The 113,819-nt window shown below is 63.3% G+C and carries 104 protein-coding genes (1 of these 104 running past the window's edge); 52 read left to right on the forward strand and 52 right to left on the reverse strand.

All coding sequences use genetic code 11. The annotated features are described in order from the left end of the window. Nucleotides 1-96 precede the first annotated feature (96 nt). Nucleotides 97-447: a hypothetical protein gene (locus BW970_RS13840; protein ID WP_076532388.1), complete on the forward strand. Its 351-nt coding sequence runs from the start codon at nucleotides 97-99 to the stop codon at nucleotides 445-447. A gap of 191 nt (nucleotides 448-638) precedes the next feature. Here BW970_RS13840 and bhcC read toward each other — a convergent pair whose 3' ends face one another. After that, on the reverse strand, nucleotides 639-1,793 hold the full coding sequence (gene bhcC, locus BW970_RS13845; protein ID WP_076532390.1) for a 3-hydroxy-D-aspartate aldolase BhcC: 1,155 nt from the start codon (nucleotides 1,791-1,793) through the stop codon (nucleotides 639-641). 196 nt (nucleotides 1,794-1,989) lie between these two features. On the opposite strand from bhcC, the gene BW970_RS13850 reads away from it, so the two are divergent. Further along, nucleotides 1,990-3,393 (forward strand): amidase family protein, encoded by a 1,404-nt coding sequence (locus BW970_RS13850; protein ID WP_076532921.1) that lies wholly within the window; start codon nucleotides 1,990-1,992, stop codon nucleotides 3,391-3,393. Between the two features lie 12 nt (nucleotides 3,394-3,405). Next, nucleotides 3,406-4,626: an NAD(P)/FAD-dependent oxidoreductase gene (locus BW970_RS13855; protein ID WP_076532392.1), complete on the forward strand. Its 1,221-nt coding sequence runs from the start codon at nucleotides 3,406-3,408 to the stop codon at nucleotides 4,624-4,626. Nucleotides 4,627-4,633: 7 nt separating this feature from the next. Here the strand turns inward: BW970_RS13855 and BW970_RS13860 are convergent, their stop codons facing one another. From BW970_RS13860 to rpsA, 5 genes are all read right to left on the reverse strand, one after another. Beyond that, nucleotides 4,634-5,077 carry a GNAT family N-acetyltransferase gene (locus BW970_RS13860; RefSeq protein WP_076532394.1) on the reverse strand — a complete coding sequence of 148 codons (444 nt, stop codon included), beginning with the start codon at nucleotides 5,075-5,077 and terminating at the stop codon, nucleotides 4,634-4,636. Further along, a complete protein-coding gene (locus tag BW970_RS13865; protein WP_076532396.1) occupies nucleotides 5,074-5,760 on the reverse strand; it encodes a phosphoribosylanthranilate isomerase in 687 nt (228 codons plus the stop codon). Before BW970_RS13865 ends, BW970_RS13860 begins: the two co-directional genes overlap by 4 nt. Nucleotides 5,761-5,762: 2 nt before the next feature. Next, nucleotides 5,763-6,125 carry a LapA family protein gene (locus BW970_RS13870; RefSeq protein WP_371870137.1) on the reverse strand — a complete coding sequence of 121 codons (363 nt, stop codon included), beginning with the start codon at nucleotides 6,123-6,125 and terminating at the stop codon, nucleotides 5,763-5,765. Further along, entirely contained in the window at nucleotides 6,122-6,427 is a 306-nt protein-coding gene (ihfB, locus tag BW970_RS13875; RefSeq protein ID WP_076532399.1) for an integration host factor subunit beta, read from the reverse strand. Before ihfB ends, BW970_RS13870 begins: the two co-directional genes overlap by 4 nt. A gap of 176 nt (nucleotides 6,428-6,603) precedes the next feature. Beyond that, nucleotides 6,604-8,286, reverse strand: a complete 1,683-nt coding sequence (gene rpsA / locus BW970_RS13880) for a 30S ribosomal protein S1 (protein ID WP_076532401.1) — start codon at nucleotides 8,284-8,286, stop codon at nucleotides 6,604-6,606. A gap of 274 nt (nucleotides 8,287-8,560) precedes the next feature. On the opposite strand from rpsA, the gene secB reads away from it, so the two are divergent. Continuing rightward, a complete protein-coding gene (gene secB, locus BW970_RS13885; RefSeq protein WP_076532404.1) occupies nucleotides 8,561-9,031 on the forward strand; it encodes a protein-export chaperone SecB in 471 nt (156 codons plus the stop codon). Nucleotides 9,032-9,103: 72 nt separating this feature from the next. Here secB and dnaQ read toward each other — a convergent pair whose 3' ends face one another. The 4 genes from dnaQ to BW970_RS13905 are packed head-to-tail and all read right to left on the reverse strand — an operon-like array spanning nucleotide 9,104 to nucleotide 11,823. Continuing rightward, nucleotides 9,104-9,799, reverse strand: a complete 696-nt coding sequence (gene dnaQ, locus BW970_RS13890; protein ID WP_076532406.1) for a DNA polymerase III subunit epsilon — start codon at nucleotides 9,797-9,799, stop codon at nucleotides 9,104-9,106. Continuing rightward, nucleotides 9,792-10,388, reverse strand: a complete 597-nt coding sequence (coaE, locus tag BW970_RS13895) for a dephospho-CoA kinase (protein WP_076532408.1) — start codon at nucleotides 10,386-10,388, stop codon at nucleotides 9,792-9,794. Before coaE ends, dnaQ begins: the two co-directional genes overlap by 8 nt. Beyond that, a complete protein-coding gene (locus tag BW970_RS13900) occupies nucleotides 10,385-11,230 on the reverse strand; it encodes a shikimate dehydrogenase (RefSeq protein WP_076532409.1) in 846 nt (281 codons plus the stop codon). Before BW970_RS13900 ends, coaE begins: the two co-directional genes overlap by 4 nt. Further along, complete coding sequence (locus tag BW970_RS13905) at nucleotides 11,227-11,823, reverse strand: Maf family protein (protein ID WP_076532411.1); 597 nt, start codon at nucleotides 11,821-11,823, stop codon at nucleotides 11,227-11,229. Before BW970_RS13905 ends, BW970_RS13900 begins: the two co-directional genes overlap by 4 nt. A 392-nt stretch (nucleotides 11,824-12,215) precedes the next feature. On the opposite strand from BW970_RS13905, the gene BW970_RS13910 reads away from it, so the two are divergent. The 7 genes from BW970_RS13910 (at nucleotide 12,216) to BW970_RS13940 (ending at nucleotide 19,582) form a co-directional block, all read left to right on the forward strand. Next, the gene (locus BW970_RS13910; RefSeq protein ID WP_076532413.1) at nucleotides 12,216-12,668 is read left to right on the forward strand and encodes a CopD family protein; all 453 of its coding nucleotides are present in this window, start codon (nucleotides 12,216-12,218) and stop codon (nucleotides 12,666-12,668) included. A 125-nt stretch (nucleotides 12,669-12,793) separates the two neighbouring features. Then, the gene (gene rho / locus BW970_RS13915; RefSeq protein ID WP_076532415.1) at nucleotides 12,794-14,062 is read left to right on the forward strand and encodes a transcription termination factor Rho; all 1,269 of its coding nucleotides are present in this window, start codon (nucleotides 12,794-12,796) and stop codon (nucleotides 14,060-14,062) included. Nucleotides 14,063-14,072: 10 nt separating this feature from the next. Continuing rightward, the gene (gene mnmE / locus BW970_RS13920) at nucleotides 14,073-15,359 is read left to right on the forward strand and encodes a tRNA uridine-5-carboxymethylaminomethyl(34) synthesis GTPase MnmE (RefSeq protein WP_076532417.1); all 1,287 of its coding nucleotides are present in this window, start codon (nucleotides 14,073-14,075) and stop codon (nucleotides 15,357-15,359) included. A gap of 12 nt (nucleotides 15,360-15,371) precedes the next feature. Next, a complete protein-coding gene (gene mnmG, locus BW970_RS13925) occupies nucleotides 15,372-17,246 on the forward strand; it encodes a tRNA uridine-5-carboxymethylaminomethyl(34) synthesis enzyme MnmG (RefSeq protein ID WP_076532418.1) in 1,875 nt (624 codons plus the stop codon). After that, complete coding sequence (rsmG, locus tag BW970_RS13930; RefSeq protein ID WP_076532420.1) at nucleotides 17,243-17,881, forward strand: 16S rRNA (guanine(527)-N(7))-methyltransferase RsmG; 639 nt, start codon at nucleotides 17,243-17,245, stop codon at nucleotides 17,879-17,881. The genes mnmG and rsmG overlap by 4 nt, the downstream gene beginning before the upstream one ends. 4 nt (nucleotides 17,882-17,885) lie before the next feature. Continuing rightward, on the forward strand, nucleotides 17,886-18,683 hold the full coding sequence (locus BW970_RS13935) for a ParA family protein (protein WP_076532421.1): 798 nt from the start codon (nucleotides 17,886-17,888) through the stop codon (nucleotides 18,681-18,683). Beyond that, on the forward strand, nucleotides 18,680-19,582 hold the full coding sequence (locus BW970_RS13940) for a ParB/RepB/Spo0J family partition protein (RefSeq protein ID WP_076532422.1): 903 nt from the start codon (nucleotides 18,680-18,682) through the stop codon (nucleotides 19,580-19,582). The genes BW970_RS13935 and BW970_RS13940 overlap by 4 nt, the downstream gene beginning before the upstream one ends. Here the strand turns inward: BW970_RS13940 and hemW are convergent. The 3 genes from hemW to rph are packed head-to-tail and all read right to left on the reverse strand — an operon-like array spanning nucleotide 19,579 to nucleotide 22,087. Further along, a complete protein-coding gene (gene hemW / locus BW970_RS13945; RefSeq protein WP_076532424.1) occupies nucleotides 19,579-20,730 on the reverse strand; it encodes a radical SAM family heme chaperone HemW in 1,152 nt (383 codons plus the stop codon). The genes BW970_RS13940 and hemW overlap by 4 nt on opposite strands. A 41-nt stretch (nucleotides 20,731-20,771) precedes the next feature. After that, nucleotides 20,772-21,377, reverse strand: coding sequence for an RdgB/HAM1 family non-canonical purine NTP pyrophosphatase (rdgB, locus tag BW970_RS13950; RefSeq protein WP_076532426.1), 606 nt, complete (start codon nucleotides 21,375-21,377; stop codon nucleotides 20,772-20,774). Next, complete coding sequence (rph, locus tag BW970_RS13955) at nucleotides 21,374-22,087, reverse strand: ribonuclease PH (RefSeq protein ID WP_076532427.1); 714 nt, start codon at nucleotides 22,085-22,087, stop codon at nucleotides 21,374-21,376. Before rph ends, rdgB begins: the two co-directional genes overlap by 4 nt. A 140-nt stretch (nucleotides 22,088-22,227) precedes the next feature. Here rph and hrcA point away from each other — a divergent pair, with 140 nt between their 5' ends. Both hrcA and BW970_RS13965 read left to right on the forward strand, forming a co-directional pair. Further along, a complete protein-coding gene (gene hrcA / locus BW970_RS13960; protein WP_076532429.1) occupies nucleotides 22,228-23,298 on the forward strand; it encodes a heat-inducible transcriptional repressor HrcA in 1,071 nt (356 codons plus the stop codon). A gap of 5 nt (nucleotides 23,299-23,303) precedes the next feature. Next, nucleotides 23,304-23,855, forward strand: a complete 552-nt coding sequence (locus tag BW970_RS13965; protein ID WP_076532431.1) for a nucleotide exchange factor GrpE — start codon at nucleotides 23,304-23,306, stop codon at nucleotides 23,853-23,855. A 32-nt stretch (nucleotides 23,856-23,887) separates the two neighbouring features. Here the strand turns inward: BW970_RS13965 and mutS are convergent, their stop codons facing one another. Further along, nucleotides 23,888-26,566: a DNA mismatch repair protein MutS gene (gene mutS / locus BW970_RS13970; RefSeq protein WP_076532433.1), complete on the reverse strand. Its 2,679-nt coding sequence runs from the start codon at nucleotides 26,564-26,566 to the stop codon at nucleotides 23,888-23,890. Between the two features lie 114 nt (nucleotides 26,567-26,680). On the opposite strand from mutS, the gene BW970_RS13975 reads away from it, so the two are divergent. After that, nucleotides 26,681-28,936, forward strand: coding sequence for an NADP-dependent malic enzyme (locus tag BW970_RS13975; RefSeq protein WP_076532435.1), 2,256 nt, complete (start codon nucleotides 26,681-26,683; stop codon nucleotides 28,934-28,936). Nucleotides 28,937-28,988: 52 nt separating this feature from the next. On the opposite strand, the gene BW970_RS13980 is transcribed toward BW970_RS13975, so the two are convergent. The 10 genes from BW970_RS13980 to BW970_RS14025 form a co-directional block, all read right to left on the reverse strand. Further along, nucleotides 28,989-30,113: an alpha/beta hydrolase gene (locus BW970_RS13980; protein ID WP_076532437.1), complete on the reverse strand. Its 1,125-nt coding sequence runs from the start codon at nucleotides 30,111-30,113 to the stop codon at nucleotides 28,989-28,991. 105 nt (nucleotides 30,114-30,218) lie between these two features. Next, the gene (locus tag BW970_RS13985; protein ID WP_076532439.1) at nucleotides 30,219-31,379 is read right to left on the reverse strand and encodes a DNA recombination protein RmuC; all 1,161 of its coding nucleotides are present in this window, start codon (nucleotides 31,377-31,379) and stop codon (nucleotides 30,219-30,221) included. Continuing rightward, on the reverse strand, nucleotides 31,376-33,196 hold the full coding sequence (gene mutL / locus BW970_RS13990) for a DNA mismatch repair endonuclease MutL (RefSeq protein ID WP_076532441.1): 1,821 nt from the start codon (nucleotides 33,194-33,196) through the stop codon (nucleotides 31,376-31,378). The genes BW970_RS13985 and mutL overlap by 4 nt, the downstream gene beginning before the upstream one ends. 85 nt (nucleotides 33,197-33,281) lie before the next feature. Further along, nucleotides 33,282-34,580 (reverse strand): M16 family metallopeptidase, encoded by a 1,299-nt coding sequence (locus BW970_RS13995; protein ID WP_076532443.1) that lies wholly within the window; start codon nucleotides 34,578-34,580, stop codon nucleotides 33,282-33,284. Beyond that, a complete protein-coding gene (locus BW970_RS14000; RefSeq protein WP_229740527.1) occupies nucleotides 34,577-35,902 on the reverse strand; it encodes a M16 family metallopeptidase in 1,326 nt (441 codons plus the stop codon). Before BW970_RS14000 ends, BW970_RS13995 begins: the two co-directional genes overlap by 4 nt. Before the next feature lie 82 nt (nucleotides 35,903-35,984). After that, nucleotides 35,985-36,497, reverse strand: coding sequence for a DUF3035 domain-containing protein (locus BW970_RS14005; protein WP_076532447.1), 513 nt, complete (start codon nucleotides 36,495-36,497; stop codon nucleotides 35,985-35,987). A gap of 53 nt (nucleotides 36,498-36,550) precedes the next feature. Further along, nucleotides 36,551-37,036 carry a signal peptidase II gene (gene lspA, locus BW970_RS14010; RefSeq protein ID WP_076532449.1) on the reverse strand — a complete coding sequence of 162 codons (486 nt, stop codon included), beginning with the start codon at nucleotides 37,034-37,036 and terminating at the stop codon, nucleotides 36,551-36,553. 64 nt (nucleotides 37,037-37,100) lie between these two features. After that, the gene (gene purH / locus BW970_RS14015) at nucleotides 37,101-38,687 is read right to left on the reverse strand and encodes a bifunctional phosphoribosylaminoimidazolecarboxamide formyltransferase/IMP cyclohydrolase (RefSeq protein ID WP_076532451.1); all 1,587 of its coding nucleotides are present in this window, start codon (nucleotides 38,685-38,687) and stop codon (nucleotides 37,101-37,103) included. Nucleotides 38,688-38,702: 15 nt separating this feature from the next. Next, nucleotides 38,703-40,430, reverse strand: coding sequence for a heparinase II/III family protein (locus BW970_RS14020; protein ID WP_076532453.1), 1,728 nt, complete (start codon nucleotides 40,428-40,430; stop codon nucleotides 38,703-38,705). A 77-nt stretch (nucleotides 40,431-40,507) separates the two neighbouring features. Further along, nucleotides 40,508-41,779 (reverse strand): RsmB/NOP family class I SAM-dependent RNA methyltransferase, encoded by a 1,272-nt coding sequence (locus BW970_RS14025; protein ID WP_268235103.1) that lies wholly within the window; start codon nucleotides 41,777-41,779, stop codon nucleotides 40,508-40,510. Between the two features lie 123 nt (nucleotides 41,780-41,902). On the opposite strand from BW970_RS14025, the gene BW970_RS14030 reads away from it, so the two are divergent. Further along, nucleotides 41,903-42,085: a DUF1674 domain-containing protein gene (locus tag BW970_RS14030; RefSeq protein WP_076532454.1), complete on the forward strand. Its 183-nt coding sequence runs from the start codon at nucleotides 41,903-41,905 to the stop codon at nucleotides 42,083-42,085. A gap of 221 nt (nucleotides 42,086-42,306) precedes the next feature. On the opposite strand, the gene BW970_RS14035 is transcribed toward BW970_RS14030, so the two are convergent. The 4 genes from BW970_RS14035 to BW970_RS14050 all read right to left on the reverse strand — a co-directional run bounded on the left by BW970_RS14035 (nucleotide 42,307) and on the right by BW970_RS14050 (nucleotide 46,599). Further along, entirely contained in the window at nucleotides 42,307-42,774 is a 468-nt protein-coding gene (locus BW970_RS14035; RefSeq protein ID WP_076532456.1) for an Hsp20 family protein, read from the reverse strand. 111 nt (nucleotides 42,775-42,885) lie between these two features. Beyond that, the gene (locus BW970_RS14040; RefSeq protein ID WP_076532458.1) at nucleotides 42,886-43,674 is read right to left on the reverse strand and encodes a 3'(2'),5'-bisphosphate nucleotidase CysQ; all 789 of its coding nucleotides are present in this window, start codon (nucleotides 43,672-43,674) and stop codon (nucleotides 42,886-42,888) included. Beyond that, nucleotides 43,661-44,974, reverse strand: a complete 1,314-nt coding sequence (locus BW970_RS14045) for a TldD/PmbA family protein (RefSeq protein ID WP_076532929.1) — start codon at nucleotides 44,972-44,974, stop codon at nucleotides 43,661-43,663. Before BW970_RS14045 ends, BW970_RS14040 begins: the two co-directional genes overlap by 14 nt. 125 nt (nucleotides 44,975-45,099) lie before the next feature. Beyond that, the gene (locus BW970_RS14050; RefSeq protein ID WP_159441444.1) at nucleotides 45,100-46,599 is read right to left on the reverse strand and encodes a DUF2125 domain-containing protein; all 1,500 of its coding nucleotides are present in this window, start codon (nucleotides 46,597-46,599) and stop codon (nucleotides 45,100-45,102) included. A gap of 139 nt (nucleotides 46,600-46,738) precedes the next feature. On the opposite strand from BW970_RS14050, the gene BW970_RS14055 reads away from it, so the two are divergent. The 3 genes from BW970_RS14055 to pyrF all read left to right on the forward strand — a co-directional run bounded on the left by BW970_RS14055 (nucleotide 46,739) and on the right by pyrF (nucleotide 48,967). Beyond that, nucleotides 46,739-47,494, forward strand: a complete 756-nt coding sequence (locus BW970_RS14055) for an SDR family oxidoreductase (protein WP_076532462.1) — start codon at nucleotides 46,739-46,741, stop codon at nucleotides 47,492-47,494. Then, nucleotides 47,491-48,108, forward strand: a complete 618-nt coding sequence (locus tag BW970_RS14060; protein WP_076532464.1) for an enoyl-CoA hydratase/isomerase family protein — start codon at nucleotides 47,491-47,493, stop codon at nucleotides 48,106-48,108. The genes BW970_RS14055 and BW970_RS14060 overlap by 4 nt, the downstream gene beginning before the upstream one ends. Before the next feature lie 142 nt (nucleotides 48,109-48,250). Next, a complete protein-coding gene (gene pyrF, locus BW970_RS14065) occupies nucleotides 48,251-48,967 on the forward strand; it encodes an orotidine-5'-phosphate decarboxylase (RefSeq protein WP_076532932.1) in 717 nt (238 codons plus the stop codon). Nucleotides 48,968-49,037: 70 nt separating this feature from the next. Here the strand turns inward: pyrF and BW970_RS14070 are convergent, their stop codons facing one another. The 7 genes from BW970_RS14070 to BW970_RS14100 are packed head-to-tail and all read right to left on the reverse strand — an operon-like array spanning nucleotide 49,038 to nucleotide 53,863. Beyond that, a complete protein-coding gene (locus BW970_RS14070; RefSeq protein WP_076532466.1) occupies nucleotides 49,038-49,862 on the reverse strand; it encodes a hypothetical protein in 825 nt (274 codons plus the stop codon). Between the two features lie 12 nt (nucleotides 49,863-49,874). Then, nucleotides 49,875-50,141 (reverse strand): NfeD family protein, encoded by a 267-nt coding sequence (locus tag BW970_RS14075; protein WP_076532468.1) that lies wholly within the window; start codon nucleotides 50,139-50,141, stop codon nucleotides 49,875-49,877. Nucleotide 50,142: 1 nt separating this feature from the next. Beyond that, a complete protein-coding gene (locus BW970_RS14080) occupies nucleotides 50,143-51,021 on the reverse strand; it encodes an SPFH domain-containing protein (RefSeq protein ID WP_144038960.1) in 879 nt (292 codons plus the stop codon). 58 nt (nucleotides 51,022-51,079) lie between these two features. Next, on the reverse strand, nucleotides 51,080-51,538 hold the full coding sequence (tspO, locus tag BW970_RS14085; protein ID WP_076532470.1) for a tryptophan-rich sensory protein TspO: 459 nt from the start codon (nucleotides 51,536-51,538) through the stop codon (nucleotides 51,080-51,082). A gap of 51 nt (nucleotides 51,539-51,589) precedes the next feature. After that, a complete protein-coding gene (locus BW970_RS14090) occupies nucleotides 51,590-52,186 on the reverse strand; it encodes a Smr/MutS family protein (RefSeq protein ID WP_076532472.1) in 597 nt (198 codons plus the stop codon). A gap of 2 nt (nucleotides 52,187-52,188) precedes the next feature. Further along, complete coding sequence (gene mltA / locus BW970_RS14095; protein ID WP_076532937.1) at nucleotides 52,189-53,187, reverse strand: murein transglycosylase A; 999 nt, start codon at nucleotides 53,185-53,187, stop codon at nucleotides 52,189-52,191. 4 nt (nucleotides 53,188-53,191) lie between these two features. Beyond that, nucleotides 53,192-53,863: a Tim44/TimA family putative adaptor protein gene (locus tag BW970_RS14100; protein ID WP_076532474.1), complete on the reverse strand. Its 672-nt coding sequence runs from the start codon at nucleotides 53,861-53,863 to the stop codon at nucleotides 53,192-53,194. Between the two features lie 139 nt (nucleotides 53,864-54,002). Between BW970_RS14100 and BW970_RS14105 the strand changes: the two genes are divergently transcribed. From BW970_RS14105 to rimM, 6 genes are all read left to right on the forward strand, one after another. Then, complete coding sequence (locus BW970_RS14105) at nucleotides 54,003-54,491, forward strand: FxsA family protein (RefSeq protein WP_076532476.1); 489 nt, start codon at nucleotides 54,003-54,005, stop codon at nucleotides 54,489-54,491. Nucleotides 54,492-54,718: 227 nt separating this feature from the next. After that, nucleotides 54,719-56,215 (forward strand): signal recognition particle protein, encoded by a 1,497-nt coding sequence (gene ffh / locus BW970_RS14110; protein ID WP_076532478.1) that lies wholly within the window; start codon nucleotides 54,719-54,721, stop codon nucleotides 56,213-56,215. Beyond that, complete coding sequence (locus BW970_RS14115) at nucleotides 56,212-56,763, forward strand: GNAT family N-acetyltransferase (RefSeq protein ID WP_076532480.1); 552 nt, start codon at nucleotides 56,212-56,214, stop codon at nucleotides 56,761-56,763. Before ffh ends, BW970_RS14115 begins: the two co-directional genes overlap by 4 nt. A 14-nt stretch (nucleotides 56,764-56,777) precedes the next feature. Next, complete coding sequence (locus tag BW970_RS14120; RefSeq protein ID WP_076532939.1) at nucleotides 56,778-57,074, forward strand: chorismate mutase; 297 nt, start codon at nucleotides 56,778-56,780, stop codon at nucleotides 57,072-57,074. A 40-nt stretch (nucleotides 57,075-57,114) separates the two neighbouring features. Continuing rightward, a complete protein-coding gene (gene rpsP, locus BW970_RS14125; RefSeq protein WP_076532482.1) occupies nucleotides 57,115-57,468 on the forward strand; it encodes a 30S ribosomal protein S16 in 354 nt (117 codons plus the stop codon). 72 nt (nucleotides 57,469-57,540) lie between these two features. Beyond that, nucleotides 57,541-58,047: a ribosome maturation factor RimM gene (gene rimM, locus BW970_RS14130; RefSeq protein ID WP_076532484.1), complete on the forward strand. Its 507-nt coding sequence runs from the start codon at nucleotides 57,541-57,543 to the stop codon at nucleotides 58,045-58,047. Between the two features lie 34 nt (nucleotides 58,048-58,081). Here the strand turns inward: rimM and BW970_RS14135 are convergent, their stop codons facing one another. Together BW970_RS14135 and BW970_RS14140 are read right to left on the reverse strand one after the other, a co-directional pair. Beyond that, complete coding sequence (locus tag BW970_RS14135) at nucleotides 58,082-59,335, reverse strand: DNA polymerase IV (protein WP_076532941.1); 1,254 nt, start codon at nucleotides 59,333-59,335, stop codon at nucleotides 58,082-58,084. Nucleotides 59,336-59,379: 44 nt separating this feature from the next. Then, nucleotides 59,380-60,060, reverse strand: a complete 681-nt coding sequence (locus BW970_RS14140; protein WP_076532944.1) for a GntR family transcriptional regulator — start codon at nucleotides 60,058-60,060, stop codon at nucleotides 59,380-59,382. A gap of 111 nt (nucleotides 60,061-60,171) precedes the next feature. Here BW970_RS14140 and dctP point away from each other — a divergent pair, with 111 nt between their 5' ends. Genes dctP through BW970_RS14165 form a run of 5 tightly spaced genes read left to right on the forward strand, consistent with a single transcriptional unit; the run spans nucleotide 60,172 to nucleotide 65,900 of the window. Then, nucleotides 60,172-61,149, forward strand: coding sequence for a TRAP transporter substrate-binding protein DctP (dctP, locus tag BW970_RS14145; protein ID WP_076532486.1), 978 nt, complete (start codon nucleotides 60,172-60,174; stop codon nucleotides 61,147-61,149). Between the two features lie 58 nt (nucleotides 61,150-61,207). Continuing rightward, complete coding sequence (locus tag BW970_RS14150) at nucleotides 61,208-61,756, forward strand: TRAP transporter small permease (RefSeq protein ID WP_076532488.1); 549 nt, start codon at nucleotides 61,208-61,210, stop codon at nucleotides 61,754-61,756. A 1-nt stretch (nucleotide 61,757) separates the two neighbouring features. Further along, nucleotides 61,758-63,074, forward strand: coding sequence for a TRAP transporter large permease (locus tag BW970_RS14155; protein ID WP_076532490.1), 1,317 nt, complete (start codon nucleotides 61,758-61,760; stop codon nucleotides 63,072-63,074). A gap of 19 nt (nucleotides 63,075-63,093) precedes the next feature. Continuing rightward, nucleotides 63,094-64,389 carry a malonyl-CoA decarboxylase gene (locus BW970_RS14160; protein ID WP_076532946.1) on the forward strand — a complete coding sequence of 432 codons (1,296 nt, stop codon included), beginning with the start codon at nucleotides 63,094-63,096 and terminating at the stop codon, nucleotides 64,387-64,389. Further along, entirely contained in the window at nucleotides 64,389-65,900 is a 1,512-nt protein-coding gene (locus tag BW970_RS14165) for a malonate--CoA ligase (protein WP_076532492.1), read from the forward strand. The genes BW970_RS14160 and BW970_RS14165 overlap by 1 nt, the downstream gene beginning before the upstream one ends. A gap of 13 nt (nucleotides 65,901-65,913) precedes the next feature. On the opposite strand, the gene BW970_RS14170 is transcribed toward BW970_RS14165, so the two are convergent. Beyond that, entirely contained in the window at nucleotides 65,914-67,260 is a 1,347-nt protein-coding gene (locus tag BW970_RS14170; protein WP_076532495.1) for a GumC domain-containing protein, read from the reverse strand. A 1-nt stretch (nucleotide 67,261) separates the two neighbouring features. Then, the gene (locus BW970_RS14175; protein ID WP_076532498.1) at nucleotides 67,262-68,179 is read right to left on the reverse strand and encodes a CpsD/CapB family tyrosine-protein kinase; all 918 of its coding nucleotides are present in this window, start codon (nucleotides 68,177-68,179) and stop codon (nucleotides 67,262-67,264) included. A gap of 275 nt (nucleotides 68,180-68,454) precedes the next feature. Here BW970_RS14175 and BW970_RS14180 point away from each other — a divergent pair, with 275 nt between their 5' ends. Next, nucleotides 68,455-69,420, forward strand: a complete 966-nt coding sequence (locus tag BW970_RS14180) for a glycosyltransferase family 2 protein (protein ID WP_229740528.1) — start codon at nucleotides 68,455-68,457, stop codon at nucleotides 69,418-69,420. A gap of 5 nt (nucleotides 69,421-69,425) precedes the next feature. Here BW970_RS14180 and BW970_RS14185 read toward each other — a convergent pair whose 3' ends face one another. Further along, the gene (locus BW970_RS14185; RefSeq protein ID WP_076532949.1) at nucleotides 69,426-70,181 is read right to left on the reverse strand and encodes a WecB/TagA/CpsF family glycosyltransferase; all 756 of its coding nucleotides are present in this window, start codon (nucleotides 70,179-70,181) and stop codon (nucleotides 69,426-69,428) included. A 190-nt stretch (nucleotides 70,182-70,371) separates the two neighbouring features. Here BW970_RS14185 and BW970_RS14190 point away from each other — a divergent pair, with 190 nt between their 5' ends. The 5 genes from BW970_RS14190 (at nucleotide 70,372) to BW970_RS14210 (ending at nucleotide 84,437) form a co-directional block, all read left to right on the forward strand. Further along, nucleotides 70,372-71,781 carry a hypothetical protein gene (locus tag BW970_RS14190; protein WP_076532503.1) on the forward strand — a complete coding sequence of 470 codons (1,410 nt, stop codon included), beginning with the start codon at nucleotides 70,372-70,374 and terminating at the stop codon, nucleotides 71,779-71,781. Between the two features lie 101 nt (nucleotides 71,782-71,882). Continuing rightward, a complete protein-coding gene (locus tag BW970_RS14195; RefSeq protein WP_076532506.1) occupies nucleotides 71,883-78,227 on the forward strand; it encodes a type I polyketide synthase in 6,345 nt (2,114 codons plus the stop codon). Next, nucleotides 78,224-79,231, forward strand: a complete 1,008-nt coding sequence (locus BW970_RS14200; RefSeq protein WP_076532509.1) for a glycosyltransferase family 2 protein — start codon at nucleotides 78,224-78,226, stop codon at nucleotides 79,229-79,231. Before BW970_RS14195 ends, BW970_RS14200 begins: the two co-directional genes overlap by 4 nt. Then, complete coding sequence (locus BW970_RS14205) at nucleotides 79,228-83,742, forward strand: MupA/Atu3671 family FMN-dependent luciferase-like monooxygenase (RefSeq protein WP_076532512.1); 4,515 nt, start codon at nucleotides 79,228-79,230, stop codon at nucleotides 83,740-83,742. Before BW970_RS14200 ends, BW970_RS14205 begins: the two co-directional genes overlap by 4 nt. Continuing rightward, nucleotides 83,742-84,437, forward strand: coding sequence for a 4'-phosphopantetheinyl transferase family protein (locus BW970_RS14210; RefSeq protein ID WP_076532514.1), 696 nt, complete (start codon nucleotides 83,742-83,744; stop codon nucleotides 84,435-84,437). The genes BW970_RS14205 and BW970_RS14210 overlap by 1 nt, the downstream gene beginning before the upstream one ends. On the opposite strand, the gene BW970_RS14215 is transcribed toward BW970_RS14210, so the two are convergent. Continuing rightward, entirely contained in the window at nucleotides 84,391-85,557 is a 1,167-nt protein-coding gene (locus BW970_RS14215) for a glycosyltransferase (protein ID WP_159441445.1), read from the reverse strand. The two genes, BW970_RS14210 and BW970_RS14215, sit on opposite strands and share 47 nt — an antisense overlap. A gap of 85 nt (nucleotides 85,558-85,642) precedes the next feature. On the opposite strand from BW970_RS14215, the gene BW970_RS14220 reads away from it, so the two are divergent. From BW970_RS14220 to BW970_RS14230, 3 genes are read left to right on the forward strand one after another with little or no spacing between them, the layout of a single operon-like run. Next, complete coding sequence (locus tag BW970_RS14220; protein ID WP_076532519.1) at nucleotides 85,643-86,608, forward strand: hypothetical protein; 966 nt, start codon at nucleotides 85,643-85,645, stop codon at nucleotides 86,606-86,608. Further along, nucleotides 86,605-89,109: a hypothetical protein gene (locus BW970_RS14225; RefSeq protein ID WP_076532522.1), complete on the forward strand. Its 2,505-nt coding sequence runs from the start codon at nucleotides 86,605-86,607 to the stop codon at nucleotides 89,107-89,109. Before BW970_RS14220 ends, BW970_RS14225 begins: the two co-directional genes overlap by 4 nt. Further along, nucleotides 89,109-89,936: a glycosyltransferase gene (locus BW970_RS14230; RefSeq protein ID WP_083701305.1), complete on the forward strand. Its 828-nt coding sequence runs from the start codon at nucleotides 89,109-89,111 to the stop codon at nucleotides 89,934-89,936. Before BW970_RS14225 ends, BW970_RS14230 begins: the two co-directional genes overlap by 1 nt. On the opposite strand, the gene BW970_RS14235 is transcribed toward BW970_RS14230, so the two are convergent. Further along, nucleotides 89,933-90,724, reverse strand: a complete 792-nt coding sequence (locus BW970_RS14235; RefSeq protein WP_076532528.1) for a helix-turn-helix domain-containing protein — start codon at nucleotides 90,722-90,724, stop codon at nucleotides 89,933-89,935. The genes BW970_RS14230 and BW970_RS14235 overlap by 4 nt on opposite strands. 98 nt (nucleotides 90,725-90,822) lie before the next feature. Here BW970_RS14235 and BW970_RS14240 point away from each other — a divergent pair, with 98 nt between their 5' ends. The 4 genes from BW970_RS14240 (at nucleotide 90,823) to BW970_RS14255 (ending at nucleotide 95,009) form a co-directional block, all read left to right on the forward strand. Then, complete coding sequence (locus BW970_RS14240; RefSeq protein WP_076532952.1) at nucleotides 90,823-91,812, forward strand: acyl-CoA dehydrogenase family protein; 990 nt, start codon at nucleotides 90,823-90,825, stop codon at nucleotides 91,810-91,812. Continuing rightward, nucleotides 91,812-92,945, forward strand: coding sequence for an acyl-CoA dehydrogenase family protein (locus BW970_RS14245; protein ID WP_076532531.1), 1,134 nt, complete (start codon nucleotides 91,812-91,814; stop codon nucleotides 92,943-92,945). Before BW970_RS14240 ends, BW970_RS14245 begins: the two co-directional genes overlap by 1 nt. A gap of 8 nt (nucleotides 92,946-92,953) precedes the next feature. Next, nucleotides 92,954-93,757, forward strand: a complete 804-nt coding sequence (locus tag BW970_RS14250) for a crotonase/enoyl-CoA hydratase family protein (RefSeq protein ID WP_076532534.1) — start codon at nucleotides 92,954-92,956, stop codon at nucleotides 93,755-93,757. A gap of 160 nt (nucleotides 93,758-93,917) precedes the next feature. Then, entirely contained in the window at nucleotides 93,918-95,009 is a 1,092-nt protein-coding gene (locus tag BW970_RS14255; RefSeq protein WP_076532536.1) for a DUF475 domain-containing protein, read from the forward strand. A 3-nt stretch (nucleotides 95,010-95,012) separates the two neighbouring features. Here the strand turns inward: BW970_RS14255 and BW970_RS14260 are convergent, their stop codons facing one another. From BW970_RS14260 to BW970_RS14275, 4 genes are read right to left on the reverse strand one after another with little or no spacing between them, the layout of a single operon-like run. Then, nucleotides 95,013-95,786 carry an IclR family transcriptional regulator gene (locus BW970_RS14260; protein WP_076532539.1) on the reverse strand — a complete coding sequence of 258 codons (774 nt, stop codon included), beginning with the start codon at nucleotides 95,784-95,786 and terminating at the stop codon, nucleotides 95,013-95,015. Between the two features lie 24 nt (nucleotides 95,787-95,810). Beyond that, entirely contained in the window at nucleotides 95,811-96,737 is a 927-nt protein-coding gene (locus tag BW970_RS14265; RefSeq protein WP_076532541.1) for a DMT family transporter, read from the reverse strand. Beyond that, nucleotides 96,730-98,439, reverse strand: a complete 1,710-nt coding sequence (locus BW970_RS14270) for an FAD-dependent oxidoreductase (RefSeq protein WP_076532543.1) — start codon at nucleotides 98,437-98,439, stop codon at nucleotides 96,730-96,732. Before BW970_RS14270 ends, BW970_RS14265 begins: the two co-directional genes overlap by 8 nt. Nucleotides 98,440-98,453: 14 nt before the next feature. Continuing rightward, nucleotides 98,454-99,206: an SDR family NAD(P)-dependent oxidoreductase gene (locus BW970_RS14275; protein ID WP_076532545.1), complete on the reverse strand. Its 753-nt coding sequence runs from the start codon at nucleotides 99,204-99,206 to the stop codon at nucleotides 98,454-98,456. A 137-nt stretch (nucleotides 99,207-99,343) separates the two neighbouring features. Here BW970_RS14275 and BW970_RS14280 point away from each other — a divergent pair, with 137 nt between their 5' ends. The 3 genes from BW970_RS14280 to BW970_RS14290 are packed head-to-tail and all read left to right on the forward strand — an operon-like array spanning nucleotide 99,344 to nucleotide 102,312. Next, complete coding sequence (locus tag BW970_RS14280; protein ID WP_083701306.1) at nucleotides 99,344-100,384, forward strand: TRAP transporter substrate-binding protein; 1,041 nt, start codon at nucleotides 99,344-99,346, stop codon at nucleotides 100,382-100,384. A gap of 52 nt (nucleotides 100,385-100,436) precedes the next feature. Further along, nucleotides 100,437-100,979, forward strand: a complete 543-nt coding sequence (locus BW970_RS14285) for a TRAP transporter small permease subunit (protein WP_076532549.1) — start codon at nucleotides 100,437-100,439, stop codon at nucleotides 100,977-100,979. A gap of 1 nt (nucleotide 100,980) precedes the next feature. After that, nucleotides 100,981-102,312 carry a TRAP transporter large permease gene (locus BW970_RS14290; RefSeq protein ID WP_076532551.1) on the forward strand — a complete coding sequence of 444 codons (1,332 nt, stop codon included), beginning with the start codon at nucleotides 100,981-100,983 and terminating at the stop codon, nucleotides 102,310-102,312. A gap of 58 nt (nucleotides 102,313-102,370) precedes the next feature. Here the strand turns inward: BW970_RS14290 and BW970_RS14295 are convergent, their stop codons facing one another. The 4 genes from BW970_RS14295 to BW970_RS14310 are packed head-to-tail and all read right to left on the reverse strand — an operon-like array spanning nucleotide 102,371 to nucleotide 105,896. Beyond that, nucleotides 102,371-103,090, reverse strand: coding sequence for an SDR family oxidoreductase (locus tag BW970_RS14295; RefSeq protein WP_076532553.1), 720 nt, complete (start codon nucleotides 103,088-103,090; stop codon nucleotides 102,371-102,373). Nucleotides 103,091-103,099: 9 nt separating this feature from the next. After that, nucleotides 103,100-103,573 (reverse strand): aromatic-ring-hydroxylating dioxygenase subunit beta, encoded by a 474-nt coding sequence (locus BW970_RS14300; RefSeq protein ID WP_076532554.1) that lies wholly within the window; start codon nucleotides 103,571-103,573, stop codon nucleotides 103,100-103,102. Then, nucleotides 103,570-104,892: an aromatic ring-hydroxylating dioxygenase subunit alpha gene (locus BW970_RS14305; RefSeq protein WP_076532555.1), complete on the reverse strand. Its 1,323-nt coding sequence runs from the start codon at nucleotides 104,890-104,892 to the stop codon at nucleotides 103,570-103,572. Before BW970_RS14305 ends, BW970_RS14300 begins: the two co-directional genes overlap by 4 nt. 23 nt (nucleotides 104,893-104,915) lie before the next feature. Further along, the gene (locus BW970_RS14310) at nucleotides 104,916-105,896 is read right to left on the reverse strand and encodes a PDR/VanB family oxidoreductase (RefSeq protein WP_076532557.1); all 981 of its coding nucleotides are present in this window, start codon (nucleotides 105,894-105,896) and stop codon (nucleotides 104,916-104,918) included. Between the two features lie 227 nt (nucleotides 105,897-106,123). Between BW970_RS14310 and BW970_RS14315 the strand changes: the two genes are divergently transcribed. Genes BW970_RS14315 through BW970_RS14330 form a run of 4 tightly spaced genes read left to right on the forward strand, consistent with a single transcriptional unit; the run spans nucleotide 106,124 to nucleotide 109,441 of the window. Next, entirely contained in the window at nucleotides 106,124-107,149 is a 1,026-nt protein-coding gene (locus tag BW970_RS14315) for a TRAP transporter substrate-binding protein (protein WP_076532559.1), read from the forward strand. Next, nucleotides 107,146-107,625: a TRAP transporter small permease gene (locus BW970_RS14320; protein ID WP_076532561.1), complete on the forward strand. Its 480-nt coding sequence runs from the start codon at nucleotides 107,146-107,148 to the stop codon at nucleotides 107,623-107,625. Before BW970_RS14315 ends, BW970_RS14320 begins: the two co-directional genes overlap by 4 nt. A gap of 34 nt (nucleotides 107,626-107,659) precedes the next feature. Then, nucleotides 107,660-108,946 (forward strand): TRAP transporter large permease, encoded by a 1,287-nt coding sequence (locus BW970_RS14325; protein WP_076532563.1) that lies wholly within the window; start codon nucleotides 107,660-107,662, stop codon nucleotides 108,944-108,946. Nucleotides 108,947-108,958: 12 nt separating this feature from the next. Continuing rightward, nucleotides 108,959-109,441: a MarR family winged helix-turn-helix transcriptional regulator gene (locus BW970_RS14330; protein WP_076532565.1), complete on the forward strand. Its 483-nt coding sequence runs from the start codon at nucleotides 108,959-108,961 to the stop codon at nucleotides 109,439-109,441. Nucleotides 109,442-109,447: 6 nt separating this feature from the next. Here BW970_RS14330 and BW970_RS14335 read toward each other — a convergent pair whose 3' ends face one another. Continuing rightward, nucleotides 109,448-110,374: a 3-hydroxyacyl-CoA dehydrogenase NAD-binding domain-containing protein gene (locus BW970_RS14335; RefSeq protein ID WP_076532567.1), complete on the reverse strand. Its 927-nt coding sequence runs from the start codon at nucleotides 110,372-110,374 to the stop codon at nucleotides 109,448-109,450. A gap of 580 nt (nucleotides 110,375-110,954) precedes the next feature. Here BW970_RS14335 and rnk point away from each other — a divergent pair. Together rnk and BW970_RS14350 are read left to right on the forward strand one after the other, a co-directional pair. Continuing rightward, entirely contained in the window at nucleotides 110,955-111,359 is a 405-nt protein-coding gene (gene rnk / locus BW970_RS14345; protein WP_076532571.1) for a nucleoside diphosphate kinase regulator, read from the forward strand. 102 nt (nucleotides 111,360-111,461) lie between these two features. Further along, nucleotides 111,462-111,905: a group III truncated hemoglobin gene (locus tag BW970_RS14350; RefSeq protein WP_076532573.1), complete on the forward strand. Its 444-nt coding sequence runs from the start codon at nucleotides 111,462-111,464 to the stop codon at nucleotides 111,903-111,905. A 46-nt stretch (nucleotides 111,906-111,951) separates the two neighbouring features. On the opposite strand, the gene BW970_RS14355 is transcribed toward BW970_RS14350, so the two are convergent. Next, complete coding sequence (locus tag BW970_RS14355; protein WP_076532575.1) at nucleotides 111,952-112,875, reverse strand: dihydrodipicolinate synthase family protein; 924 nt, start codon at nucleotides 112,873-112,875, stop codon at nucleotides 111,952-111,954. Nucleotides 112,876-113,166: 291 nt separating this feature from the next. On the opposite strand from BW970_RS14355, the gene pxpB reads away from it, so the two are divergent. Beyond that, nucleotides 113,167-113,819, forward strand: partial view of a 5-oxoprolinase subunit PxpB gene (gene pxpB, locus BW970_RS14360; RefSeq protein WP_076532954.1) — the 5' portion only. It continues 64 nt past the right edge of the window; 653 of the gene's 717 nt are visible here — the first part of the coding sequence; its start codon is at nucleotides 113,167-113,169; the stop codon falls past the right edge of the window.

Here is a 113,819-nt window from a genome sequence, read left to right on the forward strand (position 1 = left end):
ACACCGCGCTCGGCATCCCTGTCACAGAGCCCGTGGGATAAGTCTGTCCGGGGAAAGGGGAACCCCGGCCATCAGCCGATTTGTGCAACAGAGCCCATGGAACGCATCGATCGCGTGGTCCTCAAGAACGCGCGAGGCCATGCCTACTTCGAATACGGCGAGCCGAGGATGGAAGCTCCGCTCCGAGTCTGGGCTCGCCCATTGGAAAGCATGTCGGAATCCGAACGCGCGGAATTCGAAGGGCTACGGGCCGCGGGCGGCCTAGCCGCATGGCCCGAAGTAGGCAGTCGGATGACGACACGCATTGCCACCGGCCTAGACATGGACGGAGACTGGGTCGTCGTGCAAGACGGCACCTATCGTTACGCGGTCGACGATGCAGAAGGTCTGCGCGTGAGGTCAATTGTATGGGAATACCTTGCGACGGAGGTCCATTGGGAGTCCTAAGGGTTTGATCATCGCCGAGCGACAGCCTTCAAGGCAGTAAAAGCCTCGATTTTTGTAAAAGGGGGGTCTTAGAGGGCTATGGCGTAGACATAGTTCTCATCTTCACCCGGCGCGGCGCGCCATTTTCCTTAAGAGCTCACATCGTACATCCGCGTGAAGCAAGCTCTGTCGGATTCACTCCATGCACCGCCTCAGAAGACCTTGCCGCGCGCGCTGATCGGCCAGAGAGCTTCCACCTGGCCATTTCTGACGCAGACATACCAGTCGTGCAGGTTGCAGGTGGGGTCGCAGTGACCTGGCACCAATCGCAGGCGGTCATTAAGTTTCAGCGCGCCCTGCGGATCGGACAAGGTGCCATGTTCGTCGCTGCACCCGGTATAAGACACATCATCGCGCCCATATACGCGGGGCAGGCCGCTTTCCGCGCTCATCGCCTTGAGACCCGCATCGCAGACGGCCCTGCCAGGTAGCGGATGGCTCATCACGCTGGTCAGCACGAACAGGGCGTTGTCCCATTGGGTTTCGTCGATACGATGGCCTTCGGCATCACGGATGCGTCCGTAATCCGCATCCATGAAGGCATATGAGCCGCATTGCAGTTCGTTGTACACGCCCGACTCGGTCTCGAACTGGAACGAACCTGTTCCGGCGCCAGAAACCAGACCTGGCGGCAGGCCCGCCGCTTGCAGCGCCGAGACCACCGTTCTGACCAGTGCGATGGCAACATCTGCCTTTGCCTTGCGGTCCGCATGATGCTCCAGATGCTGCATTGCGCCCTGATACGCCTGGAGGCCGGCAAACCGCAGGCTAGGCGCGGCGTCGATGGCCTGTGCGAGGGCCACAGCCGCATTCGGGCCGGAAACACCGCAGCGGGCTGCCCCTACATCCACCTCGACCAGACAATTCAGCACCGTGCCGTGGCGCTGCGCCGAAGCCGACAGATGGGCCACATTGCCCAGATCATCCACGCAGACCGTGATCTGCGCGCCCAGCTTTGGCATCCGAGCCAATCGGTCAATCTTGGCCGCATCCGTCACCTGGTTGGACACCAGAATATCCGCCACGCCGGCACGGGCAAAAACCTCGGCCTCGGAAACCTTCTGGCAACACACGCCGACGGCGCCACCAAGCTCCATCTGCAATTTCAGCACATCAACCGACTTGTGCATCTTGCCATGGGCGCGATGCCGCATCCCATGCGTATGGGCGAAGTGACCCAGCTTTCGGATATTGCGCTCCAGCGCATCCATATCGAGGATCAGACAGGGTGTCTGAATCTCCGCCTCGGACATACCCGGCAATGCCGGAATATCGAACCCGACCTCATATCCGTCAAAGCTGCTCATCCCGGCCTCCTGCTCGCGTAGTGTTATGGGTCGCCTGCATGGAAAGGAAAGGCAATAGGCCAATGGAACGAGTTGCAGCCACCGGCCGGGAACGCCATGCTGCACAAGAAGGGCCACGCAACTTGCGCGCGCAAGTGAATCCGGCGGTCCAACCAGTGCCACCGCGGCGACGGCGGCTGGTCGAAAGGATGAAATGATGGCAGATCTGTGGGAACTCGATGCAACCGCGATTGCGTCTATGGTGCGACAGCGTGACATAACCGCCCGTGAGGTGACAGAGAGCGCGCTGGCGCGGCTGGCGGCTGTAAACCCCCGCGTGAATGCCGTTGTTCAGGAATTCCCCGACGAGGCGCTGGCGACGGCCGACCGCGTCGATGCCGCCATTGCCAATGGGCAGGATCCGGGGCCGATGGCGGGCGTTCCGGTGACGATCAAGGTCAACATCGACATGGCAGGTCACGCCAATACCAATGGGTTGCGGCTGCAGAAGGACCAGATTGCCGCCTCCAACAGTCCGGTGGCGGACAACTTTCTGCGCGCCGGTGCCATCATCATCGGGCGAACCAACACGCCTGCGTTTTCCATGCGCTGGTTTACCGACAACCAGTTGCATGGCCGAACCCTGAATCCTCATGACCCCTCGATCACACCTGGCGGATCCTCTGGTGGCGCCTCTGCCGCGGTCGCATCGGGCATCGGCGCCGTTGGGCATGGAAACGACATCGGCGGCTCGGTTCGCTATCCGGCCTATGCTTGCGGGATTCATGGGCTAAGGCCAAGCTTTGGGCGGGTTGCCGCCTTCAACGCCTCGGGCTCGGAGCGCAGCCTGGGCGCGCAGATCATGTCGGTTCAGGGGCCGCTGGCGCGCAGCATCGGCGATGTGCGCCTTGCACTGGCCGCCATGGCCGGGCCTGACATCCGCGATCCATGGTGGGTTCCGGCCCCGCTCGAAGGCCCCGCCTATCCGAAACGGGCAGCGTTGTGCATCCGCCCCGACGGGCTTGAAACCGTACCCGAGGTGGAGGCCGCGCTGCGCGAGGCCGCTGCCCGGCTAACGGATGCCGGCTGGACAGTGCGGGAGTTCGACGCACTTCCCCCCTTGCGCGACCTTGTTCCCCTGCAACTGGCATTGTGGTTCAGCAGCGACGGGATTGAAAACATGCGCGCGCTCGTGAACCGCGAGGGCGATCCCGGCGCCATGGCAACATTGCAGAACGTGCTGGGCAAGAACCTTGATGCGATGGATCTGCCGACCTATTCGTCCGTTCTTACACGCAGAGCGACGTATCTTCGGCAATGGATGGCCTTTTTCGAGGAGTGGCCGGCTGTGCTGATACCGAACTCTGCCCATTTGCCGATGCCGCAGGATTTTGACATTCAATCCGAAGCAACCGGCGCAATCACGGCCGAAATTCAGATGACGCAACTGGCCCTGCCGGTTCTGGGTCTGCCTGGCCTGTCGGTGGCGATGGACAAAGTGGGGCAGGTGCCCAACGGCGTGCAGATCATCGGAAGCCGGTTCCGTGAAGATATCCTTCTGGCGGCTGGCGATGATATCGCAAGCCGGGGTGCGCCCGTCCTGCCCGTCACGCCGGTGTAAAGGTCAACCCATATGTCCGAGGTGATGGTATTGGGCGCCGGCATGGTTGGTGTGTCCACTGCACTGGCCTTGCAGGCCGCAGGCCGGGCCGTCGTGTTGGTTGACCGGCAGGATCCAGGACGCGAAACCAGCTATGGCAACGCCGGGATCATCCAGGGCGAAGCGGTGGAGCCCTATGGACTGCCCAGGGATCTCGTCAGTTTGTGGAGGATCGTTCTGGGGCAGGACAATGCCGTAAGTTATCACCTGAACGCGCTCCCCTCGCATCTGGAGGTGCTATGGCGATACTTCCGCGCCTCTGCACCGGCGCGGCACCGTCACGCTTCGCAAACTTATGCAGGGCTGATACAGCGCGCGACCAATGACCATGCGCCGCTGATCGCGGCCGCAGGCGCTGACAAACTGATCCGCCGCGATGGCTTTCGCACTGCGGCGCGATCAGAGCGCCCATTCGCCGCGCAGGTTGCAGAAGCCGAGCGGCTGGAGCGCAGCTATGGCGTCCGCATCTCTGTCATGGATGGCGATGCGCTGGCCGCCGCGGAACCGGCGCTGAAGCTGCGTTTCGCAGGCGCGATCCATTGGCACGATGGCTGGACCTGTTCGGATCCCGGCGCATTGGTCGCCGCCTATGCCGATCTGTTCCGCGCGCGCGGGGGCAAGATCGCCTCTGCTGACGCCATGCTGCTGCAACAGGATGGCGCAGGATGGAAGCTGGGACCACATCAGGCGGCTGACGTTGTAGTGGCGCTTGGTCCATGGTCGCCAATGCTGCTTGCGCGCTTCGGGTACCGCATCCCACTGCTGCGGAAACGAGGGTACCACCGGCATTTCCGTGGTGGGGCGACCCTGGATCTTCCGATGATGGATACCTCGATCGCCACCGTCCTGGCGCCAATGGCCACCGGGCTGCGGGTCTTGACCGGCGCCGAACTGGCGAGGCCAGGCGCACCGCCCACACCGCGACAGTTGGCGCGCGCCGAAACCGCGGCACGGGAAATTCTCGACCTTGGCGATCAGGTCGAGTTGCAGCCGTGGATGGGAAACCGTCCTTGTATGCCCGACATGATTCCGCTGGTGGGGCAGGCGCCACGCCACCGGGGTCTCTGGTTTCACTTCGGCCACGGGCATCAGGGGTTCACCCTTGGCCCAACCACCGCCGCACTTCTTGCAGAGCATATGTCAAGCGGACGGGCGCCAATACCAGCATTGGATCCGGCGCGACGCACAGGTTAGCGCCCTGTCAAAGCGGCTTCTTGAAACCAAGATGGCTGGGCGCATAGCCCTGCCGTTCATAGAACGCATGAGCCCGCAGACGGTCCCGGTTGGTGGTCAACTGGATCAGGCCGCATCCAGCCGCACGGGCACGCGCCTCGGCATCGGCCATCAACAGCGAGCCGATTCCCGCACTGCGCAGGGTCGAGGCAACACGCACCGATTCCACCTGGGCCCGGCGCGAGGCCCGCAGCGAAAGACCCGAGATGAACGTCAGTTGATAGGTAGCGATGATGACGCCGTCCTGTTCGCCGACGATCAGGTGATTGTTGCCTTCGGCCGTCATTGCATCAAAGGCCGCGAAATAGGGGCGCGGATCCTCGCTTTCGCGCCGGGCGCCAAGATCATCGTCAGTCAGCAAGGCCAGAACCTGAGGCACATCGTCCCGCTTCGCCAGGCGCCAGATAATCATGCGGCAACCGTCGCCCGGACAAATTCAGCAATCATGTCTGCATCCTTCTTTCCCGGCGTGCTTTCCACACCGGACGAGACATCGACCTGCCGCGCGCCGGTCAGGTGAATCGCCTCTGCGACATTGGCCGCCGTCAGGCCACCCGCCAGCATCCATGGCCGCGTCCAGCGGCGGCCTGCAATCAGGCGCCAGTCAAAAGCCAGACCATTCCCCCCCGGCAGCGCCGCATCCTTTGGCGCCTTGGCATCCACCAACAGCATGTCCGAAACAGCGGAATACAGGTCGAGCGCCACCACATCCGCGGCATCGGCCACACCGACGGCTTTCATCACCGGCAATCCATAGCGGGCGCGGATCTGGCTAACGCGGTCAGGGGTTTCCTTGCCATGCAGTTGCAGGATGTCGATTGGCACGCTGGACAGAATGGCATCAAGCTGAGCGTCATCGGCGTCAACCGTCAACGCAACCTTCGCAAGTCCGACCGGCGCAAGAACGGCCAGTTCCCGCGCTGCCGAGATCGACAGGTGACGCGGCGAGCGAGCAAAGAAGACAAACCCACCATAGGCTGCACCTGCGCTTGCCGCTGCTTCCACATCTGCCGGAGTCGTCAATCCACAGATCTTGGCGCGCACTGGGCCCTGTGCGCCCAGATCCGCACCTGCCATCACCAACCGGACCGGCATGGTCAACCCGCCTTGCGCGGTGGGGTGTCAAGCAGGGCTATAACCTCGTCCTTCTTGTGCTGCGGCTGCGTGGTACGCCCCACCTCACGCCGTAGTTCCTGCACCTCGCGCGCACGGGCAGCGGCGGCGGCGCGGTGTTTGTGCTCGCGCAGCCATTCCCAGACGAAGCCGATCAGCACACCCACAATGATCCCGCCGAAGCCGACAAGGAAAAGTGGCAACCGTATCTGCCAGTCGATCCCGATCAGCTGAGCCAGATCTGCTGGCAGCGCATGAAGAACCACCGGCTCGCGGTTTGCCAGCGCCACAGAGATCAACCCAAGGGCGATTACCAGCAGCACCAGATAGCGCAGATATTTCATCATTCGTCGTCGTCCGGTCCCGTGTCATAGCCATTGAGGCGGTCACGCAGAAGCTTGCCCGTCTTGAAGAACGGCACGCGCTTTTCCTCGACCTCGACCGCCTCGCCAGTGCGGGGGTTGCGGCCGACGCGGGCGTCACGCTCCTTGACGGAAAACGCACCGAAGCCACGCAGTTCTACCCGATCACCTCGGGAAAGCGCAGAGATGACTTCCTCGAATACTGTGTTCACGATCCGCTCTACATGACGCTGGGTCAGGTGCGGGTTCTCGTCCGCGATCTTCTGGATCAGCTCGGAGCGTATCATTTGGTCCCCCGGTGTTGGAGTGGTCCTGTGTCCGGACCTGCCGAGACTATAGGCAGAAAATACGTGCTGACAAATACTAAAGCCAGATCATGCCCCTTGCAGGCAATCCATGGCGCACCCCGAATGAAAACGGCCCCGCAAATGCGGGGCCGCCCCATGGACCATGCGGCCCGTTCTCAGTTGCGATCGCCGCGAAGTGCCGCGCCGAGAATATCGCCCAGCGACGCGCCCGAATCAGACGAGCCGTACTGTTCCACGGCCTCTTTCTCTTCGGCGATCTCACGTGCCTTGATCGACAGGCCAAGACGGCGGGTCTTGGAGTCGATGTTGGTGACGCGAACGTCGATGTTGTCACCGACCTGGAAACGCTCGGGACGCTGGTCTGCGCGGTCGCGCGCCAGATCGGAACGGCGGATGAACGACTTGGCGCCGTTGTATTCCACCTCGATCCCGCCATCTTCGATGGCCGAAACGGCAACGGTGATCACCGAGCCACGTTTCACGCCATCAACGGCATCGGTGAAGGTATCGTCGCCCAAGGCCTTGACCGACAGCGAGATACGCTCACGCTCGACATCCACCTCGGACACGGCCGCGCGGACGACATCGCCCTTGCGGTAGTTCTGGATGGCATCCTCGCCGCGCTGATCCCACGACAGATCCGATAGGTGGACCATGCCGTCGATATCGCCTTCGAGGCCAATGAACAGACCGAATTCGGTGATGTTCTTGACTTCGCCTTCGATCTGGGTGCCGGGCGGATTGGTTTCGGCGAACACTTCCCACGGGTTGCGCATGACCTGCTTGAGGCCCAGCGACACGCGGCGTTTGGCGCTGTCGATTTCCAGCACCATGACGTCCACCTCTTGCGAGGTCGAGACGATCTTGCCGGGGTGCACGTTCTTCTTGGTCCAGGACATTTCCGAGACGTGCACCAGACCTTCGACACCGGCTTCCAGCTCGACGAATGCGCCGTAGTCGGTGATGTTGGTCACGCGGCCCTTGTGGACCGAACCCAGCGGATAGGTCTTTTCCACCACATCCCACGGATCGGTCTGGAGCTGTTTCATGCCCAGGCTGATACGATGGGTTTCCTTGTTGATCTTGACGACCTGGACCTTGACGGTCTCGCCGATTGCCAGAATCTCGGAGGGGTGGTTGACGCGGCGCCAGGCCATGTCGGTCACGTGCAACAGGCCGTCGACACCGCCCAGATCAACGAACGCACCGTATTCGGTGATGTTCTTGACCACGCCGTCGACGATCTGGCCTTCGGCCAGCTTGCCGATGATTTCGGCGCGCTGTTCGGCACGCGACTCTTCCAGGATGGCGCGGCGCGAGACAACGATGTTGCCGCGACGACGATCCATTTTCAGGATCTGGAAGGGCTGCTTCAGACCCATCAGCGGGCCGGCATCGCGCACGGGGCGCACATCGACCTGCGAGCCGGGAAGGAACGCAACAGCGCCGCCCAGATCGACGGTGAAGCCGCCCTTGACGCGACCGAAGATGGCGCCTTCGACGCGCTCTTCCTTCGCATAAGCTTTTTCAAGACGATCCCAGGCTGCTTCGCGCTTGGCTTTCTCGCGCGAGATGACAGCCTCGCCGCGGGCATTTTCCACGCGATCGAGATAGACCTCGACTTCGTCGCCGACATTGACGTCGGGCGCTTCGCCGGGATTTGCGAATTCCTTGAGGTCGATGCGGCCTTCCATCTTGTAGCCGACATCGATGATGGCCTGGCCCGCCTCGATGGCGATGACCTTGCCTTTGACAACCGTACCCTCGTCGGGGGTGTCAAGTTCGAAGCTTTCGTTAAGGAGGGCTTCGAATTCCTCCATGGTCGCTTTAGCGCACATGCAGATCAGTTTCCTTTTGGTCTGTTTCACTGGCCTTGCGGTTGGCTCCGCCGGTCTTTGGTTGGTCCTTGCAACGGCATGTGCCCGGTGGTCCGGGCACGAGAATCGCAGCATCTGGATTGCGCGCATTTAACGCGCCAGAGCCCGCGATACAAGGAAAAGACGCAATCCTGGTGAGACGGACCGCCAAGTTGGTCGGGGATCCCTACCATTGAGGCGCGAAAGGCTTCCTGCTAACACGGGCGCAACGTCGGTATTTCAGCAGGAGAGCACTATGGCCGAAGAAGCAGAGGCAGCGCCGCAGGTGCGGATGAACGTTGTCGCGCAGTATATCCGTGACCTGAGCTTCGAGAATGCGCTGGCCCAGAAAGGCCTCGCCTCGGGCGACGTACAGCCGGACATCCAGGTGCAGGTTGCACTGGACGCCAGCAAGCGCGCGCAGGACCATCAGTTCGAAGTGGTCCAGAAATACAAGATCACCGCCAAGAACAAGGTGAACGGCGACACGCTGTTCCTGATGGAGGTCGATTACGGCGGCGTGTTCCACGTCGAAGGCGTGCCTGAAGACCAGATGCATCCGTTCCTGCTGATCGAATGCCCGCGGATGCTGTTTCCGTTCGTGCGCCGCATCGTGTCGGACATGACCCGCGACGGCGGCTTCCCGCCGCTGAACTTGGACCCGGTGGATTTCCTGGGCCTGTACCGTCAGGAACTGGCACGCCGCGCACAAGCGGGCAACGCCTGATCCGATGCCATTGGGCGGGCCAGGGAGGTATATCCCCTGGCCCCCTGAAGTCGTGGGCGGCAGCGTCAGGGGTTAGATGGATCGTTTCCAGATGGCAGTGTCCCCCATACCTTCCACAAACGCGGCGTGAGCCGTTGCCTCTGCGTCTGTCAGGCGCGACCCAAGCGGCACCGGACGCGGGCGGGGACGCCAGTCGGTATCCGTCTGCGACAGATCTTTCTTGCGATCATTGATCGGAGCCAGAACAAGGTCAGGCTGACGACCGCCGATGAGCTCCAGATAGACCTCTGCAAGAATCTCGCTATCGAGCAAGGCCCCGTGCTTTTCACGGGCAGAGTTATCCACACCGAAACGTCGACAAAGCGCATCGAGCGAGGCCGGAGATCCTGGAAATTTACGCCGCGCCATGGCCAGGGTATCGACCACGCGATCCCACTGGAGATGCGTCAGACCGATGCGACCAAGTTCAAAGTTGAGAAACTTGATGTCGAACGCCGCATTGTGGATGATCAGCCGGGCATCGCCAACAAAGTCGAGAAACGCCTCCCCGATGTTGCGAAACACCGGATGGTTGCGCAGGAACTCTTCCGATAGCCCATGAACGGCGAAAGCTTCGGTCGGCATGTCGCGTTCAGGGTTGATATATTGGTGATAGGTTCGCCCGGTCGGCATGTGGTTGAACAACTCCACCGCACCAATCTCGACGATACGGTGTCCCTCTGACGGTTCGAAACCCGTCGTCTCGGTATCAAGGACGATTTCACGCATGTTTCAGGCTGGCCCGGATCTCTGACAGGATGGCCCTTACTTTCTCACGCGCGCCGTCCAGCGTCGAGGTGTCTATCACCCAGGTGGCACGGGCGCGTTTCTCGGCGTCAGGCATCTGGTTCGCCAGGATGCGGTCAAGATCCGCCTCTGTCATGGTACCACGGGCAAGAACACGCGCCCGCTGCACCGCCTGCGGGACGGAAACCACGGCGACACCATCGCACAGATCCGCAGATGTTCCCTCGAACAGCAGCGGGATATCGAGAAGAACAATATCGGCCTCGCTTCCCGCAAGAAAGGCCATGCGATCCTGAGCAACGAGCGGATGAACAATGCCCTCCAGCCGTTTCAGGACCGACGGATCTGCGGCGATTTCGGCCTTGAGGACTGAGCGGTCAATCGAGCCGTTCACCACTGCACGGGGAAACACCTCTGACAGTGGCGCGACAGCGGCACCACCAGCCGAATAGAGCCTGTGGACGGTGGAATCCGCGTCCCAGACAGGAATGCCCTCGTCAGCAAACATCTGCGCCGTGGTGGATTTTCCCATCCCGATACCACCCGTCAGCCCAAGGACAAATCGCGTCATGATGCAAGAACCGCTGCGCGGGTTTCTGAATCGACCGTCGGCCGTGTACCAAACCAGCGTTCAAAGCCGGGAACAGCCTGATGCAGCAGCATCCCCAGACCATCTACTGTGGTGCAACCTGCCTCCCGCGCCGCACGCAGGAAGGGGGTTTCCAGCGGGTTATAGACAATATCAGTCACAAGAGCATGAGGGTTGAGCGCATCAAGCGAAATGCGGAACTCGGATTTGCCGACCATGCCAAGTGACGTCGTATTCACGACAGTCATGGCATCGTCGAGCATACCACCGCCTTGGGTCCAATCCACCACCTGCACCCGTGCGCCGAAATCGGCACGCAGACTGTCGGCCCGTGGACGGGTACGGTTGGCGATCCGCACCTCCGGCACTCCGGCATCAAGAAGCGCGGACACCACAGCACGTGCCGCACCACCAGCGCCGAATACCGCCGCAGGACCAGCCGAGGGCAACCAGTGCGGCGCCTCTTGCTTGAGATTGTTCAAAAAGCCGATACCGTCCGTGTTGTCGGCGTGAAGCTTGCCATCCTTGCGAAAGATCAACGTGTTCGCAGCGCCGATAAGGGCAGCCCGGTCCGTCACGATATCGGCCAGGCCGATCATCGCCTCTTTGTGCGGAATGGTGACGTTGCAACCGACAAACCCAAGCTTGGGAAGCATCTGCAAGGCTGTGGCAAGATCAGCCGAGCTGACCTCCATCGGGATGTAGTGCCCGACAATGCCATAGCGGCGCAACCAGTACCCATGCAGCGCGGGTGAACGAGAATGCGCAATAGGTGATCCGATGACACCCGCCAGCGGAATGCGGTCCAGGGCAGCGACCGTCATGCCGGGATTATCCCTCGCTGCCCGAGATACCCCAGCAACGCCACCAGCGGTAGGCCGAGGACGGTGAAGTAATCGCCTTCGATCTGCGAAAACAGGCGGACACCTTCGGATTCAAGCTTGTAGCCGCCAACGCTGTCAAGCACCGCGCCTGAGTTTCGGATGATATAGCTGTCCAGATACTCTTGCGAAAAGTCTCGCATGGTCAAACGCACCTCCCCCACATGGCGCCATACGGGGCCACCAGCTTGGTATACCACGACCGCCGAAAGAAGTTTGTGGGTACGGCCCCGAAGAGCCGTCAACTGTGCCCGTACTGCATCAGGGGTTTCCGGCTTTGATAGCACTGTCCCACCAAGATCCAGCACCTGATCGCAACCGATCACAACCGATTCCGGGAACCGCGAAGCAAGCTTGGCGGCCTTCATCTCTGCCAGCATGTCGGCCTGGTCGCGGGGGCTGGCGCCCTCCGCCTGCAATGAGGCGCGCACCGCCTCCTCATCTATATGAGCTGGATGACATACAACCTCCAGCCCGGCATCGCGCAACAGCGCAGCGCGTATGGGAGAAGCGGAAGCAAGGACAAGCGAGGACATGGACGACTCTGTGGATATTCGCGGATTGTTCCGGTGTCAGAGTTTGGGACAGTCGGCCCGCGCCGACAAGATGGGAAAAATACCGCCGCTTCCGGCACCTGCTATGCCCAACAACCCACAGGTGCGCAAGTTGTCACATCCCTTGGGGATAACTTGCCCGACAGCGCATGTCCCTGATTTTATCCACAGGGCGAGATCACCGGAGATCACATCAAGCCTATGAAAAACATAGGATAAATACTAAGTGGCGCTGAAACACATATTTCGTCAACAAGATATGCACACAGGCGCTGGATGGGGATTAATAGGCGGGCATCGCGTGATTTCCAGTTTTCCACTGCCCCTACTATCATCTACATCCTATCTTAAGACTCTATATTTAAGAGGATAGAATGACTGACCTTCTCGCCATCGCCTATCCTTGGACCAAGGCGATGCATGTCGTTTCTGTGATCTCCTGGATGGCCGGGCTATTCTACCTGCCACGCCTGTACGTTTATCACGCTGAACAGGTACAGGCAGGGTTGGTCCAGGCCGAAGACCTGTTCCGTACGATGGAACGCCGGCTGCTGCGGGCAATCATGAACCCAGCTTTGGTCGCAACCTGGATCTTTGGTCTGTTGCTGGTGGCAACGCCAGGTATCGTTGACTGGTCTATGGTCTGGCCTTGGGCCAAAGCAGGCGCGGTCCTTGCCATGACCTGGTTTCACATGTGGCTTGCTATTCGCCGCAAGGAGTTCGAGGCGGGGCAGAACACAAGATCCGGTCGAACCTATCGGCTGATGAACGAAGTTCCAACCTTGCTGATGCTGATCATTGTCTTTGCCGTCATCGTGAAGTTCTGAAAACATTGACTCACCCTGCCTCCCGGTGTAGCGGGGTGGCTGGAGGCCGTCCGGCCAAACCGTTTCCCGAATGATACCCGATGTGCTGCCCCATGGGCGGCGCCCGTTTGCGTTGAGGGCCTGCCATGACCGAGCAGTTGAAACTTTCAGATCTTAAGGCCAAGACACCCGCCGATCTTCTGGCGATGGCAGAAGAGTGGGAGATCGAGAACGCCTCGTCCATGCGCAAGGGCGAGATGATGTTCCAGATCCTCAAGGAACATGCCGAAGAAGGTTTCGAGATCGGTGGCGATGGTGTTCTGGAAGTGCTTCAGGACGGTTTCGGGTTCCTGCGCAGCCCAGAAGCCAACTATCTGCCGGGACCGGACGACATTTACGTCTCTCCGGACATGATACGTCAATGGTCGCTTCGGACCGGGGATTCCGTTGAAGGGGTGATCCAGGCGCCTCGTGAGAACGAACGCTATTTCAGTCTTACCAAGGTGACGCGGATCAACTTTGACGATCCCGAAAAAGCCCGCCACAAGGTTCACTTTGACAACCTGACCCCGCTTTATCCCGACGAGCGATTGAAGATGGAAATCGAGGATCCGACGATCAAGGATCGCTCGGCTCGGATCATTGATCTGGTGGCACCGATCGGCAAAGGGCAACGGGCTCTTATCGTGGCGCCGCCGCGTACGGGTAAGACGGTGCTGTTGCAGAACATCGCGCGGTCGATCGAGGTGAACCATCCAGAGTGTTACCTTATTGTCCTTCTGATCGACGAACGCCCCGAGGAAGTGACCGACATGCAGCGGTCCGTGAAGGGTGAGGTCATCTCGTCAACCTTTGACGAACCGGCAACCCGTCACGTTGCCGTGGCAGAGATGGTGATCGAAAAGGCTAAGCGCCTGGTCGAGCATAAGCGAGATGTTGTGATCCTTCTGGATTCCATCACAAGACTTGGTAGAGCATTCAACACCGTCGTTCCGTCTTCGGGCAAGGTTCTGACGGGTGGTGTAGACGCAAATGCCCTTCAACGGCCCAAGAGGTTCTTTGGCGCGGCGCGGAATATCGAAGAAGGTGGGTCTCTGACGATCATCGCGACTGCGCTGATTGATACAGGAAGCCGGATGGACGAAGTCATCTTCGAAGAGTTCAAAGGAACCGGCAACAGCGAGATTGTTCTGGACCGCAAGGTCGCAGACAAGCGAATCTTCCCGGCGATGGACATCCTGAAGTCTGGAACCAGGAAGGAAGAGCTTCTGGTTGCAAAGAACGATCTCCAGAAAACCTATGTGCTGCGACGTATCCTGAACCCGATGGGGACGACAGATGCGATCGAGTTCCTAATCTCCAAGTTGAAGCAGACCAAGACAAACTCGGAATTTTTCGACTCCATGAACAGCTGAGGTCTGCAAAATGGACACGATCTATGCCCTGGCATCGGCGCGGGGCAAGGCCGGGGTTGCGGTTGTCCGGATTTCCGGACCGCAAGCCATGTGTTCGTTGTTGCCGGTTGTTGGATCCTTCGGTCCGCCGAGAGTTGCCGCGCTACGTGCCCTGAAGGACGGTGACGCGATCCTGGATCACGCTCTGGTGATCTGCTTTGAGCAGGATCGGAGCTTCACCGGAGAGACGGTTGTTGAGCTTCACTTGCACGGTAGTCAGGCCATAGTGCAGGCAGTGTTGGCGTTGCTTGGTGGTCTGTCTGGATTTCGACTTGCCGAAGCTGGAGAGTTCACGCGCAGGGCGCTGGAGAATGGTCGTCTGGATCTGGCGCAAGTCGAAGGTCTCGCGGATCTGATAGAGTCCGAGACAGAGATGCAGCGGCGCCAGGCGATGCGGATATTTTCCGGCGAGTTGGGCAAGAGATCCGAGATCTGGCGGCAAAAACTGCTGCGCGCAGCCGCGTTGACCGAAGCCGTCCTGGATTTTGCAGACGAAGAAGTTCCGACCGATGTACGGCCAGAAGTCCTGGCGCTTGTTGGCGATGTACTGGATGATCTGCGGGCGGAGCAAGATGGCTATGCTGTAGCGGAACGCATTCGGGACGGTTTCGAGGTTGCCATTCTCGGTGCCCCCAATGCCGGGAAGTCGACACTGCTGAACCGGCTTGCCGGCCGCCAAGCTGCGATCACATCCGAGTACGCTGGCACGACCCGTGATGTCATCGAGGTTCGTATGGACCTGCGGGGACTTCCTGTTACGATTCTCGATACGGCGGGTCTGCGAGAAACGGATGATCCTGTTGAAGCGATAGGCGTTGCGCGTGCGATAGAGCGGGCGAATACCGCCGATTTGCGGGTTTTCCTGTTGGGTGGAGAGGGTGACTCTCTGCCAGTTCATCCCTTGGTTGACGACATCGTGGTGCAGGGCAAAGCAGATACGATAATGGCTGACGGTCTGTCGGTATCTGGCCGGACAGGGCAGGGTGTTGATGTTCTGGTTGATCGGATAGCGTCTGTACTGGAACAGCGTGCAGCATCTTCCGCGACCATCACCCGGTCACGGCATCGGCAAGTGGTTGATCAGTCGGTAGAGGCTTTGGAATCGGCGCGAGAGGTGTTATTGAACGGCCACGAAGGCGATGAAATCGTCGCAGATGCGCTGCGGCTGGCCATCGGCTTCATGGATGATCTGGTCGGGCGGATTGGCGTGGAAGATCTCTTGGGGGAGATCTTTGCTTCGTTCTGTATCGGGAAGTAGGGATTGTTTCACATGAAACACTATGACGTCATTGTCGTCGGCGGTGGCCATGCCGGAACAGAAGCTGCGGATGCAGCGGCTCGTCTTGGCGTGCGCGTTGCGCTTGTAACCATGCGCGCAGATCGCATTGGCGTCATGTCCTGCAACCCTGCTATTGGCGGATTGGGCAAGGGTCATCTGGTCCGAGAGATAGATGCGCTGGATGGATTGATGGCACGTGCCGGAGACCGTGCGGGCATTCAATATCGTCTGTTGAATCGCAGGAAGGGACCGGCGGTGCAAGGCCCGCGAATCCAGGCGGATCGGGAGTTGTATCGTACAGCCATCCAGGAATTTCTGCGCAACCGTGTAGGTCTGGATATCCTAGAGGCAGAAGTCTCGGGATTTATCCTTTCCGGCGAAGCGATTGAGGGAGTCATCCTTCATGATGGCAGCAGACTGGCGGCCGGGGCGGTCGTACTTACCGCCGGAACCTTTCTGAATGGCGTGATGCATGTCGGCCCGAGGCAAGAACAAGGCGGCAGGGTCGGGGATTCTGCGTCGAACAGCTTGGCGGATATGCTTCGCGAGATTGCCACAGGACGAGGGCGCCTGAAGACAGGAACACCGCCGCGGCTTGACGGACGTACGATCAACTGGGATGTGGTCGAGCGCCAGCATGGCGATGACTGTCCAGTCATGCTGTCCTTCCTCAACAGATTGCCACTCGTTCCGCAGATTTCTTGCGGGATTACCCATACAAACGCCGCCACGCATGAGATTGTCCGCGAGAATCTCGACAAGTCGGCAATGTACGGTGGGTTCATAGAAGGCGTCGGACCAAGATACTGCCCTTCGATTGAGGATAAGATTGTTCGGTTCGCGGACAAGGATAGTCATCAGGTGTTTCTTGAGCCGGAAGGCTTGAACGACACAACTGTGTATCCCAATGGCATTTCGACATCTCTGCCTGCCGACATTCAAGAGCGATATGTCCGATCCATCAGGGGTCTGGAGCAGGTCGAGATACTTCAGCCAGGATATGCGATTGAGTATGACTATTTCGATCCTTGCGGGCTGACGCGTACATTGGCGGTTCGAAGCATGAAGGGCCTGTTCTTTGCAGGCCAGATCAATGGGACAACGGGGTATGAGGAAGCCGCAGCGCAAGGCTTGCTGGCAGGTTTGAATGCGGCCCGTCACGCGCGCGGTGCGGAAGGCGTGGTCCTTCAGCGCACCGATAGCTACATCGGGGTGATGATTGACGATCTGGTTACCCGCGGCGTGACCGAGCCATACCGGATGTTCACCTCCCGAGCAGAATACCGCCTTAGCTTGCGCGTGGACAATGCTGATCAGAGATTGACCCCGTTGGGGATCGCCTTGGGTTGTGTTGGGCCTGACCGGACTTTGTCTTTCAACAAAAAACTTGAGGATCTGAACGCTGCCCGGAACAGCCTCGATAGCGGCAAGTTCAGTCCCAACGAGCTTGCAGCAGTGGGCATCAATGCAAACAGAGATGGCGTTCGTCGTTCGGCGCTTGATGTTCTGACATTTCCGGATGTGACATTGGCTCAGATTGCCGCACTTGTCCCGGCTGTTGAGGATATTGCGCCAGAGATTATTGAACAGCTCCAGAAGGAAACGCTCTATTCGGCCTACCAGGATCGTCAGCAAGCTCAGCTTGAGGCGGTTCGCCGCGACGAGAATTGGACCATTCCGGTGGATTTTGACTTCTCGGCTGTCGTAGGGCTCTCTAACGAGCTTCGGCAGAAGCTGAATCGAAGCCGACCCGAGACCCTGGCCCAAGCTTCCCGCATCGAAGGGATGACTCCGGCGGGATTGGCGTTGATTCATCTTCGACTGAAGGCAGCAAGCGTTGCACCGCCGCGGGTAGCGATGAGATGATCCGGCAGCATCTTTCCGAGATGTCGGGGATCGAGCTTTCTGAGGTCACGGTTTCCAAGCTCGAAGCGTTTCGGGACTTGGTCCTCAAATGGAATCCTCGGATCAATCTCGTGTCGCGCGCATCCTTGGCTGACCTTTGGACGAGGCATATCGCTGATTCCGCTCAACTTTATCGCTATGCCTGTAATGTCTCCGGAACGTGGGCAGATCTTGGATCCGGAGGCGGCTTTCCTGGTGTCGTGCTTGCGGTTCTATCCACGCAGGCGCACCCGGCTCGCCAGTACAGATTTGTCGAATCTGATCAGCGCAAGGCTGTTTTCCTGCGCGAGGCTGTTCGGGTCACGGAGTGCCGAGCCAGCGTTGTCTGTGATCGGATCGAACAGGTAGACCCGATGAATGCGGATGTCGTAACTGCACGCGCCTTGGCATCTTTGCCCGATCTTCTTGGTTTGGTTGCGCGGCATTTGCGTTCTGATGGTCTGGCTATCCTGCCGAAGGGCGCCAACTACAAACTCGAACTTGATGCTGCGCGTGCGAACTGGGCTTTCGATGCGCAGGTTCATCCTAGTATCACGGACCCTGATGGTCACATCCTCCAGGTCGAGGGTCTGAAAGAGCGATTGGAAGATCGGTAGTGTTATGAGAATCATCGCCATAGCGAACCAAAAAGGCGGGGTCGGCAAGACCACTACCACCATAAATCTCGGTGCGGCGCTGGCTGAGCATGACAAGAAAGTCTTGCTTATTGACCTGGATCCGCAAGGGAATACCTCCACTGGTTTGGGTATATCACCAAGCTCGCGTAGTGCTACGAGCTATGATCTCTTGCTTGGGGACGTGGTGCCTGAACCCCAGAAAGTTGGCGTTGGCGACCGGGGGCTTTGGATCATTCCGGCCAACACCGACCTCGCTTCAGCAGACATTGAGCTTCATGCGCATGAGAAGCGCAGTTTTCTTCTGCACGACGCCTTGAGAGGGCAGATGCTGCAGGATGACAGGTTTGACTATGTCTTGATTGACTGTCCGCCGTCACTCAATCTGCTTACAGTGAATGCAATGGTCGCAGCTCACGCGGTTCTGGTTCCGCTGCAGGCAGAGTTCTTTGCTCTGGAAGGGCTATCTCAACTTATGATGACCATCCGGGAGGTTCGAATGAAGGCGAATCCGGGGCTGCGGATTGAAGGGATAGTGCTGACGATGGCCGATATGCGCAATCGACTGTCTCAGCAGGTAGAGGCTGACGTGCGCGAGACCTTGGGCGATCTAGTTTTTCAGAACGTCATTCCACGGAATGTTCGGATCAGCGAAGCGCCATCTTTCGCCCGCACCATTCTGGACTATGATCCGTCGTCCAAGGGCAGCCAGGCTTATCGAGCACTTGCTGTCGAAGTGCTGGAACGGCATTACAACGCTGGACGCAAAGGGGCAGGGGCATGAACGAACGCAAGATGGAACGGCGCGGGCTGGGGCGTGGCCTTTCCGCTCTTATGGCGGATGTCGGTATGGTGGAATCAACCGTCGCAAAGGGTAGCGTCGGCGTCCGGGATGTACCAATAGAGCATGTTCAACCCAATCCCGATCAACCCCGCCGTCGATTTGATGAAGAGGCCTTGGCCGATCTTGCGAACTCCATCCGTGAAAAGGGTGTCCTGCAGCCCTTGCTGGTACGGGAGGTTGGCGACAGTTTCGAGATTGTGGCAGGTGAACGGCGTTGGCGCGCGGCACAGATCGCGCAGCTACATGTAGTTCCGGTCATCGTGCGCGACTATGACGATACCGAAGTCTTGGAAGTTGCGATCATTGAGAACATTCAGCGGGCAGACCTTAGCCCGGTGGAGGAAGCGGCTGCATATCGTCAGTTGATTGAACGATTTGGGCATACCCAGGAGAAAGTCGCGGAAACTCTTGGGAAGAGCCGAAGCTATATTGCAAACTCGCTGCGCCTGCTGGCTTTGCCCAGTGATGTGATCGGCATGATTGAAACCGGAGCATTGTCCTCGGGTCATGCGCGGGCGCTTGTCGCATCGGACAAGGCGTCCGCATTGGCGCGCAAGATTGTCGATCAGGGAATGACTGTCCGCGAAGTTGAACGCCTTGTCAGAGAGGACAAGACCGGGAAAGGAACGACGCGAGGGTATCGTTCGCGTCAGGGGCAGAAAGACGACGACACCTTGGCGCTTGAGGCAGATGTCTCCAGCAATCTGGGTATGAGCGTCAAGATCGCCCATGAGGCGCATACTGGTGGTGGCACTCTGTCTGTGCGTTACACGACGCTGGAGCAACTTGACCTGCTGTGCCGGGTGCTTTCGTCAGTCGGTTCCGACACGAATTCCTAGTGTTCGGCGATATCCGATAGCAATCTTGCTATGACAGAGTTCAACAAGATCCGGCCTTTGGGAGTCGCCTGTACTGCATGGTCGCTGCGTGCGAGATAGCCTTCTTGCGTCATCTCGACGAGAGACGTCCAGGTGTTCAGGTTGACCCCCATGCGGGCAAAGGTACTGTTGGGGATTCCGTCAACAAGCCGCAGGCCCATCAGGATTGTTTCGGCTGTCTGCTCGTCTTGTGAGAGCTCGACAGTTGGCAGGTCTCCTGACCCCTGTGTTTCGACAGCTTCCAACCACGCGCGCGGGTCTCTTATTGCCTCTGTCGCGACTCGTTGATGGCCAAGCATGACCCGGCCGTGTGCGCCAGGACCAACACCGGCGTAGATGCCACTGTTCCAATAGATGAGATTGTGTCGGCATTGCTCGTCGATGCGCGCATGGTTCGACACTTCATAAGCGGGCAGGCCGGCCGCTTCGCAGATGTCTTGGGTAAGCTCGAACATCTCCGCGGCGCTATCCTCGTCCGGCAGACCTTTGAGCTGCCCTGCGCTGTGACGGCGGGAAAAGACGGTGCCATCCTCGATCGTCAGTTGATAGAGCGAAAGATGCCCTGTTCCAAGGGAGATTGCTTCGTTCAACTCGGCAGACCAGTCCGGGATTGTCTGATGTTGGCGAGCGTATATGAGATCCAGATTCACCCTCTGAAAGTTGGCCTGGGCGATTTCGACTGCCCGCAAAGCCTCGCGTCGGCCATGTAGCCGTCCCAACCTTGCAAGGTGATCGTCGTTCAGGGACTGGACTCCGAGAGACACTCGGTTGACACCAGCCAGCGCGTAGCTTTTGAATCGCCCGCTTTCGACCGAGCCGGGATTCGCCTCCATGGATATCTCGATGTCGTTGGCTGTCCTCCAGGCATCTGTCGCTGATCTGACAAGGCTGTCGACGATCCTCGGGTCCATCAGAGACGGGGTACCGCCTCCGATGAATATGGTGCTCAGAATATGGTCGGGGCATGCTTCTGCGATACGGGAGATCTCGTGTTGATACGCTGAGATCCACCGCTCTGGGTCGATGGCCGTTGCGACGTGGCTGTTGAAGTCACAGTATGGGCACTTGGACTGGCAGTAAGGCCAATGAACATACAGTCCGAATTTCATCGCAGGCTCCCAGAATCGTGATTAACTGCGAACGCTCTGTTTCATGTGAAACAAGCAAGGAGCTTCTGGAACGCCAGCCCCCGGTGACTCAGGCGATTTTTCTGCCAGCGATCCATTTCCCCGAAAGTCTGCGTGTGACCATCCGGCTGGAAGATTGGGTCATAGCCATGTCCGTGCGCTCCGCGACCAGGGTTCACGATCCGCCCTTCGATCCGCCCTTCGAATACCTCGTCGTGACCATCCGGCCAGGCCAACACCAGTGTGCACACAAAGGCAGCTCGCCATGGCTCGGGCGCGCCACATTGGTCGAGTTCGTCGTGCACCCGACGCATCGCCAGTTGAAAGTCTCTGCCAGCGGGCGTCTCCGCCCAATCTGCGGTATAGACGCCTGGCGCGCCATGCAGAGCGTCGACACAAAGCCCGGAGTCATCCGCCAGCGCGACGTGTCCCGTGGCAGCGGCGGCGGCATGGGCTTTGATCCGGGCATTGCCGACGAAGGTTGTTTCGGTTTCCTCCGGTTCAGGAAGATCGAAGTCACCCATTGCAAAGAGCTTGATGTTCCGGTTCGCAAGCAGTTCGGAAATTTCTTCCAGCTTTCCGGAATTATGAGTCGCGATCAGAAGCGCCTCCTGCGTAAACTTCCTCATGAGATTGCAGTCTTTTGAGCGGAGACCAATTGCTTGATACCGCTTTCTGCGTGGTCCAGAAGCTGCAACATTTCGGATCTCGAGAATGCAGCGCCTTCTGCGGACATCTGTACTTCAACAAGAGCGCCAGAGCCGGTCAGCACAAAGTTACCGTCTGTGCCGGCTGCGCTATCCTCTACATATTCGAGATCCAGCACCGGCTGACCGCCATATATGCCACAGGATACGGCGGCGATATGGTCGGTGATCGGGTCGGAGAGGATCAGTCTGCTCGCCAGCAGCTTGTTGGCAGCCAGACGCAGAGCAACCCATCCACCCGTGATGGCGGCGCAGCGGGTACCGCCGTCGGCCTGGATCACATCACAATCCACGACGATCTGGCGCTCTCCAAGTGCAGCGCGATCCACGCCTGCGCGCAAGGCGCGGCCGATAAGACGCTGGATCTCAATCGTGCGCCCTTGTTGCTTTCCCGAGGCAGCTTCGCGGCGATTGCGGGTGTTCGTCGCCCGCGGCAGCATTCCGTATTCTGCAGTGACCCAGCCAAGTCCGGTCCCCTTCAGAAACGGTGGCGGGCGGTCCTCGATGCTGGCGGTGCACAGGACATGCGTATCTCCGATGCGGATCAGGCAAGATCCCTCCGCATGTTTGACAACATTCGTCTCGATCGAGATTGTGCGCATTTCGTTCAATGCCCGTCCGGAAGGCCGCATCCCGTATCCTTTCTGTTCTAGGTTTATTGGCAGTTACCCTTGTGCCGCAGGGCTGGCAAGCCCAAGGTTCTGTTCATGCTGGCAACCGTTGACGAGCGGCAGAGGGGCACCTAATTTGGAGCGTCGTCAGAGTAGCACCAATGACCAACTCACCAAGCCCTCTCCATGATCTGAACACGCGTTCGCGCGAGGTGTTCCGGCGGGTTGTGGAAAGCTATCTGCAATCCGGTGATCCTGTCGGATCCAGGACACTGACCCGCGCCATGTCAGAGAAGTTGTCAGCAGCAACCATCCGAAATGTGATGCAGGATCTGGAGTTTCTGGGGCTTCTAGATTCGCCGCATGTCTCGGCGGGCCGGATCCCGACGCAACTTGGCTTGCGTATGTTTGTTGATGGCTTGCTGGAAGTTGAGTCCATCGACTCGAGCGACCTGGAGCGCATTCATGCCAGCGTCGATCCTGCGGACCGGGATGTTGCGCATATGCTGGATCAGGTCAGCGGGACCTTGTCGCGGATAACCCGTGGCGCCAGCCTGGTTCTCACCCCCAAGCATGAAGCCGCGATCCGCCATATCGAGTTTGTCAGCCTTGCGCCAGACCGCGCACTGGTGGTTCTGGTGTTTTCGGATGGCCACGTCGAGAACCGGATCTTCACCCCCCCTGCCGGGCAGACGCCATCGTCCATGCGAGAGGCGGCCAATTTTCTGAGTGCCTTTGCAGAAGGGCGCACCCTGACCGATCTTCGCGCCCAATTTGCACGAGAGCTTCAGGACCGCAGGCAGGAAATAGATGTTCTGGCGCGCGATCTGGTCGAAAGCGGGCTGGCTGTGTGGGAGAATGCGGGCCAGGTGTCCGAGCGACTGATCGTGCGCGGTCGGGCGAATTTGTTGCCGGAAAGCGATGAAGCTGCCGAGCTCGACCGTATCCGCAGCCTGTTCGACGATCTGGAACGCAAGCGAGACATCGCGGAATTTCTGGATCTTGCCGAAGAAGGGCAGGGCGTGCGCATTTTCATTGGGTCAGAGAACAAGGTTTTCTCACTTTCCGGTTCCTCTCTCGTTGTCTCTCCCTATATGAACGCCGAGCGGAAGATCATCGGTGCCATCGGGGTGATCGGTCCGACCCGGCTGAACTATGGCCGGATCGTTCCGATTGTCGATTACACCGCCCAGCTCATCGGGAAGATGATTTCTGATCGAACGAAAGGATAAGAGGCATGCAGGACGAAAAGCTCAACCCTTCGGAACAAGGTCCGACAACCACCGCAGAGGGGGCGGAGCCGGAGTTCGACTACATCGACGCCGAAGAGCTGGACAGGCTCAAGGCCGAACGTGACGAGTTCCGCGACAAGTTCATGAGGGCGCTGGCCGACGCTGAAAACTCCCGCAAGCGTGCGGATCGTGACCGGCGCGAGGCAGAGCAATATGGCGGATCGCGTCTGGCTCGGGATCTGCTGCCCGTGCATGACAACATGCGGCGTGCCATCGAGGCGATCAGCGACGAGCAGCGCGAACAGAATGCGGCGCTGATCGAAGGCGTCGAGCTGACACTGCGCGAGTTGCACAATGTGTTCAGCAAGCACGGTGTCACCTTGATCTCACCGCAGGTTGGCGATCTCTTCGATCCGCAAATTCATCAGGCCATGTTCGAGGCCCCGGTGCCCGGCACGGTCGCCGGAACCATCCTCCAGTGCATGGCAGACGGATTCATGCTGCATGATCGTCTGCTGCGACCGGCGCAGGTTGGTGTATCGTCCAACAATGGCTGACGGTGGCGGTTGACGCGCAATCGCCAGGTGGATCATCTTGAAGAGGGTGGGGCCGGAGTCTGATCCGGCTTTGCCATCAAACCGCGAAGCTCATACAGAAGTTCCAGCGCCTGCCGGGGTGATAGGTCGTCTACATTGATCTTGTGCAGGCGATCTTCGACTTGCGAAGGGGGGGCCGCCGCCGTGCGCGGCGCGGCTGCGGAGGCGGCCGAGAACAGCGGCAGATCGTCGATCAGCGCCATGGTCCGCGTCCTCCCGCCTTCCCGCTCGCCCTTTTCCAGAGCCTCAAGCACCACCCGTGCCCGATCCACCACAGACGACGGCAACCCTGCCAGGCGCGCAACCTGCACACCGTACGACCGATCAGCGGCCCCCTTGCGGACCTCGTGAAGGAAGATGACCTCTCCTTGCCATTCCTTGACGCTTACCGTCGCATTCTCGACGGCCTTCAGACGGCCGGCTAGGGTGGTCATTTCGTGATAATGCGTTGCAAACAACGCGCGGCAGCGGTTCGTGTCATGCAGGTGTTCCAGAACAGCCCATGCAATCGAAAGCCCGTCATAGGTTGCGGTTCCGCGACCAATCTCATCCAGAATGACCAGCGCCCGCGCATCTGCCTGATTTAGAATGCCAGCGGTCTCGACCATTTCGACCATGAATGTCGAGCGCCCGCGTGCAAGATCGTCCGACGCGCCGACTCTGCTGAACAACTGGCTGACAAGGCCGATCCGCACCGAGTCGGCGGGCACGAAACTGCCGGCCTGTGCGAGCACGGCAATCAGCGCGTTTTGTCGCAGGAATGTGGATTTACCGGCCATATTCGGCCCGGTCAGCAACCATATTGCCGGAGACTCGCCCGTGGACAAAAGGCAATCGTTGGCGACAAATGGCTCCCCGGCACGGCGCAAGGCGCGCTCCACAACAGGGTGCCGGCCGCCGCTGATCTCGAACGCATGGCTGTCGTCCACAATCGGCTCGCACCAGTGCTCTGCTATTGCCAGATCGGCCAGGGCACAGGCGACGTCGATCTCTGCCAGTGCGCGTGAGGTTTGGGCGATTGCGCCAGAACTGGCAAGCACCGTGGATTGCAGCGACTGGAAATGGCCGCGCTCCAGTTGCAGGGCGTGGCTCGCCGCATTCAGGATACGGGTTTCCAGTGCAGACAGTGCGACAGTCGTGAAACGCACCTGATTGGCAGTGGTTTGACGGTGAATGTATCGCTCCGACAGCGGCGGGGTCATCATCCGCTCTGCATGTCTGTCCGTCACTTCGATAAAATAGCCCAACACATTGTTGTGCTTGATCTTCAGGGTTTGTATTCCGGTTTCTACCGCATAGTCGGCCTGCATCCGCGCAATCACGCCGCGCCCTTCGTCCCTGAGTGCGCGGGTCTCGTCGAGTTCCGAGTCGAAGCCCTTGGCAACAAAACCTCCGTCACGAAGCAGCAACGGGGGATCACTCACAACGGCAGAGCGCAAGAGCGAGACAAGCGCGTCGTGTCCGGTCAGCGACCTGGCCGCCTCGCCAAGCAAAACCGGCGCGTCCTGCCAGCCAGCCAGTATGTCCGCAATCTCGACGGCATGATACAGCCCGTCCCTGATGGCCGCCAGATCGCGCGGCCCGCCCCTGTCGAGGGCAAGCCTGGACTGTGCCCGTTCCATATCCGGTACCGCCTTCAACAACGTCCGAAGCTGGTCGCGAAGTCGCGCGTTTTCGGCAAGGCTGCGCACCGCGATCAGGCGCTGCCGGATCAGATTCAAGTCTCTGGACGGCCCCGAGAGCCGCCTTTCCAGCAGCCTTGCCCCTGCTGCGGTCACAGTGCGATCTACCGTGGCCAACAGCGATCCGTCGCGGCCACCATTGCTGCCATGAGTAATCTCCAGGCTTCTCCGGGTTGCCGCGTCTATCTGCATGAGCCCGCCGGCAAGTTCCCTGACCGGAGGTCGAACCAGTGGGAGGCGGCCACGTTGAGTCAGATCCAGATAGTCGACAAGCGCGCCCATGGCAGACAATTCGGCCCGATCAAAGGCGCCGAAACCGTCCAGCGTGGACACCGACCACAAGCCGCACAGTCTCCGCTCGGCGCCGGTACTGTCAAAGCCCGATCGTGGCCGCAAGGTGTCGACGGCGCCGCTCTCCGTCACAACAGGACAGAGGGCGGCCTGCGTCTCGGACAGCAGCACCTCGCGCGGCGCAAGCCGGGCGAGTTCCGGTCCCAGTCTGACAGCAGGGCAGGGCATCACCCGCATCTCGCCGGTCGATATGTCGACCCAGGCCAACGCGCCTGCGTCTCGGACTTCGGAAAAGGCCGCCAGATAGTTGTGTCGCCGCGCTTCCAGCAAGGAATCTTCGGTCAGGGTTCCCGGCGTGACCAGTCGCACCACATCGCGTCGCACGACCGATTTCGACCCGCGCTTTTTCGCCTCGGCCGGGTCTTCCATCTGTTCGGCGATTGCGACGCGAAATCCCTTGCGGATCAGCGCCAGAAGATAGCCCTCGGCGGCATGAACCGGCACACCGCACATCGGGATGTCGGCGCCCAGATGTTGGCCGCGTTTCGTCAATGCGATGTCCAGGGCGGCAGATGCCTGAACCGCATCATCAAAGAACATCTCGTAGAAGTCGCCCATACGGTAGAACAGGATTGCGTCCGCGTGCTGGCCCTTGATCTCCAGATATTGGGCCATCATCGGCGTAACGGTATCGGTCATGCGGTCCCCCTGTCGTGGCGCAGAACCTAGCGCGTACGCCACGAAGGGAAAAGGCCCGCAAATCCATTGTTCCGCGCGGACCGGAACGGTATTAGGGCGCAAAGGGAGGCCCGAATGACCCGCACGAAGATCACGCCCGAAGAGGCGCTTGCCTATCATCTGGAACCGCGTCCAGGTAAGTACGATATCGTGGCCTCGACCCCGATGGCGACACAGCGGGATCTGTCCCTTGCCTATTCGCCGGGTGTGGCCGTCCCCGTCCAGGCGATTGCCGAGCGCCCGGAGACAGCCTACGACTATACCGTCAAAGGCAACATGGTCGCGGTGATTTCCAACGGAACGGCGATCCTCGGGCTTGGTAACCTGGGTGCACTGGCCTCCAAGCCCGTGATGGAAGGCAAGGCAGTGTTGTTCAAGCGCTTCGCCGACGTCAACGCCATCGACATCGAACTGGACACCGAAGACCCGGACGAGATCATCAAGGCGGTCAGCCTGATGGGCCCGACATTCGGAGGTATCAACCTCGAAGATATCAAGGCGCCGGAATGCTTCATCATCGAGAGCCGCCTGAAGGAGATCATGGATATTCCGGTGTTCCATGACGATCAGCATGGCACGGCGGTGATATGTGCGGCGGGACTGATCAATGCGCTCGAAATTTCGGGCAAGAAGATCCAGGATGTGAAGATCGTTCTGAACGGGGCCGGGGCGGCGGGAATTGCGTGCCTTGAACTGCTGAAATCCATGGGCGCCCGGCACGAGAACTGCCTGATGTGCGATACCAAGGGTGTGGTCTACCAGGGCCGGACCGAGGGGATGAACCAGTGGAAATCGGCACATGCCGCGCAAACCGATCTTCGGACGCTGCAAGAGGCTATGGTCGGGGCGGATGTGTTCCTGGGTGTTTCCGCCAAAGGTGCCGTTACGGCCGAAATGGTCGCCAGCATGGCAGACAATCCGGTGATCTTTGCGATGGCCAACCCGGATCCGGAGATCACTCCGGAAGAGGCCCATGCCGTGCGCGCGGATGCCATCGTGGCGACGGGACGCAGCGATTACCCGAACCAGGTGAACAACGTCCTGGGCTTTCCCTATCTGTTTCGCGGCGCCTTGGACATCCATGCCCGCGCGATCAATGACGAAATGAAGATCGCCTGTGCCCAGGCACTGGCAAAGCTGGCGCGAGAGGATGTGCCGGACGAAGTGGCGATGGCCTATGGCCGCAAGCTGTCGTTCGGGCGGGACTACATCATTCCCACCCCCTTTGATCCCCGCCTGATCCATGTGATCCCCCCGGCGGTGGCCAAGGCGGGGATGGACACGGGCGTCGCCCGCCGTCCTATCATTGACCTTGCGGCCTATGAGCAAAGCCTGAAAAGCCGGATGGATCCGACCTCCAGCATCCTGCAAGGAGTCCACGCACGTGCACGCCAGGCACAGGCCCGGATGATCTTTGCCGAAGGCGATGATCCCCGCGTGCTGAGGGCGGCCGTCGCCTATCAACGTGCGGGATTGGGCAAGGCGTTGGTGGTCGGGCGCGACACCGATGTGCGTGACAAGCTCGAAGCCGCCGGGCTGTCCGATGCCGTCCGTGAACTGGAGGTCGTGAACGCGGCCAATACCCGCCATCTCGATACCTACAAGGATTTTCTGTATCATCGGCTCCGGCGGCAGGGATTTGACCGGCAGGATATCCACCGCCTTGCCGCGCGCGACAGGCATGTCTTTGCATCGCTGATGCTGGCCCACGGCCACGGAGATGGCTTGGTGACGGGGGCTACGCGAAAATCGGCCCATGTGCTGAGCCTGATCAACCATGTTTTCGACGCGACGGCTGCGGATGGTGCCGTTGGGGTTACCGCGCTGTTCCACAAGGGCCGGATCGTGCTGATTGCCGACACACTGGTCCATGAATGGCCCGACGAAAGGGATCTGGCGACAATCGCCATCGCGGCGGCGGGCGTGGCCCGAAATCTTGGGTTGGAACCGCGCGTCGCTTTTGTCTCGTTCTCGACATTCGGGTATCCTGTCAGCGAGCGGGCCACCAAGATGCATCGCGCGCCGACAGTCCTGGACGACATGAAGGTTGACTTCGAATACGAAGGAGAAATGACTGTCGATGTGGCTCTGAACATGGATCAGATGGCGCATTATCCATTCTGCCGCCTGAGTGGGCCAGCGAACATCCTTGTTGTGCCCGCCCGGCACTCGGCGTCGATCTCGGTCAAGCTGATGCAAGAAATGGCGGGGGCCACGGTGATCGGGCCAATTCTGTCCGGTGTGAAGAAACCCATCCAGATCTGTTCGACCAATGCGACCGTGAACGACATTCTGAACATGGCGGTCATGGCCGCCTGCAAGATGGGGTGAATGCCATGTGCCCGCCAGCGCCGATGCGCCTGGCGGGCCCTGGCAGACTGGCCTAGTTGGCCAGTTCTTCTCCAATGAGGGCCACCGGGGACAGGATGATCCGGGTTGCCCCCTGAACAGTCAATATTGCGCCGGGCAACAGGCCTATGCGGCTTGCCGCGTCGCGTCCCAGCGCGTCGTCAACATCACCGATGCCATTGAGCAGCTGAATCAGGCTGGGTGACGTGCCCGCAGTGAAATGGCCATCGCCCGTCGAGAATGCCCCGACTTCCAGTAATGTGACCTCGAGCCCCGCCAGTGCCTGCACATCGCCCAGATTGCCCAGGCGGGATGTCTCTCCGGCCAGTCTTGCAGATAGGCCGAGCGCCCTGTCGCGGGAGGATGTGAAGATCACGAATGGCTGTGGCAATACGCCGACCGCCTGCGCCTGTGCCCGAAACACATCGACGTCTATGTCAGGCGAGATCAGAATGACCCCACCGACACGAGGCAGCACAGATCTATCGCGGCCGATTGCCAGTTGGCGCAGTGCCTCCATTGTCAGCGCACTACCCAGGGAATGCGCGACAAGGAGGATTTGATCGGCCCCTGCCGCCGACACCTCCTGTAACAGCCGCTCCAGCCCATCCCTGGCAAACAGGGCGGAGTCACGGTCGTAGGCATAGCCCAGCGGCGTGCCACGAGACGGCCAGCTATACAGCACAGGCACGCCCGGCAGTCCCATGTCATGCTGCAACTGCGCAAGGCGATACAGGCTCTCGGCGAAGGTATTATTGAAGCCATGAATGTACACGACGACCTCGCGCTTGCCGGGCGGGGTGTGGCGCAACTCTCTGGCCAAATCCGTGCGAAAGGCCGCGTCGGTCTCATAGCTCTTTTGGTCAACCGTCAGCATATGCTTCGATGGGTCTGCCGGGCCATGGCGCGGCGGCCAGGGCAGGGAGCCAAGCTGGCGATCCGGGGGGATAGAGACATCATAGCGCGCGAACCGGGTCATATAGCTGCGGCCGCGTGAATAGGGATTCCCCGCGTCATCCCCTGGCAGGCGCGTGCTGCCGATGAAAATCCGCTCTACAGCGCCGACCGCTGCGGCTTCCGGGGCAAGGGTGATCAAACCTCGCGGCGCGCAGGCAGCCAGGGCAACAATCGAGAGGGCTGCTAGGAGGAGGATCCGCATGTCGCAATTGATCCTCAAGTTCCGCCGCTTCGTCAATCAGGCTTGAGGCCGGATCTCTGCCGCCGCCTCATGCCGGTTCAGAAGTGTTTCCCGTGAAACATCGGCTCAACGTGCATTGAACGGTGCGATCGGTTCGGCCGGATTGGGCTCTGGCCCGATCTCTTCAAAATCGAAGGCATCCAGCCGTCGGGCACGACGTCCGGCCTTGTCTGCGGAAATGCGGATTTCCTCTACGTCCTTTGCGGCCTGACTGAAGTGCCGGTCCAGATTCTCGACGCGGGTACCAAGGCGTTCGACATCTGCATGGAGCAAGGCCAGTTCCTTGCGGATCGCACCTGCCTGCTCACGCATACGCGCGTCCTTCAGGACAGCGCGCATTGTGTTTAACACGGCCATGCAGGTCGTCGGAGACACGATCCAGACCCGCAACGCAAAACCCTCCCGCACAACATCGGCGAAATTGGCGTGAAGCTCGGCATAGACCGCTTCGGATGGCAGGAACATCAAGGCGCCCTCTGCCGTCTCTCCTTCAATGATGTAGCGTTCGGCAATCGCGCGCAAATGGGCGCGAACTGCCGTTCTGAGCATTCGCGCCGCTTCGGTTTGCTGTTGCGGTGTCTTGGCATTGCGCAGAGCCTCGTAGGCTTCCAGCGGAAACTTGCTGTCGACAACGATGGGGCCGGGTGGTTTGGGCAGGTGGATCAGGCAGTCTGCCCTTTTCCCGTTCGAAAGCGTTGCCTGCATCGTGTAGCTGTCGCTGGGCAGCGCCTTCAGGACGATATCATGCAGTTGGATCTCGCCAAATGCGCCACGCGTCTGCTTGTTCGACAAGATGTCCTGGAGCGACAGAACATCGCCGGACAGCTTCTCGATCTTTGCCTGCGCGCGATCTATCGTCTCCAGTCGTTGCTGCAAATCGCCCAGCGACCGCGCGGTCCGAGTGGCCGAGCCATTGAGCGACTCGCCTATGCGTTGCTGGACCTCGGACAGCCGGGCCTCCATCAGCTTCAACATGGCCGTCTGGGCCTGGGTTTGCGTCTCGGAGACATGCGCCAGGCCGCCTGCCAGACGCTCCTGCCCATCACCAAGCGCCTGAACCCTTTGCGCAAGCCAGCCCAGATCGCCCCGCAGAGGTTCCGCCATGCGCGCCGCGCGCCCCGCCGCCCGCAGGGTCAGGATCAGCAGGACAAGCAGGATCGCGCCGCCAAGCGCGGCAAGGATTTGCCAATCTGACAGGGCAAAGCTCTGATCGCCTATTGTAATCATGTGCGCCCGAACAATCGCTCAATGTCGGACAGCTTCAGTTCGACATAGGTCGGGCGGCCATGATTGCACTGGCCAGACATTGGCGTGGCTTCCATGTCACGCAGCAGGGCGTTCATCTCGTCGGCACGCATCTGGCGCCCTGTGCGAACCGACCCGTGGCAGGCCATGCGGCTGAGAATGGCATCTATCCGCGTGTTCAGCAGCGTTGCCGTTCCCTGATCGGCGATCTCGTCCACGATGTCATGCAACAGTTTTGCTGCGTTGATCTGGCCCAGAACGGCCGGGGTTTCCCGGACGGCGACGGCACCGCCGCCAAACGGTTCGATGACCAGACCAAGCCGCGCGAGTTCTGGCGCCAATTCCATCAGCCGTGATGCTTCATCGGCTGGAAGTTCCACGATGTCAGGTATCAGTAGTGCCTGGGAGGGCACAGTGCCTTGGGCCTGCGTCTTGAGCCGTTCATACACCAGCCGCTCATGCGCAGCATGTGCATCGACGATGACAATACCATCAGATGTCTGAGCGATGATGTAGTTCTCGTGCAGATGCGCACGTGCGGCCCCAAGCGGATGGTCCCCCGAAACAGGCAAAACAGGCTCTATGCGGCCCGTTGGCTGCTCTGAAAATCCGATTGGGGCCTGATAGGCGGCGCTGCGCGCGAGCGTCTGGGACGATGGCCGGTCCATCTGGTAGACGCGCGCCGGGGTTGGCGGTGGCTCGATGTTCTGGGGTCGCATTGCTGCAAGTGTTGCCTCTGCGACCGTGGTTGACGCGCGGTGCCCCGCTTCCGCCAGCGCGTGCCGCAGCGCCGTGACGATCAGACCGCGCGCGACGGTCGGGTCGCGGAAACGGACTTCGGACTTTGCCGGATGCACGTTCACATCCACCAGCTGGGGATCGCAGTCCAGAAACAACGCAGCACCCGGATGACGATCCCGCGAAAGGACGTCCACATAGGCCGCGCGCAACGCGCTGAACAACAGCCTGTCCAGCACCGGCCGACCGTTGACGAACAGGAACTGTGCTACAGCCGCGCCACGTGACCAGGTGGGCAGCGCGGCATAGCCTGTCAGCCGGATTCCGTCGCGTTCCGCCTGGATCGGCAAGGCATTCTCTGAGAAGTCCGGGCCAATGACGCGCGCCAACCGGCGGCGCAGCGCATCGAACATATCGCCGGTTTCGGCATCGGCGCGAAACACCAGCCGCCCCTCTCCGCCGCCCGTCACATCCCGGAGCGTGAAGGATACTTCGGGCTCTGCCATGGCGAGGCGCTTGATCACATCGGCAATCGCCATGGCCTCGGCACGATCCGACCTGAGAAATTTCAATCGCGCGGGCGTGGCAAAGAACAGATCGCGGAGTTCCACGACAGTCCCACGTGTCAGCGCGGCTGGCCGCACCTCTCCCAACCGGCCGCCAGAGATGGCAAGGCTTGCGGCATCTTCGCCCTGCACGCGACTGGTGATCGTCAGACGCCCGACCGCGCCAAGACTGGGCAGCGCCTCGCCCCGAAAGCCGAAGGTATGGATGTTCAGCAGATCGCTTCCGTCGATCTTGGACGTGGCATGACGGGTCAGCGCCAGCGGCAGATCCTGCTGGGTCATCCCGAAGCCATCGTCCGCGACCCGGACCAACGCCTTGCCGCCCTGCGCATAGGCAATGTCCACACGCCGCGCGCCAGCATCCAGCGCGTTTTCCACCAGTTCCTTTACCGCCGAAGCGGGGCGCTCCACGACCTCTCCCGCTGCGATGCGGTTGATGGCGGACTCGTCCAACTGCCGGATAACCGGGCGCATCTGGGGGGCTTGAGCGTTCATGCCTCCATATATAGCAGCGCCCGACCTGTGATGCCACTGCCTAGCCACAGCGTTGGACTTGGTGATCCGGGGCGGCAATGTGATGTTACGGACTGCCCAGACCAACCGGGTTTCCGACGACGACAAACGACAACCTTTCCGGATCGAATACGCGCCGGGCGGCTCTGTTGGCGTCTTCCAGCGTGACGGCTTCGATATAGGTGTTGCGTTTGGACGGATAATCGCGCGGATAGCCGCTCAGTTGCAGACCGACCAGCGCGCGCGCGATATTGGCATTGCCGTCCCAGCGCAACGGGTAGGCCCCGGTCAGATAGGTCTTGGCCGCCTCCAGTTCCTCTGGTGTGATTTCGGGAATGCGTGCCCATTCTGCGCGGATGACGTCGATGGTGTCCTTGACGGTCCCATTTGCGGTCTGAACCTGACCGGTGACAAGCGCCGCGTGATCCATGATGGACAAGCCCGCGCCTATCCCATACGTCAGACCCCGTTTTTCGCGGACCTCTGTCATCAATCTGGTCCCGAACCGTCCGCCACCCAGAATCTCCGACACGACAAAAGCCGGGAAGAAATCGGGATCGTCCTCGCGGAGTCCTTCGTGACCGAACAGGATTACGGATTGCGGGCTGGGAAAAGTCTCGACTATGACCTGCCCGTCCAACGCCACCGTGGCGGGCCCAGGCAAGGGCGCTCCGGTGGCGGGCAGATCGCCCAGCAACTTGTCCAGGATGGGTGCCAGATCCGCAGCCGAAATATCCCCCACCGCAGCAATGTAGGCACGATCCCTTGCCATTGTCGCCCTGTGGGCGGCACGAATGTCGTCCACGGTCAGCGCGCTGATGCTCTCGGGCGTGCCATCGGATGGCCGTGCATATACGTGGTCGCCAAAGCCCGCACGAGCAAATGCGATACCCGCCAGAACGGAAGGATCTTGCGCATCGGCGCGCAGACCCGCCAGCATTTGCCCGCGGACTCGTTCCACCGCATCGGCAGAGAAACTTGGATCCACCATCGCCAGTCGCAGCAGGTCAACCGCTTCGTCGCGGTTCTCGGACAGGAACCGGGCAGAAACGGAAAGCGAATCCGTCCTTGCCCCAAAGCGATAGCTGGCAGCCAGGGCATCGCGCGCGGCGGCGAAGCCCAACGCATCCAGGTTGCCGGCGCCTTCTTCCAGGAGCCCCGCCATAAGCGATACCGCGCCCTCTTTTCCCGGTACATCCAGCGAGGTACCGCCGCGAAAGCGAATTTCGAGCGCGACAAAGGGGATTTCCGGCGCTTCGACCAGCCAGGCCGTCAGCCCGCCATCGGTTGTTACTTCCTGCACGGCCACTTCGGCCGAGACGGGCATGGCGACAAGCGCAAACAGGGCAAAAAGACGTGCGATCATTGGTCAATGTCCTTGCGCAGCCAGCCAGTGGTCGATTGTTTACGGTCCAGAACCTTGCGGGCGGCTTCCATTACCTGATCCGGCGTGACGGATTGCAGAATCTCCGGCCATGCGATTTCGTCACCGACCGTCAATCCGCTTGTCAAAGCAGTCCCATAGCGCCGCGCTACGCCCATGGTGCTGTCCTGCGCATAGATCTGTTGCGCCTTGATGCGCGCCATGATGGTGGAAAAGTCGCCGGGGTTCACGCCAGTCGCAAGGAAATCTTCCAGAACCGCGTCAAGCGCGGTTTCCGCCTCGGCCAATGTGATGCCCGGCGCGGGAACGACGATCAAGGTCAGGGTAGAATGGTCATAGCCCGTCGGATCGTAGTAGGCATTCGTCTGAACCGCGAGTCTGCTATCGAATTGCAGCGCGCGACTGAGCGCCGAATTCGGCCCTGCTCCACCCAGAAGTTGCGCCAGAACCACCAATGCTGCGGGGTCTGCTTGTGACCCTGTCTGACGTGACGGCGCCAGATAGCTGCGCACCAGATAGGGCTGGCCGACCCGATCGTCCTGCATGACCACGCGCCGTTCCGCGATCTGCGGCGGCTCCGCCGGACGAACCCGGCCACCGATCCCGCCATGCGCCGGGATTGGGCCGTAATGCCGCTGCGCAAGCTCGCGCACCTCGTCTGGGGTGACGTCTCCGGCAACCACAAGGATGGCATTGTCCGGGGCATAATGCGCCTTGTAGAATTTCAACGCCGCGTCGCGGCTTAGCGCCTCGATCTCGTGCCGCCATCCAATTATGGGGCGCCCGTAGGGATGGTTGAGGTACATCGTGGCCTGCCGCTGTTCGCTGAACAGGCCACCCGGATCGCTTTCGACGCGGGTTGCCCGTTCTTCCAGTACCACATTCCGTTCGGTATCGACATCGCCTTGCGCCAGGGTCAGGTTGACCATCCGGTCCGCTTCCATCCCCATGACCATGTCCAGCCGATCCGCAGCAACACGCTGAAAATAGGCAGTGTAGTCCCACGCGGTAAAGGCATTGTCGCTGCCACCCTGCGCGGATACCCGCTGCGAGAATTCGCCAGGGGCCATGGTCTTGGTGCCCTTGAACATCAGGTGCTCAAGAAAATGCGCCAGGCCGGATTCACCGCTTGTTTCGTCAGCGGCACCGACGCGGTACCAGACCATGTGAACCACGACTGGTGCGCGGCGATCTTCGATCACCACCACCTGCAAGCCGTTGTCCAGGGCGAAGGCGCTGACCCGTTCGTCGGCAGCCGCAGAGAACGGTAACAGCAGGATCAGAAAGGTCAGCAAAAAACGCATCGGCAGCCTCCGCAGGTTCACTGCGCAAGCTATAGGTCCGCGACGCGCGGTCAAGTCAGCCGACAGGAATGTGATGCCCGCCTTAGCGGTCGTATACCGGCGGTGCGGAAGGTGTGCGTGCGCCCGCCCTGCGCCACCGCTCCAGCTCTGCATCCGAAGCTACGGCCTGATCGCCATAGACACGGTGATAGGTCGAACTGCCGAACAGCCGCTCCAGAAGGCGAGGTCCATTGCGGCTGCGGAATTCAGAATCTTCCGCGGCGAGCTGTTCCCGGATCGAGCCCGATACGCCATAGCGCCCGGTTGCAGATGCCAGAGCGGCATCGTTCCCGCCAGCACCCGGCCGGCCACCCAGCGCAATGACAGCGTCATCCAGCGGTGCGGGATCCACCAGATTCTTCGCCCCTGGTTCCGGTGGCGGCAACTGGCTGAAATCTTGCGGCATCTCCAACGGTTTCGTCGGCAGAATGGCGAACTCATCCGGCCCGTCGTGCGGAGAGCGCAGATTCATCAGCTTCTGATCAGATCCGCCACAGGCCGACAACAGCAGCCCGGTCGTCAGCGCCATCAGCACCACAGCCTTTCCTGCCGCCATCTCAGTCTCCTTCCGCGGGTCATGCCCCGTCTTAGCGCAATGCCGTTCCGTCGTCACGGGGTCTTTCCACGCTTCTGTGCGGGCCGACCCGAAAACAGGGCAAGTCCCAGCGCACCGGCAAAGATAGAGATATCGGCGACATTGAACGAGAACGGGTTGCTGAAACCGCAGCAGGACATGTTCAGGAAATCCGCAACTGCCCCGTACAGCAGCCGATCCAGAACATTCCCCAGCGCCCCGCCGATCATCAGCCCGGCAGAGACCTGAACGTACAGGCTATGCGCCTCCTTGCGTGACCACATCCAGACCCATGCCGAGATCGCCAGTGACACGGCAATCAGGATCCATTTCGTTGCGGCATCCTCGCCCGAAAACAGGCCAAAGTTCACGCCCTGATTCCAGGCCATCCGAAAATTCAGGAACGGCGGCCATACATCTATTGCCAGACGCCGGTGCAATTCCATCGCATGGATCACGGCGTATTTGCTGGCCTGATCCAGTAAGAACACACCCAAGGCCACCAGACCTGCCAGCCTCACCCTGCTTCCTTTCGCTCTGATCCAAGTATCCTTTGGGGGGGGCGGGGGCAAATGCCCCCGGCGCTCAATGCCGGAAATGCCGCATTCCGGTGAAGACCATCGCCAATCCGGCTTCGTCGGCGGCCGCGATCACTTCGGCGTCCCGCATCGAGCCGCCCGGTTGGATCACGGCGGTCGCGCCCGCCTCGGCAGCCGTCAGCAGGCCGTCCGCAAAGGGAAAGAACGCATCAGAGGCCACCACAGATCCCTTGGTCAGTGGTTGGGCCAGGCCCATTACCTCCGCCATGTCCTGCGCTTTGCGTGCGGCAATGCGGGTGCTGTCAACGCGGCTCATCTGTCCGGCACCCACACCCACAGTCGCCCCGTCCTTCACATAGACGATGGCATTCGACTTCACATGTTTGGCAACCTTCCAGGCGAACAGCAAATCTGCCATTTCCGCGTCGGTCGGCGCGCGCTTTGTCACCACCTTCAAGGCTGACAGGTCCAACTGGCCCGAATCACGGTCCTGTACCAAAAGGCCGCCAGCCACCTGACGAAACGCCAGGCCCTTGGCCCTGGGATCTGGCAGGCCGCCCGTCGTCAGCAGGCGCAGGTTCTTTTTCGCGGCGAACACGGCCTTTGCGGCCTCGTCCGCCTCGGGGGCAATCACGACCTCGGTAAAGATCTCGGAGATCCTTTCCGCAGTCGCACCGTCCAGGGTCCGGTTCAGCGCGATGATGCCGCCAAAGGCACTGGTGCGATCACAGTCAAAGGCGCGGGCATATGCGTCGGCCAGCGTCGCCCCTCTGGCAACGCCGCAGGGGTTGGCGTGTTTCACGATCACGCAGGCGGGTTCGTCGGTGCCAAGATCGGCGACCAGTTCGAAAGCCGCATCCGTATCGTTGATATTGTTGTAGCTCAGCTCCTTGCCCTGCCACTGCCTGGCAGTTGCAACACCTGGGCGGTTTGTTCCGTCGGTATAGAAGGCTGCCGATTGGTGCGGATTCTCGCCATAGCGCAAACCCTGCGCAAGCGTCCCGGCAAAGGCACGCCGCCGAGGGGCTTCTTCGCCAATGGCATCGGCCATCCAGCCGGAAACCGCCGCGTCATAGGCTGCTGTCCGTCCATAGGCGATCTGTGCCTGATGTTTGCGGAATGCCAGCGAGGCGGCACCGTCATTGCGCTTCATCTCGTCCAGAAGCGCGGCATAGTCCTCGGGGTCGGTGACGACCGTCACGAATTTGTGGTTCTTCGATGCGGCCCGGATCATGGCCGGTCCGCCGATGTCGATATTCTCGATGCAATCGTCATACGAGGCGCCGCGGGCCACGGTCGCCTCGAACGGGTAGAGGTTCACGACCAGCAGGTCGATCGGCTCTATCCCGTGCGCGGCCATGGCCACCAGATGTTCGTCATCGTCGCGCAGTGCCAGCAAACCGCCATGTACCATCGGATGCAGCGTCTTGACCCTGCCATCCATCATCTCGGGAAATCCGGTCACATCCGAAACGTCGCGCACCTTCAGGCCCGCCGCGCGCAGCGTAAGCGATGTGCCGCCGGTCGAGATCAGTTCAACTCCATATCCGGCCAGGGCGCGGGCAAACTCGATCAGCCCCTCCTTGTCGGACACCGAAATCAACGCACGGCCAATGGGAACAAGATCGGTCATCGTGGTGCCTTTCTGTCAGACGGGCGGCTCGTCCCGTTCGAGATCGCGGATGGCGAGCGGCGTATCCTGTGCCTTCGCCAAGGTCCAGCCCACCTCGGTCGCATAATCAAGAACTCGGGCAGAAAGGACGATCTGTTTTGTCGCACGCGGCTTAAGGCGGCCCTTTTCCAAGTATACCGACGGTTCAAGGGACAAGGTTGCCACGCCATCATGGCGAAACACCCATATTTCCCCCGAGCGCAGCCCAAGCGAGATTGCGGCACCGCCAAGGTCAATCTGGGCATCGACATCTGGGTGCAGATGGAACCGGATAGAGAACGCCACGCCCTGCAACTTGACAGAGGACATGACGGCATCGAACCGCCGCCGTTCTGCGCCCGTCAGCGCGCCCAGCGTATCCTGCCCCATCAGGGCGCGGCCATCGGGCGACAGTTCCAGCCCCCGCATGTGGCTAAGGCCATGGGTCGCGGCCCAGCCGGTATGCCCGATCAGCAGTGCCTGCCCTTCGGGCCCCTGGGTCATGCGCGCAGGTACGACATGCGCCCGATCTGTCAGACGCTCGCCCTGACCCAGCCGGCTGGACGAATATCCGTCGATGGCCAGGGTCGAATGGCTGGCCGTTGCCCGGCCCGCCCGCCGCCATTCGGCACCGAACGGTGCACCGGACCCGCATGACACGATCACCGGCCGTCGCCCTGACGTCATTTCGAATGCCAGCGTCGAGGCATGTGCGGCAACCGAGGCGCGGCCTTCGGGTGGGGCCTTGGCGTCGATGATCACCGTGGTCCGCCCCGAAGACAGGCGGGCAAAGCCCATGGCCAGGCCCCGGATCACCATCGGCTTGATTCCCGATTGCGCCAGTGCGTGATCCAGACGTCCCTCAAGGCCACGCCCACCGCCATGGAACCGCGCCAGCCCGCCATCCGAATGCCGCAACGCGCGCAGTGTGGGGGCAATTCGTGCGATGGCCGTCGTCAACTCGGCCGGGGGTGTGCGACCGGACTCTTGCAGCGTCTGGGAAGTCCAGTTGAGCAGGGTGAAGACCTCCAGAAGCTCTTCGGGATTGCGGGTCGGGATCCCGCCTTCGCCGTCGATTTCCGTGGCGCAATCGCGTGCCAGCGCGGCCAGCGCCGGGCCGGTCAACCGCTCCATCCCCGTTAGCGCAAGGCCGGAACAGACCAGCCCGGAAAGGGATTCGAACCGCGGAAGGCCGGGCCGCGCGGCTTTCCAGCGATAGGAAAGATAGACGGTCTGACGTGTCAGCGCGGCGAAAAAGGCATCGCTTTCAGGGCGTTCCTTGCCGGACAGCAGCATCAGCGCATGGTTGATCCAACGGATTACCCGTCGCCCCGTCAGATCAGGGGTCCAGCCCGTGCCCGTGCCGCGCCCATATGTGGCGATCCACTGGAACACCCAGTCCTGCGCGCGCGTACGAGCAGCCAGATCACCGGCTGCCGCCAGATCATCCAGCCAGGTGAAGCCATGAGCCGCCTCTGCAAAGCTGGGATCCGGTGGCATCGCCTCCCACAGGCTGCGCCCCTTTGCTTCAACAAGAACGCCGCCCAGAAGCAGGTTTCCGGCGGCAAGCTGGCGCCCCCTTGCCACCATGCCGATGCTGCGCGGCTCTGGCTGCGAAACAAAGGCCGCCGCCGGCCGGGCAAAGCCCGCGCGCCATGCCGCAAAGCGATCAGCCAAGCGCGGAGTGCGGTCGGGTTCAAGGGGCTGCGTTGTTGTTTCTGCCATGCTCCGGCGCCTGTTTCCGGGGGGGCCCGGCGCGAACCATAGCGACGGCGCGGCGCACTGTCACCCCGGCCTGCGCATTACGCGGATTTCCGCATCGCCCCGATGAAAAAGCCGTCCAGACCACCCCTCTCCGCCCAGTGGTCGGGCCGGATTCGCAGGCCACCGCCTTTGGCGTCCCAGTTCCCCGGCCAGCCTGCCACCGCCTTTTGGTCGCGGGCCATCTGCGGGTGTCGATCCAGTGCGGCGGCCATCTGGTTTTCGCCCTCGTCTGGCAATAGCGAGCAGGTACAGTACACCAGCCGCCCGCCCGGCCTCAGCAGCGCGATCGCGCGGTCGATCAGTGCGGATTGCAATGCGACAAGACCGGGCAGATCTGCGGGATCCTTCACGAACGGCAATTCCGGGTGCCGCCGGATCGTGCCGGTGGCGCTGCATGGCGCATCCAGCAGGATGGCGTCAAATCCGGTAGCCCCCTGCCATTCCAGCGCATCGGCCACCACCAACTCGGCCTGCAACCCGGTGCGGGCAAGGTTCTCGCGCACCCGTTCCATTCGCGCACCCGAAGCATCCAGCGCCACGACCCGCGCCCCCGCAGCGGCCAGTTGCAGTGTCTTGCCGCCCGGCGCGGCGCACATGTCGAGGACCGATTCGCCAGGCTGCACAGCCAGGACGCGGGCCGGAATGGCTGCGGCGGCGTCCTGCACCCACCACTCGCCGGTTTCGTAGCCGGGCAGGGCGGTGACCTGAACGCCCGGCGCCAGACGCAGGCTGCCACCGGGCAGAACTTCGGCGCCCAGCCTGTCGGCCCAGAGCGCGGTGTCTGCCGAATGCCTGACCGTCAGATCCAGCATCGGCCCGGCAAGATGCGCGGCCTCGATCGCCTTGACGGTGGCTTTTCCGAACCGTTGAACAAGCGGCCTGCGCAGCCAGACGGGCAAGCGCTGGGTTTCCAGCGTCACCGGCGCGGCTGAGATGCGTCGCAAGACGGCATTGACGAAGCCTGACGCCTGGGTCGATTTCGGATCGGAGCGCACCAAAGTCACCGCCTCGGATACAATGCCATGTGCATCCTGTGGCCGCTCGGCAAGTTCGGCGACGGCCAGCCGCAACACGGCCAGAACCAGGGGCGCCGGAGTGCGTCGGATGTGAGGTGCGATCGTGGCATCTGCCGGTTGGATGCGGCGCAGCGTGGCAAGTGTCAGGCGTTGCGCGCGTGCACGGTCGGGACCGTTCAGCCCGGCCAACGGGCCCGTTGGATCTGCAAGGATGTCCGATAGCAGACGGCCACTGCCGGTTGCTTCCAGCAGCAGGGCCACTGCCGCGCGCCGCGCTGCCAAACCTTCGGACACATCCACTTCCTTTCGTTCAGGTGCCTAAGCGGCTAGGGTCAAACGCCTGCCCAATACCGCGCCCGCCGCTTGTCTGGCGGATCAGACGGGATATAACCGTTAGACCTTCCGAAGGGAAAGCACATGTCTGACGAAGCTCTGCATCCCGATCTGCCCCCGGCTGCCTTGCGCGCGCTGGCCGAGGCCGAAGAACGCCGCCGCAAGGCGAGCGAGGTGGTCTTGCCGCCAGAGCTAGGGGGGCGTGATGGCCCCGAGCCGGTGCGCTATGGCGACTGGGAGAAAAAGGGGCTGGCGATTGATTTCTGACAGGAAATCCGGACGCCGCTACGCGCCCTGACGCAGGACCGGATCCTTGTCCGTCCTGCCCCTGCGTATCCCCGGCGCAGAGATCTGGGTGGTCTTGCCGCGCGTATCCGGGACGGTTTTTTCATGGCGCCATGAACGGGCCTTGCCATGGCGTGCCCGCAATATCAAAGGGGCACGGGAAATATCCCGCGCCCCTTTCGTCATATCTGCCCGACGGCTGGTCAGGCGTCGATGGTCTCGGCCGGAATCGCCTGCGCTTCGACACTGTTTCCGCGAACAATCTCGATGCGGCGAGGCTTCAGCGCCTCGGGGGTTTCGCGGACCAGATCAATGTGGAGCATGCCGTTTTCATGCGCGGCGCCCGAGACCTTCACATGGTCGGCCAGGGCAAAGCGGCGTTCGAATGCACGGGTGGCAATCCCGCGATGCAGATAGGTGCGATCCGTCGCCTCAGGCGCCTTGCGGGCGGCAACGTGAAGGGTGTTCTCCTTGACCTCGACCGAGAGTTCATCGGGGGCAAAGCCCGCCACCGCGATAGAAATCCGATAGGCATGATCGGCGGTTTTCTCGATGTTGTAAGGCGGGTAGGTGGTGGCGGTGTCGCCAACCATGGCCCTGTCCATCAGGTCGGCGATACGGTCAAAACCGACAGTGGCGCGATACAGCGGGGCAAGATCGAAATTGCGCATGGTCATCCTCTTTGAGCGATGTCAGATGCCTTCCCGTCGGGGCAAGGCAGGTTGACCGGGCCCGATACTGGCGCCCGGATACTGATGAATTGGGATGCCTTTGCGCCCGTTTCAAGAGGGAGAGCGGGTCCGCGCGATCAGGGCGCTGTGCAGGGTAGGGGGCGCAGCGATGACGCCTTGAGCGCGCGGGTCAGGGCCGTTGAACCGCAGCGCCCCGCCCCGCGCATCGGTCACGCAAGCGCCAGCGCGTTCCGCGATCAGACTTGCTGCGGCAATGTCCCATTCCCAGGCCGGGCGGAACGTGATCATCGCGTCGTGTCGGCCCTCGGCCACCAGACATATCCGATAGGCGAGCGACGGGCGGAAGCTGCGCTTGAGGTCCGGGATACCCCCTGGCCAGTGGCTGGCGGCCATGTTGGGCGCGGTGGTCAACACACGGGCACCATCGGGCTGCGCCGTGGTGCTGGCCTGTATCGGCGTGCCGTTGAACAGCGCAACTCCGTCGCTATGCGCCGAATAGAGCCTTTCCAGAGCCGGCAACCAGACCGCCCCCGCGATCATGCGCCCGCCTTCGGAAATTCCGGCCACGATCGAGAAAGTGTCCTCACCATTGATGAACCCCCGTGTTCCGTCGATCGGATCCACGATGAAGCAGCGGGGGGCTTTCAACCGCTCTGGCCCGTCGGTGCTTTCCTCGGAAAGCCAGCCATAATCGGGGCGCGCGTCACGCAATAGCCGGTGCAACCGCTCATTCACGGCCAGATCCGCCTCGGACACCGGGCCGCCGTTGTCGGGTTTGTCCCAGTGCGCAGGTTTGCGCCGCCAAAAGCGCATGGCGATCTCGCCTGCCTCCTGCACCGCGGCGCAAAGCAGTGCCAGATCAACGTCAGGCGCCCGCAAGCGTCATTCCTTCGACCAGCAGGCTGGGAACCACGGTGGACAGATGTGGGCGGGCGTCATTCGCAGGTATGATCCGGCGCAGCATCTCGCGCAGATTTCCGGCGATGGTGCATTCGTTGACCGCATAGGCGATCTGACCATTTTCCACCCAGAAGCCGGTAGCGCCGCGCGAATAGTCGCCGGTGTTCGGGTTGATCGTCGCCCCGATCATCGACGTTACCAACAGACCGCGCCCCATATCCCGGATCAGGTCGTCGCGGCTGGCCTGGCCTTGGGTCAGCGCGACATTGCCGGGGCTTGGTGCTGGCGGACCGCCGGTTCCGCGGGCGGCGCTGGCCGTGCTGTGCAGGCCGAGTTTGCGCGCAGTGGCAAGATCCAGCACCCAGCTTTGCAGGATACCGCCCTGAACCAGTGCCCGGCGCATCGTGGCCAGCCCCTCGCCATCGAACGGGCGTGAACCGGCAACACGCGGGCGATGGGGATCCTCGATCAGGTCGATACCATCCGGCAGTACCGGCTGGCCCATCGCGTCGCGCAGGAAACTGGCGCCGCGGGCAATCGCAGTGCCGTTGATCGCATTCAGAAGATGCCCGATCAGCGAGCTTGCGATCCGTTCGTCAAAAAGGACGGAGTAACTGCCGGTTGGCGGTTTGCGCGCACCAGCGCGGTCCAGCGTTCGCCGTGCCGCCAGCAAGCCCACACTTTCTGGAGTCGGTAGATCGGCTGCCCAGGCGCGCGATTCACCGGCATAGTCCCGTTCCATCGCGCCACCCTTGCCGGTGATCGCAACGCAGGAAATGGCGCGACCGGTGCGACCATAGCCGCCGGAAAAGCCATTGCTTGCCGCCATGTGGAACGCGCGGCGCGAGTAGCTGGCCGAGGCGCTGTCCACCTGGCTGATGCCAGTCTGCGACAGGGCTGCCGCCTCTGCGCGCAATGCGTCGTCCTGCAAGGCCGCTGCGGTCGGCTCTGGCGCCGGATCCAGCATTTCCAGCGCCGCAAGATCCCATCCCCGCGCCAGTTGATCCGGATCTGCCAGGCCAGCGGTCGGGTCTTCGGGCGCCTCCCGTGCCATGGCGACGGCCCGTTCGGCCAGCCCGGCGATCACGGCTTCCGAAATGTCAGAGGCCGAGACACAGGCCTGCCGGCGTCCGATCAAGACACGCAGGCCGATGTCCACGCCTTCGGCGCGTTCGGCCTGTTCCAGTTTGCCGCCCCGAACATCAATGGATACCGACTGCCCGGCAACCGCCACGGCATCGGCGGTATCCGCGCCAGCCTTGCGGGCCGCGTCCAGCATCTGTTGGGTCAGCCGTTCAAGAACAGCGGGGTTCAGGGCGGTATCGCGCGTGTCGGGCAAGGGCGGGCCTTTCCTGATGGGTCGCGCCCTGAGGTAGCGCGCCGCCCCCCTGCTGTCCAGCGGCGTTACTGGATCCGCTGGCCGTTCGCGAGGATCTGGCCCTCTGGCGTCATCTCGATCTTCGAGGTCAGCGTGTCTGGCCCCTCGCCCGGTCGGGTGAACAGTGCCAGCATCATCCGAAAGCCCATCAACTGATCCTGTGGTACCAGCCCCAATGCGAGCAGATTGTCCAGCAGGGCATTCCCACCTGTCAGCGTCAGCTCTGCTGTGCCGGCGGGGCGGGGTATGCCGGGAAAGGTCTGCATGTCGGAGTTGTCAAAGATAAAGGCACCCTGGCCGGTCAGTTCCGCGCCCGCCGCCTTTGCCTGCAATCTGTTGATCGTCAGCGCATCGAACTGACCGATGGTGGCACCGGGTTCCTGTGCGGCCTGACTGGTCAGATCCTCGAACAAGGTGGCCTTGCCGGTTGCATCAACCTCCACCGTGGCAGGGTCGCGCGACAGTCGGCCCTGAGGGTCGATCATCGCCCAGACGCCTTCGGGCAGTGTCAGATCGGCCAGTCGCAGCAGAAGGCCGAAATCCGAGGGTATTTCCGATTTTGTCAGCGGCAGGGTCAGGCCCAGCCTGTATTCGCTGGCCGTCACGCGGAAATCCGGAAAGGGAATCGCGCTGCCCGAGGCGGTGATATCCAGCCCGGTTGCCCCGGCAGAATAGCGCAGGCCCGCCGGGTCCATTCCGATGTCCACCTGTGCGCTGCTGGCTGTGCCTTGCGCCTTGGCGGTATTGCCGTCTTCCTCGATCGAAAAGTCGAAGGTCATCGGCCCGATGATGTACCCCCCGTTTCCGCGAAGCCCTGCGTTCAGCAAGACGGGCAGCTCGGCCCCCTGCGGCATGGATTGGGGCAAGGTGCCGGCAAAGTTCCCCGACAGCGACTGCGCGCGCGCCTCCATGCGCATGGTGCCGCCGGTTTCCGGGTTCGTGGCATCGACGCCGATGTCCAGCGTTTCGGCGGTCAGGTCATAGGTGATATCGGTGGCCGCGCTACGGTCCAGTGTGGTGCTGCCCCTGAGACCGCCCAGAATGGCGGACATCGTCATGGGAACCTCCTTGCCATCGACCTTGGGCGCGATCTGCGACATGGTCAAAGAGGTTGCGGTGAAGTCCACCTTGGGGCTTTCGGGCGTGCCTGAAACCACGGCGACATAGCCCTCCTGATCCAGGCGCATCGCCATGTCGACGGGGTCGGCATCGGGTTCCTTGACCTGCATGGTCAATTCGATCGACGGCGACATGGTCACCTCAACCGTTCCATCGCCGCGGTCGCGCATGAGGATCTCTGCGATGGGCAAGCGCAAGGTGGCAATGTCGGTGGTGGTGCCGGCCAGCACTTGTTCAAGCACCAGCCTGTCGCCGTCGCGCCGCTGGGTTTCGGCGGTCAGGCTGTAGCCCATGTTGGCAGACAGATCCTGCCACATGGTCCACACCTGTTCGGCAGAGATCTGGGCATGGCCAGGCAATGCGCCTGCCAGAACAACAATCCCGGACAATCGGATCTGACGCAGCATCGACATCTGTGGGCCTTTCGGTGAAATGCACTTTGTCCCAAGCATCCCAGCGGGCGCGGGGGCGGTCAAGCGGGTTGCAGGTCACATCGGCGGAACCTAACCTGTCGGTCACTGACACAGGGGCAGGAGTGCGGGCGGAATGACGGATCTGACAGGCAAGCTGGTGGCGATCACAGGCGCGGCGCGTGGCATCGGGGCTGCGGCGGCGCGGGCTTTTGTTGCCAAGGGCGCAAGGGTTGCGCTGATTTCGCGCGACGAAGCCCGGTTGAAGGTTCAGGCTGCGGAGCTTGGCCGTGCTGCGCTGGCCGTGCCATGTGACGTCGCGGATGCGGCGGCATTGAAAGCGGCGCTGACCCAGGCAGAGGAGGCCATGGGCCCGCTGGAGGTTCTGATCAACAATGCCGGGGTGATCGACCCGATCGCCCATATTGCCGATGCCGACCCAAAGGCATTTGCCCGTGCCGTCGCCGTAAACCTGAACGGCGTGTTCAACGGAATGCACGCGGCGCTTCCTGGCATGATCGAACGCGGACGTGGAACCATCCTGACCATCGGATCTGGCGCGGCGCACAACCCTCAAGAGGGCTGGGCGGCCTATTGTTCGTCGAAGGCGGGCGCATTCATGCTGACCCGAGCCGCCCATCTCGAAGCAGGCGCAGCGGGGGTGCGGGTGATTTCGCTGTCTCCGGGCACGGTCGCGACGGATATGCAGGCCGCGATCAGGACGAGCGGCGTGAACCCCGTCAGCCAACTGGACTGGTCTGTGCATATCCCGCCGGAATGGCCGGCGCAGGCTCTGGTCTGGATGTGCGGCCCTGGTGGCGATGCCTATCTGGGGCAAGAGGTGTCTTTGCGCGACGAAGACGTGCGGCGTGCCGTGGGGGTCATCCAGTGATCCGGCTGGAGGTGGATGGCGCGTTGTGGACGGCGGTGATCGACCGCCCGGACAAGGCCAATTCGGTGACGGCGCAGATGCTGGCCGATTTGCGCGACATTGCGAGGCGGGCACCATCAGACGGCGCAGCGGTTCTGGTTCTGACCGGGACCGGCAAGGTGTTTTCCGCCGGCGCCGATCTGGAGGCGGCGCGCGCGGGTCTTGCGACATCGGATCTTTGGGAAGAGCTTTCAACGGCCATCGCGGCGTTTCCCGGCCTGACGATCGCCGCGCTGAACGGAACGATTGCAGGTGGTGCGATGGGCATGGCGCTGGCCTGTGACCTGCGGCTGGGCGTTCCCGGCATGAAGGTATTCTATCCTGTCATGCGGCTTGGCTACCTGCCGCAACCGTCCGATCCGGCACGGCTGGCGGCACTGGTCGGTCCGGCACGCGCAAAGATGATCCTGATGGGAGGACAGAAGATCGAGGCGGAGGAGGCATTGGCATGGGGGCTGCTGGACCGTCTGGTCCCGCCCGAGACTCTGATTGAGGCCGCACATTCGCTTGCCGCCGATGTGCTGGCCGCAAAATCCGGCCATGCGGCAGCGATCAAGCGTATGATTCCCGGCTGAGGTCCGTTGCCTTTCCGGGGTGCGGGGACTATGCACCGCCCGTTTGTCCTGGCCCGACCGCAAGGACCGGGGTGCGCCCCGGATCCCCGCAGGATATCGGGATCAGCGCGACAGGCAGATGGGTGCAAGGAGACGGGCGATGGTGTCGGATGAACGGTTGATCGTGGCACTGGACGTGCCGAATGCGCTGGCGGGGCTTGAACTGGCCGGTCGCATCGGGGACGCCGCCGCGTTCTACAAGATCGGGCTGGGGATGCTGACGGGCGGTGGCCTTGCCCTGGCCAACGAGTTGAAGCAGGAGCACGGCAAGCGGGTGTTTCTGGACATGAAGCTGTTCGACATCGGTGCCACGGTCGAGGCGGCGGTGCGCGGCCTGGCCCAGTATGATCTGGATTTCCTGACCGTGCATGGCGATCCGCAGGTGGTTCGGGCGGCGGTGGAAGGCAAGCGCGGAAAGGACATGAAAATCCTTGCGGTCACGGTACTGACCTCGTTGGACAGGGCCGATCTTGATGCCAACATGATCCGGTCGGGCGATCTGCGGGAAATCACGATCGAGCGCGCGGCACGGGCGTTCGAGGCAGGGGCGGATGGGGTGATCACCAGCCCGCAAGAGGCGGCGGCCATCCGTGCGCTGCCCCAGGCCGCGGGGCGGCTGATCGTGACGCCGGGGGTCCGCCCGGCGGGGGCCGAACTCGGGGATCAAAAGCGTATCGCCACCCCGGCGCAGGCCGTGGCAGATGGCGCGGATCATATCGTAGTGGGTCGTCCGGTATGGCGATCCGAAGATCCAAGGGCGGCGGTTCAGGCGATCAACGCCGAATTGGCAAGCCCCCAGGCGCAAAGACCCAACCGCTGAGATCATGCGCCGAGGCCGACCGTCGCCCCAGGGTGCTGCCATATGTGATCACATGGCGGCAACGGGGGGATCAGCGACAGGTGTTCAAGGCGTAGACGGTCTTGCTGTCTTGCTTGAGCAGATAGCCCTGTGCGGTGTCCGACTGCACCCCGCACCACAGGCGCCCCTGTTCGTCTTCGGAACAGAAAGTGATGGCCAGGCAGGCGCCCGCCTCTGCCCGGCCTATGACGGCAGAGCCGCTGGTGGTGCCTTGGTCACGCAGGTTCATGCGGGTCAGAACCTGCAACTGCCCGCCTTCGGGGGGGCCGAGATCTGATTGCTCGGCGCAGGTTCCCTCGCGTCCCGCGTAGGAGAGGCAGTCGCCTTGTGGGGCTGCGCCCGCCAATGGGGCATCGGCCGCAGCTTCGTCCTCAAGATCGAGCGGTTCGGCGGTTTCACCCGTCATCAGACCTGTCATCGGATCGGCGATCCCGATAGGGCCGGATTTGTGTTCCAGCCGCAGGACACCGCCACCGCGCAGGCGCCCGGTAAAGACGCCATCGGCCTGCCGCGTGACATTGCCGACCAGATCCACCCCGTCGAGTGTTGAGTACAGCACAACGACGGCGCCTTCCTCGTTCAGCGCGTAGCCGGTGATCCTGCCGATGTCGGCGCCGCATTCTGCGTCGCCCCGGTCCACAAAGAAGATGCCGTCATCCACCGCCTCGGGCAGAAAGGATACATCGCAGCCACCGGATTCGGCGATCAGCGACCAGACGCCGGTTTCTGCCTGCGCCAGGGTTGCTGGCAGAAGGGCGAGCAGGGCGAGTGCTTTCAGGCGCATGATATCCCCCGGATCAAGGCTGCGCGAATGGCGGGTCGGCGGCAGTCTTGCGGTCAGAACGGCTGTGGTCAAGCCGGGCCGTCCTCAGTTGTCGTTGATGTCGTGGCGGATGATCTTCACATCCCCGGCACGGCGTCCCAGGATGCGGCGCATCGTGGCCCAGGCGATCAACGATAGGGCGGCGAAAATCACCAGTGCCAGGGGCAGATTGCCGGGGATCCCCACGGCGACCAGTCCGCCGGTCAGCACTGCACCAACGGCGAACCCCAGGAAGATGTAGCCCGGCGCCAGCAGTTCCAGCACGCCCAGTGCGATCCCGCCCGCAATCCAGATCCACCAGGTTGCCCACATCTCAGCGCCCTTTCAGCAGTTTGAAGGCATCGCCAAAGGCCGCGACGGCATCGGCGGGAAGGATGATGGTCTGCTTGCCTTCGCCTTGGGCAATCTTTGACAGGGATTCGACCTGTTTCAGCGCCACCTGATACTGTGCGGCCTCGATTCCATGCTCGCGGATCGCTTCGGCGACAACCTTGGTGGCGTAGGCTTCGGCATCGGCCTGGATGCGCCGTGCCTCGGCAACCTGCTTGGCGGCATACAGTTCGGCATCCGCCGAAAGCTCTACCGCGCGTTTCTTGCCTTCGGCTTCCGTGACCTGCGCACGGCGCGCGCGTTCCGCATTCAACTGTTGCAGCATTGCGGCGCGGGTGGCCTCGTCCAGATTGACGTCCAGGATCTCGGCGCGCGTCACCTCGATGCCCCAGTCGTCCACGACATTTGCCAGGCTTTCGCTGATCCGGGCAATCACACGCGAACGGTTCGACTGCACCTCGTCAAGTTCCATCGTACCGATCTCTGCCCGGACGATGCCCGCGACGGTGGCGGCAATGGCTGCATCGACATCCCGGATCCGGTAGACCGTCTTTTCCGGCTCGATGATGCGGTAGAATACCGAGGTTTCGACCTGGACCAGCACGTTATCAGCGGTGATCGCATCCTGACGGCTGGTCGGAAGCTGGCGTTCCAGCACCGAGATTCTGTGGGCCACCGTATCAAAGAACGGTACGATCAGGTTAAGGCCCGGACCCAGCACCGATTGCAGGCGGCCAAAGCGTTCGACGACGTACTTTTCCGATTGCGGGACAATGCGTACGGCCAGAAAGACTGTAACGATCAAGAGCAGTGCAATCGCCAGATAGACGATGTTTGCACCAATGAACCCTTCGAAATCCAAATGACCCTCCTGCGTCTGCGCGCTGCATGGTGACATCAGCGCGCGCGGATGCAAGGGGTCAGCGCATCTCGGGGTTCAGCCGGATCAGGCCGATCGTCAGCGATGCCGCAACCGTGACCCAGCCCAGATAGGGGAGCAGCAAGGCGCCTGCCAGGCGGTCGAGGCGCCAGAATGCCACGATCATGGCGGCGATGACGACCCAGAGTATCCCGATGATGATCAGCCCCGGAACCATCCGGTTCAGGCCAAAGAACACCGGCGTCCAGAGTGTGTTCAGCGCGATCTGCAAGGCCCAGAGCGCCATGGCGTACTGCGCGCCCTGCATGGGGGCGACGCGCGCGGCGGCCACGGACATCAACACATAGAGCGTGGTCCAGACGATGGGAAAGGCGATTGATGGGGGGGTGAACCACGGCTTTGTCAGCGCGGCGTACCATTCGCCGGGGGGGAAAAGTGTCCCGGTTGCAGCGGCGGCCCCTGTGGCGGCAAGGAAGATGAGAAAGAGTGCAAAGTCCATGGCGGTCCCCCGGCGCGTTGACGATCATTACGGACCAACGCCGCAGACGGATTAACGGTGCCGCCTGAGATAGACATAAAATGCACCGGCTCCGCCATGTTTCAGATGTGCCTCTGCGATCTGAAGCACGACCGGCCCAAGGGGCGGAAGGCGTAGCCAGTGTGGCAACTGATGGCGCAGGGCGCCGGTGCGTGTGGGAATGGGGCCGCCGTTGTCGCGGTCCTTGCCCTTGCCAGTGATCACAAGCACCAGGCGCATTCCAGCCGCATGGGCGTTCAGCACGAAGTGTATCAGCTCGGGGTGCGCTTCGGCCAGTGTCAGCCCGTGCAGGTCAAGGCGGGCCTCGGGCATCAGTTTGCCACGCCGCATCGCCTTGTGCACACCCGCGTCCATGCGCAGCGGGCTGGTCGCCAGTTGCTGCGCAATCGTGGGTGACAGATCGTGGCGCGCGGGCAATTGCGGCGCCCTGTTGCCAATGCGGAACTCGGGTAGGCCTGCCGGGGGCTTGGCAGGTTTGGGCGGCGGCTTCTGCGCGGCAGGTTCGACGTCGGGCTGCTTGGGACGCGCGGGATGCATCGCGCGCGCGGTGCGGGCGACCAGTTCCCAGATTTCCTCCTCGTCGGGGCGCAGGCTGCGGCGGCGGGCCATCGTCAGTCCCCGGCCTGCGCAAACGCCAGATCAAGGGGGAGCAACACGACCATGCGGCCGCTGTCCTTGATCCGCCCGGCCTCGTCCCCGGCAGCCGGACCGCTGCCGTAGAAGATATCGGCGCGCTGGGCGCCCTTGATGGCCGTTCCGGTATCTTGTGCCACCATCAGACGGTGCAGCGGGTTTTGCCCGGATTTCTCTATCCAGACCGGCGCCCCGAGCGGCACATGGGCGGGATCCACCGCCAGAGACCGCATTGCCGTCACGCTGCGCCCCATTGCTCCCACAGGGCCTTGATCCGGTGCCAGATCGGCCATCTTGCGAAAAAAGACAAAGGAGGGATTGTGTCGCAGCAACTGCGCCCCGGCAGAGGGATTGCGCCGGACCCATGCCTTGATGCCCTGCGCCGACACCGCATGTTGCGCCATCGCACCCCGGCGGACCAGTTCGGCTCCGATGGAGCGGTAGGGATGGTTGTTCTTGGCGGCAAAGCCAAGCCGCATCACGCGCCCATCCTGCAGGCGGATGCGGCCCGAGCCCTGAACCTGCAAGAAGAACGCCTCAACCGGATCCTCCAGCCAGGCAAGCTCCAGCCCCCGACCGCGCAACAGGCCGCGACTCTCGATCGCGTCCCGACTGTGCCAGATGCCTTTGCCGTCGAACTCTGGCGGCCGGGCATAGACCGGATGGGCAAAGCGGGGAGTCCGCACCGCAGAGCCCGGCAGCTCTGGTTCGTAATAGCCGGTGAACAGGGCTGGCGGCTGGCCAATCAACACAGGCTGAAAGAACATCTCGAAAAAGGCCCGCGCATTCGTGACATCGGCCGCCAGACGGCACAGCGGCTCCCAGTCGGGCGCCGGAATCAGGTCGCAGGTCTGGCGGAATGTGGCAAGGGCGGCTGCATGGTCATCCGTCGCCCAGCCGGTCAGATCCGCGAAACGCATGGGCTGTGCGCCGGCGGCGCTCACTGTCAGCCCCAGCGCGAGGACCAGGGCGCGCAGCACCTCATTCCCCGGTGGCGACCAGTTGCCAGTTCGGGTCATCAACACCCATGCGCCGGGCAAAGGTCCAGACATCGCGCTGGCGTTTCACCTCGGTCGGGCTGCCATCGACCACCTCGCCCATGCGGTTGCGGATGACCGAGGTCAGTTCGCTGACGAACCGAACGGTGATTTCCGCCTCGCGCGTGTCGCGGTTGAACGTGGCATCGTGCAGGGCAAGCTCGCGCAGGCCGACGAACGTTGCCTCTACCGTCAGCCCTTCCTGCTCGCGGGCGTCCACGACGGATTGAAAGCTGTCGTAGACATCCTTGGACAGCAGCGGAACGATGTCGTCCAGCTTGCCCTTTTCGAAGGCCATCAGAATCCACTCATAGGCGCCGCGCGCTCCGTTCAGGAATTCTGTCGCGGAAAATCCGGGTTCTGCAATCTTCATGGCCGCCAGCGACTTGGCCGCAGGGCTGCCATCGGGAACGTGGTCGGTAATGTCACGGTCCTGCCCGCCCTCGACCACCTGGAAGTCGCGCCGGCGCGCGGCGCCATCGACCCCGTCCTGAGGCGGCAACGGCTGTGGCGGGCGTTCGAAGCCATCGCGGCTGCCCAGCACTGATTTCAGCTTGACGATCAGGAACACGGCGATCGCCGCCAATACTAGCAGTTGAATAAGGGCGGAACTCATGGATCCTCGGGGTGCAGGCGCTCTGGTTATTTTCCGGTGCGCAGGGGTTGGTGCTGTGGTCGGTTGTCACCTATGTAGGGTACGGGTCCCGTCAAGTCCACCGCACCGGGGCATAAGCACGTCTGAAAGGACCGATCCCTTGCCGTTTCTTGCCCTTTTCGTCCTGCTGCCCCTGATCGAGATCGCGTTGTTCGTGCTGGTCGGTGGCTGGTTGGGTCTGTGGCCGACGCTGGGCCTTGTTGTTTTGGGGGCGGTCATCGGCTTGGCGCTGGTCCGTAACCAGGGCTTTGCCGCGCTTCGGGATGTCCAGCGTTCGGCGCAGGGAATGGGCGATCCTGCGCACCCCCTGGCCCATGGGGCGCTGATCGTGCTTGCGGGTTTTCTGCTGTTGCTGCCCGGTTTTTTCACGGACCTTCTGGCGCTGCCCCTGCTGTTTCCACCATCGCGCAACCTGATCCTGCGCCAACTGGCGCGGCGCGTTGTCGTTGTGGCCGGGGCAGCCCGCAGGGATCCGCGCTGGGCGGGTGCGCGTGATGACATCATCGACGGCGAGGCGACAGAGATTGCCCAGGATCCGGCATCGCTGCCGCGCAACCGTCCGTCCGGCTGGACCAATCCGCCGGAATGAAGCGCGCGCCGGATCATGCCCCAGGCCCAATCCTGCATGGTTCCATCACGGCTGCCCGTCAGAGGCGACCTTGACTCGGGCGTCCCGCAGGCGTAAGCCCGCTGTAACCCCGGAATGGCCACGCCCTTCCGGTCCCTTGGCCTTGGCCGGGATCGCCATCCACCAGCGCGTTGCGCCCGTGGGTGCCGTTGCCGTTTGGGCCGCCCGTTCTGCCGAAGGAGGCACCCATGTTCGAGAACCTGTCAGAGCGCCTTGGTAGCGTCTTCGACCGGCTGTCCCGGCAAGGCGCCCTGAGCGACGACGACGTTTCCACCGCGCTGCGCGAAGTGCGTACCGCGTTGCTGGAGGCAGACGTCTCGCTGCCCGTGACGCGCGAATTCATCCGCTCTGTGCAGAAAAAGGCGACGGGGCAGGCGGTTACGAAATCGGTGACACCCGGCCAGCAGGTCATCAAGATCGTCCACGACGAACTTGTGAACATGTTGCAGGGCGATGGCCCGGCGGAACGGCTGAAGATCGACAACCCGCCTGCGCCGATCCTGATGGTCGGTCTGCAAGGCTCTGGCAAGACCACCACCTCGGGAAAGCTGGCGCGCCGCCTCAAGGAGCGTGAGAACAAGAAAGTTCTGCTCGCCTCGCTTGATACGCAGCGACCGGCTGCGATGGAACAGCTCGCGATCCTCGGCAGCCAGATCGGTGTGGATGTCCTGCCGATCGTCAAGGGCGAATCGGCGGTGCAGATCGCACGGCGCGCCAAACAGCAGGCCACGCTGGGTGGCTATGATGTCTATATCCTTGACACCGCAGGCCGGTTGCAGATCGACATCCCGCTGATGGAAGAGGTCGCGCAGGTGCGCGACGTTGCCCAACCCCGCGAGACGCTGCTGGTGGTGGATGGTCTGACCGGCCAGGTCGCGGTCGAGGTTGCGCAGGAATTCGATGCCAAGGTCGGCATCACCGGCGTGGTTCTGACGCGGATGGATGGCGATGGCCGTGGCGGCGCCGCGCTGTCGATGCGGGCTGTGACCGGCAAGCCCATCCGGTTCGTCGGCCTGGGCGAAAAATCCGAGGCGCTGGAGCCGTTCGAGGCCGAGCGTGTTGCAGGACGCATCCTTGGCATGGGTGACATCGTTGCCCTTGTGGAAAAGGCGCGCGAGACCTTCGAGGCCGAACAGGCGGAACGCATGGCCAAGCGTTTCTCCAAGGGTCTGTTCAACATGAACGACATGAAGATGCAGCTCGACCAGATGATGAAGATGGGCGGGATGCAGGGCCTGATGGGCATGTTGCCCGGCATGGGAAAGATGGCCAAGGCCGCCGAGACCGCAGGCTTTGACGATCTGATGCTGCGGCGCCAGATCGCGCTGATCAATTCCATGACCAAGAAGGAACGGGCAAACCCCGATATGCTTCAGGCCAGCCGCAAGAAGCGGATCGCGCAAGGCGCGGGGCTGGATGTGGCCGAATTGAACCGCTTGCTCAAGATGCACCGCCAGATGGCGGACATGATGAAGAAGATGGGCAAGGGCGGCATGATGAAGCAGGCCATCAAGCAGATGATGGGCCGCAAGGGAATGCCTGACCCGTCCAAGATGACGCCCGATCAGTTGGCCGAGCTTGGCAAAGGTGTTCAGGAAGGCATGAAGCTGCCGGGCTTGGGGGGTGGAATGCCGGGCGGCATGTCGCTGCCGCCAGGGTTGTCGGGGCTGATGAAGCGCAAATGATCCACCTGTCAGGCACCCCTGTTCTGGAAACGGAACGTTTGATCCTGCGCGCCCCGCAGGCGTCGGATTTCGAGGCTTTTGCCCAGTTCTTCGTCACCGACCGCGCCCGGCATGTGGGCGGCCCTGTCGAGAGACCGCAAGCGTGGCGTGCCTTTGGCCATCTGATTGGCCATTGGGTGATGCGCGGCTATGGCTTTTTCGTTTTTGCCGATCGCACCAGCGGCCTGCCGCTGGGCAGCGCGGGGCCGTGGTGTCCCGACGGCTGGCCAGAGCCGGAGATCGGCTGGACGGTCTGGGCCCCCGAAGCCGAAGGCAAGGGCATGGCGCACGAGGCGGCGCTGGCGGCGCGTGCCTGGGCCTATGGCCAGTTGGGCTGGGAAACCGCCATCAGCCTGATCGCTGCCGAGAATGCGCGCTCGCAGGCACTTGCGCGCCGCATGGGCGCCGTGCCGGAACGCGACGCCGACGTGATGGGCAAGCCTTGCGTGATCTGGCGCCATCCTTCGGCCGATGCGCTGACGGACGGTGGTATGGAGGCCTACGCATGACCAAGGAGACTGCCATGACCGATGTCGTTGCCCGCGCCGCAGAAGTGTTGCGCGACCACCGCGCCTCGATCGACCGGCTGGATGCCATTCTGGTCTACACCTTGGCCGAGCGGTTCAAGCATACCCAGGCGGTAGGGCGCCTGAAGGCACAGTACGAACTGCCGCCCAGCGACCCGAACCGTGAGGCACATCAGATCGAGCGTCTGGAACGGCTGTCGCAAGAGGCTGACCTGGACCCCGAATTCGCCCGGAAATTCCTGGCGTTCATCATCTCGGAAGTCATCCGGCATCACGAGAAACTGCAGAAGTAAGCCGGAGACCCGGCCCCAAGGACACCCAAGGAGAACACCCATGTCCATGAAAATCCGTCTGGCCCGTGGCGGCTCGAAAAAGCGCCCGCACTACGCCATCGTCGCTGCCGACTCGCGTATGCCCCGCGATGGTCGCTTCATCGAGAAGCTGGGGGTCTATGATCCGCTGCTCGCCAAGGACAACGAAGGCCGCGTCAAGATGAACCTGGAGCGCGTGCAATTCTGGCTGAGCCAGGGCGCCCAGCCCACCGAACGTGTTGCCCGCTTCCTCGAAGCGGCTGGCGTGCGTGAAAAGACGGTGCGCAACAATCCCAAGGCTGCGGTGCCGGGCAAGAAAGCCAAAGAGCGCGCTGCTGCCAAGGCGGCCAAGGCCGAGGCCGCAGCGGCCGAGTGATCCGACAGGATCGCTGAACAGACAGGCCGGGTGCCCGCTGGGCACCCGGCATTGGCATTTGGGGGCAGGGTCATGGCTGCGAAGGATCGGGTCTGTGTCGGTGTCATATCAGGCGCCTTTGGGGTCAAGGGCGAGGTGCGGCTGAAAAGCTATTGCGCCGATCCTGCGGCGATTTCGGACTATGCGCCGCTGTATTCCGAAGACGGCAGCCGCAGCTTTGATCTGGTTCTGACGGGTGTTCTGACCAACGGGCTGGCCGCCCGCATGTCGGGTATCGTGACCCGCGAGGATGCCGAAGCCGCAAAGGGTTTGCGCCTGTTTGCAGATCGCGCGCGGCTGCCTGTGCTTGAGGATGACGAGTATTACCACGCCGACCTGATCGGGCTTGCCGTGCTTGATGCGGGTGGCAACCGGATCGGGGCGGTAAAGGCCGTGCTGAATCATGGTGCCTCGGATCTTCTCGAGGTTCTCGGGCCCGGCATGAAGGCGCCGCTGCTGTTGCCGTTTACCAAGGCCGTCGTCCCGACGGTGGACATTGCCGGAGGACGGCTGATCGTCGATCTGCCGGACGAGGTCTGACGCCTGTCGGGGCGGCATGTTGCGCCAGACCGGATCAGCGCAGGGCCCGGCCCTTGACGATGGCCTCGTGACCAAACTTCGCCCGGATACGGTCGGCGGCCCGTTCGGCTGCGGCGCGACGGGCGGCATTCGGGTCGAGCAGATCCCCGGCAGGATCACGGCCGCTGGCTGGTGAAAGATCAGAGATGCCGACCCCGATCAGTCGAAACGGGGCCTGCGACAACATGCCAGCCAACAGTGGATCGGCCGCGCGCCAGATGGCATCTGCGATCTGGGCTGGTTCGGGTAATGCGCGCCTGCGCGTCAGGATGTGGTGATCGGCACGCTTGAGCTTGACTGTAACGGTCCGGCCCTGGAACTCCTTTGCCTTGGCGCGGTCTGCAACCTGCTCGGCCAAGCGCCACAGATGACCCTGAAGCAGATCAGGGTCGGATATGTCGCTGTCAAAGGTGGTTTCCTTGGAAATGGACTTCGGCGTCTCGCGCGGGTTCACCGGGCGGTCGTCTTCGCCTCTGGCCAGATGCCACAGGCGGGCGCCGGTGTGGCCAAAGCGGGTGGTCAGGTCTGCCTCGGACCAGGCACGCAGATCTGCCAGCGTGCGGATCCCTGCGGATTCCAGCGCCGCCTGGGTGGCAACGCCCACGCCCCATATGATCCGCACCGGCTTGTCATGCAAAAAGGCCGCGGTATCGGCTCGTCCGATCACGGAGAACCCCCTTGGCTTGTCGAGATCCGACGCGATTTTTGCCAGAAACTTGTTGTGCGACAGGCCGACCGACAAGGAGATACCCAGGTCTGCCTCGACCTCTTTCGACAACCTTGCCAGCAACTCTGCCGGCGAGGCGCCATGCAGTCGGGCGGTGCCGGTAAGGTCCAGAAAGGCTTCGTCCAGGCTAAGGGTCTGGACCGCGGGGGTCAGGGCCTCCATCCGGGCGCGAATGGTGCGGGATGTCTCGACATAAGCCTGCATCCGGGGTTTGACGACCACTGCCTGCGGGCATTTCCGGAGGGCTTCGAACATCGGCATGGCGGATCGGACGCCGTAGATGCGGGCAATGTAGCAGCAGGTGGACACAACGCCGCGTTGGCCGCCACCGACGATCACCGGCTTGTCCCGCAGATCCGGCTGATCGCGTTTCTCCACGCTGGCATAGAAGGCATCGCAATCGACATGCGCGATGGAGAGGTCGTCGATTTCCTCATGCCGGATCACCCGCGGGCTGCGGCAAACCGGGCAGCGCGGGGCAGGATGAAACCGGGCAAGGCAATCGCGGCACAGGGCAGGCATGATATATGCAATATGCGCCTGTCCACGGCTTGCGTCCACGGGGCTCAGGCGCGTTTGCGCAGGCCCAACGCACGGTATCCGGCAGCCAGATCGTTGAAGCGATCACCTTGCACCGCGATATGCTTGCGCAGCTCTTCGCCCGCCTGCACGGCATCGCCCGCGACCAATGCGTCAAAGATGGCCCGGTGCTCCCGCAGCGATTCCGGCAGTCGGCCCCTGACCCGCAGTTGCAGGCGTCGGAACGGCTTTAGCCGACGGTGCAATCGTTCGGCTTCGCTTGCAAGAAAGCGGTTTCCCGCGGCGTGATATATGGCCACGTGAAAATCCTTGTTGGCGCGGTAGTATCCTTCGGTATCACCCGCTGCACATGCCTTTTCGCAGGCGATCAGCGCGGATTCGATGGCAAGCTGATCGTCGGGCGTCATCCTGCGCACGGCTTGACGGCCGCATAGGGCCTCGATCTCGGCCATGACCTCGAACATCTCGACCACTTCTTCCAGTGCCGGAAACCGGACGAATGCGCCGCGCCGCAACCGCAGCTCGACCAGGCCAGATGCGGCAAGTGCCTGAAATGCTTCGCGCAGCGGGGTCCGCGAGACTTGAAATCGTTCTGCAAGACTTACCTCGTCCAGCCGGTCGCCATCGGCGAACTGCCCTTCGACGATCATTTCCTCCAGCGCCTCGCGGACCTGGTCGGTGCGGCGGTCGGATTGCGGGTCGGTCATCTTTGTGTTCCGGATGTCCATTTCTTGCATACAAGAGTGTTGACTTGGAATGCATCTGGCGTCAACCTCCTTTGCATCGCCACATACGAAGAGCTTTGGGAGGAGACTTCGATGACATTCGCCAAGATTGCGGCCATAGCGGCCATCCCGTTCTGTTTGGCTGCGACCACCGCTTCTGCGGTCGAACTACGGCTGTCACACCAGTTTGCGCCGGGTGATCTGCGCCACAAGATCGCGCAGATGGTGGCGGACGACGTCGCAGCGGCAAACGTTGACCTGTCCATCAAGATTTTCCCTTCGGGGTCGCTGTTCAAGGCGACAGAGCAGTATATCCCGCTTAGCCGCGGTCAGTTGGACATGACGGTGTTTCCGCTGTCCTATGCAGGCGGCCAGCACCCGGAATACAACCTGACCCTGATGCCTGGTCTGGTGAAGAACCATGACCATGCCGCACGACTGATCGCATCGCCCTTCATGGCCGAGATCGAGAAGGTGCTGAACGACGATGATGTCATGACACTGGTTCATGGCTATCTAGCGGGTGGATTTGCCAGCGTGGATGGCTGCGTTCGCCGCCCCGAGGACGTCAAGGGCAAGTCGGTGCGCGCTGCGGGCAAGGGGTTCGAGGAAATGCTCCAGGCCGCCGGGGCGTCGATTGCCTCCATGCCATCGTCGGAAACCTACAATGCGATGCAGCAGCATGTCTTGCAGGCGCTGAACACGTCGTCCTCGTCCTTCGTGTCGTTCCGTTTGCAGGAACTGGCCAAGTGCTACACCCCGGCGGGCGATATTGCGCTGTGGTTCATGTATCAGCCGATGCTGATCAACAAGACGACGTTCGACCGGCTGACACCTGAGCAGCAGCAGGCGCTGCGCGATGCGTCGGCCAAGGCCGAAGCCTATTATCTGGCCGAGGCGTCCAAAGAGGATGCAACCTCTGTCGAAGTGTTCCGCGCGGCAGGGGTCGAGATTGCCGACCTGACGCAGGATGACTTTGATGCGTGGAAGGCGCTGGCCGAAACCTCGTCGTACAAATCTTTCGAAGGCAACGGCAAGAAGCTGCTCGATATGGCGCTGTCGGTCGAGTGACGCATTCGGGGTGTGGCGCCTGGCGCCGCACTCCCCCTGCACCCCCCGGAGAACCCCCATGAGCCGACTTCCCCACGCCGGGCTGCCAATGCCCGGCGGCAATCCCTTCGTGCGCGGTGTGCGCGCCATATCCACCGTCTGTGGCTGGGTTGCGGCATCGCTGACCGTTATTGCGCTGTTCGTGACCTGCCATATGATTTTCGTGCGCTATGCGCTGGGCCACTCGACCATATGGCAGACCGAAGCGGTCATCTACCTGATGATCGGCGCGGCCTGCATCGGTCTGCCCTATGTGCAAACCCTGCGTGGGCATGTGAATGTCGACCTGGTCCCGATGGCATTGCCACGCCGAGGGCGGCTGGTGCTGGCATGGGTGGTGCAACTGGCCACCATCGCGGTGATTGCACTGATCGCCTGGTATTCCTGGGAGGTCTGGCATCAGGCATGGGACCGCAACTGGAAATCGCCCTCGGTCTGGGGGCCGCGCCTGTGGATCCCCTATATGGTGCTGCCGATCGGCTTTGGCCTGTTTCTGCTGCAACTTCTGGCGGATCTGGTCGCGCTGGCCATTGGTGAAGATGCGCCCTTTGGCATGAAGGAGGGCTGAGATGGATCCGCTTTCGCTTGGTCTTCTGGTGGCGGTGGCCACTGTCGCAATCCTGTTTTCCGGCGTGTCGGTGGCCGTCGGATTGCTGATCGTATCGGCCCTGTTCCTGCTGGTCTTCGACGGCGCCCGGTCGCTGGAGATGATGCCGGAGATTTTCTTTGCCGATCTCAACAGCTTCACCATCCTGTCGATTCCGATGTTCATCATCATGGGGGCGGCTGTCGCATCGACCCGCGCGGGCGCCGATCTGTTCGAGGCACTGGAACGTTGGATGACCCGTGTTCCCGGTGGGCTGGTGGTGTCGAACCTGGGTGCCTGCGCACTGTTTTCGGCGATGTCCGGGTCCAGCCCGGCGACCTGCGCCGCCATCGGCAAGATGGGCATCCCTGAAATGCAAAAGCGCGGCTACCCCGATACCGTGGCGGCCGGCTCTATCGCGGCGGGGGGCACGCTGGGCATTCTGATTCCGCCGTCGGTGACGATGATCGTCTATGGCATTGCCACCGAAACCTCGATCGGGCGGCTGTTCCTTGCGGGGATCGTGCCGGGGGTCATGCTGACGCTGCTGTTCATGGCCTGGGCGATCTTTGCCACCTGGCGTTCGGGCAATGCGATGGTCCTGGCGTCGCGGCATTATTCCATCCGCGAACGGCTGGAGATCCTGCCGCGCGTGGTGCCGTTCCTGCTGGTGATCGTTGGTGTGCTGTATTCCATGTATGGCGGCATCGCCACCACATCGGAGACAGCGGCGGTCGGTGCGCTGCTATGCCTTGGCATGGCCATCGTGATCTATCGGATGTGGAGCCCGGTCGCCATCTGGGGCGTATTGCGCGACAGCACCAAGGAAAGCGTGATGATCCTGTTCATCATGGCGGCTGCCGGGGTGTTTGCCTACATGATGTCGTCGCTGTTCATCACCCAGTCCATCGCGCAATGGATTGCGGGCCTGGAGGTGAACCGCTGGGTTCTGATGATCCTGATCAACATCTTCCTGCTGGTGGCCGGGTTCTTTCTGCCGCCGGTGGCCGTGATCCTGATGACGGCGCCGATCCTGATGCCCATTCTGGATGCGGCGGATTTCGATCCCTACTGGTTTGCGGTGATCCTGACGATCAACATGGAAATCGGCTTGATCACGCCGCCGGTGGGCCTCAACCTGTTCGTGATCAACTCCATCGCACCGAAGATTCCGCTCAAGACCATCCTGTGGGGGTCGGCACCGTTTGTTGGCTGCATGTTCCTGGCCATCTTCCTGCTGTGTCTGTTTCCCGGCCTTGCAACCTGGCTTCCCGACGTCGTGATGGGCCCCAGCCTGTAGAGGACAAGACATGAGCCGCATCGCCTATTTCGCCGATCTGATGACAACCCTGTTCGAGCGTCGTCCGGGCAAGCCGGATGTCGCCAGCCGGGCGCCAATTGCCGAACTGTGCGCCGCGCTGCTGTCGTCGCGGGGCGAAGTCTCGGGTGCGCGGCTGGCGCGGGATATTCTGGCGCATTACGCCCGCCTTGATGCGGAGGGGCGTCGCGCCTTCTTTGCCTATCTGGCCGCCGATCTTGATCTGGACCCTGATCGGCTGACCGAGGCCGCTGCGGCCTACAAGGCCAAGCGGGACGCGCGCACCCTTGCGAAGCTGACGCGCGAGGCAGAGCCGCGGCGACAGGAACTGTTCCGGCGGCTCAACCAGGCGCCGGGCGCCACGGGCGAGTTGGTGAGGATGCGGCTGGATCTGCTGAACCTGCTGCCCGAGGCGCCCGAGCTGGGCGTGATCGACCCGGATTTCCAGCATCTGTTCGCCAGCTGGTTCAACCGCGGCTTTCTGGTGTTGCGGCACATCGACTGGCGGACACCGGCCAATATCCTGGAAAAGATCATCGAATACGAGGCAGTCCATGCCATCAACGACTGGGACGATCTGCAACGCCGCCTGCGGCCGAACGACCGGCGCTGCTTTGCGTTCTTTCACCCCGCGATGCCGGAGGAACCGCTGATCTTTGTCGAGGTGGCGTTGACAAAGGGGGTTCCCGGTTCAGTCCAGACCCTGCTTGCCGAAGGGCGGACCCCGTTGGCCGATGGCGAGTTCGACACGGCGGTGTTCTATTCCATCTCCAACTGTCAGGAAGGGCTGCGTGGCATTTCCTTTGGCAATTCGCTGATCAAGCAGGTCGTCGAGGAGGTGAGGGTCGATCTGCCGCAGGTCAGCCGCTATGTCACATTGTCGCCGGTGCCCACGCTGGCCCGGTGGCTGGAGAAGGTGGCACCGGAACGCCCCCCTGTCGCGCAGGTGCTGGAGGCTGCGGCCAAGGCGGACCCAAAGGCGATGGAACCGCACAAGGCCATTCTGCGGCGCCTGACGGCGGAATACCTGCTGCATGTCAAACGCGGTGACGGGATGCCGGCCGATCCGGTGGCGCGGTTTCATCTGGGCAACGGTGCCCTCTTGCATGATGTCCATGCGCTGGCCGATACCTCGGCCAACGGGTTCCGCCAGTCCTGTACGGCGATGGTCAACTATCTGTATGACGTTGCCAAGGTTGAGCGGAACAACGAGGCTTTTGTGACCGACCGTCAGGTCGCAGCGGCCAAGCAGGTGCTGGCCCTGGCCGATCAGGGCGAAACGACAGGAAAGAAGTGATGACCAACCCGCTGTATGATGCCCTTGTCGCCCCGCTGGCTGCGCGCAATACCCCGGTTCTGACCGATGCCGCAGGTCGCACCCTGTCAGGGACTGAACTGCATGACATGGCACTGGCGCTGGCTACGGCGCTGACCGGGCTGGGGTTGCAGCCCGGCGACCGGATGGCGGTGCAGATCGACAAATCCCCTCGTGCCCTGGCGCTGTATCTGGCCGCGCTTGCCTCGGGCGTAGTGTTCCTGCCGTTGAACACGGCCTATACTGCGGATGAGGTGGAGTATTTCGTATCGAATGCCGGTGCCGCGTTGCTGGTGGGCAGCCCGACCAGGGCAGACAGTCTGCGCGCGGTGGCGACGCGCCACGGCGCAAGGTTCGAGACGATGGACGCGGCCGGCGATGGCTCCTTGACCGATCTGGCAGGCAAGGCGCCTGCGGGCTTTGTCCCGGTGGATCGTGGGCCGGAGGATCTGGCGGCGATCCTCTATACCTCGGGCACCACGGGCCGGTCCAAGGGCGCGATGCTCAGCCAGCGCAACCTGCTGTCCAATGCCGAAGTGCTGGTGGAGGAATGGCGGTTCACCGATACCGATGTGCTGCTGCACATGCTGCCAATCTTTCATACCCATGGGCTGTTTGTGGCCACCAATGTTGTGCTGCTATCGGGCGGCAGCATGATTTTCCTGCCAGGGTTCAAGGCGGAACAGGCCATCGACTGGCTGCCGAAGGCAACCACGATGATGGGTGTGCCCACCTTTTATACCCGCCTTCTGGACGATCCGCGCTTTACCGGCGATCTGGTCGGGCACATGCGGCTGTTCACCTCGGGCTCGGCGCCCCTGCTCGCCGAAACCCATGTGCAGTTCGAAGAACGTACCGGCCACCGCATTCTTGAACGCTATGGCATGACCGAGACGAATATGAACACCTCGAACCCCTATGACGGCGATCGCCGCGCGGGCACGGTGGGCTTGCCACTGCCGGGGGTCGAATTGAAGATCACCGATCCGGTCACAGGCGCCACCCTGCCGCAAGGCGAACCGGGCATGATCGAGGTGCGCGGGGCGAATGTGTTCAAGGGCTACTGGCAGATGCCGGAAAAGACCAAAGAGGAATTGCGGGACGACGGGTTCTTCATCACCGGCGACATCGGCGTTGTGGATGCCGATGGCTATGTGTCCATCGTTGGGCGCCAGAAGGATCTGATCATCACCGGGGGCTACAACGTGTACCCCAAGGAAATCGAGCTGATCCTGGACGAACAGCCCGGAGTGCTGGAAAGCGCGGTGGTGGGCGTGCCACATCCCGACTTTGGCGAGGCTGTGGTGGGCGTTCTGGTGGCGCAGCCGGGCCAGACCATCGACGTCGATGTGGTCAGGGCTGCAATGGGCCAGAGTCTGGCAAAGTTCAAGCAGCCCAAGCATATCGCCGTGGTGCAGGAACTGCCGCGCAACACCATGGGCAAGGTGCAGAAGAACCTGCTGCGCAAGGATCTGTCGGCGCTGTTCGCCTGAACTGCCGCGCCCCTCAGGCCCTTGGCCGAGGGGCTCCGCTGCGCATCTGGAACACGCCTGCGGCCTTCATCGCCAGGGCCGCCCCCCCGGCGACCAGACCTGCACCAAGCGCCGCGAGGATCCGCCGCAGGATTCCCTTGCGGCGGCTGCGGGGGCGCGGCAGCACGGGCAGCGCGATCACGGGCCGCAAGTCCAGCGCCCGTTCCATCTGACGGGCCGACCGCAGGACCGGGTTGCGCAGCTCCAGCACCAGCGCCAGACCCATGGCCACCATCACACTCCCGAACACACCGAACACCATCACCTTGCGCCGGGCCGATGCGACGGGATAGTCGGGCGGCAACGCGGCCTCAAGCAGTTCGAACCGCTCAGTCTGGCGTTCGCTGTCCAGACGCTGGCTTGTCTCTGCCTCTGCGCGGCGGCGGGTGATGACCGAATACTGGTCCTGAAGCTGCTGGAGCCGGCGGGAAAAGGTGCCCAACTGGGTTTCCACCATCGGGGCGAGATTCACGGCGTCCTGAATCTCTGCCCTGCGGCCGAGCGTGGCCTGGCGCTGGGTGTCCAGACCGGCGATCTGCGCTTCGAGTATTGCGATCTGGCGCTGCTCGATGGTTCTGGGCGTGCCACGCATGGTCAGGGTCGCCAACTCCTGATTCAATGTCAGCCGTTGCAGATCAAGATCGCGCAGCGTCGTGTCAAGCCGCCCGATTTCCTCGCGCCGTGCCTGCATCCCGTCGGGCAGCGCATCGACATTGGCGTTCTTGAACGCTGTTATCTCTGCCTCCAACGCGGCGATCGCCAGCCCGAGCCGGTCTTCCTCGGCCTCGTAGAACTCCAGGGTTTCGCGCACCCGTTCGGATTGCTTTTGCGCGGTCAGATTCAGCACCCGAGCCGCCAGATCATTCGCCACGCTGGCGGCCTTGTCAGGGCTTCCCAGTTGCACGACGATGACCAGGGCGGATACCGGCTGTTCACCGCCGAAGGGGTTTTGCCCGGCCCGTACGGTTTCGATGCGGATGGACCGGCGCAGGGCGATGACCTTTTCTGTCGCCGTCATGGCGATCTGGTCGCGGAACAGACCGTGCTTTTCGACCATTTCCAACATGCTGTCCCGGCTGGTCAGATCCTGTTCCAGAAGCTGCAATCGTTGGGACGAACGTGAAACTGCCTCGCCCATGGCGGTTTCGGTTGCCACGCGCGGGAGTTCGACCTGAAGCACCGCAGCGGTTTCATAGACATGGGGCATCCGCAAAACCGCGAACAACGTGGCCAGACTGCCCAGAAGCACGATGAGCACAATTGAAAGAAAGCGCCGGCGGACAAGGGCGATCACGTCGGCGAGCGTCTGGATGTTGCCCATGTCAGCGTCTCCGTTTGCCGGTCGCGGCGGGGCTGTCCTCGGCCCTGTTCAGGACAACGCCAATGATATGGGTCCGATCCTTCAGCAGGCGCTCGCAGTCGCGCATCTGGTCGGCGGTGGTCCGGGTGCCATCGGCCACCAGCAGGATGCCATCGACCTCTGGCAGAAAGGCCAGAACGTCATCGGACTCCAGCACCGGCGGAAGATCATAGATGGTGACATCGGGCGACAGATCTTCCATCGCTGCTTCCAGGGCGTCAGCGGTTTCGGGTTCTTGCAGCAGTTCGGAACTGTCTTGCTCTGGCCGGCCGTTCAGCCCCAGGGCCAGGGTGCGACCTATGCGGCAGAAATGTGCCTCGATGGGTTGTTCGCCGGTAAGGATCTCGCGCAGCGGGCCGGGGTCGGGGTGGCCGAACATGGCAGCGAGCGCGGGCTGGCGAAGGTCAAGGTCGATCAGCACAGTGCGACCGGACGGTCGCCGTGCCAGCGCAAGCGCAAGATTGGCCGCGACCGTGCTTGCCCCGCACCCACGCGTGGGCGCCGCCACGGCAACCCGTGTCCAGCCGCGCTCTTGCATGGCTTGCAGAAGGCGCGTGCGCAGATGGTCATACAGCAGCCCGACCGGATCCTCACGATGGGAAATGATCAGGTGGTTGGTCAGCGCCTGCGCCGCGTCCAGTCGCAGGATGGGCAGGTCGGACCACAGGCGATCGGGATCATGCCGCGCAGGCAGAAGGGCGTCCCGCAGATCGTCATCATGGAGCGGCGGCAGCACGGTCGGATCCGTGCGCCTGTGGCCAAAGACCGAAACCGCCCGTCCGGCAAGGCGGTGGCCCGAACGGGGATCCTTGCTCATGTCCAGGCCATCGGATCTGTCTTTCTCGAACACGGTTTCCATCAACGAACCGGCTTTCGCCATGGCAACGGACCTTCCTTTGGCGTCCGGCGGGCCGGATGCTGAACGGGCATATCCCGCCTTTCGGCAGGAAATTCATTGAATCCAAATGATTTTCAGGGGTCGCAGGATGCGCCCCCACTGTCTGCACGTGGATCCGGGCCCCCGCCCAGCACTCAGGATCTATCTGATTCGGCGTCCCATAAAAAGCCACCGATCTGGAAACGATCCGGTGCGATGGTCAAAAGGCGTTGAATGTCCTAGCGTTGTGCGGTGCGGGTCAGTCTGGGGGCAGCGTGGTGGCGACGGTCGATGCGGTGGTGATCGGGCGGAACGAAGGCACGCGATTGATCGCCTGTCTGGACTCATTGCAGGGACAGGTGCGGCGGGTGGTCTATGTGGATTCTGGATCCACCGATGGATCCGTGGCCGCAGCAACCGCCGCAGGCGCACAGGTCGCGCTGCTGGACACGACACATCCGTTCACGGCGGCGCGTGCGCGCAACGCCGGTTTCGATGCCTTGGCAGCCGATCCGCCGGAGTTTGTGCAGTTTCTGGACGGCGACTGTTCGATGGATCCGCGTTGGATCGAGGTTGCATTGCCCGTGATGCAGGGCCGGCCGGACCTTGCCGTCGTGTGCGGGCGGCGGCGAGAACGGTTCCCCGAAGCCTCCGTCTACAACCGTCTGGCCGATGCCGAATGGGATACGCCCGTCGGTGCGGCCAAGGCGTGCGGTGGGGATGCGCTGATGCGCTATGCCGCCTTGCGACAGGCAGGCGGTTATCGCGCTGATCTGATTGCGGGCGAGGAGCCGGAGTTGTGCCTGCGTCTTGCGCGTGCGGGTTGGGGAATTTGGCGTCTGGATGCAGAGATGACACTGCATGATGCGGCCATGACGCGGTTCTCCCAATGGTGGAACCGGGCGCGTCGGGCGGGATTTGCCTTTGCCGAAGGCGCTGCCCTGCACGGGCGCGGACCCGAACGCCACTGGGTTGCCGAAACGAGGCGTGCCATCCTGTGGGGGGCTGGGCTGCCCTTGACCACGCTTCTGGGGGCGCTGCTGAGTCATCCGCTCTGGCTGGCGCTGTTGCTGGCCTGGCCGCTCCAGATGGTACGGCTGGCCCGTCGATGGGGCGGCGGGCGGGGGGCGTTGGAACGGGCGATGTTCACCGTGTTGGGCAAGCTGCCCGAGGCGCTGGGCGTGCTGGGTTACTGGTTCGGGCGGCTGAGCGGGCGGCGGCGCGGTCTGATCGAGTACAAATAGATCCGTCAGGCGCGTCGTTTCGCAAGCGCGCGCAGCGCCTCGCCCGGAAGAATTGCGGCGCAGGCAGCGTAGCGCGGCAAAAGGCGGCGGGGGCTGGACAGCATCCGCCAGGCCCACTCCATGGTGATCTCCCGTACCCAGGCCGGGGCCCGTACCTGCTGCCCCGCCAGAAAATCCAGCCCTGCCCCGACCGACACAAATCCGACCCCCGGCGCAATGGTGCGGCCGCGGGCGGCCAGCATCTCTTGCTTGGGCGCGCCCAGAGCCAGAAAGCACAAGCCGGCACCGCTGGCGGCAATGTCGGCCAGCAGCGCATCGGCCTGTGGTCCGGTGGGCGCGAACCCCATGGGTGGGGAAAGTTGTGCGACGATTTGCAGACCCGGTATCTCGCGGACAAGCGACCTTGCCGCGCCGTCCAGGGCGTCGGCCGTGCTGCCGACCAATGCAACCCTGGTGTCTGTTTCGGCCGCCAATCGCGCCAATGGCAGCACCAGATCAGAGCCGGGCACCAGATCGACTGGTCGCTCGGCCAGTTTTGACAGCCAGACAATGGGGTTGCCATCGGCCACGACCAGATCATGTGCAGCATAGGCCAGCCGAAAGGCCGGGTCGCGTTGCAGCTTGACCAGATGGTCCAGATTGATCGTTGCCAGCGCAAATCCCTGACGGGCCGCGAGCCTGCGGGTCACGCTGTCGACCAGGGTGGCGCGATCGGGCACGTTGACCTGGATCGTCGTGGTATTGCCGAAACGAAACTCCACCGCGTCACCCTTCGCTGGCCCTGCGCCTTTGCCTGCCATGCCAGATGCCTTGGGGCAACTGCGACGTGGCTCTGATCGTTTCCATAGGCCGACTTGACTGTTGCCGTCGTTGTACTGTGTGAAGTGGGCCGCAATGTGGCGGCACGGGTTCAGCCGTGGTATGAAGCAGGCTAGCCTAGCGAAGGGACCGATGCCCAACAGCCTTGCCTATCTTGCGCTCGTGCTATGGCCCGTGGTGGTGGTTGTACTGTTCCGCCGCCTGCCGATGGAGCGTGCGCTGATCTGGTCGATTGTGGGCGGTTACCTTTTCCTGCCGCCGGTTGCAGCCATCGACCTGCCTGCCGTGCCCGCATTGGACAAGATGTCGATTCCGGCGCTTTCGGCCTATGCAGTGGTCACGTTGATGCTGCGGATCCCGGTGCCGTTGATTCCCGAAGGGTGGCTGGCGCGTGTGTTGCTCGTGGTGTTCGTCTTGGCACCCTTTGGCACGATCCTGACAAATCCCGAGCCGGTCTTTGTCGGGCATCACCGGGTTCTGCCGGGATTGCGCCTGTACGATGCGATTTCGATCATCGCGTTCCAGGCTTTTGTCATCCTGACCTTCGCGCTGGCGCGCAGCCTGTTGGCCACACCCTCGGCGTTGCGCGAGATTCTGATTGCTCTGGTCGTTGCGGGGTTGATCTATTCGGTGCCCATGCTGGTGGAGATCCGGCTGTCCCCCCAGTTGAACACCTGGATTTACGGCTTTTTCCAGCATTCCTTCGAGCAGATGATGCGCCAGGGCGGCTTCCGCCCCATTGTGTTCCTGGAGCACGGCCTGTGGGTGGCGTTCTTTGCCATGACATCGGTTCTGGCCGCCTTTGCGCTGCTGCGCGCGCGTCCTCGGGAGGAGAAGGCCCGCCTGACGATGGCTGCGGCCTATCTGTTCGTGGTGCTTGTGCTGTGCAAGTCCATTGGCTCCCTCATCTATGCGGTGCTTCTGGCGCCTATGGTGCTGCTGGTGGGACAGCGCTGGTTGCTGCGCCTTGCGGTTGTCATGGCGGTTCTGGCGTTGACCTATCCGGTGCTGCGTTCGGCCGGAGTGATTCCGGCGGACGAGATGGTCAGGCTTGCCGCCAGCTACAGCGCCGACCGCGCGCAATCGCTGAACTACCGCTTCACCAACGAGTCGGTCCTGCTGGATCATGCCTTTCAGAAACCATGGTTCGGTTGGGGCGGATATGAGCGGAACCTGTTGCACGATCCGGTTTCGGGCCGCGTGTTCACCGTTGCCGATGGGCGCTGGGTGATCGTGCTGGGCATGTTCGGCTGGGCTGGCTATGTCGGGGAATTCGGGCTTCTGGCGCTGCCGCTGTTCCTGCTGTGGCGTCAGTCGAGACGAGCAGGTGGCGCCCGGCTTGCGGCGCCGGTCGGCGCCTTGGCGGTGATCCATGGGGTGAATATGGTGGACATGCTGCCCAACGCAACGCTGACGCCCGTCACATGGCTGATCGCTGGCGCCTTGCTGGGGTATACAGAGCTTGCCGCGCGCAAAGAGGTCATCGTGGATCAGGGGGACAGGACGCCCGATCTTTCCCCGCGCCAGCGAACGATTATCTGATGGATGGTGGTGCGTCCGGGAACAGCAAGCTGGACCAAGCCGTCCTTATTTTGGCCAAGGTTTTTACCTAGGCATTCGCCGAGATTTCGCAGGACCACCTCATGACCAGTGCCGCATCCGACGTCATCTTTTCCGAAACGGATATCGCCATCGTCGGGATGGCTGCGCATTTGCCGGATGCGGAAACGGTGGGGCAGTACTGGCACAATCTGCGCACGGGTCTTGAATCGATCCGACATCTGAATGCCGAGGAATTGCTGGCCAATGGCGAATCCCCGGCGCGGATGCGGGCACGCAATTTCGTGCCCGCCGCCGTCGTGCTGGATCGCTTTGACCATTTCGATGCCGATTTCTTTGGCTTGTCGCCCAAAGAGGCGGCCATCATGGATCCGCAGCACCGCCAGTTCCTTGAAGTGGCCTGGGAGGCGCTGGAGGATGCAGGACATCCGCCCGAGACCTTTGCCGGTCAGGTCGGGGTCTTTGCCGGCTGCGGCATGGGCAGCTATTTCTATTTCAACGTCTGCTCCAACCCGGATCTGATGCAGAACACCGGCATGTTCCTGTTGCGTCATACCGGCAACGACAAGGATTTCCTGTCCACCCGCGTCAGCCATGTGTTCGACCTGCGGGGGCCGTCGCTGACTATCCAGACCGCCTGTTCCACATCGCTGGTCGCGGTGCATGTGGCGGCACAGTCGCTGCTGAATGGCGAATGCGATATGGCACTGGCCGGTGGTGTCACGATCGAACTGCCGCATGGCCGGGGCTATGTGTTCGAGGATGGCGAGATTCTGTCGCCCGATGGTCATTGCCACGCCTTTGACCACCGGGCACAGGGGACGGTGTTCGGCTCGGGGGCCGGGTGTGTGGTGCTGCGGCGGCTGAAGGATGCGATTGCGGATGGCGATCATATCTGGGCTGTGGTCAAGGGCACGGCGATCAACAATGATGGGGCCGCCAAGGCGGGCTATCTGGCGCCCTCGGTCGATGGTCAGGCCCGCGCGATTGCCGAGGCGCAGGCCGTGGCCGGGGTTTCGGCCGATACGGTCGGGTATGTGGAATGCCACGGCACCGGCACCTATCTGGGCGATCCGATCGAGGTCGCGGCGCTGACCCAGGCGTTCCGCGACACCACGGACAAGACAGGCTATGCCCGCATCGGATCGGTCAAGACCAACATCGGGCATCTGGATACCGCGGCCGGGGTGGCCAGCCTGATCAAGGTGGGGCTTGCCCTGCACCACAAGGAAATTCCGCCCTCGCTGGGGTATGAATCGCCGAACCCTGCGATTGATTTCGACAGTTCGCCCTTTCGGGTCAATGACCGGCTGTCGCCGTTTCCCGCGCTGGGTGCGCCGCGCCGGGCAGGGGTCAACAGCCTTGGCGTGGGTGGCACCAATGCCCATGCCGTATTGGAGGAGGCGCCTGCGCGCACGCCTTCGGGCCCGTCCGACTGGCCGTTTCAGCCTCTGGTGGTATCGGCCCGCAGCGCTCGGGCGCTGGACGAGGCATCGGGCCGTCTGGCCGCCCATTTGCGGGCGCACCCCGATCAGCCGCTGGCCGATGTGGCCTTTACCCTGAAAGAGGGGCGCCGCGCCTTTGAGCGCCGCCGTGTGCTGGTGGCGGAAACCCACGATCAGGCGGCTGGTCTGCTGGAAACCGGCGACCGGCACCGCGTGTTTACCCATACCCATCTGGGCGATGACCCGGAGGTGGTGTTCATGTTCCCCGGTGGCGGGGCGCAGTACGCCGGGATGGCGCGGGATCTGTATGAAACCGAGCCGGTGTTCCGCGACTGGATGAATCGGGGGCTGGATCACCTGCAACCCCGTCTGGACTATGATCTGCGCGCCCTGTGGTTGCCCGAGCCGGGGGCCGAGACGGCGGCGGCCGAGGCGCTGAAGCGGCCATCGGTGCAGTTGCCGCTGATCATGATCACCGAATATGCACTCGCGCAGCTTTGGATCAGTTGGGGAGTGCGGCCCGCGCATCTGATCGGTCATTCGATGGGCGAGAATACTGCCGCCTGCCTGGCCGGCGTCATGAGCTTTGAGGATTGCATCGGTCTGGTTCACCTGCGCGGCCAACTGTTCGACACCATCGCGCCGGGTGGGATGCTGTCGGTCCCGCTGTCAGAGGCGGATCTACGGCGCGAGATGGGCGACAGTCTTGATATGGCTTCTGTCAATGCGGCCGATCTTTGTGTCGTCTCCGGCCCGCAGGCAGAGCTGGACGCGCTGTCCGCCCGCCTGGCTGCCAAGGGAATCGAGTCGCAGCGCGTACAGATCGACATTGCTGCGCATTCGCGGATGCTGGAACCGATCCTCAAGCGGTTTGGGGATTATTTGCGTTCCATTCCGCTTGCTGCGCCGAAGCTGCCGATCATCTCAAACCGGACAGGCACAGCCCTGACGCCACAACAGGCGACGGATCCCGAATACTGGGTCTACCATCTGCGCGGTACGGTGATGTTCGCAAAGGGCCTTGCCGCACTGGCCGCCCCGGACCGGGTGTTCCTGGAGGTGGGGCCGGGCAAGGCGCTATCCTCGCTGGCACAGGCCAATGGCGTGGCGTCGAATCAGGTACTGTCCTCGTTGCGCCATCCGGATCAGGTGCTGGCGGATGACATCCATTTCATCAGCACGCTGGCCCGGCTGTGGGCGCTGGGCGTGGCGGTGGACTGGGCGCCGATCTGGGGCGACGGGCCGCGTCACCGCGTGCCGCTGCCGACCTATCCGTTCCAGCGCAGCCGCTATTTCATCGAACCGGGGCAGGCGCAGGCCACGCCGGACCGCCAGTGGCCCGAACGGATCGAAGACATGTCCCAATGGGGTTGGCGCCCGCACTGGCGCCCGCGCGCAGCCGAGGCCGAGGTGGATGCCGACGCGCTGGATCAGGCCGAGCGCCGGACCTGGCTGGTGTTTGCCGATGCTGTCGGGGTGGCCGCCCGTGCCGTTGCCCGCTTGCGCGCTGCCGGGCACCGGGTGGTCACGGTACAGGCGGGCGACCGCTTTGCCCGCATTGGCGAAGATGCCTTTGTCCTGTCGCCCGAACGTGGGCGCGAGGAGTATGACCGCCTGCTGCGCGACCTGGTGGCGCATGGGCTTGCTCCGCAGCGTATCGCGCATTTCTGGCTGGTAACGGATGCCGAGAGCTTTCGCCCTGGCTCCAGCTTTTTCCACCGCAATCAGGAACAGGGCTTCTGGTCGCTACTGTTTCTGGCGCAGGCGCTGGCCGAGGAAAACCTGCCCCGGCCCATCCATCTGGCGGCCTTCACCACCGGCGCCGCGCAGGTCAAGACAGAGCGTCTGGCCTATCCCGAGAAAGCCACATTGCAAGGCCCGCTGCGGGTGATCCCGCGCGAATTTCCGGGCATCACCTGCTCCAGCCTGGATCTGGTCTTGCCGGGCAAGGCGGGCGCCGAGGCGTTGACCGACCGCATCCTTGAAGAACTGCTGGCAGAGCCTGCGAACCTGAGCGCCGCCCTGCGTGGCGAGCGGCGCTATGAACTCGCCCTGCGGCCCCTGCCGTTGACCGAAGGCGCAGCCCCCCTGACGCAAGGGGCGGCGGTGCTGTTGACCGGCGGATTTGGCGGCATTGGTCTGACGCTGGCCGAACGGATGGTCACACAGCTAGGTGCCAGGATTGCCTTGCTGACCCGCAGCGCATGGCCGGATCCTGCGCACTGGCCCGAGATTTTGAGCACCGATCCTGGCGGTGCCCTTGCCACCCGTATCCGCGCCGTGCAGCATCTGGAGCGCCTGGGCGCACAGGTGCTGGTCGTGCAGGGCGACGTCTGCAACGTCGAGGAGATGCGGGCGGCGCGCCTTGAATGCGAATGGGCATTCGGAAAACTTGATGTGCTGATTCATGCCGCAGGCGTGGTTGCTGATGCGCCCATCCTGGCCAAGACCCCGGCGCAGGTCGAAGAAGTGTTCGGCCCCAAGGTGCACGGCACACAGGTGCTGGATCAGGTGTTCCCTGACGGGTCGTTGTCGCTGATCGTGGCATTCGCCTCGACTTCGGCGGTCATCGCCCCGGCGGGACAGGTGGATTATGTGGCGGCGAATGCGTTCCTGAACGCCTGGGCGCAGGCGCGCAGCGGCAAGACACGGGTGGTGGCGCTGAACTGGGGCATCTGGTCCGATGTCGGCATGGCGGCCGAGGCCGTGACAGGCCGCAAGCCCGCGCCGGTGGCCGCGGCGGATGTGCCGATGCTGGACCACGCCACATTCGACGCCCAAGGCAACCGCCTGTTCACGGCCGACTGGCAGGTGGGCCGCTGGTGGCTGGATGGCCACCGCACCACCGCCGGCGATGCGCTGATTCCCGGCACCGGCTATCTGGATCTGGCCGCGCAGGCATTGAAGGCGCAGGGTGAGACGGGCGCCTGGGAATTGCGTGATCTGTATTTCTTCCGCCCGCTGGCGGTGGCCGATGGCGACACCCGCCATGTCCGCCTGCGCCTGACCCGCAGCGATCAGGGCTATGCGTTCGACGTGCGCTCCGATGCCCGTGCAGGCGGGCGCACGGGGTATCAACTGAATGCGCAAGCGACCATCGGCTTTACCCGCGCCGCGCCGGGCCGGATCGACCCTGCTGCAATCGCGTCCCGTTGCGCCGCCCCCGTGACGGGTGACGGGCTGCGGTCCCCGCAAGAGGATCATCTTGCCTTTGGCCCGCGCTGGCGTGTGCTGTCCAGCATCGCATTCGGGCAGGGCGAAGGCATCGCCCGCCTGTCGCTGCCGCTGGACTATCGGCATGATCTGGCGGACGGGCATCTGATTCACCCTGCGCTGATGGATCTGGCGACAGGCTGGGCCATGGGGCTGATCGCGGGATATCAGCCTACACATCTGTGGGTGCCGGTGTCCTATGCCATGGTCCGTGTGTTCCGCCCCCTTCCGGCCGAGGTGATCAGTTGGGTGCGCAACGCGGGCGACAACCGTGCCGATGCGCCCTTTGCCACCTTTGATATCACGCTTGCGGATGCTCTGGGCAACATCTGCATCGAGGTGCAGGGATTCCAGATCCGCCGTCTGGATGGTCCCTTGTCGCTGATCTCTCGCGCCGACCCGCGCGAGATGGAGTTTGACGAAGACGAGTCGCGCGCATTGTCTCCGGCCGAGGAACGCCTGCGCCACAACCTGTCGCAGGGCATCCGCGCAACCGAAGGGGCCGAAGCCTTTGTCCGTGCGCTGGCCACCGGGCAGAACCCGGTGATCGTGTCGTCGATGCCGCTGCCCGCGCTGATCGCGCAAGCCGCCGAGGTGCAGGCCGAGGCGCCATCGGGCCAGAGCTTTGCGCGCCCCGAACTGGACAATGCCTATCTGGAGCCGCGCAACGACATTGAACGCACGCTGGTGGGCTTCTGGCAGGAGTTGCTGGGCGTCGGCCAAGTGGGGGTCGAGGACAGCTTCTTTGATCTGGGGGGCCACAGTCTGATCGCCGTGCGGCTGTTCGCCATGATCCGCAAGGCCTATCAGGTGGATTTTCCCATCTCGGTCCTGTTCGAGGCACCAACGATTGCCGCCTGTGCCGCGCTGATCGAGGCGCGTATCGGCCCGCAGGACAGCGGCGAAAAGCCCGCCACACCCCAGCGCCGCTTTACCCATCTGGTGCCGATGCACCAGGGCGAGGGCGGGGCGCAGCGCCCGTTCTTCCTGGTTGCGGGCATGTTCGGCAATGTGCTGAACTTGCGGCATCTGGCGCAGTTGATCGGATCCGACCGACCGTTCTATGGCCTTCAGGCGCGCGGGCTGTATGGCGATGAACAGCCGCATACCGATTTTGTCACCGCGGCCCGCGATTACATTGCCGAGATGCGGCAGGTTCAGCCGGTTGGACCATGGTTGATCGGCGGCTTCTCCGGCGGTGGCCTTATCGCATGGGAGATCGCCCGGCAGTTGGAAAGCGCAGGGGATCAAGTGGCGCAGGTGATCTTGCTCGATACGCCCCTGCCGCTGCGGCCTGAACTGACGCGCAAGGACAAGGCGCTGATCAAGCTGGCAGAGTTCCGGCGCAAGGGCCCGGCCTATGCGCTGGAATGGTGGCAGGCGCGGCAGGCGTGGAAGGCGCAGCAGGCCCAACCGCAGTTCGGCGTGCAGGAGCACCAGTTGCACAACGCCGCCATCGAGGCTGCCTTTCGCGCCGCCTTGCCGGCCTATGATCTGACGTCACGGAAGGGCCGCGTTGCCCTGTTTCGTCCGGCGCTGGACCGGCACTGGCAGGTGTCTGGCGGCCAATGGGTCAGCGCGGCCAAGGAATATGTCTATCCTGACAACCAGTGGTCGCCCTTTGCTCCGGCGCTGGAGGTGGTCGAGGTGCCGGGCGACCATGATTCCATGGTGCTGGAACCCAATGTCCGCGTGCTGGCAGCGCGCATCCGCAGGGTGCTGGATGCGGCTGAACCCGGTGATACCCCCTTGCAGGAGGCGGCGGAATGACCCGTGTCCTGACCGTCATCCTGAACTGGCGCACGCCAGAGATGACGCTGAAATCCGTCGAATCCGCCTTGGTGGCGATGCAGGGGATCGACGGCGCGATCACTGTGGTGGACAACGATTCCGGCGACGGATCCGAAGAGATCCTGCGTCGAGCGGTGGCGGATCGCGGCTGGTCGCGGGTGCGGGTTCTACAGGCCGGGCGCAATGGCGGCTTTGGCGCGGGCAACAACGTGGGCATCCGCGCGGGTCTGCCGGGGGGCGAACGGCCTGAATATGTCTATATCCTGAACTCTGATGCCTTTCCGGCGCCGGATGCCATTCGCCTGTTGCTGGATCATCTGGAGCGCCATCCGGAGGTGGGCTTTGCCGGCAGCTATATTCACGGGGTGGACGGGGTACCACATACCACCTGTTTCCGGTTCCCTTCGGTCTGGTCCGAACTGGAAGGGTCGGCCCGCACCGGCCCGATCACCCGTGCCTTGCGCAGCCATGTCGTTCCGATGGATATTCCCCGCTCTGGTGTGATGCGGGTGGATTGGACGGCTGGGTGCAGCCTGATGACGCGGCAATCGGTGCTGGATCGGATCGGCGCCTTTGACGAAGGCTTTTTCCTGTATTTCGAGGAAACCGACCTGTGCCTGCGTGGCGCCCGTGCCGGGTGGCCGACCGACTATGTCCGTGCGTCCGAAGTGGCCCATATCGGCTCTGAGTCGACAGGAATGAAGCGGTGGTCGCGCACGCCTCGCTACTGGTTCGACAGCCGCTGGCGTTACTTCACCAAAAGCCATGGGCGGGGCTATGCCGCGCTGGCCACGCTGACCCATCTTGCCGGAGGCGTCCTGTGGCGCCTGCGCTGTGCCCTGACCCGGCGGGGCACGGGCGATCCGCCACATTTCCTGCGCGATCTGATCGCGCATAGTCTTTCCATGGGAACGCGCATCCCCAGCACGGCGCCCGCCGTGCCAGATTCCGGGGCCAGAACCCCGGCACGGAGCCAGACATGACCCTGTCCGCCTTGTTCATCGGCAACGAATCCCTTCTGGTCCAATGCGCCGAAATCTGGCGCAGTCGTGGCCACAGCATTGCCGCCGTCGTGACGCGCAACGCCGAGGTCCGCCGCTGGGCCGAAGGCGTAGGGCTGCGGGTCGAGGCGCAGGCGCCCGGCCATGCCGACCGGCTGGCCGGTCTGCGCTATGACTGGCTGTTTTCGGTCGCCAACCTCAACCTGGTGCCAGAGGCGTTGCTGGCGCAGGCGGTCTGCGGGGCGGTCAACTTTCACGATGGTCCGCTGCCGCGCCATGCCGGGTTGAACGCGCCGGTCTGGGCCATCCTTGAAGGCGAGGCGCAGCACGGCATCACGTGGCACCTGATCGAAGGCGGCATCGACGAGGGGGATATTCTGGAACAGCGTCTGTTCCCGATCGCGCCCGGTGACACCGCGCTGACGTTGAACACCCGTTGTTTCGAAGCGGCCATCGACAGTTTCGGCCCGCTGGTTGCAAAGCTGGAATCCGGCGCACCCCGGCGCCAGCCGCAGGATCTGTCGCTGCGCAGCTATCATGCCCGCGATGACCGGCCCCGCGCCGCTGCGCGGCTGGATTTTGCCCAGTCCGACGCGCGCATTCTGGCGCTGGTGCAGGCGCTGGATCATGGCAGCTATGCCAACCCGCTTGCTTTGCCAAAAATAGAGAGTAGTGGCCGGATAGTCACTGTTTCTGCCGCCGAAGCTGTGACAGGTCACGGGGCGCCGGGACAGGTGCTGGCGGTGGATCAGGCAGGGCTGACGGTGGCCTGTGGCCAAGGGGCAGTGACACTGCGGGGGTTGCGTGACCTGTCGGGCGCGGTCTGCCCGATGTCCGTGGCGCAGGTGGGGGATGTGCTGCCTGCGGTCACGGCTGCGCAGGCCGCCCGCATTGACGCAGCGATTGCTGCCGTCGCCCCGGTCGAGGGCGCGACACGCCGTGCGCTGCGCGATCTGATCCCGGCAGAGGTGCCGATGGCAACCGCCGGAACCGTGCCAGACTGGCAGGTTCTGGCCCTGGCCGACCCGGCCATTGCGGCCATTGCCCTGTGGGCCTGCCGTCTGACCGCGCGCAAGGCAGTGGACATTGCGGTGCACGACCCGCGCCTGCCACAGGCGCCGGGCTATGTCGCCCCGTGGTCGCCCCTGCGCCTGACCTCCGATGGCGAGGTGGCGGCGCAGCAGGCCGCCCTTGCGCGCACCGCCCGCGCGCCGGGTTTTGCCGCCGACCTGCCGCTCCGCGATCCGGCCATTGGCGCCGTGACGATGCCGCAGATTGCACTTGCGCTTTCAGGTGACGATCCGCTTGACGGATCCATCATCACGTTGACCGCGACGGGCTTTCACTTCGATGCTGCCCGCCTGAACCCTGTCCTGGCCCGACTGCTTCATGCGCGGCTGGAGGCGATCGGACAGGCACTTTCAGCGGGACAGAGCCTGTCTGACATCCCGGCCATGCCAGAAGCCGAACGGGACATGACGGTGAATGGCTGGAATGCCACCGCGACAGACTATGCCCCGCGGCCCATTCACACCGCGTTCGAGGCACAGGTGGCGCGCACGCCCGACGCCATCGCGCTGGTACATGAGGCAAGCAGCCTGACCTATGCCCGGCTGAACGCAGCCGCCAATCGTGTGGCCCATGTGCTGCGCGAGATGGGGGTTGGGCCGGGCACGCTGGTGGGCCTGTGCACGCGGCGCACGCCGCATCTGGTGATCGGGGCGCTTGGAATCCTCAAGGCAGGCGGCGCCTATGTGCCGATGGATCCTGCCTATCCTGCCGACCGCATCGCACTTTACGCCGAAGATTCGGGCGCCCCGGTGATCGTCACGGAATCCGCGTTGTCGGACAGCTTGCCGCCGGGCACCGCGCAACTGTTGCTGGACCGCGATCCGCGCATCGACACGGCCAGCACGGCGAATCCCGATGGGGGGGGCGGGCCGGACGACATGGCCTATATGATCTACACCTCGGGATCGACCGGGCGGCCCAAGGGCGTGATGATCGAACACCGCAATGTGGCGAATTTCCTTGCCGGAATGGATGACCGGATCGGCACCGATCCGGGGACATGGCTGGCCGTCACCTCGCTGTCCTTTGACATTTCGGTACTGGAACTGTTCTGGACCCTGTCGCGTGGCTTCAAGCTGGTTCTGATGGGCGATGCCGACCGTGCGCTGGTGTCCAACGGCCCCGCGGTCAGCGACCGGACGATGGAGTTCAGCCTGTATTACTGGGGCAATGACGATGGTGTGGGCCCGGCAAAATATGAGTTGTTGCTGGAAGGCGCCAGGTTTGCCGATACCCACGGCTTCTGCGCGGTCTGGACGCCGGAGCGGCATTTCCACGCTTTTGGCGGCCCGTATCCCAACCCATCGGTGACAGGTGCGGCGGTCGCGGCGGTGACACGGAACATCGGCGTGCGCGCGGGGTCGTGCGTTGCCCCGCTGCACCATCCGGCCCGGATTGCCGAGGATTGGGCGGTGATCGACAACCTGACCAACGGACGGGCGGGGCTGGCCATGGCCTCGGGCTGGCAGCCGGACGATTTTGTCCTGCGCCCCGAGAACACCCCGCCGAACAACCGTCAGGCGCTGTTTGACAGCATTGATCAGGTGCGCCGCCTGTGGCGCGGCGAGAGTGTCGAATTCCCTACCGCCTCCGGCACCCCGTTTGCCGTGCTGACCCAGCCACGTCCGGTGTCGAAAGACCTGCCGATCTGGGTCACGACCGCCGGCAACCCGGCAACATGGCGCGAGGCGGGCGAGATTGGCGCCCATGTGCTGACCCATCTTTTGGGCCAGAGCATCGACGAGGTGGCGGACAAGATCGGCATCTATCACGCCGCCCTGCGCAAGGCGGGCCATGATCCGGCCGATTTCACAGTCACGCTGATGCTGCACACCTTTGTGGCGCGTGACCGGGAAACGGCCCGTCGCATCGCGCGCGAGCCGATGAAGGACTATCTGCGCGCCGCAGCCGGGCTGATCAAGCAATATGCCTGGGCTTTCCCTGCCTTCAAGAAGCCGCAAGGTGTGACCAACCCCATGGACATCGACCTGCGCGACCTGTCAGGCGACGAGCTTGAGGCGATCCTGGATTTCGCCTTTCAACGGTATTTCGAGGACTCGGGCCTGTTTGGCACGGTCGAGGATTGTCTGGCTCGTGTCGAACAGCTCAAGCGTATCGGCGTGACCGAGGTGGCCTGCCTGATCGACTATGGCATTGCCAAGGATACCGTTCTGGAAGGGCTGTTCCCGCTGGCCGAGGTGGTGAAACGTGCCAATGCGGGCGCATCGGTGGCAGAGACCGATTTCTCCATCGCCGGGCAGATCTTGCGCCATGGTGTCACCCATCTGCAATGCACCCCCTCCATGGCTCGCATGATCGCGATGAACGACGAGGCGCGGGTCGCGCTCTCGCGTCTCCAGACTGTCATGATCGGGGGCGAGGCGCTGCCCGGCGGGCTGGTGGCCGACCTGAACAGGGCCACGCGCGCGCGCATCCTGAACATGTATGGCCCCACCGAAACAACCATCTGGTCCACAACCGAGGTGGCGACAGCGGCGGAATCGGTGGTCAACATCGGTACACCCATTGCCAACACCCAGGTCTATGTTCTGGACGAAAGCCAGCAGCCCTGCGCCGTGGGCGTGCCCGGAGAGTTGTGGATTGGCGGCGATGGCGTCGCGCGCGGGTATTGGCAGCGCGCGGATCTGACGGCGGAACGGTTCCTGCCCAATCCCTTCCACGGCGGGCGCATGTACCGGACCGGCGATCTGGTGCGCTGGCGGGCCGATGGGCGGCTGGATTTTCTGGGCCGGGCCGACCATCAGGTGAAACTGCGCGGCTACCGGATCGAGCTTGGCGAAATCGAGGCGGTGGCCGAAACCTTTCCCGGTGTGCGGCAGGCCGTGGTCATGGCGCGCGAGGACAGCCCCGGCGATCTTCGGTTGGTGGCCTATGTCGCTGGCGACAGTTGGTTGGCGACCGACGGGCTGCGCGCCCATATCGCCGCGCGGTTGCCTGAACACATGATCCCGGCCCATGTCGTGAAACTGGGGGAATTTCCGTTGACCCCCAACCGCAAGGTGGACCGCAATGCCCTTCCGGCGCCCATGGCCACGGCCGCCGTGACTCAGACGTTCGAGCCGCCGCAGGATGGCGTGCAGGCCACCATTGCCGCTGTCTGGCAGCGGGTGCTGAACGTGCCGTCGGTGGGCGCGCGCGACAATTTCTTTGCACTGGGCGGGCATTCGCTGCTGGCAGTGCAGGCGCACCGCGAGATCCGGGCGGCGCTGGGCAGCGCCAGACTGTCGATCACCGACATCTTCCGCTTTCCGACGCTGGCCGCGCTGGCGGCCCATCTGGGCGAAGGGCCGGTCACGTCGCAACCGGCAAACGATGATGGTGCCGCTCTTGGTGACAGGGCCGCGCAACGCGCCGATGCCATGTCGGCGCGGCGTGCCTTGCGCGCGCGGCGAGGGGCCTGATGTCCTCGCGTCCGCAGCAGGCCGCGGCGGCGGCACAGGCATTGTTCCCTCCGGGGGCCGAGGTGGCCGTGGTCTCGATCGGCGCGGCTCCGCCCGCCTGGCCGTCCGAGGCCGCAGCGGTTGCCAGTGCCGTTCCGGCCCGTCAGGCCGAATTTGCCGCCGGTCGCGCCGCCGCGCGGGCCGCGCTGGAGGCTTTGGGCCTGCCGCCGGTTGCCGTTCCGGCCCTGTCCACGCGGGCGCCGGGGTGGCCTGCGGGCATCGCCGGGTCGATCTGTCATACCGATGGGCTGGCGCTGGCGGTTCTGGCGCCGCGGCGTCAGTGCCTGTCGCTTGGGCTGGATGCCGAACCTGATGAACCGTTCCCCGAGGAACTGGTGGACAGTGTGACCTTGCCACAAGAGCGCCGCTGGATTGCCGCGCAGCCGGATCGCGCGCGCGCGGCGCGGCTGATCTTCGTGGCCAAGGAGGCCGCCTATAAGTGCCAGTTTCCGGCCAGCCAGACCCTGATCGGTTTTGATGCGATCCGTATCGAGTTGCGGCCCGCCGGGCGGTTGATGGCCACCTTTGTGCGACCTGTTGCGCCGTTCCGTACCGGCGACAGCCTCACAGGCCGATACGGTCACGGCGGCGGGCTGGTGATGGCGGGGTTCACGCGCGGGGCAACAAGGACGTCAGATGGTCCATTCGCGCCTTGAACTCGGACGCAAAGTCATGGGCCTGCGCAAATCGCCATCCGATCTCGGCAGATTGGATCAGATCGGCGCGGTTGCGGTCCCATGCGGCGATCCTGCGGGCCAGGGCCGCCACATCGCCCAAGGGGGCAACCTGCCCGCAGTCGCTGTCCGAGGCCAGCCGGGACCACATCCGGTTGGCATACCCGGCCACCGCAAGGCCGCAGCCCATTGCCTCGATATAGCTGCACGAGGGGTCGGACTGGCGATGGCACGACAGAAAGATGTCGGCACCGCCCCGGCTGACCGGAACCAGCCCCGTCTCGAAATCCACGGGGTCGTGCAGGCGCACCGCGCCGCCGAAGCTGCGCAGCCCCTGAAGAATGGTGTCGCGCAGCGACCCGGCGCCATAGATGTCCAGCGTCGCCTGCACCCCAAGTGCCCGCAGCGCGGCCATCACTGGCAGCAGATCCTGCGCGCCCTTCATCGGCTCCAGCCGCCCGGAATGGATCAGCCTCAGCGGCGCCCCGTCGCGCTGGCGCGCGGCGCGCGCGGTCATCTCTTGCGGAGTGGCCATCAGGCGGGGCGTCATGCGCCCGTCGATGTAGAGCATCGTGTTCGGGTTCAGCGAGCGGTAGCTGTCATAGGCGGGATAGCCATTGGCCTGCACCCCGTCGGCGGCCTTCAGAGCGGCACGGCGGCGGCGTTCCTGCCGCAAGTTCCACAGCGCCGACCATATCTTGCGGGGCAGCGACTTGCTTTGATCCAGTCCGACAATCCGCAGTCGGGTCTCCAGTGTGTATTCCAGCGAATAGACCAGAATCGCCCCGGCAGCGCGCGCGGTCGGGCCAAGGCCAAGGGCCTGCGCGTCGTCTGCGGCGGCAAAGACCGCACGGATGCCTGCCATTTCCGCCGGGCCGACCGGCTGATCCGGGTCGAGGATCCGCAGATCAAAGCCAAGCGCCGAAGGGTCATAGTCGGCGCCAAATGGTATGGGGGCCGCGTTCCGGCGCAGAATGCAGCGCACCGGGCCGTTCCAATGCGCGCAATGTGCCCGCATTCCCTCGACGAACTTGATGTCAAGCCGCAGGGTTTCGCCCTGTTCCAGAACCGGAGCGGTGGCCACGATCAGCAATCCGGTCAACACAGGCTCCTGTTGCGCAAAGAAGGGTTGCATGGGCAACCTAGCTTTACACTGATGGAATGCAAACCATTCAGAAGGGGGGCAGATGCCTAGGCGACGGATGATATTGGCCGGGCTGATCGGAGCGGCGCTGACGGGTGGTGCGGCCCTGCTGGGCTTGCGTCGATGGCGCGAGGGGCCGGCGCTGCCTGCCGATCGCACGCCTGTTGGCGGTGCGGTTCTGGCGCACGCCCAATCCCCGTTGACGCCGCCTGCGGGGCCGCTGCGGGTCTATCATCTGGGCCATTCGCTGGTGGGGCGGGACATGCCTGCGATGCTGGCCCAACTGGCGGGGCATGACCATGCGAGCCAACTGGGCTGGGGCACGCCCTTGCGCGCCCATTGGGAAGACCGGGTCGAGATCACGGGCTTTGTGACCGAGAACGCCCATGCCCGTCACCGCCCTGCCCACGAGGCACTAGCCTCTGGCGACTACGATGCCGTCGTGCTGACAGAGATGGTGGAGCTGCGCGATGCGATCCGGTGGCATGCAAGCCCGCACTACCTAGCCCGTTGGGCGCTGGCGGCGCAGGCCGGGAACCCGCAGGTCAGGATTTACCTGTATGAAACCTGGCACCGGCTGGATGATCCGGATGGCTGGCTGGAACGCATCGCCACGGATCTCCCCGCCTTGTGGCAAGGCCAGGTGCTGCAAGGTGCGCTGGCCTGGGACTCTCCGCCTGTCTACCTTGTCCCTGGCGGGCAGGCATTGGCGGCGGCGGTCCGCGCCGCCGAGGCGGGCGAGCTGCCCGGTATCACCCGGCGCGAACAGTTCTTTGCACGCGCGGCCGATGGTTCTCAGGACAGCATTCACCTTGGTGATCTTGGTCATTACCTGATTGCGCTGGTGCATTATGCCGTGCTGTACCACCGTTCGCCCGAAGGGCTGACAGGTGCGGTCACGCGCGCCGATGGCACGCCCGTGCCGGTGGCCCCGGATCTTGCCTCTGCCTTGCAGCGCATCGTCTGGGCCGTGGTCCGGGCAACCCCCGGAACCGGAGTTTCCGCATGAGCCTGATGTCCCTGATGGCCGAAGTGCTGTTTGTCGGTCATTCGCTGATCGGCCCGACCCTGCCCCGCATGGTGGAACGCGCTGCGGTCGCGCAGGGGGTGGAATTGCGGTCCGAGATGCAGATCATCAATGGCGCGCCGCTGAAGTGGAACTGGGAACACTCGGCCCAAGGGCAGGGGGGCGATGGCCGTCGCATACTGGAGAGTGGCCGGATCGGTCATCTTGTTCTGACAGAGGCGATCCCGCTGGCCAATCATCTGCAATGGTCCGACAGTGTCGGGTTCGCCCGCCAATGGGCGGCGGCTGCCCTGGATGCCAATCCGGCGGCGCAGGTCTGGATCTATGAAACATGGCACAGTCTGAATAGTGGCACGGGGCGTCCTGTTGAGCATGACGCCCAGGGGCATCTGCCCTGGCGCCAGCGCCTTGCCGACGATTGGGCGAACTGGCAGGGGCTGGCTGCCGCTGCGGGCCCAGAGGTCCGCGTGATCCCGGCGGGGCAGGCGATGGGTCGGCTGGCGGATGAGATCGACAAGGGCACGGTGCCGGGCCTGCGCGAAATTGGCGATGTGTTTTCCGATGACATCCACCTGAATGACCGGGGGCTCTATATGGTTGCCATGGTGATCCATGCCAGCCTGACCGGGAGGGATCCGCGCGGCCTGCCGCCCCGTCTGGTGCGGCAATGGCAGACTCGCGCAATCGTGACCGAGGCCATGGCGGCCCGGATGCAGGAAATCGCCTGGGAGGTCGTGCAAGCCCGGCGGGCCGAGGTGCCAAAGCGCTCGGATGTGGTTCTGGCAGAGGCACCGGACCCACCACGCGCGCTGCCCGGCGGCAATGTGGCAAGCCCGGACGACAGGGCCGGGTTCCAACCAGACATCGCAGCCTTGGGAGGTGTATCGGCAAAGGGGATCGGCTTCGGCCTTGCCGAATTGGCGGATTGGTCCACCTCGCAGCCGTTTCTGGACATAATGAAGACGGCGCGGCCATGGATCGGTCATCTGCCCGACCGCTGGGGAGGGTGGGGGCATGACGATCTGGCCGCGGCCGACTGGCTGGATGCCGAGGGATGGCCGCGCGGCGTGCCGCCAGAGTTGCGGGGGATTTCCACGTTGATCCTGACCGATATGCCCGAAGATGCGGCAGGCCTTGGCGGGCGCTATCTGCTGACCCATGAGGGGCGCGGAACCCTGCGGCTCGAAGGCCGTGCACAGATCGTGTCGCAGGCGCCGGGGCGGATCGTGTTCGACTTTACTCCGGGCGAGGGGAGTGTGTTGCTGACCATCTCGGCCAGTGATCCCGCCGATCCGATCCGCCGGATCCGCGTGCTGCGCGAGGATCGTGTGGCGCTGATCGAGAGCGGTGCCATCTTCAACCCCGACTGGCTGGCGCGCATCCGGGGCGTGCGGCTGATCCGCTTCATGGACTGGATGCGGACCAACGGCAGCGACCTGTCGCGGCTGGAGGACCGGCCCCGGCCCGCCGACTACACCTGGGCGCGTATCGGTGTTCCGATAGAGGTGATGGTGGCGCTGGCCAATGAGTTGCAGGCCGACCCGTGGTTCACCCTGCCACATCTGGCGCAGGATGATCTGGTGCGCTTCTACGCTCAGGCGGCATATGACGGTCTGGCACCCGGTTTGGTGGCGCATGTCGAATATTCCAACGAGCTGTGGAACATGATCTTTCCCCAGGCTGTCTGGGCCGAGGAACAAGCCAAGGCGCGCTGGGGGCAGGAATGGAAATGGGTGCAGTTCGGTGCGATGCGCGCCGCTGAAACGGTCGGCATATGGGCCGGGGTCTTTGCCGATGCGCCGGATCGGCTGGTCCGCGTTCTGGCGACCCAGACGGGATGGAAAGGGTTGGAGGCCGATATTCTGACCGCCCCTCTGGTGGTGGCCGAAGGCAGGCCCGCACCCTATACAGCTTTTGATGCCTGGGGCGTGACGGCCTATTTTTCTGCTGGCATCGGGTATCCCGAAAGTGAGGGGCTGGTGCGCGGTTGGCTGGACGAAAGCCGGGCCGCCGCAGAGCGGGCCTCTCGGGCGCTGCCCGAGCACGAGCGCGCCGCGCATGTGGCCGCGCATCGGTTCGATCTGGCGATCGACCTGGCCATCGAGGATCTGTCGGACGGGCGCCATGGCGGCAAGGTTGCGGACTCGGTCGCGGGTCTGGTGGACGACCTGCTGCCCTATCATGCGGCAGTCGCACAGGCGCATGGGCTGCGGCTGATGATGTACGAGGGGGGGACACATGTGGTTGGCCTGGGGCCGTTGCAGCAGGATGCAGAGGCCAATGCCTTCATGGTTGCACTGAACTACAGCACCGGCATGGGGGCCTTGTATCGTCGGCTTGTGGATGGCTGGCACCGGCTTTCGGATTCGCCGTTCAATGCCTTTGTCGATGTGATGGCCCCAAGCCGCTGGGGCAGTTGGGGGGCACTGCGGCATCTGGGCGATGACAACCCGCGCTGGCGGGCGCTGGCGCGTGGCGAATGATGCTGTCTGTCATCCTGCCCGCGAGCAATGAACAGGACTGGATCGGGCCGTGTCTGGATGCGCTGCTGGCGTCGGATCCGGTTGGCATGACCGCCGAGGTGATCGTGGTGGCCAATGGCTGCCGCGATGGCACTGTCGCCGCTGCGCAGGCACGCGCCGGGGCTGCCGATGCGGCGGGGTGGCGGCTGGAGGTGGTGGATCTGGCGAAACCGGGCAAGCTGAATGCGCTCAACATCGGCGATGCGCGGGCGGGTGGAGCTTTGCGGGTCTATCTGGATGCCGATGTGCTGGTCAGCCCGCCGCTGATCGGTCAGATTGCGCGGGCGCTGGCGGCTGCGCCGGGGCCGGCCTATGCCAGTGGAACGCCAGAGATTGCCGCGGCCCGCAGTCCGGTGACACGCGCCTATGCCCGTTTCTGGATGCGCCTGCCGTTTGCGGGATCCGCTGCACCGGGGTTCGGCCTGTTTGCGGTGAATGCCGCCGGGCGGGCGCGGTGGGGTGCGTTTCCGGACATCATTTCCGACGACACCTTTGTGCGTCTGCACTTCGCGCCGTCAGAGCGGATCGGCCTGCCCGCAACCTACAGTTGGCCGATGGTCGAAGGATTCCGCCGCCTTGTCCGCGTCCGGCGGCGGCAGGACGAAGGCGTGGCGCAGATTGCTGCGCAATGGCCGATGCTGCTGGGAAACGAGGGCAAGGCGCGCTTGGCTCCGGGTTCGGTCCTGCGGCTGGCGCTGGCGGATCCGGCGGGGTTTGCTGTTTATGCGGCGGTTTCGCTTGCGGTAAAGCTTGGACCGCGCAGCCGGGGGTGGGTGCGGGGGCGCTAGCATCCCGACCGCTGGGCCAGTCGCGCCGCCATCTGCCCTGCCACCTCTTGCAACGGCCCCAGCAGCCGGTCTTGCGCCTCGTCGATTGACAGGGCGCTGAGCAGATACATGGCGTTGATCGCCCCGAACACCTGCCTGTCCGCCATGATGGGCACGCCAAGACTGAAGAAGCGTCCTTCGTAATGCGCGCGGGAATAGCTGGGATCCATCGTCGCAAAGCCCTGTGCCCTGATCTGGTCCAGGCGGCTCTCCAGCCGGGCCGGGTCGCGCGCCAAATCGTTCTCCGAGGCCGGATCCCCGGCCAATCGTGCCAGAACGGCCGCGCGCTCCCTTGCGTCGCAATGCGCGAGATACGCCAGCCCCAGACTGGTCACCAACATGGGCGCCCGGAACCCCGAGGCACGTATGAAATGCAAGGGTTCCGGTGGGCGAGAGGAATGCACCACCAGCATCGCATCATGGTCGAACAGCGCAACATCCGACGGCCACCCGATGCGCTGGCGGAACTGCGCCAGATCATCCGACACGATTGCCCCGACCACCTTGTGCCGGTCATATCCTGTGGCAAGCGCCAGTGTCTTGCCAGTGGGGCGGTAGACCGGCTGCTCTGGATCGCGCAGCACATATCCGGCATGGATCAGCGTTTCCAGCATCCGCACCACGGTTGCCTTGTCAATGCCGGTGGCGCCGTGAATCCCGGCGACCGTCGCCTTGGTTCCCGGTCGGTTCAAGGCGGCCAGAACGTCCAGAACCCGCAGGGCGGCGGTTACCGGCTTGTAGGAAGTCATACGTTCTCCTGTGTGATCGCGCCTGTTGCACTGGCAGTGTTCCATGGTAGATTAATGAAATTGTATTTCATCTGATGAAATATGACAAGGGAGGACAGATGACATCGGACCTGATCGCCGACAGCGCGCGGCGGATGTTCGCGCAGCATGAAACCACCGGCAGGGGCTGGTCGGGCACGCTTTGGCAGGCCATTGAGGAGGCGGGCTTTGCGCTGAGCCTGCTGTCCGAGGAGGATGGCGGCTTCGGGCTGGACGCTGCCGAGGCGGTGGAGCCGCTGCGAATTGCGGCGTCGGTGGCCGCTCCGGTGCCGTTGGCGGAAACCATGCTGGCGAACTGGCTGCTGGCGCGCGCGGGTCTGCCGCTGGCAGAGGGGCCCGCGGCTGTGGTGTTCGGCCCGGCCCGCAAGGTTCCGTTCGGGCGGCACCTTGCGCTTCTGGTGGTGTGCGACGGTCTGGCCCAAGGTTGCCAGTTGTCCACGTTCGCGGTGGCGGGTGGCGACTGGCAGCACGGTTGTTCCATCGCCGGCGAGGCGCGCGACACTCTGGCGACACTCCCCGCCTCTCAGGCCGTTGTGCCGCTGGCGCTGAATCCGCAGGTGCCGCGCGCGGTTGCGGCAGTGCTGCGCGCCCAGCAGATCTCGGGCGCGTTGCAGGCTGTGCTGGAAATGACCGTGCGCTATGCGGGCGAGCGGGTGCAATTCGGTCGTGCGCTGGGCAAGTTTCAGGCAATCCAGCAGTATCTGGCGACGATGGCCGCCGAAACCGCTGCGGCGGGGGCCGCCGCACAGATGGCCGCCTTGGCGCTGCCGCTGGCAGAGTCGCATCCCGACCGGCTGGTTTTGCTGGCAGCGGCCGCCAAGATCCGCGCTGGAGAAGCGGCCGGAAAAGTGGCGGAACGGGCCCATCAGATCCACGGGGCCATCGGCTTCAGCCAGGAATACGCCCTGCACCCGCTGACCCGCCGACTGTGGACCTGGCGCGACGATGATGGCCGCGAGGCGGATTGGGCCGCCACCCTTGGCGCCGCGATGGCCGCCGGCGGCGCACTCTGGCCGCAGATCACCGCCCTGCAATCGGACCGTTTCTGATGACCACGCTCGATTTTCCCCTTCCCGACCAACGCACTGACCATGCCGCCCTGCGCGCCGAGGTGCGTGCCTTCCTGCGCGCGACCTTGCCGCCCGGCTATTCCGCAGCCGATCAGGCGCGCAGTTGGTCGGGCTTTGACGCCGAGTTCAGCCGCGCCCTTGGCGCCGCCGGATACATCGGAATGACCTGGCCCAAGGACTACGGCGGACATGCCCGCAGCCCGGTCGAGCGCCATGTGGTTATGGAAGAGCTGCTGGCCGCAGGTGCCCCCGTGGCCGCCCACTGGATCGCCGACCGGCAAAGTGCCCCGATGATCCTGCGCAATGGCACCGAGGACCAGCGCCGCAGCATCTTGCCCAGGATCGCGGCCGGAGACTGCTACTTCTGCATCGGCATGAGCGAGCCGGACAGCGGATCCGACCTTGCCTCGGTCCGTATGCGGGCCGAACGCACCGCAACCGGATGGCGGCTGACCGGCACGAAACTGTGGACGACCTATGCCCACGAATCCCATTACATGATCTGCTTTTGCCGCACCGGCCCGGCCGAAGACCGCCATGGCGGCACCAGCCAGTTTCTGGTCGACATGTCGCTGCCCGGCATCACGGTGCGTCCCGTGCTGGACATCGCAGGAGAGCATCATTTCAACGAATGCAGTTTCGATGGCGTGGAACTGCCCGACACCGCGCTGTTGGGGCGCGAAGGCGATGGCTGGGCGCAGGTCATGTCGGAACTGTCGTTCGAGCGCAGTGGGCCGGAGAGGTTTCTGTCGTCTTTTGCGCTGCTGGAGGAAATGAACCGCCTTGGCGCGGATGTGCCTGCCGTTGAAAGATCGGTGGGGCGGCTTGTGGCCCATACGCTGGTGTTGCGTCATATGTCGCAATCGGTGGCAGGGCGGCTGGAGCGGGGCGAAAAGCCCGATCTACATGCTGCCATCGTCAAGGATCTGGGCGCGTTGCTGGAACAGGAGACCCCCGAGCGCGCGCGCGAGGCGATCGACCCCGCGACGGCCGATCCCGCATATGACGCGACCTTTGCCCGTGTGCGGCAGATGGCACCGTGCTTTTCGCTGCGGGGTGGCACCCGCGAAGTGCTGCGAGGCATCATCGCCCGCGGTCTTGGCCTGAGATAGGAGACATCATGCCCATCGTTCTTTCCGAAACCGATGCCGACGGCATCGTCACGATCACCCTGAACGACCCCGAAACGCGCAACGCCATCTCTGGCCTGCCGATGATCGAGGGGCTGCTTGAGGCGCTGGAGGCCGCAGAGGCAGATCCAAAGGCGCGGGTCATCGTGTTGACCGGCAGCGGCAGCGCGTTTTCGTCGGGCGGCAACATCAAGGCGATGTCACCCGGACAGGGCCTGGTGGACGAGGTTCCAGCCCAGACGCGCCGCAATTACAAGACCGGCATCCAGCGCCTGCCCCTGGCCTTCGAAGCGTTGGAATTGCCGGTGATCGCTGCGGTGAACGGGCCGGCCATCGGCGCGGGTTGCGATCTGACGCTGATGTGCGATGTGCGCATCGCCGGGCAGTCGGCCAAGTTTGCCGAAAGCTTTGTGCGTCTGGGGATCATCCCTGGCGATGGCGGCGCCTGGCTGTTGCCTCGGGCGGTCGGCTTTGCCAAAGCAAGCGAAATGGCGTTGACCGGCGATCTGGTCGGTGCAGACGAGGCGCTGCGCATTGGCCTTGTGTCCCGTGTGGTCGAAGACGGCGCCCTGCTGGACGAGGCACGCGCCATGGCCCGCCGCATCGCCGCGAATCCGCCCCACGCCACCCGCATGACGAAGCGCCTGCTGCGGCAAGCCTGGAACAACACGCTGTCTGCCGTTCTGGACATGTCGGCAGCAATGCAGGCGGTGGCCCATCATACCGACGACTATCACGCGGCCCTGGCACGCATGAACGCCGGTCAAGGCCGCGCCTCGTCGAAGCGTCCCTAAAGTCGGGGTTGAATCCGCCGTAGGGCCAGCTATATGCAGCGTCATCCACCGCGCCGGGCGCGCAGGCGGAGTCTGTTCGGTGACCGGGCCCCTCTGGCGGAAGTGGCGGTGCTTTCGTGATGTCGGCACCGCAACATCCATAGCCGCCGGACATTTCGTCATGACATCAGGGACAACCGCTTCGACCGGAGCCGGGCATCGCTCGACGCTGCAATATTTCCGCTGGGCCTTTATCGTTACGGCCATCGGCCTTGGCCTTGGCCTGTGGCTTGGCTTTTCGACCGAGCACACCGTGGGCGGAGCAATGAAGGTGTTCTTCATCGTCTGCGTTCTGGCGGTGCTGGAAATCTCGTTGTCCTTTGACAACGCCATCGTCAATGCGAACAAGCTGAAGGACATGACGCCGAAATGGCAGCAGCGGTTCCTGACCTGGGGTATCCTGATCGCCGTATTCGGGATGCGGATCGTGTTCCCGCTATTGATCGTGGTGATTGCTGCAAATGTCGGGCCGTGGACGGCGATCGTCATGGCGGCAAGTCAGCCCGAGGAATACAGCCGCATCATGCATGATGCCCATCTGCCGATTGCCGCCTTTGGTGGCACTTTCCTGATGATGGTCGCGCTGTCGTTTTTCTTTGATCACGAGAAAGACGTCCATTGGGTGCGCTGGATCGAGGAGAAGGCGACGCAGTATTCTTCGGTCAAGGGTATCGAGATCGCCTTTGTCCTTGTGATCATGCTGGTGTTCTCCGAGGTGATCGAATCCTGGAAAGGTGCGGCGTCTGCGACCGTGTTTTTTCATGCGGCCATCTGGGGGCTGCTGACATTTCTTCTGGTCGAGGTGCTGGGCGGCATCCTGGATCGCAGTCAGGAGCTGATGGAGGGCGCGGCCCGCGGGGGGCTTGGGGCGTTTCTGTACCTGGAGGTGCTGGACGCCTCGTTCAGCTTTGACGGTGTGATCGGTGCGTTTGCGCTGTCGTCGAACCTGTTCATCATCGCCATCGGTCTGGGCGTGGGCGCGATGTATGTGCGCTCCATGACGATCATGCTGGTGGAAAAGGGGACGCTGGCCCAGTACCGCTATCTGGAACATGGGGCGTTCTACGCGATCCTGATCCTGTCGGTGATCATGTATGTCCAGACGCTGACCCATATCCCCGAGGTCATCACCGGGTTGGGCGGTGCCGCGTTGATCGGGTTTGCGCTGTGGTCATCCATCCGGTGGAACCGCAAGAACGCGATTGCCGCCTGAGAGTTATGGCCCCGGCTGCGCGCCGGGGCCATTCCCCAGGTCGGTCGATAGCTGATCGGTAAAGGTCCGGGCAGCCCGAACAGTGGTGCCATCGGCCGCAAGGTCGATCTGTGCCGTCGGCCCGATGACGGTGATCGCCAGTTGCATCCCCCCTGTATGGTCGAACACCGGCGCCGCGACTGCGGATACGCCAGGGATCGGCAGGTCGCGGGTGGTCGTGTAGCCTTGAGCCGCGGTATTGGCCACCTCGGCCCAGTAGGTGGTCTGCTGCGCTGGGTCTGGCAATTCGTGGCGAACAAGCGGTTCGGTGTTGTCACGCGGGAGGTAGGCCGCAAAAAGCCGGCCGGTGGCGGTGCCGGTAACGGTGAACATCCCCCCTGCGCGCACGTTGGCATGAATACGCTCGGGCCCTTCGTGGACATAGACGATCACCGGACCATGCAGGCCCCAGACCGTCACGGCGACCATTAGCCCTGTGTCCTCGGCCAGAACAGGCAGGCGGCGCATGGTCTCGCGGTAGGCATCGGTGCCGCGCAGGCGTACCAGGCCAAGTTCCAGCGCAAACGGGCCAAGCGCATAAAGCCCGGTTTCCGTCTGTTCTACCATGCGGATGGTTCGCAGACTGACCAGATAGGGATGCAACTGAGACGGTGCAACGCCCACGGTTTCGGCAAGATCGCGCAGCTTGACCGGGGCGCCCACCTGCGCCATCGCGCGCAGGATGGCGCCGCCGGTTTCCAGCGATTGCACGCCGCGTTGCTGTCTGGGCTTGGTCACGCTGGCTCCATCCGTTGTGTTCCTTCACCTAGAGGCATGGGGGGCAGGCGGCAAGCCGCGCGCACGGCCTGTTGTCAGGGTCATGGATGTGATCAGGCCGATCGTGGCCAGCGCAACCCCAAGCCATTGCAGGCCATTCGGCTGAAGTCCCGCTACCGGAATCGCCATCAGCACGGCAGAGGGGGGCACAAGCGCGTTGAAGATCGACGCCCGCCCGGTGCCCAGCAGAACCACAGCCGCCGCAAATGCCGCAGGTGCCCCGCTACCGCCGATAACGCCCTGCACCATGGCCTGCTGGAGCCATGGCAGATGTGGCGCATCGGGCAGGCCCCAGACCAGCAGGTAGATGGGCAGGAACATCAGCCCGGCATAGAGCGCGACGCCGCCCGTGGTTTCGACGGGGGGCATCCGCCAGCGCCCCAGAAGCCAGCTGAACACACCCCACAAGGCGCCCGAGACGACAAAGCACAGATCGCCCGCCACGGCCCACAGGCCGCTTGCCTTGGCGGTACCGCCCCGGTCGGCGCCGATCACGATCAGCCCTGCAAGCAGCAAGGCAAGACCGACCATCCGCAGCGCGCTGATCTGCTGGCGGTCCACCAGCCGCACCAGCAACAGCGCCACCATCACCGAAGTGCCCGGACCGATCACGACGGCATGGGCCAGCGGGGCCAGCCGGAATCCCAGGTTGAAGGACATGGAAAACGCCGGCCCGACCAACAGCGCCATCAGGATCAGGCGTCGCTGGTCCAGACGCAGGCCACGCCACAGAAACCATGGCAGCAGCACCAGCGCGGCCACACCATAGCGCAGCAGGGTCAGATCCTGCGGCCGAAAGCCCTGGGCCTGGGCGATTTCGGTGCCGACATTGAACAGGCCCCAGCCCGTCACCGCCAGCAAGCCCAGACAGATGCCCGCCACCAGACGCAGGGGCGAGACGGGTTCAGTCATTGCCGCCCGCCATATCGCGCGCGGCGATCCAGCCAAAGGTAATCGCCGGGCCAAGCGTGATGCCACCGCCGGGATAGTTACCACCCATGATGCTGGCCGCATCGTTCCCGGCCGCATACAGGCCCGGAACGGGGCGTCCGTCCTGATCCAGCACCTGCGCGCGGCCATTGGTTTTCAGCCCGGCAAAGGTGCCCAGATCGCCGACATACAGCCGCACGGCATAGAATGGCCCCTTGGCCAGCGGTGCCACGCAGGGGTTGGGCTTGTGGTCGGGGTCGCCCAGACTGCGGTTGTAGCTGGTCGATCCCTTGCCAAAGGCCGGGTCTTCGCCCCGGTCGGCGTGGCGATTGAACTCGGCCACTTCAGCCTCCATCATCACCGGATCGGCACCGATCTGCCGGGCCAGATCCGCAATCGTGGCGCCGCGCAGCAGATAGCCATCCTTGATCAGGTGGCCATAGGGCACTGGCGCCGGCTTTGCGAACCCCAGACCGTATTTGCGAAAGGCCCGGTGATCGGCCACGAACCAGGCCGCCAGTTCGGCATCGGGGCCGCCTTCCTCCTGGCAGCGTTTGACCATGGCCTGACAGAAATCATGGTAGCTTTGCGCCTCGTTCACAAAGCGGCGGCCAGAGCGGGTGACGGCAATGACGCCGGGTTTGGACCTGTCGACGAAATGCGGGAATGTTCCCAGCGTGCCATCCTTGCGCCTTGGGCGCGAAATGGGCACCCAGGCAGCGGCATGGGGCAGGGTGGTATCGAGATCTGCCCCCACTGCCTCGCCCAGACGCAACCCGTCGCCGGTGTTGCCGGGGGGCGCCGGGCTGACATGTTCGTGGCCGCTGGGGGCATGGGGCATCAGTTCCTTGCGGCGCAGCGCATCCTGCGGGAAACCGCCTGCGGCAAGGACGACGCCCTTGCGGGCCGCCACTTCGATTTCGCCCGTGCGGGTGTGCAGGATGGCGCCGGTCACGCGGCCCGTATCGTCGCGGATCAGGCGCCTGACGGGAGAGTCGGTCCAGATCTCGACGCCTGTGTCAAAGGCCGATTTGGCCAGCCGCCCGACCAGCGCATTGCCATTGGTCAGCCGCATGGGGCGGCCATGCAGCAGAACATCGCGCAGATATTTGGCAAAAAGCTGCCCTACAAACGCAAAGGACACGGGCGAGCGCAGAACGTTGAAGAAATGCAGCAACTCCTTGCCGGACCCGATCATCATGCCCAGCACGGTGATTTCGGCCAGTGGCGGGCGCAGGCGGCGCACCTCTGGCCCCAGCCCGCGCGCGTCGAAGGGCCGGGCGACGATAGAGCGGCCGCCATCCATGCCGCCGGGCGCTGTCGGGTGATAATCGGCAAAGGTGGGGCCAAGATCGAATTGCAACGCGGTGTTCTGTTCAAAGAACTCCACGGCCTTGGGCCCGGCATCCAGAAAGGCATCCACCCGGTCGGCATCGAAATGCGCGCCTGCCTCGTGGTGCAGATAGGTGCGGGCCTTGTCCTTGCTGTCCTGAACACCGGCGCGCTGGGCGGGCGCGTTGCAGGGAATCCACATCCAGCCGCCTGACCGGGCCGTGGTGCCGCCGAACACCGGCTCTTTTTCCGCGACCAGAACCGACAGGCGCCGATGCGCCGCCGCAACGGCGGTGGCCAGCCCCCCGGCGCCCGACCCCACCACCAGAACATCGACCTCGTGCCGCCGCATGGCGTCTCTCCTTGTCAAGCCGTCAGATAGCCACCGTCGACCGGCAGCAATGTGCCGGTGACGTAGCTGGACATGTCAGAGGCCAGGAACAGGACCGGCCCCACCAGTTCGTCGGGTTGCCCCGTGCGGCCCATCGGGGTGTGGGCCATGAAGCGGCCGATGGCCGCGGCGTTCGTGCGCGTCGCCTCGGTCATCGGGGTGTCGATCACGCCCGGTGCGATGGCGTTGACGCGGATGCCAAGCGGTGCCAGTTCATTGGCCAGCGCGCGGGTCAGTTGCAGGACCGCCCCCTTGGAGGCGGCATAGGCCGACAGTCCAGGCCCGGCCGAGACCGACATGATGGATCCCAGGTTCACCACGCGCCCCCGCGTGGCGCGCAACTGGTCCAGGAACGCCCGCGTCACCAGCATGGGGCCAGTCGCATTCACCGCCATGACCGCGGCCCAGTCGCCTTCGAACCCAGGCGAATCGGCAGGGGTGCGGCGGATGATACCGGCGTTGTTGACCAGTATGGCCGCGGGGCCGAGATGCTGCGCCACCCCATCCGCAAAGTCGCGGACCGAGGTGCCGTCGGTCACATCCAGCTCCAGCCCGACGGCCCGCCCGCCCAGCGCGGCGATTTCGGCTGCAACATCCTTGGCGCCAGCCGCGTTGACATCGCCAATCGCCACCATCGCGCCGGCATGGGCCAGACCAAGCGCAATGGCGCGGCCATTGCCTTGGGCGCCGCCCGTGACGACGGCGACCTGCCCTGTGATTCCCTGCATGGCGTCCTCCCAGCCAAATTTGCATGTTGCAAATTGATTTGACTATAACTAACGTTTTTCCCATGCCAAGCCGAAAACCGCTTGGCGCCACGGAGGGCCCCGGCCATGATCGGCCGGGGTGGCACAGGGAGGACATGATGAAGAAGCGCCTTGCGGCGGCCCTTGCGGCTGCCAGTATTCTTGCAGGGGCCGTTGCCCCCGCCACCGCGCAGACCTTTGACCTGCAAAGCGTGTTCGGCCTGAACACCCCGTCGATCGGACCCAGCCCGAAGCTGTGGGCCGAACGGGTCAAGCTGATGACCGGCGGCAAGGTCACGATCAACGTGCATGGAGCCGGCGACTTTGTGCCGCCGTTCGAGGTGTTCGGCGCGGTGTCATCGGGTGCGTTGCCCATGGGGTTCGACTGGATCGGCTATTGGGCGAACCAGATTCCCGTGGCGAACCTTGTGGGCTCCATGCCGTTCGGTCCCGAGCCGGACATCACGCTGGCCTGGATGTTCAAGGGCGGCGGGCTGGAGATCATCCAGAAGGCCTATGATCCGCATGGCGTGGTCGTGCTGCCCTGCCATCTGGTCGGGGCCGAGGCGGGCGGTTGGTTCAACAAGGAAATCAACACCGTTGACGACCTCAAGGGCCTGAACATGCGGATCGCGGGTCTGGGCGGCAAGACGCTTGCCAGGATGGGCGCGAACACGCAACTGGTTCCCGCAGGCGAGATCTTTGTATCGCTGGAAACCGGGCGCATCGACGCGGCGGAGTTCTCTGCCCCGCAGCTGGATGTGGGGCTGGGGTTCCAGCGGGTGACGAAGTATTACTACTTCCCCGGTTGGCACCAGCCGTCCAGCTGGGACAGCATCATCATCAACAAGGCGGTCTGGGACGGATTCGATTCCGATACCCAGCAGGTGATGCGCGAAGCCTGCTTCGCCAATATCTCGTGGAACCTGGCCGATCAGGTGAACGCCCAGGCAGAGGCGATCAAGACCATCCGTGATGCGGGTGTCGATGTGCGCCGCTTCCCCGACGAGGTGTTGCTGGCCATGCAGGCGGCTGCCAAGGAAGTACTGGCAGAAGAGGCAAAGAACGACGCCATCTTTGCCGAGGCGCTGGACTCGCTGACCGCCTATATGGACGGCGTAGGCGAATGGGCGCGTCTGCAGGCACTGCCGCGCGACTGATATCGACCGGGCGGCCGACAGATGCGGCCGCCCCTTTCCCGACAGGATCGCCATGCGCCTTGCCGACCGCATTCTTGATCTGCTGTGCCTGCCCGCAAAATGGGCAAGCTGGCTTATATTGCCGCTGATCGGCTCGATCCTGGCCGCGATCTTTTTGGCGAAGCTGGGGCAGAACACCTTGGTCTCGTGGTCGCAGCCGGTGCCGGTGCTGGGCAGGGCGATCACGGTGAATTCGCTGCTGGATTTCCAATGGTATGTTTTCGCGTTGCTGGTCCTGTTCGGCGGCATCCTGGCCTATCGCAATGACCGGCATGTCGCGGTGGAAACCGTCGCATTGAACCTGCCGCCCCGTGGCAGGCTGCTGCTTCGGGTGCTGGGCGATCTGCTGCTGTTGACGCCGTTCTGTGCGATCATTGCCTGGTACGGCTACAGCTATGCCATGACTGCCTATGTCACCGGCGAAGGATCGACGCAGGGCGGCCTGATGAACCGCTGGGCGATCAAGGCCATGCTGCCACTGGCCTTTGCCATGCTGACCGCTGCGGGCGTGCTGCGCGGTCTGGCCGGGATTGTCCTGTTGGTCCGGGGACGCTGAGATGGAACATCTGTGGCCGGTTCTCATGCTGCTGGGTCTGATGGCGGGAATATTCACGGGCTATCCGGTGGCCTTTGTGCTGGCCGGGACGGGCATCCTGTTTGCGTTCCTCAACGGAATCCCGGTGATCTTTCTGTCGCTGGGTGTCGGGCGCATCTTTTCGGGGGTGCTCGCGAACTGGCTGTTGGTGGCCATTCCGCTGTTCGTGTTCATGGGCCTGATGCTGGAGCGGTCTGGGATTGCAGAGCGCCTGCTGCGATCGCTGGCATCGGCCTTTCGGGGCATGTCGGGGGCCTATGCCTTTGCCGTCGCCATCATTGGTGTCATCATGGCGGCATCCACCGGGATCATCGGGGCCTCTGTCGTGCTGATGGGCATGATGGCGCTGCCGGCGATGAAGGAAAACAACTATGATATGCGGCTGGCCTCGGGCCTGATTGCCTCCAGCGGTACACTTGGGATTCTGATCCCCCCGTCGATCATGCTGATCATTCTGGGGGATCAGCTGCGGATTTCGGTGGGCGATCTGTTCATGGGGGCCGTCGTTCCGGGGTTGCTGCTGGGCACGCTTTACGTTGTCTATCTGATTGCGGTGGCCATCCTGCAACCGCATCGGATGCCACCGGCGGCAAGGACCGATCCCTTGCCCTTGGGCGCCGCATTGTCGCGGCTGGCGCGGGATCTGCTGGCGCCGCTGATCCTGATCTTTTCGGTGCTCGGCACCATCGTGGCAGGTATCGCCACACCGACCGAGTCGGCAGCCATCGGTGCGGCAGGCGCGATGCTTCTCGCTTTTTCCTCGGGCAACCTGCGGCTGAAAACCTTGCGCGAGTCGCTTTACGAGACGACGTCCACCACGGCCATGATCGTGTTCGTGATGATCGGCGCCTCGATCTATTCGGTGGTATTCCGGCGCCTTGGCGGCGATGCCATGCTGGCGGACCTGTTCCTTGGTGAGGGTGCGCGCCCGATGGTTGTCATGCTGACGATCATGGCGCTGATCTTCGTGCTGGGTTTCTTTCTGGAATGGGTCGAGATCTCGTTGGTGGTGGTGCCCATTGTGGCGCCCATCCTGACCCAGCTGGACTTTGGGATGCCATCCGAGCATGTGCTGATCTGGTTTGCGATTGCGCTGGCGGTGAACTTGCAGACCAGCTTTCTGACTCCGCCCTTCGGCTATGCGCTGTTCTATCTGCGCGGCATTGCGCCGGATCTGCCGATCTCGACAATCTATCGCGGGGTCATTCCCTTTGTGCTGCTGCAACTTCTGGCGCTGGCCCTGGTGCTTGGCTTTCCGGGGCTTGCGTTGAACCTGCCAATGTCGCTGCGCTGACCGGGGCGGGCCACCGGAGGGCCCGCCGCAATGTCGGGCGGTATATCTGTCGGTCAGGCTAGAGCGGCACGCCGCCGATGCTGGCGCCCCCACAGACATAGAGCGTCTGGCCCGTGACAAACCCTGCCTCCGGTTCGGCAAAGAACATGAAGGCGCGTGTGACATCGGCCGATGTGCCCAGGCGACCAACGGGCAGGCGGCTCGCCAGATCGGTTTCCTGGTTGCTGCCCTTGGGGATGATGCCCCAGAAGTTGTCGGTCAGGATCGGGCCGGGGGCGACGACATTGACGGTGATGCCATGCTGGGCCAGTTCCAGCGCCCAGGTGCGGGCCATACCGATCATGCCCGCCTTGGTCGCGGAATAGGCGGTGCGGGTCTTGGTCCCCAGCGCGGCACGAGAGGCATTGAACAGAACACGCCCAAAGCCGCGGTCCTTCATTGCGGGCAAGAACGCCTGCAACAGTTGTAGGGCCGCGCCAAGGTGCAGTTGCGTCAGCACCTGTAGGTCTTCGACCTGCGCCTGTTCGACAAGGTTGGGGCGGATGATCCCGGCGTTATGGACAAGATGAGTGACCTTGTGCCGCGCCGCGATGTCGGCGGCCACGCGCGCGACGGCAGCGGGATCGGTCAGATCGACCTCCATCTCCTCGACCCCTTCGGCGCCGGTGGATTGGCGGGCCAGCGAGATGACATGCCAGCCGCGGGCGCGCATGGCTTGGGCAAGATCGGCACCGATGCCCTTGCTGCCCCCGGTGATGACGGCGGTATACTCGGCCATGATGCCCCCTTATGGCAAAAGCTGGATATTGCCGAAGGCGGCATCGCAGTTGAGGATATCGACCCGCTTGCCCGCGATGCGGATCGCGCCGTCGACCAGACGCAACTGGTGGCGCACGGTCAGTGCCAGCAGCATCTGATCATCCAGCCGGGTTTCGACATAGTGCATCTGGGTCACGACCTCTGCCGCATCGTCGGTCAGCGATACGACACGCGGCCGGTTCAGCACATGGTGGCAGCGGCTTTTCGGCTTCTGGCTGAAAGTGCGCGCGCCGTGCAGCCGTTCCACCCGCAGGCGCAGCATGAAGTTGTCCTCATACAGCAACGAGGTTTCGTTGACCGGATCCTGTTGGTTCCAGTTCAGCGGCATCCAGTAGATCGCCTCGGGCAGCCACAGCGACAGCCAGTCCTGATACTGGCCCTGATCCAGCATCCAGGCTTCGTCATGGACAAAGTCGATGACAGAATCTTTTGTCAGCATCATTCTGCCCCCCACAGCATGAAGCGTTTCCAGGCGTCGAACTGGTTGCGCATCTGGCGTTCGGTGGTGCCGTTCAGCACTGCTTCGGCGCCGAAATCCTCGCCGTCCTCGTACAGGCGCTGGATGTTGACCCATTCCAGGCCATCGGCCAGCAGACCTTCCTGCGCGCGTTCATACATTTCCAGATCGTCATGGCCGACCATCGAGGTGGGGGCGTTGATCATGCGGTTGTACATCGCCGTCCGCGCCGTCAGTTCCGAGGGCGCGCCGTCCAGCGCGAAGATCCAGCTTTCCACCAGCGTCTTGTCCGGCCCCATCGGGATGAAGTTGCGCAACTGCTGGATCGGGCCCTTGATCATGATGTTGGGGAAATAGACGGTGTTGTGCCGGTTCTCGCCCAGAATGGCGCGGGCCCGCTCTTCGCCATAGGCGGCCACCATCGCCTCCCAATAGCCGGGGATTGCGGAATAGTCGGAATGGATCGAATGATGCACCCCGGTGTGGCCGTGGCCGTTGGGCCAGGTGCGGATGCCCATGCCTTCAAAGAATTCGTATGGCGACATGAAGGGGGCGATGATCTCCATCGCCGCAGGGGTGGGCGTGCCTTCGGGCTTGTCCATCGACTCCCAGATCCTGACGGCGGTACCGGCGCTGGATTCATGGGCGACCATGGGGTGGCAGGTGTCGGTCTGGTTCTCGACCAGCATCTTCCAGTTGCACTTGTGCATATAGCGCAGCGGGGCACCGACAACCCGCAGCGTGCCGGTGGGCGAGCGATCCACCATGTTGTCAAAGGACGACAGCGAGTCGCCAAAGAACTCCTGAAACCCGATCCCCTCTGGCGCCAGGCGGGCAAAGACGAAGCCGCGATAATTGTGCCAATCGCCCACCGGGGCCAGGCCACGGGCGGCCTCTGTCTGGTCAAGCCCCGTGCCCTCGTAGCCCTTCTTCAGCGGGATGGCGAGCAGGCAGCCGTCGGTCTTGAACGACCAGGCGTGATAGGGGCAGCGAAAGAATTTGCCGGTGTTCCCGGCCTTGTCGATCACGATCTTGGTGCCCTTGTGCGGGCAGCGGTTGTACATGACCTTGATCTGATTGTCGCTGTGACGCACCATCAAGAGCGGTTGGTCGCCGATCTGCGCGGTGATGTAGTCGCCGGGTTTCGGCACCTGGCTTTCATGGCCGATATAGACCCAGCAGTTCGGGAACAGGTGCTTCATCTCCAGCCGGTAGACATCGGGGCTGGTATAGACGTCGCGGTGCACCTGTTGCGGCTGGATCAGGCGGTTGACGGTGGTCCGAAGGTCGGGGTCGTGTGGCATCCGGCTACTCCCTGTCCCGGCGGTCAAAGGTCAAGTTTCAGGCGGGCGCTTTTGGCCCGGCTGACGCAGATATGGATCAGCTTTCCGGCCTCGCGTTCGGCGGGGGACAGCACCACGTCGCGGTGGTCGGGCGTGCCTTCCAGCACGCCGGTCTGGCAGATGCCGCAATCACCCCGCTGGCAGTCATAAACCAGATCGACGCCGCCGGCCTCCAGCACCTCTATGATGGTCTTGCCGGGTGGCACGGTGAACACCTGCCCGGACGAGGCCACCTCGACCTCGAAGGGCTGGTCTCCGGCTTCGGTCTGCGGGGCGTCGAACAGTTCGGTGTGGAACTGCGCATCGGGCAGGGCGCGGGCAGACCATGCGGCGCGTGTCGCGTCGATCATCGGGCGGGGGCCGCAGACATAGACATGCGTGCCGGGCGCCGCAGTGGCGATCAGGTCGCTGACGGGCAGGGGGCCGCCTGCCTCATCATCCAGATGCACCGCGACGCGGGCGCCGAAGGACTGTGCAAGCGTATCGGCATAGGCCGCTGCCGCGCGGTTGCGTGCAGCCATCACCAGCCGGAAGTCGCGGCCCGTTAATGCAAGCGCGGTGGCCATGGAGATCAGCGGCGTCAGGCCGATTCCGCCCGCGATCAGCAAGGCCGGGCCGGTCCCGGTATCCAGCGCAAAGTCGTTGCGCGGCATCTGCACCTGCAAACGGGCGCCGGTGCGCAGGGCGTGCATCGCCCTGGAGCCACCTGCGCCGCCATCCTCGCGCCGCACGGCGATGCGATAGGCCGTCGCCTCCTGGCCCGGCAGCGTGATCAGGGAATAGGCGTTCCATTGCCCGTCAGCCACCTGAATACGCACATGCGCACCGGGGGTGAAGGCTGGCAGCGCCGCGCCATTGACCGCGCGCAAAGTCAGTTCCCGGATGGAGTCGGCAATCTCGGTTGTGGTGATGACCTCAAGCTCCAGGGCTTGCGCGGCATCGCCCGGATGACCGGGGTGCAACATCACGATGATCCTTCCTGTTCGCGTGGTAGGGGGCCGTTCGGCGCCGTTTCCCTGGCGGTCGGCTCTTGCCATAAAGCATGAATTATCATGGATTGATCTGTCAATATTGAAGATCAAAAATATGACATTTCATATTTCTCTTGACGGATGGGAAAAACCGATGCCAGATTCTCCTCAATAAACGAGTCGGGTTCCACCGACCGCAGACATCAACCGGGAGCCAGAATATGAGCCATGTTATCAGGCAGTTCGCTGCCGCCGCCGTGCTTGCCTGCACCACCGCCCTGCCTGCATTCGCTGCCGATGTGACCCTGCGGGTGTCCAACTGGCTGCCGGTCGCGCATCCTATCGTCAAGGATATCATCCTGCCCTGGGCCGAGGATGTGAAAGAGGCAACCGAAGGCCGGGTCGAGGTTGTGCTGCTGGACGCCCCGTTGGGCCCGCCGCCCGCACATTTCGATTTGGTGGCAAACGGGATCGCCGATATCGGCTTTGCCACCCATGCCTACACGCCGGGTCGTTTCGGCCTGACCGGCATCGGCGAACTTCCGTTTCTGACGCCCAATTCCACCGCCGCCTCTGTCGCCTTCTGGCGCACGTGGGACGCGATGTTGCAGGACAAGGGCGAGCACGCGGGCGTCAAGGTGCTGGGCCTGTGGGGGCATGGGCCGGGAATGCTGTTCATGGGCAAAAAGCCCGCCAGCCCCCTGGCCGACCTCAAGGGATCCAAGATCCGCATTGCGGGCGATATCACCAACCAGTTGGTGACAAACCTTGGCATGTCGTCGATTCAGGCGCCGTCTTCGGAAACCTATGAACTGCTGCACAATGGGATTGCCGATGGCATCGTGTTCCCGCCCGAGTCCATCGACTTTTTCCGCCTGACCGATACGGTGACCAGTGCGCTGGCGGTTGACGGCGGGATGTATAACGTCACGTTCTTTCTGGCGATGAACAAGGCCAAGTTCGACGCCCTGCCCGAGGCAGACCGCGCCGCCATCGACAAGGTATCGGGTGAGGCGCTGGCGCGGATGGCGGGCAAGGCCTGGGATGATGCCGACGCCAAGGGCATGGCCGCGCTTGAAGGCAAGGTCACTTTCCTGGATGCGACACCAGAGGACCGGGCCGCGCTCGAAGCTGCCTCTGAATCGATCTACGCCGCCGTTCGCAAGAATTTCGAGGCCAAAGGCGTTGATTTCGATGCGGCGCTGGAAATGTACAAGGCCGAACTCGCCAAGGTTCAGGCGGAATGATCATCGGGCGCCTGCGCGTCGCTTGCTATTCGGCGACTGCGGTGGTGCTGGGCATTCTGCTGCTGGCCCTGACCGCAGTCACCTTTACGGATGTTGTCGGGCGATACCTGTTCAGCGCCCCCTTGCCGGGGGGGCCTGAACTGACAGAACTGCTGGTGATGGCAGTGGTCTTTGGCGGTCTGCCGGCGCTGTGCCTGGATGACGGGCATATCACGGCAGATCTCGTCACCCAGCGGTTGGGCCCTAAGGCATTGGCGTTTCAGTTGGTGCTGGCCCGGCTGGCCTCGGTGGCGGTCCTTGGGCTTGCCTGCTGGCAATTGTGGAAGATTGGGGTGCGGTTGTCGGGCTATGGGCAGACAACGGTATTCCTGAAGGTTCCGCTCGGGCCGGTGGCCCAGACGGCCAGTGTCATCTGCGGGATATCTGCAACGGTGGTGCTGGGCATGGTGCTCATGCGGGTCGAACGCGCGAAGTGATGCGCCTGCCGAAATCTGGAACCCCGGAGGAAAGATGAGCTGGCCAATCGGTCTGATGGTGTTGTTCGGTCTGCTGTTTGCGGGCATTCCGATCAGCTTTTCGCTGGTGATCGTGGGTGTTCTGGGGGTTGCCAGCATCATCGGGGTCGATCCTGCCATGGCGATGCTTGGGCAGGTCTTTTTCGACTCGGCGCGCAGTTATACGTTGTCGGTCGTGCCACTGTTCCTGTTGATGGGCAACCTGATCGTGCAATCGGGTGTGGCCGACGAAATCTATGACGCGGCCTATGCCTGGTTGCGCCATCGCCGTGGCGGGCTGGCCATGGCAACCATTGCGGCTTGTGGCGGCTTCGGTTCGGTCTGCGGGTCGTCGCTGGCCACTGCGGCCACCATGGGGCGCATCGCATTGCCCGCGATGCGGCGCCACGGCTATTCCGACAGTCTGGCCACCGGGGCGATTGCGGCGGGGGGAACGCTGGGCATCATCATCCCGCCATCGGTGATTCTGGTGATCTATGGCATCCTGACCCAGCAGGATATCGGCAAGCTGTTCCTGGCTGGTCTGATCCCCGGTCTGATGGGGGTGATCGGCTATATGCTGGCTGTCCGGCTGTCATTGTGGATGCGCCCCGAGCAACTTGTCAGCGAGGAAAAATTGCCCCTTGCGGCGCGCATCGCGGCCTTGAAGGGGGTTCTCCCGGCAATGGCGCTGTTTGCCTTTGTGCTGGGCGGAATCTACCTGGGGGCCTTTACCGCGACAGAGGCGGCGGGCATGGGCGCGGCGGGCGCGCTGATCCTGACAGCGATCCGGGGAAAGCTGACGTTGCGCGCCACGCTGACCACGCTGTTCGATACGGGCAAGACCACGGCGGCGATGTTCTTCATTCTGATCGGTGCGCTCTATTTCATGAACTACGTCAACCTGTCGGGTCTTTCGAGCGATATGCGCCGTTTCGTTATGGCACTGGATCTGCCGCCTGTGGGGGTGATCATCCTGATCGGGATCATGTTGCTGATCCTGGGGGCGCTTCTGGAAAGCCTGTCGATGGTCATGCTGGTGGTTCCGGTGCTGTTTCCCATCGTCACGCAGCTGGGATATGATCCGATCTGGTTCGGCATCTTTATCGTGGTGGCTGCGGAACTCAGCTACATTACCCCGCCGATGGGCATGAATGTGTTTGTTCTTCGGGTGGTGGCGCGGGATGTTCCGGTCGGGCAGATCTTTGCCGGCGTCACGCCGTTTGTCCTGATGGATCTGGTTCGCCTGGCGCTACTTGTCGCGGTGCCGTGGTTGGTGCTGGTCATTCCCAATTCGATGTAGTGAATAGGAGGCATGAGTCTCGACATGCCTCCGAATCCGCAGACTGGCTTTCTTGCGGACTACCTCCAGTTCCTGCTGGCGACCGCCAGCGGCCTGGCCAGCCATGGCTTCCACCTGCAGGCGGCCGAGGCGGGGCTTCCGGTGGCGGAATGGCGCGTGCTTGCGTGTCTGTGGGACAGTGACGGGAATACCATCACGGAAATCGCCCGCCTGGCCCAGATGGAACAATCGCGCCTCACCAAGGTGGTGGACCGGATGGACGCACGCAGGTTGATCCGCCGCGTGCGCAGCGCCGAGGATCGGCGACTGGTGCATGTCTGGCTGACCGCCACGGGGCGCGATCTGGCCGAGGCCATGGTCGAGCGTGCCAAACGACACGAGGCAGAGTTCATAGCGGCCAGCCTGACCGAAGCCGAAGGAAAACGGCTGAAAGCGTTGCTGTCCAAGGTTATCCGTCGCGCCAGCGCGGAAACCAGCCATGCCGTGCGGCGCTGAGTCCCCCTAGATCTGCTCGGTCCGTGCCCGGAGGTATCCCAGCAGCAGGCGGTCGCGTCTCCTCGCCAGCTCGGACAGGGACTGACCCTCTGCCTCTGACTCTACGCCCTGGACCAGCATTTCGACAACCTCCGGCGTCAGGTGGGCCGCCCCGAGATCTGCCCACCACGCTTCGAATGCAGGGCCAAGGTGGGCGCAAAGGCCGCGCATCCCGTTGTCGCCGCCTGCAAGGTGGAACAACATGCTGGGCCCCATGATGGCCCACCGCAAGCCGGGGCCGTGTGCGATTGCGCGGTCGATATCCCCCACGCTTGCGACACCCTCGGCCGCAAGATGGATCGCTTCGCGCCACAGCGCCGCCTGAAGCCGATTGGCAACATGCCCCGGAACTTCCTTGTTCAGCCGGATGCAGACTTTTCCGATGCTTTCGTAGAACCGCTGTGCAGAGTCGAGCACATCCGCATCCGTCCGCTCATTCGCCATCAGCTCGACCAGCGGAATCAGGTGGGGTGGGTTGAAAGGATGGGCCAGCACCAGCCTGCCGGGGCTGGTAAAGCCTGCCTGCATCTGCCCAAGCGTCAGGCCCGAGGTCGAACTGCCGATGATCGCGCCGGGTTCCAGTACGGGTTCGATGCGCGCATAGAGATCGTGCTTGATATCCAGGCGCTCCGGTACGCTTTCCTGAATGAAGGTGGCACCGACCACCGCATCTGCCGGATCGGCTGTATAACGGATGCGCGACAGATCCCCCGCATTGTCCCAGCCAAGCGCTGCGAGCGGTTCTGCCGCCGTCTCGATCATGCGGGCGACGCGCGCCTCGGCATCAGAGGCAGGGTCGTAGACCGTCACTTCTCGCCCGGTTGCGGCAAACAACGCGGCCCAGCTGGCCCCGATGGTTCCAGCGCCCAGCACGGCGGTTCTTGTGAACATCATGGCGCGGCCTCCTGCGATCCCATGATGGCAGATTGCCCGAACCGATGCGCCAGTAAAGCCCCGCCATGAGACGCAGGCAGTCTTTGGCCAGTGCGACAGGCAGGTGCGGGTTCTGTGCGCCCTGCGAACATCCGCCCCAGGAACGCAGAATGCGGATCGTCGGAAGCCCCGGAGCGTCGGCAGTGCGACCATTCGACGGGGCGCTGTCGATCGCGCTCAGGTGGCCTGATGTCCACATACCTTCGGCCGTGGCGCCAGGCCGACGCGATCATGGCAAGCCCTTGTCGGTGGAGATGTTGCAGACACCGGCGGTTTGTGACGCATCGTCCAGCGGGTCAGATCGGCGAGGCTCGACATTGCAAGGGGGACTCCCTATCTGTTGGTCCATGATCGACGCAGCTCTCCAACGCAGGTTCCGCCTGACTGCCGGATCTCTGCTGATGCGCCGGATGCCCTGGGCACCGGCGTCGTCGCGGCTGGCCTGAGGCCTGGGGTCATCATTCTTTGAATTCTGTTGGCCCCGGAAACGGGCCGTCCTGCCGGGCAAAGCCCCGGTCCAAGTCCTGTCGAGGAACATATCATGTCCCGTAAACCCGCCCCTCCGAAGATCATCATTTCCCGCGACCAGATGGACACCCTGGAACGCCTTGCCGAGGGCGCGCTGTCGCGCAACCCGGATCTGGCCGACCGTCTTCTGGGGGAGCTGTCGCGCGCCAAGGTTGTCGGGCCGGGCGCGTTGCCTGACGATGTGGCGGGTATCGGCGATTCCATTGCGTTCCGCGACGAGGCGACCGGCAAGGATCAGCAGGTGACGCTGGTCTTGCCCGAGGATGCGGATATCGCCGCAGGCCGTGTGTCGGTGCTGACCCCCATCGGCGTTGCGCTGATCGGTCTCAGGGCGGGATCGCGGTTCAACTGGGAGACGCGCCTGGGCGAATCCCGCAACCTGACTGTGCTGGAAGTTCAGCGCAATGCAGGTGTCTGAGCCGACAGCGTCAGCTTGTCGCGGCGTGGCGCGTCCCGGCCGGTTTACAGGATCCGGCTGGGGGCCTACCTCTGCGGCACGAACTGACGAAAGGACTGCGGCATGACCGAACGCCCGCGTGTGGTATCGTCGATCCGGCCCGATGTCACAGCATCCCTGATGGCCGAAACCGGGCTGGACGACGCCCGGCTGACCCTGCTTGTGCACCGCTTTTACGATCGTGTGCGGCAGGATCCTTTGCTGGGCCCGATTTTTGCCGCCCGCATCATGGACTGGGGTCCACATCTGGAACGGATGGTCAGTTTCTGGTCGTCGGTCGCACTGATGACCGGGCGCTACAGTGGTGCGCCGGTTCCGGCGCACCTGGGCTTGCCGGTCGATCAGGCACATTTCGACCGCTGGCTGGACCTGTTTCAGCAAACGGCTGCCGAGATCTGCACCCCTGCGGGTGCGGATCATCTGACTGAACGGGCACGGCGCATTGCCCGTTCGTTGCGCATGGCGGTCGAGGATCAGGCGCGCTGCGGCGGCGTGCCACGGCTATAGGCATCCGCCCCGGCGGTGCGCCTGTGCCGTGCGCAGATGGCGCCTGTCAGGCCAGTTCGGCCAGACGGCGATCCAGCCGCGCCATCATGCGATCCACCTCTGCGCGCGCTTCGGCAGGCAGGTTGGCGCCGGGGGCCCGCTGCGCCTCTGAGGCGATGGCCCCGCGCCTGGCCAGCACATACTTGCGCACGGCCAGTCCCGCGACAGGTTGCTGTTCATAGCGGACCAGCGGCAGATGGGCATCGAAAATATCCTGCGCCCGCTCGGCCTGTCCTTGCCCGCACAATGCGACCACCTGCGCCAGCATTTCGGGAAAGGCAAAGCCCGTCATTGCCCCATTGGCGCCGCGGCCCATTTCCTCTGGCAGGAAAAGCCCGCCATTGCCGCACAGTATGGAAATGCGTCGCTGCCCGGCCGATTCCGATTTGCGGATGGCAGTGATCTTGGCAAGACCGGGCCAATCCTCGTGCTTGAGCATCACGACCTGCGGATGGTCAGTGACGATCTGGCCAATGACGGCCGTATCCATCTGCACTCCGGTGATCAGGGGATAGTCCTGCAAGACCACAGGCACACCTTCGCCAGCGGCTGCGACCGCCTGCGCATAATAGCTGCGGATCTGGGCATCGGTGCGCAGATTTCCCGGTGGTGCGACCATGACCCCGGCGGCCCCCATATCCATGACCGATGCCGAAAGCTCTGTGATCGCGGCCAGGCCGGGCGCCGAGACGCCCACCACAACCGGAACGCTGGCCCGCGCTATCACCCGCCGGGCCACGTCGCGCGCCTCGTGCTGCGTGAGTTTCTGCGCCTCGCCCATGATGCCCAGGATGGTCAGGCCCGTTGCGCCCTTTTCGAGATAGAAATCCGTCACCCGATCCAGGCTGTCAAAGTCGATCCGGCCATCAGGGTGAAACGGAGTCACCGAAATGGCGTAGACGCCCTTCGCGTCGGCAGTCAGCAGCGGCATGTGGAGTCCTTTCGGGTCATGGCAGGGTCTGCCCCTGTGTCGTAGCGCCAGATGTTCCTCTGCCGCAAGGGCACGGCAATCGGTGCTGCGCGGCGCAGCAGGCGCGCGGGGCACTGGTCATCGGTCGGCATTCGGGGCACCTTGGGGTTTGTGTGGCCGATGCGGCCACACCTTGCCGATGGATACTGCCGTGCCGGTTTGCCTTGAACGTTCTGCGATGATCCTGATGCGCGGCGCCGCCGCTCTGCCGTACCCATGCGCCGGGGCGCCGGTGGGTTGGGGCGCGCATACATGACCGGGCCGCGCATCCTTGCCTGTGGTGATGCCGCCATCAGTGTGGATTTCGGCAATGTCATTGACCTGGCCGTCAATGCGCGGGTCATGGCGCTGGATCGGGCGCTGGCGGCAGAGCCTGTGCCCGGCGTCGTCGAAACGGTGCCAACCTATTCTGCGCTGCTGGTCCATTTCGATCCGCTGACGACCGACTATGCGGCATTGTGCGCGCGGGTGCTGGCGCTGGCCCGCGGCGACCGGGCACAGCTGGCTCCGGCACGCCGATGGAAGGTGCCGGTGGCCTATGGCGGTGATCTGGGCGCAGACCTTGACGATCTGGCCGCCTATGCGGGCATGACTCCGGCCGCCTGTGTCGAGGCGCATATCGCCCCCGTCTATACCGTGATGATGATCGGTTTCATGCCCGGCTTTTCTTATCTGGGCGGTCTGGATCCCGGCCTTGCGCGCCCGCGCCGCGCCACGCCGCGCCCGCGCGTTCCGGCCTCGTCCGTCAGCATCGGCGGGGCACAGACGGCTGTCGGCAGTGTCGAGGGCCCAAGCGGCTGGCATCTTGTCGGACGCACACCTGCACTTGTCTTTGACCGGACCCGAGAGCCCGCGTTTCTGTTCGAGGCGGGGGACGAGATCGTATTCTCGCCGATTTCCACCGG

Source organism: Gemmobacter megaterium, from assembly GCF_900156815.1.
GTDB classification, from domain to species: domain Bacteria; phylum Pseudomonadota; class Alphaproteobacteria; order Rhodobacterales; family Rhodobacteraceae; genus Wagnerdoeblera; species Wagnerdoeblera megaterium.

Bases quoted from the DNA above. Each gene is read 5' to 3' on its own strand.
- BW970_RS13860 (WP_076532394.1), bottom strand. From the start codon at position 5,077: ATGATTATCTGGCGCCTGGCGAAGCGGGACGATGTGCCTCAGGTTCTG.
- BW970_RS13985 (WP_076532439.1), bottom strand. From the start codon at position 31,379: ATGATTACAATAGGCGATCAGAGCTTTGCCCTGTCAGATTGGCAAATC.
- coaE (WP_076532408.1), bottom strand. From the start codon at position 10,388: ATGACGCGATTTGTCCTTGGGCTGACGGGTGGTATCGGGATGGGAAAA.
- BW970_RS14285 (WP_076532549.1), top strand. From the start codon at position 100,437: ATGCGCCTTGCCGACCGCATTCTTGATCTGCTGTGCCTGCCCGCAAAA.
- secB (WP_076532404.1), top strand. From the start codon at position 8,561: ATGGCCGAAGAAGCAGAGGCAGCGCCGCAGGTGCGGATGAACGTTGTC.
- BW970_RS14150 (WP_076532488.1), top strand. From the start codon at position 61,208: ATGAGCCGACTTCCCCACGCCGGGCTGCCAATGCCCGGCGGCAATCCC.
- BW970_RS14325 (WP_076532563.1), top strand. From the start codon at position 107,660: ATGAGCTGGCCAATCGGTCTGATGGTGTTGTTCGGTCTGCTGTTTGCG.
- BW970_RS14120 (WP_076532939.1), top strand. From the start codon at position 56,778: ATGACCGATGTCGTTGCCCGCGCCGCAGAAGTGTTGCGCGACCACCGC.
- BW970_RS14140 (WP_076532944.1), bottom strand. From the start codon at position 60,060: ATGACCGACCCGCAATCCGACCGCCGCACCGACCAGGTCCGCGAGGCG.
- mutL (WP_076532441.1), bottom strand. From the start codon at position 33,196: ATGAACGCTCAAGCCCCCCAGATGCGCCCGGTTATCCGGCAGTTGGAC.
- mnmE (WP_076532417.1), top strand. From the start codon at position 14,073: ATGGACACGATCTATGCCCTGGCATCGGCGCGGGGCAAGGCCGGGGTT.
- mutS (WP_076532433.1), bottom strand. From the start codon at position 26,566: ATGACCGATACCGTTACGCCGATGATGGCCCAATATCTGGAGATCAAG.
- BW970_RS14030 (WP_076532454.1), top strand. From the start codon at position 41,903: ATGTCTGACGAAGCTCTGCATCCCGATCTGCCCCCGGCTGCCTTGCGC.
- BW970_RS14320 (WP_076532561.1), top strand. From the start codon at position 107,146: ATGATCATCGGGCGCCTGCGCGTCGCTTGCTATTCGGCGACTGCGGTG.
- BW970_RS14045 (WP_076532929.1), bottom strand. From the start codon at position 44,974: ATGCTGGACGCGGCCCGCAAGGCTGGCGCGGATACCGCCGATGCCGTG.
- BW970_RS14195 (WP_076532506.1), top strand. From the start codon at position 71,883: ATGACCAGTGCCGCATCCGACGTCATCTTTTCCGAAACGGATATCGCC.
- mnmG (WP_076532418.1), top strand. From the start codon at position 15,372: ATGAAACACTATGACGTCATTGTCGTCGGCGGTGGCCATGCCGGAACA.
- BW970_RS14220 (WP_076532519.1), top strand. From the start codon at position 85,643: ATGCCTAGGCGACGGATGATATTGGCCGGGCTGATCGGAGCGGCGCTG.
- BW970_RS14020 (WP_076532453.1), bottom strand. From the start codon at position 40,430: ATGGCAGAAACAACAACGCAGCCCCTTGAACCCGACCGCACTCCGCGC.
- rnk (WP_076532571.1), top strand. From the start codon at position 110,955: ATGTCCCGTAAACCCGCCCCTCCGAAGATCATCATTTCCCGCGACCAG.
- BW970_RS14135 (WP_076532941.1), bottom strand. From the start codon at position 59,335: ATGCCTGCCCTGTGCCGCGATTGCCTTGCCCGGTTTCATCCTGCCCCG.
- BW970_RS14280 (WP_083701306.1), top strand. From the start codon at position 99,344: ATGAAGAAGCGCCTTGCGGCGGCCCTTGCGGCTGCCAGTATTCTTGCA.
- BW970_RS14270 (WP_076532543.1), bottom strand. From the start codon at position 98,439: ATGCGGCGGCACGAGGTCGATGTTCTGGTGGTGGGGTCGGGCGCCGGG.
- BW970_RS13935 (WP_076532421.1), top strand. From the start codon at position 17,886: ATGAGAATCATCGCCATAGCGAACCAAAAAGGCGGGGTCGGCAAGACC.
- dnaQ (WP_076532406.1), bottom strand. From the start codon at position 9,799: ATGCGTGAAATCGTCCTTGATACCGAGACGACGGGTTTCGAACCGTCA.
- BW970_RS13840 (WP_076532388.1), top strand. From the start codon at position 97: ATGGAACGCATCGATCGCGTGGTCCTCAAGAACGCGCGAGGCCATGCC.
- BW970_RS14005 (WP_076532447.1), bottom strand. From the start codon at position 36,497: ATGGCGGCAGGAAAGGCTGTGGTGCTGATGGCGCTGACGACCGGGCTG.
- BW970_RS14305 (WP_076532555.1), bottom strand. From the start codon at position 104,892: ATGCCACACGACCCCGACCTTCGGACCACCGTCAACCGCCTGATCCAG.
- BW970_RS14075 (WP_076532468.1), bottom strand. From the start codon at position 50,141: ATGTGGGCAACCTGGTGGATCTGGATTGCGGGCGGGATCGCACTGGGC.
- BW970_RS14230 (WP_083701305.1), top strand. From the start codon at position 89,109: ATGCTGTCTGTCATCCTGCCCGCGAGCAATGAACAGGACTGGATCGGG.
- BW970_RS14265 (WP_076532541.1), bottom strand. From the start codon at position 96,737: ATGACTGAACCCGTCTCGCCCCTGCGTCTGGTGGCGGGCATCTGTCTG.
- ffh (WP_076532478.1), top strand. From the start codon at position 54,719: ATGTTCGAGAACCTGTCAGAGCGCCTTGGTAGCGTCTTCGACCGGCTG.
- BW970_RS14240 (WP_076532952.1), top strand. From the start codon at position 90,823: ATGACATCGGACCTGATCGCCGACAGCGCGCGGCGGATGTTCGCGCAG.
- ihfB (WP_076532399.1), bottom strand. From the start codon at position 6,427: ATGATACGCTCCGAGCTGATCCAGAAGATCGCGGACGAGAACCCGCAC.
- BW970_RS14210 (WP_076532514.1), top strand. From the start codon at position 83,742: ATGTCCTCGCGTCCGCAGCAGGCCGCGGCGGCGGCACAGGCATTGTTC.
- BW970_RS14115 (WP_076532480.1), top strand. From the start codon at position 56,212: ATGATCCACCTGTCAGGCACCCCTGTTCTGGAAACGGAACGTTTGATC.
- BW970_RS14000 (WP_229740527.1), bottom strand. From the start codon at position 35,902: ATGCGTTTTTTGCTGACCTTTCTGATCCTGCTGTTACCGTTCTCTGCG.
- BW970_RS13855 (WP_076532392.1), top strand. From the start codon at position 3,406: ATGTCCGAGGTGATGGTATTGGGCGCCGGCATGGTTGGTGTGTCCACT.
- BW970_RS14100 (WP_076532474.1), bottom strand. From the start codon at position 53,863: ATGAGTTCCGCCCTTATTCAACTGCTAGTATTGGCGGCGATCGCCGTG.
- BW970_RS14300 (WP_076532554.1), bottom strand. From the start codon at position 103,573: ATGATGCTGACAAAAGATTCTGTCATCGACTTTGTCCATGACGAAGCC.
- tspO (WP_076532470.1), bottom strand. From the start codon at position 51,538: ATGGACTTTGCACTCTTTCTCATCTTCCTTGCCGCCACAGGGGCCGCC.
- BW970_RS13870 (WP_371870137.1), bottom strand. From the start codon at position 6,125: ATGATGAAATATCTGCGCTATCTGGTGCTGCTGGTAATCGCCCTTGGG.
- BW970_RS14255 (WP_076532536.1), top strand. From the start codon at position 93,918: ATGACATCAGGGACAACCGCTTCGACCGGAGCCGGGCATCGCTCGACG.
- BW970_RS14250 (WP_076532534.1), top strand. From the start codon at position 92,954: ATGCCCATCGTTCTTTCCGAAACCGATGCCGACGGCATCGTCACGATC.
- BW970_RS14035 (WP_076532456.1), bottom strand. From the start codon at position 42,774: ATGCGCAATTTCGATCTTGCCCCGCTGTATCGCGCCACTGTCGGTTTT.
- BW970_RS14290 (WP_076532551.1), top strand. From the start codon at position 100,981: ATGGAACATCTGTGGCCGGTTCTCATGCTGCTGGGTCTGATGGCGGGA.
- bhcC (WP_076532390.1), bottom strand. From the start codon at position 1,793: ATGAGCAGCTTTGACGGATATGAGGTCGGGTTCGATATTCCGGCATTG.
- BW970_RS14355 (WP_076532575.1), bottom strand. From the start codon at position 112,875: ATGCCGCTGCTGACTGCCGACGCGAAGGGCGTCTACGCCATTTCGGTG.
- rimM (WP_076532484.1), top strand. From the start codon at position 57,541: ATGGCTGCGAAGGATCGGGTCTGTGTCGGTGTCATATCAGGCGCCTTT.
- BW970_RS14315 (WP_076532559.1), top strand. From the start codon at position 106,124: ATGAGCCATGTTATCAGGCAGTTCGCTGCCGCCGCCGTGCTTGCCTGC.
- BW970_RS13905 (WP_076532411.1), bottom strand. From the start codon at position 11,823: ATGTCCTCGCTTGTCCTTGCTTCCGCTTCTCCCATACGCGCTGCGCTG.
- BW970_RS14225 (WP_076532522.1), top strand. From the start codon at position 86,605: ATGAGCCTGATGTCCCTGATGGCCGAAGTGCTGTTTGTCGGTCATTCG.
- rsmG (WP_076532420.1), top strand. From the start codon at position 17,243: ATGATCCGGCAGCATCTTTCCGAGATGTCGGGGATCGAGCTTTCTGAG.
- BW970_RS14050 (WP_159441444.1), bottom strand. From the start codon at position 46,599: ATGCTGCGTCAGATCCGATTGTCCGGGATTGTTGTTCTGGCAGGCGCA.
- BW970_RS13965 (WP_076532431.1), top strand. From the start codon at position 23,304: ATGCAGGACGAAAAGCTCAACCCTTCGGAACAAGGTCCGACAACCACC.
- rpsA (WP_076532401.1), bottom strand. From the start codon at position 8,286: ATGTGCGCTAAAGCGACCATGGAGGAATTCGAAGCCCTCCTTAACGAA.
- BW970_RS14200 (WP_076532509.1), top strand. From the start codon at position 78,224: ATGACCCGTGTCCTGACCGTCATCCTGAACTGGCGCACGCCAGAGATG.
- rpsP (WP_076532482.1), top strand. From the start codon at position 57,115: ATGTCCATGAAAATCCGTCTGGCCCGTGGCGGCTCGAAAAAGCGCCCG.
- BW970_RS14295 (WP_076532553.1), bottom strand. From the start codon at position 103,090: ATGGCCGAGTATACCGCCGTCATCACCGGGGGCAGCAAGGGCATCGGT.
- BW970_RS13995 (WP_076532443.1), bottom strand. From the start codon at position 34,580: ATGATCGCACGTCTTTTTGCCCTGTTTGCGCTTGTCGCCATGCCCGTC.
- BW970_RS13910 (WP_076532413.1), top strand. From the start codon at position 12,216: ATGACTGACCTTCTCGCCATCGCCTATCCTTGGACCAAGGCGATGCAT.
- rdgB (WP_076532426.1), bottom strand. From the start codon at position 21,377: ATGAGGAAGTTTACGCAGGAGGCGCTTCTGATCGCGACTCATAATTCC.
- BW970_RS13865 (WP_076532396.1), bottom strand. From the start codon at position 5,760: ATGCCGGTCCGGTTGGTGATGGCAGGTGCGGATCTGGGCGCACAGGGC.
- hrcA (WP_076532429.1), top strand. From the start codon at position 22,228: ATGACCAACTCACCAAGCCCTCTCCATGATCTGAACACGCGTTCGCGC.
- purH (WP_076532451.1), bottom strand. From the start codon at position 38,687: ATGACCGATCTTGTTCCCATTGGCCGTGCGTTGATTTCGGTGTCCGAC.
- BW970_RS14190 (WP_076532503.1), top strand. From the start codon at position 70,372: ATGCCCAACAGCCTTGCCTATCTTGCGCTCGTGCTATGGCCCGTGGTG.
- BW970_RS13940 (WP_076532422.1), top strand. From the start codon at position 18,680: ATGAACGAACGCAAGATGGAACGGCGCGGGCTGGGGCGTGGCCTTTCC.
- rho (WP_076532415.1), top strand. From the start codon at position 12,794: ATGACCGAGCAGTTGAAACTTTCAGATCTTAAGGCCAAGACACCCGCC.
- BW970_RS14335 (WP_076532567.1), bottom strand. From the start codon at position 110,374: ATGATGTTCACAAGAACCGCCGTGCTGGGCGCTGGAACCATCGGGGCC.
- BW970_RS13980 (WP_076532437.1), bottom strand. From the start codon at position 30,113: ATGCGGATCCTCCTCCTAGCAGCCCTCTCGATTGTTGCCCTGGCTGCC.
- dctP (WP_076532486.1), top strand. From the start codon at position 60,172: ATGACATTCGCCAAGATTGCGGCCATAGCGGCCATCCCGTTCTGTTTG.
- BW970_RS14205 (WP_076532512.1), top strand. From the start codon at position 79,228: ATGACCCTGTCCGCCTTGTTCATCGGCAACGAATCCCTTCTGGTCCAA.
- BW970_RS14275 (WP_076532545.1), bottom strand. From the start codon at position 99,206: ATGCAGGGAATCACAGGGCAGGTCGCCGTCGTCACGGGCGGCGCCCAA.
- BW970_RS14090 (WP_076532472.1), bottom strand. From the start codon at position 52,186: ATGGCCCGCCGCCGCAGCCTGCGCCCCGACGAGGAGGAAATCTGGGAA.
- BW970_RS14175 (WP_076532498.1), bottom strand. From the start codon at position 68,179: ATGGCGAAAGCCGGTTCGTTGATGGAAACCGTGTTCGAGAAAGACAGA.
- BW970_RS14330 (WP_076532565.1), top strand. From the start codon at position 108,959: ATGAGTCTCGACATGCCTCCGAATCCGCAGACTGGCTTTCTTGCGGAC.
- BW970_RS13975 (WP_076532435.1), top strand. From the start codon at position 26,681: ATGACCCGCACGAAGATCACGCCCGAAGAGGCGCTTGCCTATCATCTG.
- BW970_RS14170 (WP_076532495.1), bottom strand. From the start codon at position 67,260: ATGGGCAACATCCAGACGCTCGCCGACGTGATCGCCCTTGTCCGCCGG.
- BW970_RS14155 (WP_076532490.1), top strand. From the start codon at position 61,758: ATGGATCCGCTTTCGCTTGGTCTTCTGGTGGCGGTGGCCACTGTCGCA.
- BW970_RS14245 (WP_076532531.1), top strand. From the start codon at position 91,812: ATGACCACGCTCGATTTTCCCCTTCCCGACCAACGCACTGACCATGCC.
- BW970_RS14235 (WP_076532528.1), bottom strand. From the start codon at position 90,724: ATGACTTCCTACAAGCCGGTAACCGCCGCCCTGCGGGTTCTGGACGTT.
- BW970_RS13900 (WP_076532409.1), bottom strand. From the start codon at position 11,230: ATGACGGTCGCTGCCCTGGACCGCATTCCGCTGGCGGGTGTCATCGGA.
- BW970_RS14165 (WP_076532492.1), top strand. From the start codon at position 64,389: ATGACCAACCCGCTGTATGATGCCCTTGTCGCCCCGCTGGCTGCGCGC.
- BW970_RS14055 (WP_076532462.1), top strand. From the start codon at position 46,739: ATGACGGATCTGACAGGCAAGCTGGTGGCGATCACAGGCGCGGCGCGT.
- BW970_RS14310 (WP_076532557.1), bottom strand. From the start codon at position 105,896: ATGTTGCACCCCGGTCATCCGGGCGATGCCGCGCAAGCCCTGGAGCTT.
- hemW (WP_076532424.1), bottom strand. From the start codon at position 20,730: ATGAAATTCGGACTGTATGTTCATTGGCCTTACTGCCAGTCCAAGTGC.
- BW970_RS14350 (WP_076532573.1), top strand. From the start codon at position 111,462: ATGACCGAACGCCCGCGTGTGGTATCGTCGATCCGGCCCGATGTCACA.
- rph (WP_076532427.1), bottom strand. From the start codon at position 22,087: ATGCGGCCTTCCGGACGGGCATTGAACGAAATGCGCACAATCTCGATC.
- BW970_RS13850 (WP_076532921.1), top strand. From the start codon at position 1,990: ATGGCAGATCTGTGGGAACTCGATGCAACCGCGATTGCGTCTATGGTG.